The following is a 115,343-nucleotide window of genomic DNA, read 5'->3' on the forward strand; positions in this document are numbered from 1 at the left end:
TCCAGGCCCGTGAGAGCATGGGCGGCGAATTCTTCTACCGTTTCCACTTCCAGTTGCAAATGCCTTACCCGTGGGGCCGTTGGCTGGCCACCCTTGCCGCCATGGTGATGTTCGTCGCGCTGATCACCGGCATCATTACCCACAAGAAAATCTTCAAGGACTTCTTCACCTTCCGCCCGCGCAAAGGCCAACGTTCGTGGCTGGACGGGCACAACGCGGTGGGCGTGCTCGTATTGCCGTTCCACCTGATGATCACCTACAGCAGCCTGGTGATCTTCATGAACATGGTGGTGCCGGCGCCGATTCTGGCCTCGTATGGCAACGACAGCCGTGCGTTCTTCAATGAGGTGTTTCCCAGCTCCGAGAATGCGCCGGCGCTCGGCCAGCCGGGCACTTTGCTGCCGTTGTGGCCGATGTACCAACAGGCGCAGCAACAGTGGGCGGGTGGGCATGTCGGGCGCTTGGCGGTGAATAGTCCGAGTGACGTCAACGCCTCGGTGAATGTGTTCCGCGCCGGGTCCGACAGCGTGGTGCATGATTTCGGCAGCAGCGTGTCGTTCAACGGCACAACTGGCGAGTTGTTGCGGGTCAGTGGCGAGCCGTCCTTGCCAGCGGTCATCGGTGGGGGTTTTTACGGCTTGCACATGGGCCACTTCGCCGGCCCGGTGTTGCGCTGGCTGTACTTTATTTGCGGCCTGGCAGGCACGGCGATGATCGGAACCGGGCTGGTGATGTGGCTCGGCAAGCGCCAGCTCAAGCACGCCAAAACCGGCGTCATGCCGTTTGAGCTGCGCCTGGTGGAAGTGCTGAATATCGCCAGTATGTCCGGCCTGCTGATCGCCATCGCAGCGTTTTTCTGGGCGAACCGCTGGTTACCGGCGAGCTTCGCCGAGCGTTCCGACTGGGAGGTGCGAGCCTTCTTCATCGCCTGGGCCTTGAGCCTGGTGCACGCGCTGGTGCGTCGCGGCTGTCAGGCATGGATCGAGCAATTGAGCCTGGCTGCGCTGCTGTTCGTTGCCATCCCGCTGGTCAATGCGCTGACCACCTCGCAGCATCTGGGCGTTTCACTGGTGAAGGGCGACTGGGCCATGGCCGGCTTCGACCTGACGTGCCTGGCCAGCGGCCTGTTCCTGGCCTGGGCAGCCTGGAAGATGCGGTGTCGCACGGCGTCTCAGCCCCAGGCTGAGCCTGCACGAACATTAACGCTCAAACAGGAGGCCGGCTGAATGCTGCTCGCGCTGCTCCTGTGCTACGCCGGGTTTACCGCGCTGTGCCTGTCGATCGACCGTCATCACGGCGAGTTGCTGCGCCGCAAACCCTCACCCGCACGGCGTCTGGTATTGCGCGGGGCCGGTTGGTTGCTGCTGACGCTGTCGCCCTGGCCGGCGGTGGCCACCACGGGTTGGGGCCAGGGCCTGGTGGAGTGGTGCGCGGTGCTGATGCTCAGCGCCTTGCTGCTGGTGCTGCTGTTGCCGTATCGGCCACGCCTGGCGCTGATACTGGCGGGCGCCGGCCTGCTGGCCAGCCCTGTCGCGGCCTTCGGCCTCTTCTGAGTTGCCGATGATGATCAGCCCGCCGCCCAAAACCCCGGACAGTTCGCACCCCGATGCGGCCGGTGGGCGTGCGCATTTTCTGCAGGTGTTTTTGTCCCAGCGTTCGCAGATGGAAGCGCTGGTCAGCCGCCGTGTCGGTTGCCGTGCCACCGCCGCTGACCTGGTACAGGACCTGTTCCTGCGTTTTTGGCGTCGGCCGCTGGTGCAGGTCGAAGAACTCAGCACTTACCTGCTGCGCTGCGCCGGCAATATCGCCATCGACCATTTGCGCAGCGAAGGTGCCCGCGCGCGCAGCAACGAAGGATGGCTGCCGGAACAACAGCACAACCAGGGCGACGAGCCCCAGGCGGCTCTCGAAGCGGGCAATGATCTGCGTCATGTCGAAGCCGCCTTGCGCAGTTTACCCGAGCGCACCCGGCAGATTTTCCTGCTCAACCGCATCCATGGTCGCAAATACGCACAGATCGCCAAGGCGATGGGCTTGTCCCAGAGCGCCGTGGAAAAACATATGATGCGAGCACTCGAAGCCTGCAAGGCCAGCCTTCGCGAGCCACCGCCGCCACGCACGCCAGGGAAAGCCCCGTGAACGTTACGCCCACGCCCGCCCAGGAACAGGCCGCGCTCGCCTGGCTGAGCCTGCTGCACGACCAGCCCAGCAGCGGCGACCAAGCCACGTTCAGCCAGTGGCTGCGGGCCGATCCCGCCCACATCGAGGCTTACGCCCAGGCCCAGGTGCTGTGGGAGTTGAGCGAAGTCCCGGCGCGCACGTTAGCGACCGAAGATGCGCAGGCCTTACAGGGCTACCTCGATGCGATGAGCGGTTCCAGGCGTTCGCGCAGGCTGCGCTGGTCCGGCGCCTTGGCCATGGCCGCGTGTCTGTTGCTGATGGTGGCGATGGGCGCCGGTTGGCAGCCGTCGCGCTGGGTCGATGATCTGGGCGCCGACTACGTGACGGCGCCAGGGGAGGTGAGGACCGTCACCCTGGCCGATCAATCCCACGTCACCCTCGACGCCGACAGCGCCATCGCCGTGGATTTCAGCCATGGCGAGCGGCATATCCAGTTGCGTCGAGGCGCTGGTTTTTTTCAGGTTGTCCACACCGGGCAGCCCTTTGTGGTCGAAGCGGGCAGTGGAGCGACGACGGTGCTGGGCACGCAGTTCGAAGTGCGCCTGCAACCGGCGGGGGCACAGGTGACCGTGTTGTCCGGCCGGGTTGGCGTGACGCCCTCCAGGCGGGCGCCGCAGCAAATTCTGACGGCAGGCCAGCAAGTGGCCTACGCCGATGGGGTGGCCGAGCCGCTGCGTTCGGTCGACAGCCAAGCCCGCCTCGCTTGGCGCGAGGGGTGGCTCAATTATTACAAGGCGCCGCTGGCCGAGGTGATCGAGGACCTGGCGCGCTACTACCCCGGCCGCATCTTGCTGCTCAATAACGAGATGGGCGCCAAACGTGTCAGCGGCAGCTTCCCAAGCAAAGACCCGGTCGCCGTGTTGAACGCCTTGCAAGCGGTTTTGGGCTTTGAACAGCACGCGTTGCTGGGCCGCATGATCGTGTTGCGCTAGGCCCGCATCCGTTCGCCGAACCTTCATCGCAATCACTCCAACCTGTCACCAAACGGTTACACGTGCCGTGGATCATCCCTGGGTTTCCTGAGCAAGCGGTCAGGAAGCCACCTACCTCTGCCCGTTCAACAGAGCAACGTCAGTGACAAGGAGTACTTGAGCTCGGCGCGTACCGTGGCGTTCAACTCGGCACCGGTCAATGGGCTGGCACCGAGTACGGCGTATTACAACGTAGGGGAAGAGCGCACGGCGATGGTATCGCTCGAAGCCAATTTCTAAACACACCACAAAACCCAATGTGGGAGGGGGCTTGCTCCCGATTGCGGTGTGTCAGCTACCTATAGGCTGGCTGACACACTGCTATCGGGGGCAAGCCCCCTCCCACATTTGATCTGCTGTGTTTTACAGACTGGGTTACTTCAATGCCGCCATGATCGCCTCGGGGTTGTAGTCGCGAATCAGGGTGCCATTGACGTCCACAAACGGAATCCCGCCGCCGCCCAACGCTTCATACGCCTTGCGCGCCTGGGCGTCTTTTTCGATATCGAAGGCCTGGTAAGGAATACCTTTCTGGTCCAGAAATCGGCGGGTCTGTTTGCAGTAGCCGCACCACTCGGTGGCGTAGAGCACCACGCGCGCCGAGGCGCGTACCTGCTCCGACACCACTTGCGAGGGGTTGAACAGCCGCTCGATCTTGCCCCAGTTCTGAATCACCACCACGACCAGCAGCACCAGCAGGACTTTCTTGAACACGCCGCCCAGCATCAGTTACGGCGCTTGAGCTGGTCGGTCAGTTGGGTCGGCAGGCCCTTGATGATCAAGGTGCCGGCGGCTTCGTCATATTCGATCTTGTCGCCCAGCAGGTGCGCTTCAAAACTGATGGACAAGCCTTCGGCGCGGCCGGTGAAGCGGCGGAACTGGTTGAGGGTGCGTTTGTCGGCAGGGATCTCCGGCGACAGGCCGTAGTCCTTGTTGCGAATGTGGTCGTAGAACGCTTTGGGCCGATCTTCATCGATCAAGCCGGACAATTCTTCCAGGCCCATGGGCTCGCCGAGCTTGGCCTGGCTGCTGGCGTAGTCCACCAGGGTCTTGGTTTTCTCGCGGGCCGACTCGTCCGGCAGGTCTTCGCTTTCAACGAAGTCGCTGAACGCCTTGAGCAGGGTGCGGGTTTCGCCCGGGCCGTCGACGCCTTCCTGGCAGCCGATAAAGTCGCGAAAATATTCCGAGACCTTCTTGCCGTTCTTGCCCTTGATAAACGAGATGTACTGTTTGGATTGCTTGTTGTTCTGCCACTCGGAGACGTTGATCCGCGCTGCCAGGTGCAGTTGGCCCAGGTCCAGATGGCGCGAGGGGGTCACGTCCAGCTCATCGGTCACCGCCACGCCTTCGCTGTGGTGCAGCAGCGCGATCGCCAGGTAGTCGGTCATGCCCTGCTGGTAGTGGGCGAACAGCACGTGCCCGCCGGTGGACAGGTTGGACTCTTCCATCAGCTTCTGCAGATGCTCCACGGCCGTGCGGCTGAATGCGGTGAAATCCTGGCCACCGTCAAAGTATTCCTTCAACCAGCCGCTGAACGGGTGCGCGCCGGACTCGGCATGGAAGAAACCCCAGGCCTTGCCTTGTTTGGCGTTGTAGCTCTCGTTGAGGTCGGCAAGCATGTTCTCGATGGCGGCGGATTCGGACAGCTCCGAATCACGCGCATGTAGGACTGCGGGTGTGCCGTCGGGTTTTTTGTCGATCAGGTGGACGATGCAATGACGGATCGGCATAGGCTTCTCGGCTGGTTGAAGGGGAGCGGTGAGCCTCCCCCAAAAAGTTGCCCAGTGTACCGCACCCATTGGTCAAGACGCGCCTGGAAGGGCGTTTTGGACCTTCTCCGACCGGGCATATGCCTTTTTTTCACGGTTTAGAGCGATAAAGCTGACCAAATGGGTATGTTGAGGCGGATATTTCCCCGTCGCTGTGCTAGTTTTGCCCCGTCTTACGCCAAGTCTCGGCGTTAAGCGTGCATTCAGCATTTGTCAGGTCGAACCAATCCCCGTTTCAAGCATCTATAACCCCGTTCTCCGAGGTTATAGCCGGGGCGCCAGACCCACGACGGTCGGGCTCGACGGCTGACACTGCACTCTGCAATCCATATGAATTTGATAGGGAAGGAACACCACAATGGCTTTGACTAAAGACCAACTGATCGCTGATATCGCTGAAGCTATCGACGCGCCAAAAACCACCGCGCGCGCAGCGCTGGACCAACTGGGCCAGATCGTTGCTGATCAGCTGGAAAATGGCGGCGAAATCACTCTGCCAGGTATCGGCAAGCTGAAAGTGACCGAGCGTCCTGCCCGTACTGGCCGTAACCCTTCGACTGGCGCTGCCATCGAAATCGCTGCCAAGAAAGTTATCAAGCTGGTTGTGGCCAAAGGCCTGACCGACGCTGTTAACAAGTAAGACGCAGTAAAAAAACCGTGCTCCGGAGTGATCCGGGCACGGTTTTTTGTTGCCTGCGATTTGGCATTTAACGGTAGGAGCGAGCTTGCTCGCGAAAAACGTTAACGATAATGCGGTCATCCTGGATGCACGCGGTGCCTACGAGATCTTCGCGAGCAAGCTCGCTCCTACAGGTGGGTGCTATCGCACCCAGCGCTGGCGCCAGATCTGCTGTTCGTTCTTGGTCTGGAAGGTCCAGGCCACAAAGCGGCTCTGCTTCTGCCCCTGGGACATTTCCACCACCTGGCTTTCCAGCACGCCGGCTTTTTTCAGCGCGGTCTCGATCGCGGGCAGGTTTGACGCTTTTGACACCAGGGTGCTGAACCACAACACCTTGTGGGCAAAGTGTGCACTTTCAGCAATCAGTTGCGTGACGAAACGCGCTTCACCACCCTCGCACCACAGCTCGGCCGACTGGCCACCGAAGTTCAGCACCGGCAACTTGCGCTTGGGGTCGGCCCTGCCCAGGGCGCGCCATTTACGCTCGCTGCCCTTGGTCGCTTCATCCATGGAGGCATGGAACGGTGGGTTGCACATGGTCAGGTCGAAGCGCTCGCCCGGTTCCAGCAGGCCCAGCAGGATCTGCTTGGGATTGGGTTGCTGGCGCAGCTCGATGACCTTGCTCAGGTCGTTGGACTGCACGATGGCCCTGGCGGCAGCCACGGCGATAGGGTCGACTTCCGAGCCCAGGAAGTTCCAGCGGTATTCCATGTAGCCAATCAGCGGGTAGACGCAGTTGGCGCCCATGCCGATGTCCAGCACCTTGACGATGGAACCGCGCGGAATCTTGCCGTCGTTGACGCTGGCCAGCAGGTCGGCAAGGAAGTGCACATAGTCGGCACGCCCCGGCACCGGCGGGCACAGGTAATCGGCGGGGATGTCCCAGTGCTGGATGCCATAGAACGACTTGAGCAACGCCCGGTTGAACACCCGCACCGCATCCGGGCTGGCAAAGTCGATACTTTCCTTGCCGTAGGGGTTGATGATCACGAATTTCGCCAGCTCGGGCGTGGTCTTGATCAGCGCCGGGAAGTCGTAACGGCCTGTGTGGCGGTTGCGCGGATGCAGGGTAGCCTCTTTGCGTGGCACGACGGGTTTGGCCGTGGCTGCGGCCTTGGGCTTCTTGCGTGGAGGTTTGGGCGTAGTGGGGGCGGTCATGTTGATTCTGGGTTTGGCTCAAAGTGGTGGGCATTGTCACACATTCTTGAGGTGCCCTCGGTCAAATGTGGGAGGTGGCTTGCCCCCGATAGCGGTGTAACAGCCAAAAAGATGTCGACTGACACACTTCCATCGGGAGCAAGCCCCCTCCCACATTGACTGTATTGCCAGTGAGGGATTGGTGAAAACCAGGTAAAAAAAAGAGGCCCGAAGGCCTCTTTCTCACGCGGGGTCCACCTTACAAGCTGGAAATCCGCGCATGTTGCTCGGCCAGTTTGCCCAAAGCCTGTTCAGCTTCGGCCAACTTGGCGCGCTCCTTCTCGATGACTTCCGCCGGCGCCTTGTCGACGAACGCCGCGTTGGACAGTTTGCCGCCCACGCGCTGTACTTCGCCTTGCAGGCGGGCAATTTCCTTGTCGAGTCGAGCCAGTTCCGCGCCCTTGTCGATCAGGCCGGCCATCGGCACCAGCACTTCCATCTCGCCGACCAATGCGGTGGCGGACAGCGGTGCTTCGGCGCCTGCAGCCAATACGGTGATCGACTCCAGCTTGGCCAGTTTCTTGAGCAACGCGTCGTTCTCGCTGAGGCGACGCTGGTCTTCGGCACTGGCGTTCTTGACGAACACGGCCAGCGGCTTGCCTGGGCCGATGTTCATCTCGGCGCGGATGTTGCGCGTGCCGAGCATCAGGGTCTTGAGCCATTCGATATCGCTTTCGGCAGCCTCATCGATACGGGCTTCATTGGCCACCGGCCAAGGTTGCAGCATGATGGTCTTGCCTTGGATACCGGCCAGCGGCGCCAGGCGCTGCCAGATTTCTTCGGTGATGAACGGCATGAACGGATGCGCCAGGCGCAGTGCCACTTCCAGTACACGCACCAAGGTGCGACGGGTGCCGCGCTGGCGTTCGACCGGCGCGTTTTCGTCCCACAGCACTGGCTTGGACAGTTCCAGGTACCAGTCGCAATACTGGTTCCAGATGAACTCGTACAGCGCCTGTGCGGCCAGGTCGAAACGGAACTGGTCGAGCTGTCGGGTCACTTCGGCTTCGGTGCGCTGCAGCTGCGAAATAATCCAGCGGTCGGCCAGGCTCAGTTCAACGGCTTCGCCGTTCTGGCCGCAGTCTTCGCCTTTATCCAGCACGTAGCGCGCGGCGTTCCAGATCTTGTTGCAGAAGTTGCGATAGCCTTCGACGCGGCCCATGTCGAACTTGATGTCGCGGCCGGTGGAGGCCAGCGAGCAGAACGTGAAGCGCAGGGCGTCGGTGCCGTAGCTGGCAATGCCGTCGGCGAACTCGTCGCGGGTCTGCTTCTCGATCTTCTTCGCCATTTTCGGCTGCATCATGCCCGAGGTGCGCTTCTGTACCAGCGCTTCGAGCTCGATACCGTCGATGATGTCCAGCGGGTCCAGGACGTTGCCCTTGGACTTAGACATCTTCTGGCCCTGGCCATCGCGTACCAGACCGTGCACGTACACGGTCTTGAACGGAACCTGCGGGGTGCCGTCGTCGTTCTTCACCAAGTGCATGGTCAGCATGATCATCCGGGCAACCCAGAAGAAAATGATGTCGAAGCCGGTGACCAGCACGTCGGTGGGGTGGAATTTTTCGAGGAACTCGGTTTTTTCCGGCCAGCCCAAGGTGGAAAACGTCCACAGGCCAGCGCTGAACCAGGTGTCCAGTACGTCGTTGTCCTGATTCAGCACCAGGTCCGCAGGCAGGTTGTGCTTGGCACGCACTTGGGCTTCGTCGCGGCCTACGTAGACCTTGCCCGACTCGTCGTACCAGGCCGGAATCCGGTGGCCCCACCACAGCTGACGGCTGATGCACCAATCCTGGATGTCGCGCATCCACGAGAAGTACATGTTCTCGTACTGTTTGGGCACGAACTGGATGCGACCGTCTTCCACGGCGGCAATCGCCGGCTCGGCCAGCGGCTTGGTGGACACGTACCACTGGTCGGTCAGCCACGGCTCGATCACGGTGCCGGAACGGTCGCCCTTCGGCACTTTCAGCGCGTGGTCATCCACGCTCACCAGCAAACCGGCGGCGTCGAAGGCGGCGACGATCTGCTTGCGCGCTTCAAAGCGGTCGAGGCCGGCGTATTCGGTCGGGATCTGGCCGTCGATGCTCTCGTTCAGCGTGCCGTCCAGGTTGAATACCTGGCAGGCCGGCAGAACGGCGGCGTTCTTGTCGAAGATATTGAGCAGCGGCAGGTTGTGGCGCTTGCCGACTTCGTAGTCGTTGAAATCGTGGGCCGGGGTGATTTTCACGCAGCCGGTGCCGAACTCAGGGTCGCAATAGTCGTCCGCGATGATCGGGATGCGGCGGCCCACCAGCGGCAGCTCGACGAACTTGCCGATCAGTGCCTGGTAGCGCTCGTCGTTCGGGTTAACCGCGACGGCGGCGTCGCCGAGCATGGTTTCCGGACGGGTGGTGGCGACGATCAGGTAATCGTTGCCTTCAGCGGTCTTGGCACCGTCAGCCAGTGGGTACTTGAGGTTCCACAGGAAGCCTTTCTCGTCGTGGTTTTCCACTTCAAGGTCGGAAATCGCTGTGTGCAGCTTGGTGTCCCAGTTGACCAGGCGCTTGCCGCGGTAGATCAGGCCGTCTTCATGCAGGCGCACGAAAGCTTCCTTCACCGCTTCCGACAGGCCATCGTCCATGGTGAAGCGCTCGCGGCTCCAGTCCACGGACGAGCCCAGACGACGGATCTGACGGCTGATATTGCCGCCGGACTGGTCTTTCCATTCCCAGATTTTCTCCAGGAATTTCTCGCGGCCCAAGTCGTGACGGTTTTGGCCGGTGGCTTCCAGTTGGCGTTCCACCAGCATCTGGGTGGCGATACCCGCGTGGTCGGTGCCCGGTTGCCACAGGGTGTTGCGACCCTGCATGCGGCGGAAGCGGATCAACGCATCCATGATCGCGTTATTGAAGCCATGGCCCATGTGCAGGCTGCCAGTGACGTTCGGCGGCGGAATCATGATGGTGTAGGAGTCGCCCGCACCTTGTGGGGCGAAATAGTTCTCGGACTCCCAGGTGTTGTACCAGGAAGTTTCGATAGCGTGGGGCTGATAGGTCTTATCCATGCGCGGCGGGACCCTAGTTGGCATTTATTCAGGAAAGCCGGCAAGTATAACGGGGGGGAGCAGCTGCAAGCTACAAGCTGCAAGCCAATTGCAGTGCTCTGAACTTGCAGCTTGCAGCTAATTACTTGTAGCTGCGGCGATCAGCCGCTCCATCCGCGCATCCATCCGCCGCTTGATCTCGGCTTCGATATGCGGGGCAAAGTCGTCGATCACGTCTTGCATGATCAGTTGCGCGGCGGCGCGCAGTTCGTTGTCCAGGTGCAGCAGCAAAGCGTCGGGGGCTTTTTCTGCGGCGGGAGCGGGTTCTGGCACCACTGGCTCCGGTGCAGCAGGCTTGTTGCCGATCATGTCGAACAACAGCGGAATCTGTACCTCGCCCTCGACCGGTTCGGTCAACAGCGGCGGTTGTAAACCATCATCACCCAGCAACTGGCGGATCGACTCGAGGTCGTCCAGCAGGTGGTCGTCTTTTTTCAGCGGGTTGGGCGTGTCCATCATGTACTCAAAGTCGTTGTAGCCGGTGATCCTGCAGAGGATAGCCCTGTTCGCGGTAGAAACGGAAACTCTCCCGCGCGGCCTGACGAATAGCCGGGTCTTCCACCACCACTTCCGCCACGCGGGCGAATGCTTTGGCGAAGGCCGGTACTTTCAGGTCGAGGTTGACCAGCAGGTCATGGTGATCGCCGCAATGGTCCCCCAGGCCCAGCACTACCAGGCTGTCGGGTTCAGATTCGGCGGGGCCGTGGGGCACGAAGCTTTCGCCCTTGAAGCGCCACAGGCGCGCATCGAGGTCCTCGCGCTGGGCGGCATCGCTGCAATGCAGGTAGATGCGATGGCCCATGCGCCAGGCTTTTTCGGTGAGCTTGCAGGCAAAATCCAGGCGCGCGGACGGGTCGGCGCTGGGCAATATATAGAAGTCGACTTGGGTCATTGCGGTTCCTGAGACCGGGACGACAGGGTGATCGTCCCGGAATTTGTAGGAGCGAGCTTGCTCGCGAAAAACGCAAGGTCGCCGCGATTGACCTGATGTACCAAGTCATCGTTAACGACCTTCGCGAGCAAGCTCGCTCCTACAGGGTTAGGCTTTGGCGCGATCGAGCAGGTACTGGGTCAGCAGGGGGACCGGACGGCCAGTGGCGCCTTTGTCCTTGCCGCCGCTGGTCCAGGCGGTGCCGGCGATGTCCAGGTGCGCCCAGTTGAAGTTCTTGGCGAAGCGCGACAGGAAGCACGCGGCGGTGATGGTGCCGGCTTTCGGGCCGCCGATGTTGGCGATGTCGGCGAACGGGCTGTCCAGTTGCTCCTGGTACTCATCGAACAGCGGCAGCTGCCAGGCGCGGTCATCGGCGGCCTTGCCGGCGCTGAGCAGTTGCTCGATCAGTTCGTCGTTATTGCCCAGCAGGCCCGACGTGTGGGCCCCCAGGGCAACCACGCAGGCACCGGTCAAAGTGGCGATGTCGATCACCGCCTGCGGCTTGAAGCGTTCGGCATAGGTCAGCGCGTCACACAGCACCAGGCGACCTTCGGCGTCGGTGTTGAGGATTTCCACGGTCTGGCCGCTCATGGTCGTGACGATATCGCCTGGGCGGGCAGCGCCGCCGCTCGGCATGTTCTCGGCGCAGGCCAGGATGCACACCAGGTTGACCGGCAGCTTGAGTTCCAGCACGGCACGCAGGGTGCCGAACACACTGGCGGCGCCGCCCATGTCGTACTTCATCTCATCCATGCCGGCGCCTGGCTTGAGGCTGATGCCGCCGGTGTCGAAGGTGATGCCTTTGCCGACCAGGGCGTAAGGCTTCTCGGACTTCTTGCCGCCGTTGTATTGCATCACGATCAGGCGTGGCGGCTGGTCGCTGCCCTGGCCCACGGCATAGAACGAGCCCATGCCCAGGTCCTTGATCTTTTTCTCGTCCAGCACTTCAACCTTCAGGCCCTTGAATTCTTTACCCAGCGCCTTGGCCTGTTCGCCGAGGAAGGTCGGGTGGCAGATGTTCGGCGGCAGGTTGCCCAGGTCGCGGGTGAACGACATGCCCTTGGCGATGGCCTGGGCGTGGGTCACGGCGCGCTCGACTTCAGCCTGGGCGGCCTTGATGGTCAGCAGGGTGATCTTCTTCAGCGCGCGGGGTTCGGCTTTCTGGCTCTTGAACTGATCGAAGATGTAGCCGCCGTCCAACAGGCTTTCGGCCAGCAGGCGGGTCTTGCCGTAGCTGTCGCGGCCTTTGACAACGATTTCATCGAGGGCCAGTGCCGCATCGGTGCCGCCCAGGCCCTTGAGGGTGCTGAGGATGGCGCTGATGATTTTGCGGAAAGGGCGGTCGCCCAGCTCGGCGTCTTTACCCACGCCCACCAGCAATACGCGCTCGGCCTTGAGGTTGGGCAGGCTCTGCAGCAGCAGGCTCTGGCCTACTTTGCCGGCCAGGTCGCCGCGCTTGAGCACGGCGCTGATGGCGCCGCCGCTCAGTTCATCCAATTGCTTGGCGGCAACGCCGAGTTTGCGGCCTTCGCCGACGGCGACCACGAGGGTGGCGGTTTTCAACGTTTCGGGGCTAACGCTTTTTACAACCAATTCCATTTTCGGGTCCCTTATAAAGGTCGGTGAGCCTGGCGTTTGTACCCAGGCTTTAAAGCTTGGCAGCGTTGTAAACCGCCAGCGACAAAGGCCGCAGTTTGAACCTCGCCGGCGGAGCCTGACAACCCTCCAAGCACGCTTTGTGCGCGCGCATGAGGTTGCGCAGTGACAGGCGCGGTCAATCACAGGATAATGCGCCATCTTTTTAGCCGGCCCGCGCAAACGGGTCGACTCGGTATGCTTGCTTGTTTGGCCGCCTTAGCCTGACAACCCTGGAGTGTCTGGTTTGATCGTCTTCCGTTATCTATCCCGCGAAGTCCTGTTGACCCTGAGTGCCGTGAGTGCGGTATTGCTGGTCATCATCATGAGTGGTCGTTTCGTCAAATTCCTCGCGCAGGCCGCCTCGGGCGCTCTGGATCCGGGCTCTTTGTTCCTGATCATGGGCTTTCGCCTGCCGGGCTTTTTGCAGCTGATCCTGCCGCTCGGCCTGTTCCTTGGCATTCTGCTGGCCTATGGCCGGTTGTATCTCGAAAGCGAGATGACGGTGCTGTCGGCTACCGGCATGAGCCAGCAGCGTTTGCTGGCCATGACCATGGTGCCGGCCGCCGGTGTGGCCCTGGTGGTGGCGTGGTTGAGCCTGAGCCTGGCGCCTCAAGGGGCCATGCAGTTCCAGCTGCTGCTGAACAAGCAGGACGCGATGACCGAGTTCGACACCCTCGAACCCGGGCGTTTCCAGGCGCTCAACGACGGCACGCGAGTGACCTACACCGAAGAGATGACCGAAGACCGTTCCAACCTGAGCGGTGTGTTCATCTCCCAGAAAAACCTCGGCGCCGACCAGAAAGACCGTGGCATCTCGATCCTGGTGGCCGACGGCGGTCGCCAGGAAGTACGCCCCGACGGCAGCCGCTACCTGATCCTGGACAACGGCTATCGCTACGATGGCAGCCCAGGGTTGGCCGATTACCGCGTGATCAAGTACGACACCTACGGCGTGATGCTGCCCAAGCCGGACATCAGCGACGAGGTCACCGACCGCGATGCGCTGCCGACCGCGTCGCTGTTCGGTAGCCAGGAACTGCGCTCGATCGCCGAACTGCAATGGCGCCTGTCGTTGCCGCTGCTGGTGTTTATCGTGACCTTGATGGCGGTGCCGCTGTCGCGCGTCAACCCGCGTCAGGGTCGATTCCTCAAGCTGCTGCCGGCGATCCTGCTGTATATGGCCTACCTGACCATCCTGATTTCCGCCCGTGGCTCTCTGGAGAAGGGCAAGATACCGCCCGCCCTGGGCCTGTGGTGGGTGCACGGGATTTTCCTGGTGATCGGCCTGGGACTTCTGTACTGGGAGCCTATCCGTTTGAAAATGAAGAGCCGTCGTGGCCTGAAGGAGTTGGCTCGTGGCTAAGCTCGATCGCTACATTGGTAGCAGCGTACTGATCGCCATCCTGGCGGTACTGGGCATTATTCTGGGCCTGGCCTCGTTGTTTGCCTTCATCGACGAAGTGGGCAACGTCACCGATACCTACACGGTCATGGACGTACTGAGCTTCGTGGCGCTCACCGCGCCGCGGCGTCTCTACGACATGATGCCGATGGCCGGCCTGATCGGTTGCCTGATCGGCCTGGGCACCCTGGCGAGCAACAGCGAGCTGACCATCATGCGCGCCGCGGGCGTGTCCATCGGCCGTATCGTCTGGGCGGTGATGAAACCCATGCTGCTGCTGATGGCGTGCAGCGTGCTGATCGGCGAATACGTCGCGCCGCCGTCCGAAGCCACCGCCCAGGCCAATCGCGCCCTGGCCCAGGGTTCGGGCGATGCGCAAAGCTCCAAGCACGGCCTGTGGCACCGTCAGGGTGACCAGTTCATCCACATCAACGCCGTGCAGCCCGGCGGGCTGTTGGTCGGGGTGACGCGCTACACGTTCGACAAGGAGCGGCACATGCTCAGCTCCAGTTTCGCCAAACGCGCGCAGTACGATGGCGAGAAGTGGCAACTGAGCGACGTCACCACCACGCTCTTCCACAATGTGGGCGAGGGCATCAAGGCCAGCACCGAAGTGGTCAACGAACCCACCCAGACATGGGACATCGCGCTGAAACCGGAACTGCTCAACACGGTGATCATGGTTCCGGAAACCCTGCCCATCTCGGGGCTGTGGAGCTACATCCACTACCTCAAGGAGCAGGGCCTGAATAACGGCCGCTACTGGTTGGCGTTCTGGGTCAAGGTGTTGCAACCGGTGGTCACCGCCGCGCTGGTGTTGATGGCGATCTCCTTTATCTTCGGCCCGTTGCGGTCCGTGACCCTCGGCCAGCGGGTATTCACCGGCGTGCTGGTGGGCTTTACCTTCCGCATCGCCCAGGACCTGCTGGGGCCATCGAGCCTGGTATTTGGCTTCTCGCCGTTATTTGCGGTGCTGGTACCCACGTTTATCTGCGCCGTCGCCGGGTTCTGGTTGTTGCGCCGAGCCGGCTGATTACACGCACGTGAAGTGCCACCCACTGTAGGAGCGAGCTTGCTCGCGAAAATCTGCGAAATGACGCGCTCATTCAGGATTAACGCGACATCATTGACGATCTTCGCGAGCAAGCTCGCTCCTACAGTATTAAGCCCCGTGGAAACGGGGCTTTTTTGTGTTGGTCAGCAAAGATGACGTCCGGGCTGAGCATCAGGTACAATTCCCGGCTATTTTTCAGCGGGCAATCTGCCTGCAGCCTTTTTGAGTGTTGATCCGTGAGTGATTTGAGTCATATCCGCAATTTCTCCATCATCGCCCACATTGACCATGGCAAGTCGACGCTGGCCGATCGGTTCATCCAGATGTGCGGCGGCCTTGCCGAGCGTGAGATGGAAGCCCAGGTCCTGGACTCCATGGACCTCGAGCGTGAACGCGGGATCACCATCAAGGCCCATAGCGTTACTCTGTATTACACCGCCAAAGATGGCATCAAGTACCAGCTGAATTTCATTGACACCCCCGGCCACGTTGACTTCACCTACGAAGTCAGCCGCTCGCTGGCGGCCTGTGAAGGTGCCTTGCTGGTGGTCGACGCCGGCCAGGGCGTCGAGGCCCAATCCGTGGCCAACTGCTATACCGCCATCGAGCAGGGCCTTGAGGTCATGCCGGTGCTGAACAAGATCGACCTGCCCCAGGCCGATCCGGACCGTGTCAAAGAAGAAATCGAAAAAATCATCGGCATTGACGCCACCGACGCCGTCGAGTGCAGCGCCAAGACCGGCCTGGGCGTTGATGAAGTGCTCGAGCGCCTGGTCAAGACCATCCCCGCGCCAACCGGCAACTACGAAGATCCGCTGCAGGCGTTGATCATCGATTCCTGGTTCGACAACTACCTGGGCGTCGTTTCCCTGGTGCGCGTGCGTCACGGCCGCGTGAAGAAGGGCGACAAGATCCTGGTCAAGTCCACCGGCAAGATCCACCTGGTGGACAGCGTTGGTGTATTCAACCCCAAGCACACCGCCACCACTGACCTGAAAGCCGGTGAAGTAGGCTTCATCATCGCCGGTATCAAGGACATTCATGGGGCACCGGTAGGTGACACCCTGACCTTGAGTTCCACTCCCGATGTCGACGTGCTGCCGGGTTTCAAGCGCATCCAGCCGCAGGTCTACGCCGGTCTGTTCCCGGTCAGCTCCGACGACTTCGAAGACTTCCGCGAAGCCCTGCAGAAACTGACCCTTAACGACTCGTCGCTGCAGTACACCCCGGAAAGCTCCGACGCCCTGGGCTTCGGCTTCCGTTGCGGGTTCCTGGGCATGCTGCACATGGAAATCATCCAGGAGCGCCTGGAGCGCGAGTACGACCTGGACCTGATCACCACCGCGCCAACGGTTATTTTTGAGCTGGCGCTGAAAACCGGTGAAACGATTTACGTCGACAACCCGTCCAAGCTTCCGGATCTGTCGTCCATCGAAGACATGCGCGAGCCGATCGTGCGGGCCAATATCCTGGTTCCGCAGGAGCACCTGGGCAACGTCATCACCTTGTGTATCGAAAAACGTGGCGTGCAGCACGACATGTTGTTCCTCGGTACCCAGGTGCAAGTGACCTACGATTTGCCGATGAACGAAGTCGTCCTGGACTTCTTCGACCGTCTCAAATCCACCAGTCGCGGCTATGCTTCGCTGGATTACCATTTCGACCGTTATCAGTCGGCTAATCTGGTGAAACTGGATGTGCTGATCAACGGCGACAAGGTCGATGCCCTGGCACTGATCGTGCACAAGGACAACGCGCACTACAAAGGTCGCCAGTTGACCGAAAAGATGAAAGAACTGATTCCGCGCCAGATGTTCGACGTCGCGATCCAGGCCGCCATTGGCGGGCAGATCATTGCGCGGACATCCGTCAAGGCTCTCAGAAAGAACGTACTGGCCAAATGCTACGGCGGTGACGTAAGCCGTAAGCGCAAGCTGCTTGAGAAGCAAAAGGCCGGTAAAAAACGCATGAAGCAAGTGGGCAACGTGGAAATTCCACAAGAAGCCTTCCTTGCGGTGCTCAGGTTGGATAGTTAGGTCCTATGTCGCTAAATTTCCCGCTGTTGCTGGTCATCGCCGTTGCCGTTTGCGGTTTCCTGGCGTTGCTCGATCTGGTGTTCTTCGCCCCGCGTCGGCGGGCGGCTATCGCGTCGTATCAGGGCAGCGTCAGCCAGCCCGATGCGGTGGTGGTCGAGAAGCTGAACAAAGAACCCTTGCTGGTTGAATACGGCAAGTCGTTCTTCCCGGTGTTGTTCATCGTGCTGGTGCTGCGTTCGTTCCTGGTGGAGCCGTTTCAGATCCCGTCGGGGTCGATGAAGCCTACCTTGGACGTGGGCGACTTCATCCTGGTGAACAAGTTTTCCTACGGGATCCGCTTGCCGGTGATCGACAAGAAAGTCATCGAGGTCGGTGACCCGCAGCGCGGTGACGTGATGGTGTTCCGCTACCCAAGCGACCCGAACGTCAACTACATCAAGCGCGTGGTCGGCCTGCCGGGCGACGTGATCCGCTATACCAGCGACAAGCGCCTGTTCATCAATGGTGAGTCGGTGGCCGAGAAGTTGCTGGGCGCCGAGCCCAATACCCTGGGCAGCGCCGAGCTGTACCAGGAAAAACTCGGTGCGGTAGAGCACCAGATCCGCAAGGAAATGAGCCGCTACCGCGCGATGCCCGATGGCCAGTGGAAAGTGCCGGCCGGGCACTACTTCATGATGGGCGACAACCGCGACAACTCCAACGACAGCCGCTACTGGGATGACCCCAATATTCCCAAGGACCTGCTGGGCATGGTGCCCGACGAGAATATCGTCGGCAAAGCCTTCGCGGTCTGGATGAGTTGGCCGGAACCCAAGCTTAGCCATCTGCCGAACTTCTCGCGGGTGGGGCTGATCAGGTAATACAGGCGGCGCTGTGATCACAGCGCCGAATGCTTTTCTGGGGCTTGGACATTTTCCGGCTCCTTGCAGCAGCTATCAGGATTTGAATTTGAACACTGCGTCAATCGTCGATGGCCGCCGGTGCCACCAACTAGATATGGATAAACCGTGACCGTTTCTCTAAGTCGTCTCGAGCGCCAGCTCGGCTACACCTTCAAGGACCAGGAATTGATGGTCCTTGCCCTCACACACCGCAGCTTTGCAGGGCGCAATAACGAGCGCCTGGAATTCCTCGGTGATGCCATCCTCAATTTCGCCGCCGGTGAGGCGCTCTTCGAGCGCTTTCCTCAAGCCCGTGAAGGTCAGCTTTCGCGCCTGCGTGCGCGCCTTGTGAAAGGCGAGACCCTGGCCGTGCTGGCCCGGGGTTTCGGCTTGGGCGAGTACCTGCGCCTGGGCTCCGGTGAATTGAAAAGCGGCGGGTTCCGTCGCGAGTCGATCCTGGCTGATGCCCTGGAGGCATTGATCGGTGCGATCTACCTCGATGCAGGAATGGAGACGGCCAAGGAGCGCGTGGTCGCATGGCTGGCTTCGGAAATCGAGAGCCTGACGCTGGTCGACACCAACAAAGATCCCAAGACCCGCCTGCAGGAATACCTGCAGTCCCGCGGTTGTGAACTGCCACGCTACGAAGTGGTGGATATCCAGGGTGAGCCGCATTGCCGCGTGTTCTTCGTGGAATGTGAAATCACCTTACTGAACGAAAAAAGCCGAGGTCAGGGTGTGAGCCGTCGTATTGCCGAACAGGTAGCGGCCGCTGCAGCACTGATTGCCCTGGGCGTGGAGAATGGCCATGACTGATTCAACCGCAACACGCTGTGGCTATGTTGCCATCGTCGGCCGCCCGAACGTGGGCAAGTCCACGCTGCTGAACCACATCCTCGGCCAGAAGCTCGCGATCACCTCGCGCAAGCCGCAGACCACTCGGCACAACATGCTGGGCATCAAGACCGAAGGCAACGTGCAAGCGGTCTACGTGGACACCCCGGGCATGCACAAGGGCGGTGAAAAAGCGCTTAACCGCTACATGAACAAGACCGCTTCGGCGGCGTTGAAAGACGTCGACGTGGTGATCTTCGTGGTTGACCGCACCAAGTGGACCGACGAAGACCAGATGGTCCTCGAGCGCGTGCAGTACGTCACCGGCCCGTTGATCGTCGCGCTGAACAAGACCGACCGTATCGAAGACAAAGCCGAGCTGATGCCGCACCTGACCTGGCTGCAGGAACAACTGCCGAACGCCCAGATCATGCCGATCTCGGCGCAGCACGGGCACAACCTCGAAGCCCTGGAGCGCGTGATCGCCGGCTACCTGCCGGAAAACGAGCACTTCTTCCCGGAAGACCAGATCACCGACCGCAGCAGCCGCTTCCTCGCCGCCGAACTGGTGCGCGAGAAAATCATGCGCCAGATGGGCGCCGAGCTGCCGTACCAGATCACCGTTGAAATTGAAGAGTTCAAGCAGCAGGGCAAAACCCTGCACATCCACGCGTTGATCCTCGTTGAACGTGACGGCCAGAAGAAAATCATTATTGGCGACAAGGGCGAGCGCATCAAACGCATCGGCACCGAAGCGCGCAAGGACATGGAATTGCTGTTCGATTCCAAGATCATGCTTAACCTGTGGGTGAAGGTTAAGGGTGGCTGGTCCGATGACGAGCGTGCATTGCGCTCCCTGGGTTATGGCGACCTGTAAGGCCTTGAATACACCGCAGGGCTGAAGATGTGGGAGGGGGCTTGCCAGTCAGTTAAGCGAAAGTGGACCTCTGTAGGAGCGAGCTTGCTCGCGAAAAATGTCCAGGCGACGCGTTCATTCTGAATAAACGCGGAGTGCCTGAGTTCTTCGCGAGCAAGCTCGCTCCTACAAAAAGCCTTAACTGACTGGCATTAGGGCAATCCCCTCCCACATTAGGTTTATGTAGTTTTCAAGATCGAGAACCCATGTCCCAATCCCCGCCCACCAGCCAGCTCGCCTATGTCCTGCACAGCCGCGCCTACCGTGAGACCAGCGCGCTGGTGGACTTCCTCACGCCGCAAGGCCGTCTGCGCGCGGTTTTGCGCAGCGCACGGGGCAAGGCCGGTACGTTGGCGCGGCCCTTCGTGGCCCTGGACGTGGAATTTCGTGGCAAGGGCGAGTTGAAGAACGTCGGCCGCCTGGAAAGCGTCGGCACCTCTGCCTGGCTGATTGGCGATGCGCTGTTCAGCGGGCTCTACCTCAACGAATTGCTGATCCGCCTGTTGCCCGCCGAAGACCCGCACCCGGGCGTCTTCGATCACTACGCCGCCACGTTGCTTGCCCTGGCTGAAGGCCGTCCCCTCGAGCCGCTGCTGCGCGCCTTTGAATGGCGCCTGCTGGATGACCTGGGCTACGGCTTTGAACTGCACAACGACCTGCACGGCGATCCCGTCGCCGCCGACGGCATGTATCGGCTACAAGTGGACGCGGGCCTGGAACGCGTCTACTTGTTGCAACCGGGCCTGTTCCAGGGCGCCGAATTGCTGGCCATGAGCGAGGCGGACTGGACAGCCCCCGGGGCCTTGTCCGCCGCCAAGCGCTTGATGCGTCAGGCCCTGGCCGTGCACCTCGGCGGGCGGCCGCTGGTCAGTCGCGAGTTGTTTCGAAAGCCCTGACATCCCCGTGTATGCTGTGCACCGATTCTTTCCCTTTTCAGGAGCGCTTCCGTGACCACCAGCAATCGCATTCTTCTTGGCGTCAACATCGACCACGTCGCCACCCTGCGCCAGGCCCGGGGCACCGGTTACCCTGACCCGGTCAAGGCCGCGCTGGACGCCGAAGAAGCGGGCGCCGACGGTATCACCGTGCACCTGCGCGAAGACCGCCGTCACATCCAGGAGCGCGACGTGCTGCTGCTCAAGGACGTGCTGCAGACCCGCATGAATTTCGAAATGGGCGTCACCGAGGAAATGATGGCGTTCGCCGAGCGCATCCGCCCGGCGCACATTTGCCTGGTGCCGGAAACCCGCCAGGAACTGACCACCGAAGGCGGCCTCGACGTGGCCGGCCAGGAAGCGCGGATCAAGGCGGCGGTGGAGCGTCTGTCGAAGATTGGCAGCGAAGTGTCGTTGTTCATCGACGCTGACGAGCGCCAGATCGAGGCCTCCCGCCGCGTCGGTGCCCCGGCCATCGAACTGCACACCGGCCGCTATGCTGATGCGACCACGCCGACCGAAGTGGCCGACGAGCTGCAACGCATCATCGACGGTGTGAGCTGCGGCCTTCGCGAAGGCCTGATCGTCAATGCCGGCCACGGCCTGCACTATCACAACGTCGAAGCCGTAGCCGCCATCAAGGGCATCAACGAACTGAACATCGGCCATGCGCTGGTGGCTCACGCGCTGTTCGTCGGTTTCAAAGGCGCCGTGGCCGAAATGAAAGCCCTGATCCTGGCCGCCGCCAAGCACTAAGTGAAGCCATGCAGAGGCTCAAAATGTGGGAGGGGACAAGCCCCTCCCACATTTGATTTGTTGTGATTTCATGAGTGTGGCAATGCGAACCCTTACTGTTTAGCCCGCGCAGGTGTATCGTGTCAGCCCTTTGCGGGCCTTGGCCTGCCGCAAATACGTGAGGTTGTTGTGTCCCGATCCTTTTCCCGTCGACAAATCCTGGGTGGCCTTGCAGGCCTGGCCGTAGTGGGCGTCGGTGCCGGTGGCGGCTACCGCTACTGGCTGGGAAAGGTCGCCGAATCCGAGGCGGGGCACGATTACGAGTTGATTGCCGCGCCGCTGGACGTGGAACTGGTGCCGGGCCATAAGACCCAAGCCTGGGCGTTCGGCCCCTCGGCGCCAGGCACCGAGTTGCGCGTACGCCAGGGCGAGTGGCTGCGGGTGCGCTTTATCAACCACCTGCCGGTGGCCACCACCATCCACTGGCATGGCATCCGCCTGCCGCTGGAGATGGACGGCGTGCCCTACGTCTCGCAATTGCCGGTCTTGCCTGGGGAATACTTCGATTACAAGTTCCGCGTGCCCGACGCCGGCAGCTACTGGTATCACCCCCATGTGAACAGCAGCGAAGAACTCGGCCGTGGCCTGGTCGGCCCGTTGATCATCGAAGAGCGCGAACCCACCGGCTTCAAGCACGAACGCACCCTCAGCCTGAAAAGCTGGCACGTGGACGAAGAGGGCGCCTTTGTGGCGTTCAGTATTCCTCGCGAAGCGGCGCGTGGCGGTACGGCGGGACGCTTGTCCACCATCAACGGCGTGTCCCAGGCGGTGATCGACCTGCCGGCCGGGCAGATCACCCGTGTGCGCCTGCTCAACCTCGACAACACCCTGACCTATCGCCTCAACATCCCGGATGTCGAAGCGCGGATCTACGCGCTGGACGGCAACCCCATCGAGCCGCGCCCGCTGGGCAAGGAATACTGGCTGGGCCCCGGCATGCGGATTTGCCTGGCGATCAAGGCGCCGCCAGCGGGCGAAGAGCTGTCGATCCGCAATGGCCCGGTACGCCTGGGTACGTTCCGCTCGGTTGCCAGCAGCGACGCGCCGAGCGAATGGCCAGCGGCGCTGCCGGCCAACCCGGTTGCCGAACCGGACCTGGCCAATGCGGAAAAACTCAACTTCAATTTCGAGTGGGTCGGGTCGGTGTCGGTCAACGTCGATAACGGCAAGCCGCCGAGCTTGTGGCAGATCAACGGCCAGGCCTGGGACATTACCGATAAGACCTGCGCCGACCGCCCGATTGCCAAGTTGGAGAAGGGCAAAAGCTATATTTTCGAATTGAAGAACATGACCCAGTATCAGCACCCGATCCACCTGCACGGCATGAGCTTCAAGGTGATTGCGTCGAACCGCCACAAGGTCATTCCATATTTCACCGACACTTACCTGCTGGGTAAGAACGAACGCGCCCGCGTGGCGCTGGTGGCGGATAACCCAGGGGTGTGGATGTTCCACTGCCATGTGATCGACCATATGGAAACCGGCCTGATGGCCGCCATCGAGGTGGCGTGATGCGCCAGATTCGCCCGACGATCATCGACCGCAGCCGCGACCAGGACTTCATGCGCGAAGCTTTGGCGCTTGCCGCCCAAGGCGCGGCGCTGGGTGAAGTGCCGGTGGGCGCGGTCCTGGTGCAGGACGGTGAGATCATCGGCCGCGGTTTCAACTGCCCCATCAGCGGCAATGACCCCAGCGCCCACGCCGAGATGGTCGCGATCCGCGCCGCGGCGCAAGCGATCAGCAACTATCGCCTGGTGGGCAGCACGCTGTATGTGACGCTGGAACCCTGCAGCATGTGCGCGGGCCTGATCGTGCATTCGCGGGTCGCGCGGGTGGTGTATGGCGCGCTGGAGCCCAAGGCGGGGATCGTGCAGAGCCAGGGGCAGTTTTTTACCCAGGGTTTTCTCAACCATAAGGTACTGTTCGAAGGCGGCGTGCTGGCCGAGGAGTGCGGTACGGTGCTAAGTGAATTCTTCAAGGCCCGGCGCACCAAACCACCGCTCTAAAGAACACTGATAAGCAAATGTGGGAGGGGGCTTGCTCCCGATGGCGGTGGGTCAGCTACAACTATGCTGACTGACACACTGCTATCGGGAGCAAGCCCCCTCCCACATTTGGATCCCTGTTGTTTCAGGGAGATCGGGATTACTTCTTGGCGATGATGACGGCCCGCATCGGCGCCGGCAGTCCTTCAATGGTCTTGCTGTGATCCTCAGGATCCAGGAAATCACTCAGCGACTGATACTTCATCCACGCCGTCCCACGCTGTTCCTCAATGGTGGTCACGCTCACATCCACGCAGCGCACATCACTGAACCCGGCGCGGCGCAGCCATAGCATCAACGCCGGTACCGAGGGCAGGAACCACACGTTGCGCATCTGCGCGTAGCGATCTTCAGGCACCAGCACCTGCTGCTGGTCGCCCTCCACCACCAGGGTTTCCAGAACCAGCTCGCCGCCTTTGACCAGGGTGTCCTTCAGCGCCAGCAAATGCTCGATCGGCGAACGCCGGTGGTAGAACACGCCCATGGAAAACACCGTGTCGAAGCCTTCCAGGTTTGCCGGCAAGTCTTCGAACGGGAACGGCAGGTGCCATGCCTTGGGTTCGGAAAGGTAACGCTGCACCGCCTGGAACTGGCAGAAGAACAGCCAGTTCGGGTCGACGCCAATCACGCTGTCGGCGCCGGCGCCGAGCATGCGCCACATGTAGTAGCCGTTACCGCACCCCACATCGAGGATGCGCTTGCCCTTCAAGTTCAGGTGCGGCGCCACCCGCGACCACTTCCAGTCCGAGCGCCATTCGGTGTCCACATGCACGCCGAACAGGTGGAACGGCCCTTTGCGCCACGGGCTCAGGCCCATCAGGGCGGTGTGCATTTGCGCGCGGGTGGCGTCATCGCAGTCCGTGTCCAGCACCAGGCCAGTGAGCAGGTCGACTTCGCTGGGTTGGATCTTCGGCAATGCGTCCAAAGCACTTTGCCAACGCTCCAGGTCGCCATGGCCCTTTTCCATCTTGCTATCGAGCTGCGCTTGCAGGCCTTGGGCCCACACGGCCAAAGGAGTGCCCACCAAATGGCGGGCGAGGGGAGACAGATCAATCATGGCAAGGCAATCAACGAGGCAAAGTTAAGACACTGGAACCACGGCACGACTTTCGAGAACCCGGCCGTCAGCAGGCGTTCGCGGTGTTCTTCGAGGCTGTCGGGCTTCATGACGTTTTCGATGGCGCTGCGCTTCTGGGCGATTTCCAGTTCGCTGTAGCCGTTGGCGCGTTTGAACGCGATATGCAGGTCGGTCAGCAGTGCCTGTTCCTGGGCATCGTTGAAGCGCAGCTTCTCCGAGAGGATCAGGGCACCGCCCGGCAGCAGCGACTGGCGGATGCGCCCGAGCAACGCCAGGCGTTCAGCGGGGGCGATAAATTGCAGAGTGAAGTTCAGCGCGACCACTGAAGCCGGCTGGAATTGCAGGGCGAGGATATCGCCTTCGATCACCTCCACCGGCAGCAACTCCTGGAACATCGAATCCTGGCCATTGAGGTATTGGCGGCAACGTTCAACCATCGCCGTCGAGTTATCCACCGCGATCACCCGGCAGCCTTCGGTGCGCACATGGCGGCGCAGCGCTTGGGTCACCGCGCCCAGGGACGAACCCAGGTCGTACAGCACACTGTCCGGCTGGGCGAACTGGGCGGCAAGCACGCCGAGGTTTTCGACAATGGTCGGGTAACCGGGCACCGAGCGCTTGATCATGTCCGGGAACACCCGCACCACGTCCTCGTTAAAGGCGAAGTCCGGCACCTGGGGCAGGGGCTGGGCGAATAGGCGATCGGGTTCTTTGCTCACGGTTGTTCCGGCGACGAGGGGGAAGGCCGGCATTTTAGCCAACTTGGCCCTCGGATGCGCGGGTTGTCTGATGGAAAGCCGAGCAGCGGCTATCGCCAAGGATCTGCTGATCAGTTCACCGTAATGGCGCAGTCGAAGGTCTCGACAGGTTCGGCCTCCGGCTCCCACGGTTGCTGGGAGGTCAGGCGCAAACGGCCTTGCCCTGGGGTAAATGCCTGGAAGCGCCAGGTGGACTGGCCGCCGCCACCGATCACGCCGGATTCGCTGCTGCTGTACACCTCCGGGCTCAGCGCACGCAACACGCCGCCGGCGGAATCCTGGATGGCCCAGCGGTAGCCGGTGGTGGGATTGCTGGGCAGTGTGAGGATCAGGTTCTGACCGGATTTGAGCTGGAGGGGGCAGGCGCTCTGGTCGTCCACGGTGATGTTTTGCTTTGGCGCGTTGGCGCACGCGGCCAGCAGGGCAAGGCTTAAAGGGAGAAGCAGGCGGGCTGCGGTCATGGGGGCTCCGTTGATACACGACGAAGGGCGAGCATAACCGAAGATGGGGCGGGGGTGTGACAGGTGAGGGCTGTGCTGTGGCGGATGGCGCTATCGGGAGCAAGCCCCCTCCCACATTTGAATTGTGAATACATTCAAGTGTGGGAGGGGGCTTGCCCCCGATGAGGCCCTTACCGGCACTACATACCTGTCAGAAAAAGCACCTTTGCCACATCCGCAAAGCGCTTGGCAAAGTGCACCGTCATCCCTTCCTTGAGGTACTCCGGCAATTCCTCGAAGCTGCCGCGATTGGGCTCCGGCAGGATCAGCTCGTGAATCTTCTGGCGCCGCGCCGCAATCACCTTCTCACGCACGCCGCCAATCGGCAGTACATGCCCGGTCAGGGTCAGTTCGCCGGTCATTGCCACGCCTTTTTTCGGCGGTTGGTTACGCGCCAGGGACAGCAGTGCGCTGGCCATGGTCACGCCCGCGCTCGGTCCGTCTTTCGGCGTGGCGCCTTCCGGTACGTGCAAGTGCACGAAGGCTTCATCGAAGAACTTCGGATCACCGCCAAACGACTTCAGGTTGGAGCTGATGAAGCTGTAGGCGATTTCTGCGGATTCTTTCATCACTTCACCCAGTTGCCCGGTGAGCTTGAAGCCGCGATTGAGCGTGTGGATACGCGTTGCTTCAATCGGCAAGGTCGCGCCGCCCATGCTGGTCCAGGCCAGGCCGGTAATCACACCGGTGCCGGACAGCACTTGTTCATTACGGAACACCGGCATGCCCAGGGAGCTTTCCAGGTCTTTGGGGCCGATCTTGATCACCGTATCCGGCTCGTCCAGCAGCTTGACCACCGCCTTGCGCACCAGTTTGCCCAGTTGTTTCTCCAACTGACGCACACCGGCCTCGCGTGCATACCCATCGATCAACGCACGCAAGGCGCCGTCGCTGATGCTCAGGCTGGTTTTTGCCACGCCGGCCTTTTCCAGCTGCTTGGGCCACAGGTGGCGCTTGGCGATGGCGACTTTTTCTTCGGTGATGTAGCCCGACAGGCGAATCACTTCCATACGGTCGAGCAATGGGCCGGGAATCGAGTCCAGGGTATTGGCGGTGCACACGAACAGTACTTTGGACAGGTCCAGGCGCAGGTCCAGGTAGTGGTCGAGGAATTCGACGTTCTGCTCGGGATCGAGGGTTTCGAGCAGGGCCGACGCCGGGTCGCCCTGGAAGCTCTGGCCCATCTTGTCGATCTCGTCAAGCATGATCACCGGGTTCATCACCTCCACATCCTTGAGCGCCTGCACCAGCTTGCCGGGCAGGGCGCCGATGTAGGTGCGGCGGTGGCCCTTGATCTCGGCTTCGTCGCGCATGCCGCCGACGCTGAAACGGTAGAACGGCCGCCCCAGGGATTCGGCGATGGATTTACCCACGCTGGTCTTGCCCACGCCCGGCGGGCCCACCAGCAGCACGATAGAGCCGGCGACTTCGCCCTTATAGGCGCCGACCGCGAGAAATTCGAGGATGCGGCTCTTGATGTCGTCCAGACCCGCATGGTGTTTATCCAGCACCTTGCGCGCATGTTTCAGGTCGAGCTTGTCTTCGCCATACACGCCCCACGGTACTGAGGTAGCCCAGTCCAGATAGTTGCGGGTGACGGCGTATTCCGGCGAGCCGGTTTCGAGGATCGACAGCTTGTTGAGTTCTTCATCGATACGTTTCTGCGCCTGGGCCGGCAGCGCCTTGCCCTCCAGCCGTTGCTCGAACTGTTCGACATCAGCGCTGCGGTCGTCCTTGGTCAAGCCCAGCTCCTGCTGGATCACCTTGAGTTGTTCCTTGAGGAAGAACTCGCGCTGATGTTCGCCGATCTTGCGGTTAACTTCGGCGGAAAGTTCTTTCTGCAGGCGCGCGACTTCGACTTCTTTGCGCAGCATCGGCAGCACTTTTTCCATGCGCTTGAGCATGGGCACGCAGTCCAGCACTTCCTGCAACTCGTTACCGGTGGCCGAGGTCAGCGCGGCGGCGAAGTCGGTGAGCGGTGACGGGTCGTTGGGGCTGAATCGGTTGAGGTAGTTCTTCAACTCTTCGCTGTACAGCGGGTTGAGCGGCAGCAGTTCCTTGATCGCATTGATCAGCGCCATGCCGTAGGCCTTGACCTCGTCGGTCGGCTCGCTTGGCTGGTGCGGGTATTCGACCTCCACCAGATACGGTGGGCGGTGGTGCTTGAGCCAGGTCTTGATGCGCACGCGGGTCAGGCCCTGGGCGACGAACTGCAGCTTGCCGTTCTCGCGGCTGGCGTGGTGCACCTTGACCAGGGTGCCGTACAGCGGCAGGGCCGAGGTGTCGAAGTGGCGCGGGTCTTCGGGCGGTGTATCCATGAAGAACAGGGCGAGGGAGTGGTGGTCGGACTTGCTCACCAGTTCCAGGGTCTCGGCCCAGGGTTCTTCATTGACGATCACCGGCAGCACTTGCGCCGGGAAGAAGGGCCGGTTGTGGATCGGGATGATGTAGACCTTGTCCGGCAGGTTTTGCCCAGGCAGGGCCAGGCCGGTGTTGGACGAGGTTTCAGCGTTCTCAGGGTCGGCGTAGTCGTTCAGGTCGTAATCAGGGACGTCTTGCTGGTCGCTCATGGGGCACCTGCATAAGGAAGTATGCAGCTTAGATGGGGCGGGGCAGTGGTGGTTTCAATGGCAGGGGCGAGATAGCAACATATTGCATAAAATTACTGAGTGGCCGGCGTAGCGTCAGCTGATTTTGTGGAGATAGGCGGGAAGGGGCTGCTCCGGCAACACCGAAAGCACCTTCAACCGCTGCAGCATCCGCTGGCTTGCCCGCTGCAGATGCTCACGCAGGTTCAACGCTGCCGCGTCGAACGCGCCATGCAACAACAGCTCCAGTATCAACCGATGTTCAGCCAGCATCGCCGGATCGGCGCCGATGCCCAGCAATCGATGGAAGATGCGGCTGATGATCATCGGGCTCTGGCCCTGGCGGATCAGCGCGGCGATCTTGCGGTTCTGCAGGCCGGCGAGGCAGCGCTGGTGCAAGTCCTCTTCGATCTGCTCGATGGCTTCCAGGCTGCAGTGCGGGTTCTCCTGGGCGGCCATGACCCGCTGCAGCATGGCTTGGAGGGCTTGCCGGTCGAGGTCCGGCGCGCTCTGGCGCAGGGCCTCGGGTTCCAGGCAGGCGCGCAGTTCGTAGTCTTCGATGACTTCCCGCGCGGTCAACGGCCCGGCCAGCCATTGGGAGTAGGGCTCTTTCTCCACCAGGCCACGGTCGCGCAGGCGCATCAAGGCCTCGCGCACCACGGCGCGGCTGACGCCGTAGAGGTCGGCGGCCGCTTGTTCGTCCAGGCGGTAATGGCCGAAGGCAATGCAGGTGGACAGCGCCGCGCCGATTTCCTCGACGATGCGCTCGCCCAATGGCCGGGTGTCCACCAGATCGCCCTCGCCATCGAGGCCCAGATGCGCAGGGCTCAGGGGCAGGCGTAACGGTTCGACGGCCACGCCTTCAGGATTGATCAGGTAGCCCCGGCCGTTGAAGCGGCAGATCAGGCCCTCGTCATGCAGCAGGTCCAGCGCCTTGCGCACCGGCACGCGGCTGGTGCCGAACAGCTCGGCCAGCGGCGCTTCCAGCAGCACAAGCCCATGGCGCGCGGTGCCGTTGACGATCGCATCACGCATCACCGTGTGAATCATCGCGTAACGGGATGCCGAGGCGGACACTGTTTTCATCTGCATCTCTGGGTCAGGAGTTCTAAGGCGTGGCGAAGCCCGGGATTCTCTCATAGATGGGCCTGTCACTCTGCGCCACGTCGGTGGCACTTTTTTGGGGCCTTTGGCGCCGGCCTGTTACCTTTCTGCACCAAAATGTATTTATTAATAAAAGATACATTATTTCGCCCGAGGGCTGGCTCAGCACCTGCATCGAATTATTTTGCGTGCTTTGAAAGCTTCTATCCCGTGGTTATGGAGCGAGGCGCGGAATAAACGAGACAGGGTCCGACAAGAGACTGGCACGAAAGCTGCCTGCTTAAAACGTACATTTTATAAATATATACGTTTTAAGGTGATCCCGATGTCAGACGCCACCTCCATGGCCGAAGCGTTCGCCAGTGGTCGCAGCGACCCGGTGCAGGTCCTTGAACAGGCGCTCGTGCACGCGAGCATGGCGCCCAGCGTGTTTATCTCCTTGACCACCGAGCGTGCGTTGCGGGAAGCCGAAGCGTCCGCCGCACGCTGGCGTGCCGGCCAACCGTTGAGTGCGTTCGACGGCGTGCCCCTGGCCTGGAAGGACCTGTTCGACGTGGCCGGCAGCATCACCACCGCAGGCGCTGCCTATCGCCGCGAGGCGCCGGCCGCCTTGCTCGATGCGCCCAGCGTGGGGCTGTTGTGCCGCGCCGGGATGGTCAGTATCGGCAAGACCAACCTCAGTGAACTGGCGTATTCCGGCCTGGGCCTGAACCCGCACTTCGGCACGCCCCATAACCCGAACAGCCTCGATCAGCCAAGGATTCCCGGCGGTTCCTCATCAGGTTCGGGCGTGGCGGTGGCAGCCGGCATCGTACCGATTGCCATGGGCACCGACACTGCCGGCTCGATCCGAATTCCCGCCGCGCTCAATGGCGTGGTGGGCTACCGCAGCAGCTGCCGCCGCTACAGCCGCGACGGCGTATTCCCCCTGGCCCGCAGCCTCGACAGCCTCGGCCCGCTGACCCGCAGCGTGCGCGATGCGCTGGTCATCGACGACCTGCTCCATGGCCGCGTGCAAACCCATATCGCCCGCAGCCTGAAGGGCCAGCGTTTCGTGCTTGAGCAAGGCGTGTTGCAAGACGTCGAGCCGGCCGTGCGCGACAACCTGCTGCGCGCGGTGGAGCAACTCAGGGCCTGCGGTGCGCTGGTCGACGAGCGGCCCTGCGCCACGTTCCAGGCAACCCTCGACCTGATCCGTCAACACGGCTGGCTCGGCGCTTTCGAAGCGTTCGCCCTGCACCAGGCCTTGCTCGACAGCCGTGACGCCGAGCAGCTCGACCCGCGTGTGCGCCGCCGTCTCGAAGCCGCCCGCACGTTGCCGGCCAGCCAGTTGATCCACCTGACCGATGCGCGCCGGCGCCTGCAGCACCAACTGAGCGACGACCTCGACGGCGCTCTGCTGATCACCCCGACGGTCGCCCACGTCGCCCCGGCGCTGGCACCGCTGGAAGCCGACGACGCGCTGTTCGTCAGCACCAACCTTGCGACCCTGCGCCTGACCATGCCCGGCAGCCTGCTCGACATGCCGGGGGTCAGCCTGCCCAGCGGCCGCGATGCCCTCGGCCTGCCCACCGGTCTGCTGCTCAGCGCCCCCTGTGGCGAGGACGCGCGCCTGCTCAGGGCCGCGCTGTCGGTCGAAACCGCCCTCAACCCTTGAAGGAGACACACCATGGCTAAAGACATTCTCTGTGCATTCGGCGTCGATGTGGACGCCGTCGCCGGCTGGCTCGGTTCCTACGGCGGCGAAGACTCGCCAGACGACATCTCCCGCGGCCTGTTCGCCGGTGAAGTCGGCGCGCCGCGCCTGCTCAAACTGTTCGAGCGCTACGGCCTGCGCACCACCTGGTTCATCCCCGGCCACTCGATGGAAACCTTCCCCGAACAGATGAAGGCAGTGGCCGACGCCGGCCACGAAATCGGCGTGCACGGCTACAGCCACGAAAACCCCATCGCGATGACCGCCGAGCAGGAAGAAATCGTCCTCGATAAATCCATCGAACTGATTACCCAGGTCACCGGCAAACGCCCCACCGGCTACGTCGCGCCATGGTGGGAATTCAGCAAGGTGACCAACGAGCTGCTGCTGAAAAAAGGCATCAAGTATGACCACAGCCTGATGCACAACGACTTCCACCCCTACTACGTGCGCAAGGGCGACAGCTGGACCAAGATCGACTACAGCCAGCACCCCGACACCTGGATGAAACCCCTGGTGCGCGGCGAGGAAACCGACCTGGTGGAAATCCCGGCCAACTGGTACCTCGACGACCTGCCGCCGATGATGTTCATCAAGAAAGCCCCCAACAGCCATGGCTTCGTCAACCCGCGTCATCTGGAAGAGATGTGGCGCGACCAGTTCGACTGGGTCTACCGCGAACACGAACACGCGGTATTCACCATGACCATCCACCCCGATGTGTCCGGCCGTCCGCAAGTGCTGCTGATGCTGGAGCGCCTGATCGAACACATCCAGAGCCATGCCGGCGTGCGCTTCGTCACCTTCGACGAAATCGCCGACGATTTCATCCGCCGCCAACCCCGCACCTGACCCCAACCCCGAACCCTGTAGGAGCGAGCTTGCTCGCGAAGAACCCATGAGCGCCGCGTGCATCCAGACTGCCCGCGTCGTCATTGACGATTTTCGCGAGCAAGCTCGCTCCTACAGGGAGGGCAATCTCTATCCCTTGAGGCGCGCTCCATGTCTATCTATAACAAGCTTGACCTGACTGGCTGGAAACCCCGGCAACTGACGTCCCAGGAAGTGCGCTTCGCCACCTGGATCGCGTTTTTCGCCTGGGTGTTCGCGGTGTATGACTTCATCCTGTTCGGCACCTTGCTGCCGGAGATCGGCCGGCACTTTGGTTGGGGTGAAGTGGAGCAAGCGCAAATCGCGACCTGGGTGGCGGTGGGCACGGCGGTGGTCGCGTTTGCCATCGGGCCCATCGTCGATAAGCTGGGGCGGCGTCAGGGGATTATTTTTACCGTGGCCGGTTCCGCGCTGTGCTCTGCGCTTACCGCGATTGGCGGAGCGTGGGGCAAGTCGCCGCTGATCCTGATCCGCTCGCTGGGGGGCTTGGGGTATGCCGAAGAAACCGTTAATGCCACCTACCTGAGTGAACTGTATGGCGCTTCGCAAGACCCGAAACTGACCAAGCGTCGCGGGTTCATCTACAGCCTGGTGCAGGGCGGCTGGCCGGTCGGTGCGCTGATCGCCGCCGGACTCACCGCACTGCTGCTGCCGATTATCGGCTGGCAGGGCTGCTTCATCTTCGCCGCGATCCCGGCCATCGTGATTGCGATCATGGCGCGCAAGCTCAAGGAGAGTCCGCAGTTCCAGATTCACCAGCGCATCAGCCAGCTGCGTAAACGCGGTGCGGTGAGCGAGGCGCAGAACGTCGCCGCCACCTACGGCGTGGATTATGACGAACACAGCAAGGCCGGCCTCAAGGCTGCGTTCCGTGGCCCGGCCCGCCGCGCCACCCTGGTGATCGGCGCCGCGCTGCTGCTCAACTGGGCGGCGATCCAGGTGTTCAGCGTGCTCGGCACTTCGGTGATCGTCAGCGTGCACCACATCTCGTTCGAGAACTCGCTGATCATCCTGGTGCTGTCGAACCTGGTGGGCTATTGCGGCTACCTGAGCCACGGCTGGATGGGCGACAAGATCGGCCGACGCAACGTGATCGGCCTGGGCTGGATGCTCGGCGGCCTGGCATTCGCCGGGATGCTGTTCGGCCCGAGCAACATGTCGATGGTGGTCGGGCTGTACAGCCTGGGCCTGTTCTTCCTGATCGGGCCGTATTCGGCGGCGCTGTTCTTTATCAGCGAAAGCTTCCCCACCAGCATCCGCGCCACCGGTGGCGCGATCATTCATGCCATGGGGCCGATCGGCGCCGTGGTGGCCGGGTTTGGCGCCACTCAGGTGTTGTCCGCCGGCAGCGACTGGCAGACCGCCGCGCTGTGGTTCGGCGCGCTGCCGTGCTTTCTGTCGGGTGCCTTGATGTTTGCCGCGCGCCACGTGCGTCCGGAAACCGTTCAGTAAGGAGTTGTCGATGAACCGTAAAGTTGCCTTGATTACCGGTGCCGCCAGCGGCATCGGCCAAGCCCTTGCCGTGGCCTATGCGCGCAGCGGCGTGGCGGTGGTAGGCGGGTATTACCCGGCCGATCCCCATGACCCGCACACCACCGTTGCCCTGGTGGAAGAAGCCGGTGGCGAATGCCTGATGCTGGCGCTGGACGTGGGCGACAGCGCCTCGGTGGACGCCCTGGCCGAGCACGCGGTGCGGCATTTCGGGCGCCTTGATTATGCAGTGGCCAATGCCGGGTTGTTGCGTCGTGCGCCGTTGCTGGAAATGAGCGATGCGTTGTGGGACGAGATGCTCAATGTCGACCTCACGGGAGTGATGCGCACCTTCCGCGCCGCCACGCGGCATATGACCGAAGGCGGCGCGCTGGTGGCGATTTCGTCGATTGCCGGTGGCGTGTATGGCTGGCAGGAACACAGCCACTACGCGGCGGCCAAGGCCGGGGTGCCGGGGTTGTGCCGTTCGCTGGCGGTGGAGCTGGCGGCCAAGGGCATTCGGTGCAATGCGGTGATCCCCGGGTTGATCGAGACGCCGCAGTCATTGGATGCGAAGAATTCGCTGGGGCCTGAAGGGTTGGCCAAGGCGGCCAGGGCGATCCCGCTGGGCCGGGTAGGGCGCGCCGATGAAGTGGCGTCGCTGGTGCAGTTTTTGACCAGTGACGCCTCGAGCTACCTAACCGGGCAAAGCATCGTCATCGACGGCGGTTTGACCGTGCGCTGGCCTGACTGACTAAAAATGTGGGAGAGGGCTACCTGATCCCACTGACTGTACTCAACCCAAAAGTGTGGGAGGGGGCTTGCTCCCGATAGCAGTGGTTCAGCCACTGCTGCCTTGTCTGAGGCACCGCTATCGGGAGCAAGCCCCCTCCCACATTGGAACTGTGTATTTTTTGGGAGATTTGTATGAAGCAACTTAGCCATCGCCGCGCCGTCATCACCGGTGCCGGCAGCGGCATCGGCGCCGCCATCGCCCAGGCTTACGCGGTTGAAGGCGCACGCCTGGTGCTGGCCGACCGCAACGCGGCGGGCCTCGCCGAAATCGCGATCACCTGTCGCAACCTCGGGGCCGAGGTGGTCGAGTGCGTGGCCGATGTCGGCACCGTCGAAGGCGCCCAGGCCGGCGTCGACCGATGCGTCGAGCACTTCGGCGGTATCGATATTCTGGTCAACAACGCCGGTATGCTGACCCAGGCACGGTGCGTCGATCTGACCATCGCTATGTGGGACGAGATGCTGCGTGTCGACCTCACCAGCGTCTTTGTCGCCAGCCAGCGTGCCTTGCCGCATATGCTCGCGCAGCGCTGGGGGCGGATCATCAACGTCGCCTCGCAACTGGGCATCAAGGGCGGTGCCGAACTGAGCCATTACGCGGCAGCCAAGGCCGGGGTGATCGGCTTCACCAAGTCCCTGGCCCTGGAAGTGGCCAAGGACAATGTGCTGGTCAACGCCATCGCCCCCGGCCCCATCGAAACCCCGCTGGTGGGCGGCATCAGCGACAGCTGGAAACGCGCCAAGGCCGCCGAACTGCCGCTGGGCCGCTTCGGCCTGGCGGACGAAGTCGCGCCTACCGCCGTGCTGCTGTCCAGTACCCCGGGCGGCAATCTGTTCGTCGGCCAGACCCTGGGCCCGAACGCCGGCGATGTCATGCCATGAGCGGGGCCTGACCATGTGCGGACTGTGTGGCTTGCTCGGCGAAGACCTGCACTGGAGCGACCCCTTGGGCGACGCGCTGCCCCGGCGGCGCGAGCGCCTGCGCCGGATTGCGGCGATCAACCAGGTGCTGGCGGTGTTCCGGCTCAAGGTCGAGGACTTTCAGGGCGCCTCCTATCTGCTGCTCGGCGCCACCGGCAAACAGGCGCTGGCCAGCGGCCTGGATCAACTCTGGCAGGCGGCCGAAACCATGCTCGGCCGCCCGCTGGACCCCCTCGACCCCATCCTGCTCGACCACTTGGAACACCCCAAACTGTAGGAGCGAGCTTGCTCGCGAAAAACGAGCAGGCGGCGCGGAGTATCTGTTAGCGCTGCGTCATCGTTGACGATTTTCGCGAGCAAGCTCGCTCCTACAGAGGCGGTGGAGAGAAAAAAATGAGTATGCCCCTGAATGTCATCACCGGTTTCCTCGGCAGCGGCAAGACCACCTTGCTCAAGCGCCTGTTGCAGGGCGAAAGCCTGGGCGACACTGCGTTGCTGATCAACGAGTTCGGCGATGTCGGCATCGACCATCTGCTGGTGGAAGAAGTCGCACCGGACACCGTCCTGCTGCCCAGCGGCTGCGTGTGCTGCTCGATTCGCGGCGAGTTGAAGGACGCGTTGCTGGGCCTGTTGCAACGCCGTGAGCGCGGCGAAATCCCGGCCTTCAAGCGGGTGATCCTGGAAACCACCGGCCTTGCCGATCCCGCGCCGATCCTCGCCACGCTGAACAACGACGTGCAACTGCGCGGGCGTTTTCATATCGGCCTGGTGATCACCTTGGTCGATGCCAGCCATGCTGCACTGCAAGAGCGCCTGCACCCGGAGTGGCTGGCCCAGGTGGCGGCGGCCGACCGGTTGCTGTTGAGCAAGACCGACCTGGTCGACGATTGCACCGCGCTGCGCGAGCACCTGCAGGCCCTTAACGCCGGTACGTTGATCCTTGATACCCAGGCCATTCACAGCGGCGATCAACTGCTGCTCGGCGAAGGCGTGCGCGGCGCCGAGCCCGGCGTGGAGGTCAGTCGCTGGCAGCTGCATCAACCGGTCACGGCCCGCCACGGCGCGGCGCAGGTGTGCTGCCTGACCTTCGAGCAACCGCTGGACTGGGTCGGGTTCGGGGTGTGGTTGTCGATGCTGCTAAGATGCCACGGCGAACGAATCCTTCGCGTCAAAGGACTGCTCAACGTGAACGCAAGCTCGGCCCCTATCGTCATTCACGGCGTGCAGCACTGCCTGCATGCCCCGGTGCATCTGCCAGCCTGGCCTGGCACCGAGCGCCAGTCGCGCCTGGTGTTTATCCTGCGCGGCCTCGACCCAGCGCTGTTGCGCCGTTCCTTCGATGTGTTCGCGCGGCGGTTCGCGGCATGATCACACTGCGCGTGCTCGGCACTTCCGTGACTTTGCTCGAATGCCTGCGTGTGCGCGCCGAGCAGGAGCTGGGCATTCGCCTGGTGTACCAGGTGCATGATGTGGAACAGGCCCAGCGTATCGCGGTGATGCAGCCCGAGAGTTACGACTTGTACGACCAATGGTTCCACAACGTCGACTTCGTGTGGCCGGCGCGGGCGATCCAGCCCATCGACACGCGGCGCATCGCGCTGTGGCACGAGATCAACGACCTGCCCAAGCGCGGCCGACTGTCGCCCAGCGACCGCCTGGGCAATGGCAGCGTGCCGAGTGAGCGGCTGTTCGTGCAGCATGACGGCAGCCTCGGCAGCAACGTGACCGAACGCATCAGCATGCTGCCGCTGACCCACAACGCCGACAGTTTTGCCTATCGCCCGGAGCGTCTGCCCGAGGGATTCTGCCACGGCAATGAAAGCTGGGGCTGGCTGCTGGACCCGGCGTGGCGCGCACGCACCGCGCTGCAAAGTGACGCCGCCATCGGTGCGCTGGATGCCGCGCTGGCCGTGCAGGGCGCGGGGCTGGCGCAGTTCAGGGACATCGGCAACATGAGCATCGAGGAAATCGACGTGCTCGCCGGGATTCTGGTGCGCAAGCAAAAGGAGGGGCACTTCGCGGCGTTCTGGTCCGACGATGAAGAGGCCGCGCAACTGATGCTCAGCCCCAGCATCGACATCCAGAGCCTGTGGTCACCCACCTTGATGCGCCTGCACCGTGCCGGCGTGAAATATCGGCTCGCCGTGCCGCGAGAAGGCTATCGCGCCTGGTTCGGCGGGTTGTCGTTGTCGCGTCATGCCCAGGGCCCGGTGCTGGATGCGGCCTATGCCTACCTCAATTGGTGGTTGTCCGGCTGGCCGGGGGCGGTGATGGCGCGCCAGGGTTACTACATCGGCAACCCGGCGCGCAGTCGCGACCACCTGAGCAGCGCCGAGTGGGATTACTGGTACGCCGGCAAGCCTGCGCGCGAAGAGCTGCTGGGCAGCGATGGCCTGCCGCTGATCGACATCGGCGAAGTGCGTGACGGTGGCTCCTATGAGCAGCGCATGGGGCACATCGCCGTGTGGAATTCGGTGATGGATGAACACAACTATCTGGTCCGCCGCTGGGGCGATTTCATGCGCGCGCGCTGCCTGTAGGTTCCAGTCCTGTAAGCGCGAGCAGCGGTTTTACGATCAAAAAAGCAGCCAGAAAAAAAGGCGGCTACCCATGCAGGTAGCCGCCTTTGTTTTGCCGCCGGTTTCGCTTAATCCGGCAGTTTGAACGCCATCACATAGTCACCCTGCTTGGTGCCCAGCGAGCCGTGACCGCCGGCCATGACCAGCACGTATTGCTTGCCGTCCTTGCCGGTGTAAGTCATCGGGGTGGTCTGCGCGCCTGCTGGCAGGCGGCCTTCCCACAGCTGCTTGCCGTTTTTCACGTCATAGGCACGCAGGTACTGGTCAAGGGTACCGCTCAGGAATGCGACGCCACCTGCGGTGGTGAACGTACCGCCCAGGCTAGGCACGCCCATGGTCAGCGGGATCGGAACCGGCGAGCTGTCACGCACGGTGCCGTTCTTGTGCATCCAGATGGTTTGGTGGGTGGTCAGGTCGACCGCGGCCACATAGCCCCATGCTGGCGCCTGGCACGGCAGGCCCATCGGCGACAGCAGCGCTTCGAGGATCACGCCGTATGGCGCGCCTTTGTTCGGCTGTACGCCTTCGGTTTCGCTGACGCGTGGGCCTTGCTTGGCGATCTCGGCAGCCGGGATCAGTTTCGATTTGAACGCCATGTAGCTTGGGTTCACGAACGCGATCTGGCGAACCGGGTCAACCGAGATGCCGCCCCAGTCGAACACGCCGAAGTTGCCTGGGTACACGATCGAGCCCTGCAGCGACGGCGGGGTGAACGGGCCGTCGTAGCGCATCGACTTGAAGTCGATCCGGCAGATCAGTTGGTCGAACGGCGTCACGCCCCACATGTCACGCTCCTTGAGGGGCGGTGGCATGAAGTTCAGGTCGGACTTGGGTTGGGTAGGGGAGGTGCGGTCGCCCGCGACTGCGCCCTGTGGCACCGGGATTTCATTGATCGGCACAACCGGTTGGCCGGTGGCGCGGTCGAGCACGTAGATGCTGCCTTGCTTGGTCGATGCCATCACCGCTTGCTTGACGCCGTCAGCGGTCTTGATGTCGATCAGCGAAGGCTGGCCGCCCACGTCCATGTCCCACAAGTCGTGGTGGGTGAACTGGAAGGTCCACTTCACGTGGCCGGTGTCGATGTCCAGGGCGGTCAGGCCAGCGGCGTATTTCTCGGAGTCATCGGTACGGTCGCCGCCGTACTGGTCGGGCATCTGGTTGCCCATCGGCAGGTACAGCGTGCCGAGTTTTTCATCCACGGCGAACATGGACCACATGTTCGGCGAGTTGCGGGTGTAGGTCTTGCCCTCGGCCAACGGGGTGGTGTCGTCCGGGTTGCCGCTGTCCCAGTTCCACACCAGCTTACCGGTGTGCACGTCGAACGCACGGATCACGCCGCTTGGCTCGTCGGTGGAAACGTTGTCGGTCACGTGACCACCGATCACGACCAGGTTCTTGGTCACGGCCGGTGGCGAAGTGGAGTAGTAACCGCCTGGGGCGAAGCTGCCGATGTTGGCGCGCAGGTCGACCTGGCCTTTGTCACCGAAGTCTTCGCACATCTTGCCGGTGTCGGCGTTCAGGGCGATCAGACGGGTGTCGGCGGTTGGCACGAAGATGCGTTTCGGGCAGGCGGTTGGCGCGGCGGCCGGGCTGGCGCTGCCGGTTGGGCTCTGCTCGGAGGCGTAGACGGCGTCATCGTGGTACGACACGCCACGGCAGGTCATGTGCGCCCAACCCTTGAAGTTCTCAGCACCCTGGGTGGTGATCTTCGGGTCGAAACGCCAGATTTCCTTGCCGGTGTCCGGGTCCAGGGCGATGACCTGGCTGTGCGGGGTACACACGTACAGCATGCCGTTGACTTTCAGCGGGGTGTTTTCCGCGGTGGTTTCACCGGGGTCGCCCGCGCCAGGAATGTCACCGGTACGGAAGGTCCAGGCCGGCACCAGCTTGTGAGCGTTTTCCGGGGTGATCTGCGCCAGTGGCGAGTAACGGTCACCGAAGGCCGAACGGCCGTAGGAATTCCAGTCACCATCAGCCTGGCTCGGTGCAGCGCTGGCCATGCCAGGCACTGCATCGCGGTCCAGTTGGCCGGTCTTGACCATTTCACCCGGGTTGGTGAATTGGCTGGCCAGCGCGGTAGCGCCCGCCAGCACCACGGCCACGCTCAGCGCGCCGGTGCCCAGCGGCGCGGCTTGACCACGCAGCAACGGACGGCGAAACCACGGCAGCAGCATGACGATGCCCAAGGCGAACAGCAGGGCCAGGCGCGGTACCAGTTGCCACCAATCCAGGCCGACTTCCCACAGGGCCCACACGGTACTGGCGAACAGCACCAGTGCGTACAGGCCCAGCGCAGCGCGGCGGGTGGCCAGCAGCAAAACGCCAGTCAAGGCGATGCCGATACCGGCCAGCAGGTAATACAGCGAGCCGCCGAGCATGCTCAGCTTGACCCCACCGGCCAGCAAGGCCAGCCCCATGATCAGCAGCAAGACACCCAGCAACCTGGGCAGCAGGCGGCTTGGGCTTGAGGCACCATCAGTGCTCATAGTGTGTTTCTCCGTTACGTTGGAATTATGTATCCCCGTGCTTCACTGTAGATGACGATTCGGCACGGGCTTGGTTCATCGTTTTTTTGGTTTTTTCCCTGAATAACCGGGTTATCCACGGGCGGGCAATAAACCCCCGAGCGCAGGTCGATTTAAGACAGCGCTGTCTTTGCATGAAGGGAGATTCGGCAAATGGGGTCGACCGGGAGGTGAAGCGTTTCAGGTTGTTGCGAAGGATAATGCGGCGGGGCGTTTAGAGAAAGGGTGAATCGCAAGATGCATCATTTCAGTTTTGGTAACAGTGACAGATAGTCGCTGCAAAAAGAGTGTGGGAGGGGGCTGCTCCCACAAGGGTTTCAAGTGTGGGTTAGAAGGTGGTGCGCACGCCGAACTGCACACTGCGCCCCAGTGCCGGCGCAATGTCGCGCAGGATCGAGCTGGCATAGCGCACGGTCTGGTTGGTCAGGTTTTCACCGTTGACGAACGCCAACCACTGGCTGCTGCCGACAGTGAAGTGGTAGCCGGCGCTTGCGCCCAGGGTGGTGTAGCCGTCGGTGCCGCTTTCATTGCTCGGTACGCGCCCTTGGCCGGCGGCATGTTCCACGTCGATACGCGCCTGCCAGCGGTCCAACTCCCACAGCAAGCCGCTGTTCAAGCGCAGCGGCGCGATGCGCGGCAGGGCTTCGCCGGTGTCCAGGTTGGTGGCGCGGGTGTAGTCGCCCGACAGCTCCAGGGCGAACTTGCCGTAGGCGCCTTCGCCAAGTTTCCAGTGATCCTGCGCTTCGAAGCCGGCGAAACGTGCGCGTACGCCGGAGTAGGTGTACTCGGGAATACCGCCCGCGTCCTCTTCACCTTCGTCGTTCAGCGTACGACCCGTGCCGAGCAAGCCGATATAGTTGGAGAAGCGGCTGTAGAACACGCCGAAGCTGCCCTTGTGGGTGCCATTGTCGAAGCGCAGGGCCAAGTCGCTGGACACGGCTTTCTCTTTCGACAGGTTCGCATCGCCCAGTTCGTAGGTGCCGGTGGCAACGTGCGCGCCATTGGCGTACAGCTCGTAGAACGTCGGTGCGCGCTCGGTGTAGCCCAGGGTGGCGGCCAATGACCAGACCGGCGTCAGGGTGTAGACCGCGCCGGAGGACAGGCTGCCGGCAGTGAAGTCATTGGTCTTGTCGGCCGTGGCGAAGCGCGCGTTGCCCTTGGCATCCGGGTCGACGCTGGTGTGTTCCAGGCGCCCGCCGAGGCTGAGCTTGAGGCGCTCGGTGGCTTGCATCTCCTCAAGAATGAACAGTGCGCCGGCGTTGGTATCGGTCTGGGGCACGAAGGCTTCTTCACCGAGGGCCGAGAATTCATTGCGGGTCACTTGTGCGCCGACCACGCCGTTGAACGGACCGATCGGCTGGTGGCGGGCTTCCACGCGCGCTTCATAGCCTTTGTTCTTGAAGGTGGTGCCGGTCTCGCCGCCCTCGATTTCGCGGTGCTGGTAGTCGGTGTAGCCGGCGTCGACTTTTACCGAGGTAAACGCGCCTTGCAGGTTGCGTATTTCGGAGGCGAACGCGTAGTGCTCCTGCTGCATGCGGATGCGCACGTCCTGTTCGGCAGGGGAGCCATAGTTGCTGTCGTAGTTGCTGTAGGACAGCCCCGCGTAGCCATCATCCCAGGTGTAGGACCCGCCCACTGCGCCGCCATCCTGGCGCCCATCGCTGTTGCCCAGGCGCCCGTTCTTGCCGGGGCCATCGTCGGATTCGGGGGCATGGCGGCTGCGCGCATAGCCCGGGATTTTCAGGTCGTTGAACTCCCGCGCATTGGCGTCCAGGTGCAAGGCAAAGGTGCCGTCGCCGGCCTCAAGCTTTCCCGCGCTGCTGCGGGTGGTGTCAGCGCCGCCGTAGCGCAGTTCACCGGCACCGTGAATGCCTTCGATGGCTGCGGTGGGGATGCGGTTATCGAAGGTATTGACCACGCCGCCGATGGCGCTGCCGCCGTACAACAAGGCCGCCGGGCCGCGCACGATTTCAATGCGTTCGACGTTGATCGGGTCCAGCGGCACGGCATGGTCATAGGACAGTGACGACGCATCCAGCGCGCCCACGCCATTGCGCAAGATGCGAATGCGGTCGCCGTCCTGGCCGCGAATAATCGGCCGGCTGGCGCCTGGTCCGAAGTACGAAGACGACACCCCCGGCTGCTTGTTCAGGGTTTCGCCAAGGCTGCCTTTTTGTTGCAGGGTCAGGTCATCGCCTTCGAGCACCGTGGTGGGCGAGGCGAGTTGTTCGCTGCCCAACGGATTGCCGGTGATGATTTGAGGTTGCAGTTCCAGGGCGTGGGCTTGGGAGCCGATCAGCAGGGCGGCGGCGAGGGGGGACAGGCGCCAGAGACGAGAGCAGGACATCGGACATTCCTTGGCAGGATTTTGATAGGTATCGTTACAATATAACATCTCTTTTTTCGCTGAAAAGGGGAACTTTTGTCGACTGGCTATATTCAATCCAGTGCTTCCACCGTTACGCCCCGTCGGCTAAGGTGCGCGGCTGTGTTTCCTCTCTCGCAAAAAGGCCCGGCATGACCGCGACAAGCAACGACCCGCTCCACGGCGTGACCCTGCAACATGTCCTCACCACCCTGGTGGAACACTACGAATGGGCGGGCCTGGCCGAACGCATCGATATTCGCTGCTTCAAGAGCGACCCCAGCATCAAGTCGAGCCTGACTTTCCTGCGCAAGACCCCTTGGGCCCGAGAAAAAGTCGAAGGCTTGTACGTCAAGCTGATGCGCACCAAACGCCCGTTGGATTGAACCCGTGAAGCGTTTTGTGGCGGCGGCCGCGTTGGCCGGGTGGGTGGGGTTGGCGATCCAGCAGTACCTGATTCTGTATTCGCGCTGGTCCAGCGGCGCCAGCCTGCTGGGCGGGTTGATCAGCTTCCTGAGTTTTTTCACTGTGCTGACCAATACCCTGGTCGTCGTGGTGCTGAGTTATTGGTTGGTCAAACGCGAATCTGCCGGCAAGCGTTTTTTTCTCGCGCCTGTTATCAGCAGTGGTATCGCCGCGAGCATTGTCGTGGTGAGCCTGGCCTACAACCTGCTGCTGCGGCACCTATGGACCCCCGAGGGCTTTCAATTCATCGCCGATGAATTGCTGCATGACGTGATGCCGTTGCTGTTTCTGATCTATTGGTGGCGGTGCGTGCCCAAGGGCACCTTGCGGGTCAAGCACATTGCAGGGTGGGTGATTTACCCCCTGGTGTACTTCGCTTATGTGCTGTTGCGCGGGCATCTGCTGGGGCAGTATCAGTACCCGTTCATCGATGTGGACAGCCTGGGTTATCCACAGGTGTTCGTGAATGCCGGGGGGATTTTGCTGGGGTTTATCGTCATTGCGTTGGCGGTGGTAGGGCTGGATAACCGCCTGAAATCATCCTGAATTTAAAGTGGGCACGGTCAATGTGGGAGGGGGCTTGCCCCCGATGGCGGTGTGTCAGAAACAGATATGCTCACTGATACACCGCTATCGGGAGCAAGCCCCCTCCCACAGTTTTGACCGCGTCAGGCTGGTTCCTCTTCACTGCCTTCGGCCCGCCAGTAGCCCGCGGCCTTGAGGTATTCCTCGTTGACCTTGTGCGTATCCAACAACACCCGCCGCACCTGGCGCGACAGCTTGGTCTCGGTCGCGACAAAGCTGTACAGCGTGCCGCCGGGCAGCGTCAGGTTGCGCACGGCGTCGAGCAGGTCGTCCTGGCCGCGCACCACCCAAACAATTTCGACATCCGCAGCGCTTTCCAGCACCTGGCGTTCCGCGGCATCGGCAACTTCAATCACCGCCAGCACCTTGCGCCCGGCGGGTAGTTCTTCCAGACGGCGACCGATCGCGGGCAGGGCGGTTTCATCGCCGATCAGCAGGTAGCTGTCGAAGATATCCGGCACGATCATCGAGCCACGTGGCCCGCCGATATGCAGGTGCTGGCCGACCTGCGCCTGCTCGGCCCAGGTGGAGGCAGGGCCATCGCCGTGCAGCACGAAGTCGATATCCAGTTCGCCAATGCTCAGGTCGAAGCGCCGTGGCGTGTAGTCGCGCATCGCCGGTTGCGGACCGTCACCCTTGATGGTGAACGTCGGGCTTTCCAGCGCCGCTTGTTCGGCGGCGTTCTGCGGGAACAGCAGCTTGATGTGATCGTCACTGCCCAGGCTGACAAAACCCGCCAGTTCCGGGCCGCCCAGCGTGATGCGGCGCATGCGCGGGGTGATGTCCTCCACGCGCAGAACGTGCAGGCGGCGGCGTTTGATTTCGTGGGTCACGCGATGAATGGTGGGTGTGTTCATTGGTCTTTCCCGTCGGCAATGGCTTGCGCGGTGCGGTTGAGCAGCGCCGCGACACGCGTGATTTCTTCCGGGCTCCAGCGCCCGTGGTGCGAGTGCAGGGCATGACGCAGGTTATGCACCGCTTCGTGGATTTCCGGTGGCCGGTCCTGGCCGCGCAGTGAGCGCTTGCTGACGTCAATGCGCATGCGCACGCCATCCAGGGCAACGGCTTGCTCGCTTAAGAAGAGACGGCCGGCGTCGGTAATTGTGTAGCGCTTTTTTCCGCCTTCGGCATCCCCGCTGATCAACTCACTCTCTTCGAGAAAGGTCAGGGTGGGGTAGATCACGCCGGGGCTGGGGCTGTAGGCGCCATCGAACAGGCTTTCGATCCGGCGGATCAGGTCGTAGCCATGGCACGGCTGTTCGGCGATCAAGGCTGGCAGCAGCAGTTTCAGGTCGCCTGGGGCAAAGACGCGTGGCCCGCGCCCGCCGCGTTCGCGGCCCATGCGTTTGTCGAAGCCATCGCGGCCGTCGTGAGGGTGATGCTCTCTCATTTTCTTTCGCTCGTCGGTAGGTTTAGATACAACTTAAGATATATCTTTAGGCGAGCGCAAGCCCTCCGGACCAACGGTTGACCCTGCAACGCAAGCGCTGGATCGACGCGAATCAGTTCTGTCAATTGCAATAATTTGAAGTTGCTGTATAACTATTTAGAGTAACTGCTCAGTTGTTCGGGCAACCTGTGTTAAAACTTAAAGTGTGCCAATACACGGGACTTAAAACGCGCTTGTCATCCACTTCTTACAGAAAAACTGCTGCATGAATTGTTCTCGATTGGAGCATGTAGGTGGTTTCTTACGGATATAAATAAAGTTTTGGCAAAGTGCCATCTTTTTCCCGCAAGCCCAGCCTATTTGGGCTACGGGCCAATACGAAGTGTCTTGCATACCTGCATTTGAATTCAGTGGATTATTGTTTGGCGTTGCGGCGACTCAACTAACTGAGCGCAACGCTATTCGTTGTAAGTTCTTTAAGGCTTAGCGCTTTTAATAAACTTTCCGACGAGTCACTCACTGTTTACAACTACAGGTATTGACCATGTTCAAGAAGTTTGCATTTGCTGCCTCCCTGACCGTTATTGCGCTGAGCACCTCGCCGGCGTTCGCTGCCGGTGAAGCCAGCCACACCGTCAACCTCAAGGCAAACATTCCGACCACCGTATTCCACGCTCAGCCGCGTGATCCGAACTGGGGCCGTGACGAAACCATGAACTACAACCTGGTGAGTGGTGAGCTGTCGACCCTGAGCGCGATCTATGACATCCGCAACACCAACGGTTCGGTGCACGCCTACATCGAAGGTGGCCCGGCCGTACTGTTCAACGGCGACGCCGCTCAGAACATCGCGCTGACCACCACCCTCAACGGCGTCACCCTGACCGGTACTCCTCAGGAAGTGGTCAACGAAGCGGACTCCACCCCAGGTGTCGGCGCTGAAATGCGCATCGCCGCTGCCAAGCCGAACGCTAACCAGCGTGGTTCGTACACCGCAGTGATGCCGGTTGTCTTCGATGCCGTACTGCCAGTAGCGCCTTGATGTCGATGCAGACCCGCTGAGCGAACGCTTGCGGGTCATTACAGGCCGGTGGGGTCCCTCTCCTCCATCTCGCCGGCCTGGTTTCAACCCCCGTCTCTTGGCCCTCAGAGTATTCCGTTCATGTTCCCGATGACTCACATCGCGGCGGCGCTTGCGCTATTGATAGGTACGAGTGCACTGGCAACCCAGGCCAACGCCGCCTCGACTCCCGGTAGTCTGATCACTCAGGCCCAAGGCTTGCCCTCGGGGTTTGCCGACCACTTTTTCGATGTGCCGCTGGCCGTGCGCATAGACCTTGACCAGCAACCGCTGGGTGAAGCGCTGATCGTATTGACCCAGGATGACCGCGTCAGCCTGTTGGAATTTACCGACACCGGCGACAGCAAAGTCGCGGCCACCACCCGCGACACCTGGCAAGCGATCCTGGAAAAAGGCGTGGCCCTGGGCGCGTGTACCCAGTCGTGCCCGCAGCAACTGGTGTCGGCGTTCTACAACCTGGAAAGTTCACAGCTGTCGATCATCACCCAGAACGTGGAGCGCACCGACGACGCACCGCGTTATTACGCGCAGCCCGAAAACGGCAGCCTGGGTTTGATCATCAACAACCAGCTCAACCTCAACGGCGGCCAGGACCAGGACCTGGGCGGGCGTTATGGGCTGCAAGCCAGCTCCAGTCTCGGCAACTGGAGTCAGGTCTTCAATTTGCAACTGGCGCGCCAGAGCGGCGCCGACGAAACCATGCGCCATGCTATCCATGAGCTGTATACCCAACGTGAACTGGAGGGCAATTTCTTTCGCCTGGGCCATTTCACCCCCAATTCCGATGGCCTCACCCGGCAATTGCGCAGCTTCGGCGCCAGCCCCGACACGGCGGTGGGCGCGATGTACGGCAGTTCCGACAGCCTGGCCATCAACAACCCCAAGCCCAGCGTCTACCCGATCTATGTCACGGCCAACCGTCAGGCAGCGGTGGAGATCTATCGCAACGGCCTCTTGATCAACACCCAGGCAGTGGCGTCCGGTTTGCAGACCCTGGATACGCGCCCGCTGCCCGGCGGTATCTATGAGGTGGAAGTGCGTCTGATCGAAGACGGCCTGACCGTCAGTACCACCCAGGAGCTGGTCTACAAGCCCAGCAACTGGCGCAATGCCGAAGACCGTTGGCGTTACAACGTATTTGCCGGGCGCGAGACCAAACTGTTCAGCAACTGGGAAGAACAGGCCTCGGGTTCGATTACCGCCGGTGCGTCCATCAACTACTTGCTGCACCCCAGGGTGATCCTCGGCCTGTCGGCGCGCGAGGTGCGTGAGCAACTGCAATATGGCGGCTCGGTGGACTGGTCGGTCGCCAACAACGTCAACGTCTACGCCAACGTGTTTCAGACCCAGGACCACGGCACCGGCATGGACCTGCAAGGGCTCTACACCTTCGGCGCCACCAACCTGGTGTTCAGCCACAACCGCAGTTGGCTCGACACCCGCGACACCTACGAAACCCTGCCCGACGGTACCCGTTTGCGGCGCAATACGTTTGTCGGCCAGACCAGCAACAGCGCGCTGTCGGTCAACCACCGGATCGATGCGAAAAACTCGGTGAACATGCGCGTCTCCCACAGCGAAGGCAATGTGGAAGGCGCCGGTATCGACCTGGGCTGGAACCGTCGCGACACGCTATTGGGCAGTGACGCCAACTGGCGTTTCTCGGTGTTTGACCGCCCCGGCAGCGGCAGTACCAATGACCAACGCAACCGTGGCGTCGATGTGACCTTGAGCCTGGCCCTGGGCACCGAGGGGCGACAGGTCTCCGGCAGCATCGGTAGCCGCACTTCACGTGATGGTGGCCGCGATAACAACGCCTCGGTGACGATCCGCCAGGACTTGACCGACCACGTGCTGCAAAGCGTTTCGGCGACGGCGATTACCGACACCTACGGCGTGGGCGTGTCGAGCATGGCCAGCTTCAGCACGGAAACGGTCAGCGGCGACGGTTTCGTGCAGCGCAGCTCCTTCAACGGTGAGTTCACCGGTGGCCTGAACCTCAACAGCACGTTGGTGGCGGGGGCCGGCAAAGTCTTGTTGAGCAGCCAATACCAAGGCAACGGTGCCGGCATGATCGTCGACCTCGAGACCGACCTGGACGCCATCACCCTGCGCGCCGACGACTTGAGCGGCGGCAGTGTGGTGCTGCGCCCCGGTCGCAACTATGTGCCGGTGTCGGCGTACAAGAGCAGCACCGTGTCGTTCGACTTCGAGGGCAACTACCCACCGGCGGCGAATATCCAGCCGGCACGTTCCACCTACCACCTGAACAAGGGCGGCGTGGACTACCGCAAGGTCACCGTGATGAAAACCGTGACGGTGCTGGGCCGCTTGCTCAATGAGCAGGGCACGCCGTTGCGCGGCCATCAGGTGATCAACCACGCCAGCCGTGGGGTCAGCGAAGTGGACGGATTCTTCTCCATGGAAATGAGCGCCAGCGCGCCGACCCTGGAGGTGCGCTACCAGAACCAGTTGCTCTGCCAGTTCCGTCTGGACCCTGCCAACGCGCCGAGTGAAAACGACGTGCTGATGATCGGCGACCTGCGTTGCACACCGGACAGCTTGGCCGAAGCCACCCACAAGGCCGAAACCGCCGGTTGACGGCGGTTCGGATCCTCGGAGTTTTTATGACTGTTATCACCGCAATCAAGCAGGCCCTGGCGCCGGCTGCATTGGCCCTGGCGTTGGGGGCGTTCAGCCAGCCGGCCCTGGCCATTGTCGAAGACATCACGGCCGTGTTTCGCCCCGACCCCGCCAACCCGATGAGCAACAAATTCATTAACACCACGCCGCAAAGTGGCTTATGCCCTTGGCACGTGCCCGCCAAGTGTGAGGCGGTCAATACCTTCAGTATTCGTAATACGGCGTTCAGGGCCACGTCGACTGGCCCCATACCGGCTTTTCCCGATGATCCGCGCAAAAGTGCCTATTTCAAGGTGCCTTCAGCCTTTCGCGACCTGCAGGTCACCCACCGCGCAACCGGTAGAACAGAAACCGTGCAGATGCGAATTGCCGGTATCGGCGGCAGATGGAGCATCTCTTATCCGCCGGGCGTATCGGCCTGGGGCACGCCAGGCGTTGGTTGGTCGGCTTATTGGTATGGGGCACCAGCACCTTGCAGTCCGATCAATTACATCGCGGCGGGCACAAGTTTCGCGTTGTTCTTCTGGATCGTTCCGGAAAACGCCGGGGCCTGCAGCGTGACCAACGGAACGGATATTCCGTGGCTCAAATATGACCATCTTGAATACGGCTACGAACTCAAGACCCCCAACCCCCTGGGCATGGACACCGGCATCTACGAGGGTTCCATCACCTACACCATGGGGCCGGGCGCTGACCTTGACTTCGGCGACACGATGATCCCCTCCGACGGCGTGCTCACGTTCAACTTCACCCTCACGGTGGAGCACGTGCTCAAGGTCGACCTGCCACCCGGCGCTCATCGCATCGAGCTGCTGCCCGAAGGCGGCTGGCAAGCCTGGCTCAACCAGGGACGGCGCCCGGCACGGTTGTTCCGCGACCAGACCTTCACGCTCGCCGCCAGCTCGCGTTTCAAGATGAACCTTGAGTGCGGCCTGGTGATGGGCAACACCTGCGGCCTGCGCAACGGCGAAGGCGATGAGGTGCCGGTGCAGATCGCCGTCAGCCTGCCCCACGGCGTGCGCGACCAGTACGACCAGCCGGTGAACAAACTGCCGCTGCGCCTGGACGGGGTCGGCACCGAGCTGTTCCAGCCAACGTATTACCTGGATAACCGTCCGGCCAAGTTGCATTTCGAGGTGGGCAAGGACGATGTCGGCGAAATGCTCAAGGCGCCAGGCACCACCTATACGGGGACGGCCACGGTGATCTGGGATTCGGAAGTCTAGTCGGCCGGCCAGTATTCGCAGCACCGGCCTCCCGTGGAGGCCGCGTTCAATCAATGAGGCGTAGCAAACATGAAACATGCAGTGTTATGGAGCGCTCTGCTCCTGGGTTCCCTGAGCGCCCACGCCGGGCCGGCAATCAACGTCGGCGTGGTGTACGACTACTTGGAAGGCGACCGCAGTTCCTACCTCAAGCGGGTATTCAACGGCGGCACCAGCACCGCGTTCATCAAGGTCAACGTGCTGGAAATCATCTACAACGCCGACGGTACCTCCAGGGAAGTGCCGGTGGCCTCGCTGACCGACGACAAGGGCGCCACCACCAGCCGCGACGGCCTGATGGCCAGCCCGGCACGCATGATCGTTCCGTCCAACGGGCGCCAGGGCACACGTCTGCTGTACATGGGCGAACGCGACAAAGAGCGTTACTTCCGTGTGCGCTTCATCCCGGTGGTGCCCGAAAAGAGCGATGACTTTGCGGTGACCGACCAGGAGCGCGCCGACTACAAGGACAGCCTGGCGGCGGGTGTGAACATCATGGCCGGCTACGGCACGGTGTTTTTCGTAAGGCCCAAAGACACGCGCTTCGACACGCAAATCAGCGACAGCGCCAGCCAATACACACTGCGCAACGCGGGCAACAGCGTGGTGGTGCTCGATGAGTTCCGCGATTGCGCCAAGGCGAAAAAGTCCGACTGCCTGCCCACCACCAAGCACCACATTTTGCCGGGCCGCGAGCTGGTTTTCGAAAAGAAGTCCGACCGCCAGTTCAGCTTCCAAATGGTCGAGGGGCGCGACAAAAAACTGATGACCGTCAACGATAACGGGTGAGCGTGATGTTCAAGCAACTGACACTGGCGGCACTGCTGATGGGCGGCACCTCGGCCTGGGCTATCCAGGAGCGCGAGACCTTCGATATTTCGGTGACCATCCCGGTGCACGAGGCTTATGTGCTGCCCTCGGAACCGGACTGGATGGGCCAGGACCAACTACTGCCCTGGAGCCTGGCGCGTGCCGAGTTGGGACGCCTGCGCAAGAACTTCGACGTGAAAAACCTCGCCGGCGGCGTCGCCGCGCGATTGGGAGACACGCCTTACCTGGCCAGCCCACGCGATCGCATCGAGCTGCGCGTGCTGTTCAATCAGGTACCGTTGAGCCTGGACGCCACCGAAGTGATCAGCGCCGATGTGGCCCGCTCGGGTACCCGGGCGGTGCTGGATATCGCGGCCATCGAGCCCGAGGGTGGCTACCAGGGTGGGGATTACTTTGGCACGGTGCACCTGGTCTTCGATTTTCTGGCGCCCTGAACCTGTGACGACCTGAATGTGAGAGGGGCTTGCCCTAATGCCGGTCAGTAAGGCTTTTTGTAGGAGCGAGGCGGGCGGCTAGCCCTTGCTCGCGAAGAACTCAGGGCCCCCGTGTTTATCCAGAATGAACGCGTTGCCTGGGCGTTTTTCGCGAGCAAGCTCGCTCCTACAGTGAACTTTCGCTTAACTGATTGGCATTAGGGCAAGTCCCCCCACATTTGGACCGCGGGGCGTCAGTTCGATAGGACAGCCATGCTTGCCGTCGGCAAACACAACGTCTGGCCGCCCGGCTGCACATACGGCAGCAGAATCGGCGCCATGCCTTTGAGCACTTGTACCGGCAGTGCCGAGGTGAAGGTGAATTGCTGGGCCTGGCTGCCGGGCACAAAAGCGGTCAGGGTGCCGAAGTGCCGGTCACCCAGGTAGAACACGAAAGTGGCGGTGCGGTTGATCGATTTTGAGCTGATCACCCGCCCACCGGCGCCCATCGCTTCGATGCGGTTGTCGCCGGTGCCGGTCTTGCCGCCCATGGCCATCGGCGTGCCGTCGGCCAGCTTGAAACTGCCTGACACGCGCTTGGCCGTGCCGGCATCCACCACCTGGGACAGGGCGCCGCGCAACGCCCCTGCCACCTCGGACGGCATCACCCGTTTACCCGGGTCGGGGTTGTTGACCAGGCGGGTGTCATAGGGCGTGCCGGCGGCAAAATGCAGGCTGTCGATGCGCAGCACTTTGCCGCGTACGCCATCGTTGAGGATGATGCCCATCAATTCGGCGAGCGCCGCCGGGCGGTCGCCCGAGCTGCCGATGGCGGTGGCGAGGGACGGCACCAGGTGGTCGAAGGGATACCCCACCGCCTGCCAGCGTTGATGAATATCCAGGAACGCTTCGACCTCCAGCATGGTCCGGATGCGGCTGTCGCGCGCGCCTTGGTGACGGCTTTTGAACAGCCAGCCATAGACCTCCTGGCGTTCGAACTGGCTGGCCTTGACCACCTCGGTGAAGGTGGCCTCGGGGTGCTTGAGCAGGTAGCCGAGCAGCCACAGGTCCAGCGGGTGAACCTTGGCGATATAGCCCTGGTCGGGCAAATCGTAGGTGCCGGGGCCGTAATCGGTGTACAGGCGGTCCAGGCGTTCGTCGGTGACTTTCGTACTGCCCAGATGTGCACGCACAAAGCGCTTGAACGTGTCCGGGTTGGCCTCGGGAAACAGATAGCGGTGCACGGCGGCCAGGCGAATGGCGGTGGGGTGCAGGCTGTCGAGGAAGGTGTCCAGGCGCGCCTGGGTGTCTTTCTTCTGATACTTCTTCCAGAACTTGAGCACAAAGGTGGTGCCTTCGCGGTCGGCGAATTTGGCCAGGTATTCCTGGCGCCGTGGGTCGCCGTCATCCTTGAGCAATTGCGCGCTGTTATTGGGCCCGGCATAGGTGACGTAGCGCTCCAGGTCGCGCATCAGGCGAATGAATGGCAGGTTGATCGACTCGCGCAACGCGTCGCGCAACGTGGGGCTGCGGCCATTGTCCTGGTTGCGGAAGTTGTGGAAGTAATGCATGCCACCGCCGGTGAAAAAGCCTTCGTTGGGGCTGGCTGAGTAGGTGCGATCAAGGGCCGCTTCGAGCATCCTGGCCAGGGATTTATCCGGGGCCTGGATCAGGTAGTCGACGGCCCAGCGGCTGAGGCGGTCCTGCTCGGCGATATCGGTTTTTTTCAACGCCGCGGGCGCTTGCGCGGCATAGCGATCATGCAGCTCGCCGATGATTTGCAGGTAAGTGGTGAGCACCCGCAGCTTGGCGGTGGAGCCCAGTTCCAGTTTGCTGCCTTCGTTGATATCGAACGGCTGGTCGGTGTTGTCGGTTTGCACGCGCACCCGTGAACCCTCTGCGGTCCGTTCGAACAGGGTGAAGCTGTAGCGCACCAGGGGCGTGCTGGCGGGGGTCAGCAACCGTTCGCCGAGCAGCCCGGTCTGGCCTGCGAAGGAGGGGTCGGCCAGTTGCTTGAGGTAGGCAGTGACCTGGGTTTGCAGCTCGGCCTGCAAGGTGCTGGTGGCGGACAGGTCCAGGCGGTCGAGGTCGTAGAGCGGGCGGTTGAGCAGGGCGGCGACACGACTGCGGGCGACACTGATGCCTTTGTTGGTGTCGATCGGTTGCAGTGTCGGCTGCTGCTGCCAGTCACGGTAAGTGACGTGCGCGGCCAGGGCCGCCTTGAGCAGCGCGGAATCGATGACGGCATTTTGCGCCAGCAGCCGCAGGTGGCTGTCGGTGAGCTGTGCCAGTTCAGTGCGACCATTGCTCAGGTAATGGGAGGGCCGACGTTGGGCGATCATCAGTGACAGCACTTGGCGCAAGGCCAAGCCGCGTGCGCTCAGGCTGGCTGGGGTATTGGCGGTGTCGGCCAGGGTCCGGTTGACCTGGGCGAAGTCGGCGCCGTACCACACCCGCAACCCCTCGGCCATGCCGTGCACCTCACCGTGGCCGGGTACGGCCGACAAGGGCACGCTGTTGAGGTAGTCACGCACGACGTTTTGCCGGGCGACCAGGGTGTCGGGGCCTTGCTGGTAAGCGCGCACGCTGGCGGACAGCATCTGACGGATCTTCTCGTCGCCCGACAGGGTCAGGCCCTCCGGCGAGTGCCGGTATTTCTCCAGTTGCGTCGCCAGGGTACTGCCGCCCGCCGTCTGCCCCGGCAGGTGCAACTGACGCGCAAGCTGCGACCACGCGGCCTTGGCAAAGCGCGGCCAGTCCACCGCCGGGTTGGCCTGGGGCGGGTCGGGGTCGAGCAGCTCGCGGTTCTCGATGAACAGCAGGCTGTGGACCATCAGCCCTGGAATGTCGCTGAAGTGCGTGTACAGCTGGGTAGGGTAGTTGAACTGATACAGCGGCGCGGCGCGGCAATCGGTGATCGACAGCCCGGCCTGTATTTTTTCCGCGTAGGGAATGAATAGCCCGTGACGGCTGTAGTCCATCAGCGCCTCGGAGAAGCGCGCCTGGGATTGCACCACGTAATTGCGCTTGAGCAGGCGTGGCAGCCACTCGCCGAGGGCGCTGTAGCCCAGGCGTCGATCAAACGGGCCGGCGCCTGGGTACACAATGGCATCGCTGGCGCCGGGGGCCACGGTGTAGGTCAGTTGGGTCGCCCACTGGCTGAGCAAGCGGGACTGCCAGTGGGCGGTCCGCATCTCGCGCATGGCCGCATAGCCGAGGGCGAGCAGTGCCATCAATCCGATCAGCCAGAACAACCGGCGCCAGGGGCGGCTTGGTGTGGTTTTTTTCGGCAACGGCGCGGGTGACGGGCTGTCGTGATCGACTTCAGCCTTGGCTGGACCGGATTGCCACAGAGCGCCCATAGTCGATTGATCCATTCCTACAGATTGATCGGACTTGTCTGAAGCGTAGACGCAGATTGCCTACGCCACGAGGCGCGCCGAGGTTTTTCGAGAAGGACGCACGACCACAGGCGCCGTTCAGGCGTACCACGGCGGGCCGCTGCCGTGCTGATATGTAATACTCTGCGCCGTTTTGCACCGTGAAGGCCGGTTTAGACGCTTGGAACCGTCCTCCGTCGAATGGCTTTTTATCGGGGCATATCGCCAAATTTTGCTGTTTATTGAGTGAAAAGCCCTATCCGGAGCTTTTTATACTGCATGCCCGCTGACCCGGCCGTTGACCACGGCCTGGCGGGGCTGCCCACAAGGCAGACCCGGTCAAGACGGCCCATGGGCCCACCCGCTCATGTGCCGAGACTCGCTGGCTAACTCCAATAAAAATGAGGTTGTATTCCTATGCCTGTCGGCAAACCACTGCCCCCTGGCGAGACCGCTCAAGGCGGCCCGCTCAAACGCGAACTCGGTGAGCGGCATATCCGCCTGATGGCCCTCGGTGCCTGCATCGGTGTCGGCCTGTTCCTCGGCTCGGCCAAGGCCATCGAAATGGCCGGCCCGGCAATCATGCTCTCGTACATCATTGGTGGACTGGCGATCCTGGTGATCATGCGCGCCCTCGGTGAAATGGCGGTGCACAACCCCGTCGCCGGTTCGTTCAGCCGTTATGCCCAGGATTATCTCGGCCCGTTGGCGGGCTTTCTGACCGGATGGAACTACTGGTTCCTGTGGTTGGTGACCTGTATCGCCGAGATCACCGCCGTGGCGGTGTACATGGGCGTCTGGTTCCCTGATACCCCGCGCTGGATCTGGGCCCTGGCGGCGCTGATCAGCATGGGCACCATCAACCTGATCGCGGTCAAGGCCTTCGGTGAGTTCGAATTCTGGTTCGCGCTGATCAAGATCGTCACCATCATTGCCATGGTGATCGGCGGCGTCGGCATCATCGCTTTCGGCTTCGGCAATGACGGCGTGGCGCTGGGTATTTCCAACCTGTGGGCCCATGGCGGCTTCATGCCCAACGGCGTGCAAGGCGTATTGATGTCGTTGCAGATGGTGATGTTCGCCTACCTGGGCGTGGAAATGATCGGCCTCACCGCCGGTGAAGCGCGTAACCCTCAGAAGACCATCCCCAGCGCCATCGGCTCGGTGTTCTGGCGCATTCTGCTGTTCTATGTGGGTGCATTGTTCGTCATCCTGTCGATTTATCCTTGGAACGAAATCGGCACCCAAGGCAGCCCGTTCGTGATGACGTTCGAGCGCCTGGGTATCAAGACCGCAGCGGGCATCATCAACTTCGTGGTGATCACCGCCGCGCTGTCGTCGTGCAACGGCGGCATCTTCAGCACCGGGCGCATGCTCTACAGCCTGGCGCAGAACGGCCAGGCCCCCGCGACGTTCGGCACCACATCCAGCAACGGCGTGCCGCGCAAAGCGCTGCTGCTGTCGATCTTCGCCTTGCTGCTGGGGGTGTTGCTCAACTACCTGGTGCCGGACCAGGTGTTCGTGTGGGTCACCTCCATCGCCACCTTCGGCGCGATCTGGACCTGGCTGATGATCCTGCTGGCGCAGCTCAAATTCCGTAAAGGCCTGAGCCCGGCCGAGCAGGCGGGCCTCAAGTACCGCATGTGGCTGTACCCGGTCAGCTCCTACCTGGCGCTGGCGTTCCTGGTGCTGGTGGTGGGCCTGATGGCGTACTTCCCGGACACCCGCGTGGCGCTGTATGTAGGACCGGCATTCCTGGTGCTGTTGACGGTGTTGTTCTACGTGTTCAAGTTGCAGCCGACCAATGGGGCGGTGCGTACCGCAGCTTGAGGGCTTGCCCGCGATAGCGGTGTGTCAGCCACCGTTATAAACAAACGACGCAAAACCAATGTGGGAGGGGGCTTGCCCCCGATGCAGTGTGTCAGCCAGACAGTATGTAGCTGACACACCGCCATCGGGAGCAAGCCCCCTCCCACATTTTTAGATATCTAGCGACGCTGCGATTTGTGCTGGCGGGGATGATTGGGCGCAGCGAGGTTGCAGCCTTGTCCTGATTGAACAAGTAGCGCAAAACCAATGTGGGAGGGGGCTTGCCCGCGATGCAGTGTGTCAGCCAGACAGTATGTAGCTGACACACCGCCATCGGGAGCAAGCCCCCTCCCACATTTTTAGATATCTAGCGACGCTGCGATTTGTGCTGGCGGGGATGATTGGGCGCAGCGAGGTTGCAGTGTTGTCCTGATTGAACAAGCAGCGCAAAACCAATGTGGGAGGGGGCTTGCCCCCGATGCAGTGTGTCAGCCAGACAATGTGTAGCTGACACACCGCCATCGGGGGCAAGCCCCCTCCCACATTTTAAATCTCCAGCGACGCTGCGATTTGTGCTGGCGGGGATGATTGGGCGCAGCGAGGTTGCAGTGTTGTCCTGATTGAACAAGCAGCGCAAAACCAATGTGGGAGGGGGCTAACCATGCGCGGGGGGCTGGGATGCAATGGCTCTGCGCTGATCCAACTGCTTGTTGAACTCCAGCCACGCCGCAAACAAGGCCATCACGACGGCCCCCACCAGCGCGGTGACTATCTGCATGGCGACGGTATCACCGGTCAGTGCATTGGCCATGTCCGCCAGCGGCGCGAGCACGACACCCAGGCAAAAGACTTCCAGGGAGTAGCGTCCCATCCGCCCCAGTTGCCGCGCCAGCCAGTGTTGCGTCCAGCCAACACCGGGAAGCAATTTTGCCGTGACATAGGCCAGGGCCAGAAAGTGCAGCAAGCGCACCGGTGACAGGTCGGTCTTGCTGATGGGGTACAACCATTCGCCGATCAGGCTCGGCATCCACGCATCGTGCACCTCGGGCCAGCGCCACGACAGGGTGATCACGCAGGCCGTTACTACATAAATCGCAGCCGCGATGAACAGTGGCTGACGCAACACCGGCCGCTGTTCAGCCGGGCGCGCCGAACGCAAGGCCGCTGCGCCGCCGAGGATAAACAGGCACTGCCAGGTCACCGGATTGAAGTACCAGACCCCGCCGTTGCTGGCCGGCAGGTTCCAGCCCTGCCAGGGCGCCAGCAGGTAGACCGCCACGGAAATGGCCACCGCGAGCCTCGGCACGCGCAACAGCAATGGCAGCGTGAGGGGCAGGCTGAGAATCAGCACGATATACAGCGGCAGTGGGTCGGTCAGGTTGGGCTTGAACCGCAGCAGCAACTCGTCGACCAAGGCCTGCTGAGTATTGTTGAGGAAGTGCGCAAGGCCCATCTCCTGCACCAGGTCGCGAGTTTCGATATGGCTGTTGGCGAAAATCACAATGCCCATCAACAGCGCCAGCAGGAAAATGTGCACCACGTAAAGTGTCCACACCCGGCGCAGTATTTTTAAACAGGCATAAAGATAGCCGTCACGCTGCAGGATCTTGCCGTACGCCAGCACCGCCGCGTAACCGGCCAGGAACACGAAGATTTCAGCCGCGTCACTGAACCCGAAGTTCTGCACGGTGATATTGGCCAGGGGGTTGTGGGGGACGTGATCCCAGAAAATGAAGATCAACGCCAGGCCCCGAAAAAAATCGATGCGCGGGTCGCGTCCGTTCAGCATGGCAGCGGGCTCTTGAACAAATTGTTGATTGAAGGTTGGCGAGCGCGCGCGTTGTCGTACGCCGCACGTCGGGCGGGCGCAGGTTGGCGGTATTTGTAAGCAATTGCAAAGGCTGGGTATTACCGAATGTCTCGATGGCCTGCCCGACCGCCGGGCAGGCACCCACGGGGCGAATCAGGCGACGGCTACCTCATGCGCCTCAAAACTATCCGCCCGCGCCATCTGCCACATGCGCGAATAAAATTCGCCGTTCACCTCACCGGTGAGCAGCTCGCCCGGCTTGAGGAACACATGCAACTGCGAGAACAACTTGATCTCGGTCGCCGACATGCGTCGCACCAGGTGCTTGGCCGACAGCTGCGACGGATGATCCAGCCCGGCGGCGGCAAGCATTTCCGCCAGGGCGTGAAGGGTGTTGCGGTGGAAGTTGAACACGCGTTGGGCTTTATCCGGCACCACCAGCGCACGTTGGCGCAGTGGGTCCTGCGTGGCGACGCCGGTCGGGCATTTGTTGGTGTGGCATGACTGCGACTGAATGCAGCCGATGGCAAACATAAAACCGCGCGCCGAGTTGGCCCAGTCGGCGCCGATGGCGAGCACGCTGGCGATGTCGAAGGCGCTGACGATCTTGCCGCTGGCGCCGAGCTTGATCTTGTCGCGCAGGTTCAGGCCCACCAGGGTGTTGTGCACAAATAGCAGGCCCTCGCGCAGCGGCACGCCAATGTGATCGGTGAACTCCACCGGTGCGGCGCCGGTACCGCCTTCCTTGCCGTCAACCACGATAAAGTCGGGAAGGATGCCGGTTTCGAGCATGGCCTTGGCAATGCCCATGAACTCCCACGGATGGCCCAGGCAGAACTTGAAACCCACCGGTTTGCCGCCGGACAACTCGCGCAGTTGGGCGATGAACTGCATCATTTCGATCGGCGTGGAAAACGCGCTGTGGCGTGACGGTGAGATGCAGTCTTCGCCCATCATGATGCCGCGGGTGTCGGCGATTTCCTGGGTGACTTTGTGCTTGGGCAGGATCCCGCCATGGCCGGGTTTGGCGCCCTGGCTCATCTTGATTTCGATCATGCGTACTTGCGGGTTTTGCGCCTGCGTGGCGAAGCGTTCCGGGTCAAAGCGGCCATCACTGGTACGGCAGCCGAAGTAACCGCTGCCCAGTTCCCAGGTGAGGTCGCCGCCGTTTTCGCGGTGGTAGGGGCTGATGCTGCCCTCGCCGGTGTCATGGGCGAAATTACCGAGCTTGGCACCCTGGTTCAGCGCGCGGATAGCGTTGGCGCTCAACGAGCCGAAACTCATTGCCGAGATATTGAACACCGAGGCCGAGTACGGCTGTGTGCACTGCGGGCCGCCAACTATCACGCGAAACGCGCTGGGGTCGCTCAACGGTGCGGGCCGCATGGAGTGGCCGATGAACTCGAAACCCGACTGATAGACGTCGATCAAGGTGCCAAAGGGTTTGTCGGCGGTTTCGTTCTTGGCGCGCGAATACACCAGCGAACGCTGGGCCCGGGAGAAGGGCAGGGCATCGCTGTCGGATTCGAGCAGGTACTGGCGGATTTCCGGGCGGATGGCTTCCACCAGATAACGGATATTGCCCAGGATCGGGTAGTTGCGGCGTACAGCGTGGGGGCTTTGCAGCAGGTCGAAGATGCCGATCAGGCTGAGGATGCCGGTTACCAGGGTGATGGGCCACAGCCATTCGTGTTGGATAAAGGGCAGGCTGGCGAAGGTGAACAGGATGCAGGCGGCAAAGAACGCGTAACGGCTTAGTAACGACAGGCTCATACGGTTTTCCTTGGTTCGGACTCTCGAGGTCGATCCACCATTCTGCGCCTGTACGGAAACACGGGACAAGGAGCGAAGGCTCTGGGACGTGATTTGCACAGGCACAGGTGGTGGAACCGATCAGTGAAAGGCCGCCACTAGTGTGCAGGACGCCCGCTTTCTCACGCCTTTGGAGTCATTGCTCATGCCGATCTCGCCTGCTGCTTGCACCCATCCCGTCATCCATCAAGGCCCGCCCCGAGCGATTGATCGTGCGCAGTCTGTCGCTCAACCCAGGCATCGGATGCAGCCCGCTCAGCACGACGCTATCCATGGGAAGCCCCACGGCACCCAACCGGGGAAATTCCAGCGGTTTGCCGCTGAGGTAGGCAAGAACCTGTGGTTTATCCCAGGCATGAGCAACGTATTGCTGGGGGTGGCAAAGGCTAAGCCAGGCCTTGAAGGCGCTGTCAGCGGGGCGCTGGACGGGCTTCAAAAAACTCGCACAGACGGTTTTGACAGGGCGCTGCTGGGGGCGGCTACCGGGGACTACAAGGCGATCGCATCGGGTTACCTGGATGCGGTGACAAAGAACGAAGCCACGCCGCAGTCGGTCAAGAAAACCCTGCGCGAAACTACCGGCCTGTTAAACCTGGCCGCTACGCTGCGCCAACAAAAAATTACGCTGGGGGCTTGATGCGCAGAGGCGACATGCCTTACGCCGCCGTCTGCCGAATCGGCAGCACCACTCGAAACGTCGTACCTTTACCCAGTTCACTGCTCACCGAGATAGCACCCCGGTGTTTCTTGACGATGCCGTAGGACAACGACAGCCCCAAGCCCGTGCCTTCGCCTACCGGCTTGGTGGTGAAGAACGGGTCGAAAATTTTCTGTACAGCGTCGGGAGCAATGCCGCAACCGTTATCCGCCACTTCCAGCCAGATGTTCTCGCCGTCCACGCCGTTGCTGATGGTGATGATGCCGCGCTCCGGCCCCATGGCCTGGGCGGCGTTGATCACCAGGTTCATCACCACCTGGTTGAGCTGCGAGGCCAGGCATTCGATGTCCGGCAGTGGCGTGTAGTGCTTGACCACATCGGCCTTGTACTTGAGTTCGCTGGCGACGATGTTGAGCGTTGAGTCGATGCCCTGTTTGCAGGTTGGCGAACTGCCAGGTCTGATCGTTATCCACCCGCGAGAAATTTTTCAGGTCCTTGACGATCTGCACCACGCGGCCAATGCCGTCCTTGGACTCGCGGATCAGTACCGGAATGTCCTCCTTGAGAAACTCCAGTTCCAAGTCTGTGCGCAGTGCCTTGAGCCGGTCGCGCTGGCCCTGTTCCGGTATCGACGCTTCGCTGTGCTGATAAGCCTCCAGCATCTGTTGCAGCTGGTTGAAGTAGCCGTCGAGGGTGCTGAGGTTGGATGAAATGAAGCCCACCGGGTTGTTGATCTCGTGGGCGACGCCGGCCGCGAGTTGCCCCAGTGAAGCGAGCTTCTCCGACTGCACCAACTGGCTTTCCAGGTGCTTGCGCTCGTTGATCTCCAGTTGCAACGCCTGGGTGCGTTGTTCCACCAGTTGTTCCAGATGCAAGGTCTGCAGGGATGCACGCCGCGCCATGTCCCATTTGTTGGACAGGGTGTTGGCCATTTGCTGGACTTCGATGTTGTCGAACGGTTTCTTCAGGATCAGCAGGCGGTCATGCCCGTGCAGGCGAGACAGCAGGTCGTCCCAGGAATAATCCGAGTAGGCGGTGCATACCACCACTTGCAGTTCAGGGGCGACCATCCACAGTTGCTCGATGGTTTTCGCGCCGTCCCAGCCCTGGGGCATGCGCATGTCCACGAAGGCCAGGGCGTAAGGGCGTTGCTCCGCCATGGCGGCGCGCAGCAAGCTCAGGCCTTCTTCGCCGCCGTAGGCGCTGTGCAGTTCGAACGCCTGGGCCTGCGGGGTGGCGCTTTCGCCAAACAGTGCCGCCTCCATCTCGTCCAGCGCCTGGTTGGTTTGCGCGCTGGGCATCAGGATCTTGCGAAAATCCTCATGGATGGAGGGTGTGTCATCGATCAGCAGGATGCGCCGGTTGGGAGGCTGGTTCATGAGGTACTTCCGGCAAGGGTCAAGGGAATCGTCAGGGTAAACACCGCGCCATGCCCCGGCCCGTCGCTCTGCGCAGTGAGCTGGCCATGCATTTCCACGGCGGCCAGCGCGCAGCTGTGCAGGCCGAAGCCATGGCCTTCCTTGCGGGTGGTAAAGCCGTGCGTGAAGATCCGCGTCATGTTCTCGGATGGTATGCCTTCGCCATCATCCTTCACACTGATCTTAAGCATATCGTCACCGGTCTGCTCCACTGTCAGGGTGATCTGTCGCGCCTGCTCGGAAAGCGTGGACATGGCGTACTTGGCGTTGCTGATCAGGTTGACCATGATCAGCAGGAGCCGGTGTTTGTCTCCCAGCATCTGCGGCACCGGCGCGTATTGCTTGACCACCGTGACGTGGTGACGACTCAGCGCGCCGGCGTTCATGCGCAGGGCATCGTCGATCAAGGCGCCGATTTCCAGGGGTTCCAGCAGTGTGGAAGCGCCGGCATAGGATTGCTGGGTCGAGACGATGTCCTTGATGTGGTCGACGCTTTTGTTCAGTTGCGCCAGCTCGTCGCTCATGCCTTGCTGCTCGATGGCAATCGCGTCCACCAACTGGTTCAGGTAGCCCGGCAGCAATTTGCCTTTTTCATCCTCGGTGAGAAAGGTACCCAGGTCGCCCTGATGTGCGTTGATCAATTGCATGGCTTTGCCCAGGCCCAGGGCCTTGCTGCTGCGCAGTGTGCGGCTGACCAGATCGGCGGAGATATTCACGCTGTTGAGCACATTGCCTACGTTGTGCAGCACGTTGGTGGCGATCTCCGCCATGCCCGCCTGACGGGCGCTGTCCAGCAGTTCGCTCTGGGCATCCTTGAGTTGTTGCGTGCGCCGCTCCACCCGTTGCTCCAGGGTTTCGTTGGCCGACTGCAAGGCGCGATTGACGCGGTTGATCTCGGCGAAACTGCGCAGCAGGCGCACTGCCAGATAGAGCAGCAGCACCACCAGCAACGTCGAGAACACCAGCAGGTAGCGGTGATATTGATGATCGACGAGGTCGGCGGCCTGCTGGTCCTGATCGAGGTGGGTGGTCAGCGCATCGAGGCGCTCGGCCACGGGCACGGCGGCAATCCGTTCGAGCAGGCTGTTGACTATGGGCTGTTCGCGCAGAATCAGCGATATATGGTTGCTGAGGATATCCACCGGCGCCTGGAATTCCAGGGGCAGGTTCTGCTTGTTGATCGCCAGTTTGCCCAGGCCCACCAGGATATCGGCGGCGCGCTCGTCGCTGGTGACCTGGGCGAACTCCAGGCTGCTGAGCAGCAGGTCATAGGTGTCGGTAGCCACGCTCTGCAGTTGCAGGCGGCCTTCATCGTCGATGCTGTTGAAGTGGGCCTGGATGTCATCTTCGGCGGTCGGCAAGAATGCCAGTGAATTACGCAACACGGCGTTGTGGGATTTGAACTGGTCCACCAGCCGGGCTTTTTCCTGGATGGCCGTCCGATACGCCGCCAGGCTGGCTTGCCAGACCGGCTGGTCGGCGGCGCTGTGGTAGGCGCTGCGGCTCTCCAGTTCGGCCCCGATTCGGGTCATTTCCGTCAGCGGCGTGACCAGCGGGTCGTAGTTATGGGTAATCGCGATCCGCGCCTTGAGTACTTCGCTGTCCCATTGCGCATTGAGCTGCTGGAGTTGGCGGAGCAGGTCTCGCGACTGGGTATAGGTGGCCGTTTGGTCGCGAGAAGATTTGAGGTACAGGAACACCAGCGTAGAGGCCAGAAACAGCGTCATCAGGCCAAGCAACACTTGGCTGGCGCGGCGGCGGTCCAGGCGTGACAAGCTGTTCATAGCGGCTTGCCCGCCCATTCGCCGGTCAGGGTCTTGAGAAACTGGATAATCAGGTCCTTGTCTTCCTGGGTCGGATTACGGCCCAGTTGGTACTTGAACATCACATCGACCGCTTGCTCCAGCGTCTTAGCCGACGCGTCATGAAAATACGGTGCGGTAACGGCCACATTGCGCAGGCTGGGCACCTTGAACACATTGCGGTCCTCGTCGTCCTTGGTCAGCAGGTAGCGTCCGAGGTCTGACTCCAGCGGATTGCCGCGCGCCTGGAAGTAGTCGCCCATCACGCCGAATTTCTGAAACATGTTGCCGCCGATGTTCACGCCCTGGTGGCAAGCGATGCAGCCGTAGTCCTTGAAGCGCTGGTAGCCGTATTTTTCCTGGGTGGTCAGTATCTCGGTGTTGCCTTGCAAATACTGATCGAACCGCGAATTGGGCGTGAGCAGCGTGCGTTCGTAAGTCGCCAGCGCGTTCTGCACGTTGGCGGCGTTGAGGCCGTCGGGGTACGCCTGGCTGAAGGCGTTTTGATAGGCGGGCAGGGCGGACAGGTTCTGCACCACGGTCTTCCAGTCACTGCCCATTTCCACGGGGCTGGTGACCACGTCTTCGACCTGCGCTTGCAGCGTATCCACCCGGCCATTCCAGAACTGCTTGAAGTTCAGGCTGGCGTTGAACACGGTAGGCGTGTTGAGCGTCACCGGTTTACCGTCAACGCCCATCGAGAACGGCTGGTTGTCGGCACCACCGGATTCCAGGCGATGGCAGCTGGCGCAGGACAGGCTGTTATTGGCCGATAAGCGCGGCTCGTTGAACAATTGGCGGCCCAACTCGACCTTGGCCGGGTCCAGCGTCGGTACCGGCGGCAGGGGTTTGAGCGCTTCGTTCAGCGGCGCGGCGGCCAGCGGCACGCCGATGCCCAGGCACAAGGCGAAAATAAAACCGTAACAGGCAGTTGAAACAGGGCTCAAGCGAGCACTCCTTGCGGCTTGGGGGTTATGGATCGGGCATCAGTGTCGCGCAACCCACGTGCAGCAACTTCCTTCGTCGGCTAAACAACCAAGCTGGCTGAAGGTGCGATGACAGCATAGCCGAGCTCCCTTGATATCGACGGCCAGTTGGCGTCAAATCAACAGCGTTTTCGCGTTGCCGGCCCGGATCGGCACGGCAGCGGTTCAATTGAGTTTAACTTTGTTTAATGTGAAGGCAGAGTCGCCATGGATGAACCACTCGCTACCCAGTCCGCTGTTCTGCTGGTCGACGACGAAGAGTCGATCCTCAACAGCCTGCGCCGCCTGTTGCGCAGCCAGCCTTACGAGGTGGTGTTGGCCACCAGCGGCGCCCAGGCGCTGGAGATCATGGCAACCCGCCCCATTGACCTTGTGATGAGCGATGCGCGCATGCCCGGCATGGACGGTGCCACGCTGCTGGCCGAGGTCCACCGCCTTTACCCCGCCACCAGCCGCATCATGCTCACCGGTTACGCCGACCTGACCACCATCATCAAGGCGATCAACGACGGTCAGATCCATCGCTACATCAGCAAGCCGTGGAACGACGAAGAATTGCAGCTGGTCCTGCAGCAAACCCTGGAACATCAGCGGCTCGAACGCCTGACCCTTGAGCAGAACGACCAGCTCAAAGCGCTGAACGCCACCCTGGAAAAACGCGTGACGGCGCGCACCGCCGAACTGCAGCAGACCGCCGACATGCTCGACCTGGCCTACGACGAGCTCAAGCGCAGCTACGTGACCGGCACCGAAGTGTTTTCGCTGCTGGCCAACCTGCGCCTGCCCAAGGACAAGCAGACCAACCGCGCGTTGATCGAATTGATCCGCGTGTACTGCGCCGCCCAGGCCATGGACGAAGCCAGCACCCGCGACCTGACCATGGCCGCCGCGCTGTACAACATCGGCAAACTGAGCTGGACCGACAGCATGATGGTCGCGCCGTCCGACAAGCTGCACAGCACCGACCGCGCGCTGTATCGCGAATACCCGACCCAGAGCGAGTCGCTGTTGATGACGCTTGAGCCGATGAAGGACGCGGCGCGGATCATCCGTCATCACCAGGAGCGCTGGGACGGCTCGGGGTTTCCCGACCACCTCAAGGCCGACGCGATCCCGCCGGGCTCGCGCCTGCTGAAACTGGCCGTGGATTTCATCGAGTTGCAAAAAGGCTTGATCCTGGAGCGGCACCTGAACAGCGATGAAGCGTTGCTGTATATCCGCAAATACGCCGGGCGCCTGTATGACCCGGAACTGGTCGAGGATTTCGTACAGGCCTGCGCCACCTTCCTCAGCGATGTGACCCTGGGCGACCCCACGGTCAAAGTCCTCACCACCCGCGAACTTGAAGCCGGCATGGTCCTGGCGCGCAACCTCAACGCTGACAACGGCATGCTTTTGCTCAACGCGGGCAAGGTGCTGAACCTGCCGCTGGTGGACAAGCTGATCGCGTTCGAGGCAATGGAGGGTGCAAAATACAGCGTGTTCATCAAGCAACCCGACGAGATAACGATTCCCACATGAGCCATTCGACTATCCGCATCGCCGCCGCCGTCCTGATCGATAAAGACGGCCAAACCCTGCTGGTGCGCAAGCGCGGAACCCAGGCCTTCATGCAACCGGGCGGCAAGATCGATGCGGGCGAACAACCCGTCGAGGCGCTGGCCCGGGAGCTGTATGAAGAACTGAACCTGCGCATCGATCCGGCAGACGCGGTGTACCTCGGCCAGTTCTCGGCGCCCGCCGCCAACGAGCCGGGGTTTACCGTACAGGCCGAGATGTTCCAGCTGCACATCGGCGTGGCAGTCACCCCGGCCGCTGAAATCGAAGAAATACGCTGGATCGACCCCATGGGCGACGGCGGCGTGCACCTGGCGCCGCTGAGCCGCGATCAGATCCTGCCGCTTTACCGTGCCTCGCTGACCCCCGCATGACCATTCGCCCGCTCACTGCCGGCGATGCGCAGGCTTATCGGGCCTTGATGCTCGAGGCTTACGGCGCCTACCCCCAGGCATTTACCTCCAGCGTGGCCGAGCGTGCAGCGATGCCGTTGAGCTGGTGGCAAAAGCGCCTCGACCACCCGCTGGATTGCGTCCTGGGCGGTTTTGACGGGGAGCGACTGGCGGGCATTGTCGGCCTGGCATACGAGCCTCGGGAAAAAGCGCGGCACAAGGTGACCCTGTTCGGCATGTACGTGACCCAGGCGTATCAGCACAAGGGCATGGGCCGGCGGGCTGGTGGAGGCGGCGCTGGAGGAGGCCCGTCGGCAGCCTTGGCTGAAACTGATTCAACTGACCGTCACCGCCGGTAATGATGCGGCGTTTACGCTTTACCAGCGTTGCGGTTTCGTTCAGTACGGCCTTGAGCCGTTGGCGGTGCGGGTAGGCGTCGAGTATTTCGACAAGATTCACATGTGGCGCGAATTGAAAGGCCAGTGAATTCACTGTGGGAGGAGGCTTGAAAACTCTCTAACTGATGCCCCGCGAGCTAAGTGTGGGAGGGGGCTTGCTCCCGATGGCGGCAGGTCAGTCAACCATGCAGTGACTGAAACACCGCTATCGGGAGCAAGCCCCCTCCCACCTGCTCAGCGCACCGCACTGACCCCATCCAGGGTGGAAAACGAGGTGTCCTTGGCCGTCAGCAGAAAATCACGCATATACGGCGCATCGAGCATATCCGCGCGAATCCCTGCATACAGCGTGGCGAACAAGCCTTTTTCCCCCAGCCGCTTGGCCTTCACATAACCGCGCGAGCTGTACTCGTGCAGCGCCCAGTGGGGCATGCCGCACACGCCGCGGCCGCTGGCCACCAGTTGCATCATCATCACCGTGAGTTCCGAGGTGCGCACCTGCGCGGGTTCCACGTCGGCCGGCTCCAGGAAGCGGGTGAAGATGTCCAGGCGATCACGCTCCACCGGGTAGGTGATCAGCGTTTCCGTCAGCAGGTCTTCCGGCACGATGTACGACTTGTTCGCCAGCGGGTGCTGATTGGCCACGGCGAGCATGGCTTCGTAGGTGAACAGCGGCACATAGGTGATCCCCGGCAGCTCCAGGGGGTCGGAGGTGACCACCAGGTCGAGGTCGCCACGGGCCAGGGCCGGCAGCGGCGCGAAGGCAAAGCCCGAGGCCAGGTCGAGTTCGACTTCGGGCCAGGCATCGCGGAACTGGTCGATGGTCGGCATCAGCCACTGGAAGCAACTGTGGCATTCGATAGCCATGTGCAGGCGCCCGGCGGTGCCGCCAGCTAAGCGCGCAATGTCGCGCTCGGCGCCGCGCAGCAAGGGCAGGGTGGCGTCCGCCAGTTGCAGCAGGCGCAGGCCGGCGCTGGTGAAACGCACCGGTTTGGTCTTGCGCACGAACAGCGGCATGCCCAGGCGTTCTTCCAGTTCTTTGAACTGGTGCGACAGCGCGGACTGGGTCAGGTGCAGGCGCTCGGCCGCCTCCACCAGGCTGTCGGCTTCGCGCAGGGCGTGCAGGGTCTTGAGGTGGCGGATTTCGAGCACGGGCTCTCCATGAAGACAATTTGTGACGAAGCAGGATGGCGTGAGTTTGTCTCATGTTGCAGCGTGTGTCGATCAAGACCGCCCGGCACTCTTCATCAAACTGTCATCGAACTGTGGCAGCGCGCTTGAACAAACTTCATCAGACTCGCGCTCTACTGGGGTTCTGCGTTTCGGTGTTTTTCATGCGTGTGTTGCTTTTAATGGCCGCTCTGTTGTTCGGCCTGCCGTGTCTTGCGGCTTCTCGATGTGACGTCAATGTGCCGACTCAAACGGTCGACCTGGCTCAGGTAAGCATCGCCTACCAGAGTATCGGGCGTGCGTCCGACCCTGCCTTGTTGTTGGTGATGGGCCTGGGCGGGCAGTTGATCCACTGGCCCGACGAAGTGGTGGTCGCCCTGTGCCAGCAAGGTTTTCGGGTGATCCGCTACGACAACCGTGATGTCGGTCTGTCCACCTGGCGCCAGGCGCCGGCCAGCGCCAACCTGACCTTCGAAGTGCTGCGCTACAAGCTCGGCCTACCGGTGGCGGCGCCCTACACGCTGACCGACATGGCCGATGATGCACTGGGTTTGATGGACGCCTTGCAGGTGCAGCAATTTCACGTGCTGGGCGCAAGCATGGGCGGCATGATCGCCCAGCACATGGCGGCAATGGCGCCGCAGCGGGTGGAGAGCCTGACCCTGATCATGACCAGTTCCGGCGCCGAAGGCCTGCCCGCGCCGAATGCGGCGCTGGTGCAGTTGCTGTCGCGGCGCAGCGCACCCAATCGCGAAGTCGCCCTGGAGCAGCAAGCCGACTTGCTCGCCGCGCTGGGCAGCCCGACTGTGCAGGATGATCGCCAGGCATTGCTGCATCAGGCGGCGCTGTCCTATGACCGCGCGTTCAACCCCGAAGGCGTGAAGCGCCAGATCATGGCGATCCTCGCCGAACCGAGCCGCGTGCCGTTGCTCAACCAGCTGCGGGTGCCGACGTTGGTGGTTCACGGTACCGCTGACCCGTTATTGCCGGTGATGCATGGCGTTCACCTGGCCGCGCATATCCAGGGCAGTCAATTGAAATTGATTCCGGGCCTGGCCCACCGTTTTCAGGAGGCGTTCAAGGCGCCGTTGCTGGCGGCGGTGCTGCCTTACCTGCAAGCCCATCGCGAAGATACTGCACACTGGGCGCAGATCGACTTGGGCGAGCCTTCGAAGCTGCTGTAAAGGTGGTGTATCGTGTGGCTTTTGCGGCGCATTAATGCCAGCGAGGTTGCCTGCCCATGAGTACTCCCCTGAAAATCGAATTCATCAGCGACGTCTCTTGCCCCTGGTGCATCATCGGCCTGCGCGGCCTGACCGAAGCCCTCGACCAGTTGGGCCCTGAGGTGCAGGCCGAGATTCATTTCCAGCCGTTCGAGCTGAACCCGAACATGCCCGCCGAGGGCCAGAACATCGTCGAGCACATCACCGAGAAATACGGCTCGACCGCGCAAGAATCCCAGGCCAACCGCGAGCGCATCCGCGACATGGGCGCCGCGCTGGGCTTTGCCTTTCGCACTGACGGTCAGAGCCGCATCTACAACACCTTCGATGCTCACCGCCTGTTGCATTGGGCCGGGCTGGAAGGCTTGCAGTACAACCTCAAGGAGGCGCTGTTCAAGGCCTATTTCAGCGACGGCCAGGACCCCTCCGACCACGCGACCCTGGCGATCATCGCCGAACGTGTTGGGCTGGACCTCAAGCGCGCCGCCGAGATACTCGCCAGCGATGAATACGCCGCTGACGTGCGCGAGCAGGAGCAACTGTGGATCAGCCGTGGCGTGACCTCGGTGCCAACCATCGTGTTCAACGACCAGTACGCGGTCAGCGGTGGCCAGCCGGCCGAAGCCTTTGTGGGTGCGATTCGCCAGATCATCGAAGAAGCCAAAAAATAACGCCAGGCACACAGCACAATGTGGGAGGGGGCTTGCTCCCGATGGCGGTGTATCAGTCAACTCATGCAGAGACTGACCCACCGTCATCGGGAGCAAGCCCCCTCCCACATTGGTTTTGTGCAAGTCTCGATATTCCCCTGGCCCGCCCCTTGCATTGACCCCCTAAAGCCCATTCGGTCTGCGGCTGGGCGCTGCCATTAGGGGTGAAACACTACCTTGAACATTCTTGACCTCGACCACAGCCTCACCGGCCAGGAGCCGATCGCCCAGCGGTTGGCCAGCGGCCGGGCCACGCGCCTCGATCTGCTGGACCTGGGCCCGAAACTGCGCCTGTGGTCCACCGAAAAAACCTGGAAACGTTTCGTCGAGCGCCTGGCCCAGCGGCCACGGCCCAGCGATGCGCGCCCGGAAATTCTGTTCGTCGGCTCCGGTGACTATCACCACCTTACGCCGGCATTCCTCGCCGACCTCAAAGAACCCATCAGCCTGATCCACTTCGATAACCACCCCGACTGGGTGCGCTTTGCGCCCAAGCGCCACTGTGGATCCTGGGTCAATCGCGCGCTGAAAATGCCGGCGATCAAACGCATCGTCACCTTGGGCCCCTGCAGTGACGACCTGCATAACCCGCAACTGCGCGGCGGCAACCTCGGCGCGCTCAAGCGCGGCACGTTGCAGCTGTTCCCCTGGCAGCATCCGCCCTCGAAAGTCTGGGGCCGGGTCGGCGACGGCGCCGGGCACCGACAGCAGGAAAATCACCTGCACTGGCGCAACCTGGCGGAGCTGGACTGGGCAGCCTTCCTTGACCAGATGATCGCCAGCCTGCCCACCGAAGCGGTCTGGATCACCGTCGACAAAGACGTGCTCGCCAGCGAAGACGCGGCCACCAATTGGGACCAGGGCAGCATGCGCTTGAGCCACTTGCTCCAGGCCCTGCGGGCGTTGGCGGCGCACAAACGCATCATCGGCATCGACGTGTGCGGCGAGTTCGCAGCGCCTGCGTTCAGCAACGCCTTCAAGCGCTGGGAAGCCAAGTCCGACCAGCCCCCGCCCGAGCGTTGGAGTGCCCAGGACCTGCAGCGCAATGCGGCAACCAATGCCGCCCTGATCGACCTGTTCGAGGAGTTGTTTCCGTGACCCTGACCGTGGTGTTGTTGCTGGCTTTTTCCATCGTGCTCGATGTGATCGGCCAGCTGTGTTTCAAGCTGGGCGTGGACCGTCTGCCGCAACTTGATGGCGGTTTTCGCCTGCGCGCATTTTGGGGCCAAGTGTTCAATGCTCCGCTGCTCTGGGCTGGCATAGGGGCCTATGTCGTGGAGTTTTTCGTCTGGCTTGAGGCATTGTCCCGCGCACCGTTGAGCCTGTTGTTTCCGCTGGCGGCGTTAGCGTATTGCCTGGTGGTGCTGGCGGGCCGATGGGTGCTCAAGGAAACTGTCAGCCGACGCCGTTGGCTGGGCACATTGGTGATTACCTTGGGTGTGATGCTGGTAGCCATTGCGGGGAACCCGGTATGAGTACGCAAACTATCGATACGGGCTGGTTGCATGGGCGCCTTGGCACGCTGGTGCTGTGGGCGCTGCTGATCGCCACGGAAAGCGCCGGCCAGTTGTTTACCAAGGTGGCCGGTGACCAACTGGGGCAGATGGTGTTCACGTGGCAGTGGCTGGCGGATGTTGCGCGCAACCCAGGCATTCTGGCGGCGATTGCCAGTTATATCAGCGCGTTCTTTGTGTGGATGCTGATCCTGCGGCGTAGCAGTTTGTCGTTGGCCTTTCCGTTGAGTTCGCTGGTGTTTGTGGCGGTGTTGCTGGGATCTTGGTTGGGGCTGGGGGAACACATCAGCCCGCTGCACTGGGTGGGGGTTGCGGTGATCATTGCAGGTATCGCCCTGCTGGCCGAGGGCGAAGAAAACTGAAACACGGACCCATGTGGGAGGGGGCTTGCTCCCGATAGCGGTGTATCAGCCAAAGGTGTATTGACTGACCCACTGCTATCGGGAGCAAGCCCCCTCCCACAATGACTCAGTCAAATGTGTAGCTGATCGCCGTCTGCACCTGGCCCTGATTCACCTCACCGGCCTGCTTGACGATGCTGCTGTTGGCTGCCGAGCCGACCAGGTGCACCCAGCTGGCGCTGGTCAGCAATGACCAGTGGGGCGCCAGGGGAAACTGGAAGCTCTGGCTCAAGGCGACGTTCTGGAACCCGCCACTGGCGTTGTAGGGCTTGAACCCCGTGGCGGCGGCTTCGTTGCCGTCGACGCCGAAAAAGGTGTTGGTCTGGCGTGCATCGGCAAAATGCGCGACCAGGCCTGTGCTGCCGATAATCCCGCCACCCAATGGATAACCCAGCTCGCCGCCCAGTTTGCCGAGTGCGCCGCTCTGGGAATGGCCACCGCCCACGGCCTGGCCGAGCTGCGCGTAGACCCGCCAGAAATCGGCCGGGGCGTACTGAATGAAGCCCCCGACCTCAGCCATGTCCGACACATTGCGCAGGCCTTGCAGCGCGCCGTTGGAGGTGCGCCCGGAGAGGTAATTGATATAGGGGCCGGCGGTGATTCCATGGGTGTTCAGCGCGCTCCACGTCAAGCCGTCATCGGTGCTCAGGCTGACGGCGCCCCAGTCCAGGTCCAGGTAGGGCACGGGGCGGGTTTCGTAGCGGCTGCCGCTCGGGTCATGGGGCTGGTAACTGAGGCCGGCGCCCACGTCGCCGCTCAGGCCTTCTGACCAGGCGGCGCCGCAGACGCTGAGCCCGAGAATCCCCGCGAATACCGCAGAAGTGATGTTGGCCATGGTGCGCTTTCCTAAGTGTTCAGGCGCGCATGAACGCGCAAACGCCTGGGCCTGCGCAAGCACTCATGTTGTTTGTAGCAAGCTACAAAAATTGTAGCTTCTGCAACACATATCCTCCTGGGTCACCCGGCAAACGCCCAGCCCTGCTGGACTTTGACCAGTTGGCACGCTCTCTGCTCTACCGGTAATGCAAGCGCATACAGCGCGCCTCTTTCCAAAGGTAGACGCAATGATCCAATGGCATATCGTGTGTGACTTCGACGGGACCATCACCCCCACCGATGTCATCGACAACGTCCTCCAACGCTTCGCCAGCCCCGAGTGGGAAACCATCGAGCAGGAATGGCTGGACGGGCATATCGGTTCACGCGAATGCCTGAGCCGCCAACTGGCGCTGATCAAGGCGACGCCGAGCGAGCTGCTGGCCTATTTCGACAGCGTCGAAATCGACCCGGACTTCCCGGATTTCGTCGACCACGTCATGGGCCTGGGCGCGACCATTGAAGTGGTCAGCGACGGCATCGAGCAGGGCATCGCGCGCATTCTGTCGCGCAACTACGTGACCTTGCTGCCGATCCTCGCCAACCGTCTGCGCCAGGTCGACCAGAACAGCTGGCGCATCGACTTTCCGTATTCCAGCGATGCCTGCCGCGCCGCGTCGGGCAACTGCAAATGCAAATCCACGCCGCGTAACAAGCGCGTGCTGGTGATCGGCGACGGCAAGTCCGACATGTGCGTGGCCTCCACCGCCGACTTCGTGTTCGCCAAGGGCAGCCTCGCCGAGTACTGCGTCGCCAACCAGATTCCCCATGCGCGCTTCGACACCTTCGCCGAAGTGCCTGCACTGCTGGCTCAACTGCCACAAGGCATTGCCGCCAACGCCACCTCTTTTACTGCCGACACTCAGGAAATTTTCCACCATGTCTGATATCCGTATCGCTACCGCCGAAGACCAGATTCTTCTGGATAAAGAAGCCAAGTACTGCTCCTACGGCGACACCGTGCACTACATCGAGCCGCCGCGTATTTTCAGCCGTTGCGAAGGCTCCTACGTGTGGGACACCGAAGACCAGGCGTACCTCGACCTGCAAATGTGGTACTCGGCCGTCAACTTCGGTTACGCCAACCCGCGCCTGAACAACGCGCTCAAACAGCAGATCGACACGCTGCCGCAGATCGCCAGCCAGTACCTGCACAAAGGCAAGATCGAGCTGTCGGAAATGATCGCGGTCGACGCCAAGAACAAGTTCGGCCTCGACGGCCGCGTGCACTTCAACGTCGGCGGTTCGCAGTCGATTGAAGACTCTTTGAAGGTGGTGCGTAACGCGTCCAACGGCAAGAGCCTGATGTTCGCCTTCGAAGGCGGCTACCACGGGCGTACCCTCGGCGCCTCGTCGATTACCTCCAGCTTCCGCTATCGTCGCCGTTACGGCCACTTTGGCGAGCGTGCCAACTTCATCCCGTTCCCTTACCACTTCCGTGGCCCGAAGGGCATGACCAAGGAAGAGTACGGCAGCCACTGCGTGCAGCAGTTCGCCCGGTTGTTCGAGACCGAATACAACGGCGTCTGGGACCCGAAAACCAACCAGTGCGAGTACGCCGCGTTCTACGTCGAGCCGATCCAGGGCACCGGCGGCTACGTCATTCCGCCGATGAACTTCTACCGCGAACTCAAGCACGTGCTGGACCAGCACGGCATCCTTATGGTCAGCGACGAAATCCAGATGGGCTTCTACCGCACCGGCAAGCTGTGGTCGATCGAGCACTTTGACGTGCAGCCGGACGTGATCGTATTCGGCAAGGCGCTGACCAACGGCCTCAACCCGCTGGGCGGCATCTGGGCCCGTGAAGAACTGATCAACCCGAAGGTGTTCCCGCCAGGTTCGACCCACTCCACCTTCGCCTCCAACCCGTTGGGCACGGCGGTCGGCCTGGAAATGTTCAAGATGACCAACGAAGTCGACTACGGCGCAATGGTCATGGCCAAGGGCAAATATTTCCTCGAAGGCCTGCAAGACTTGCAGAAACGTTTCCCGATCATCGGCGACGTCGACGGCCTGGGCCTGGCGCTGCGCTGCGAAATCTGCGGCCCGGACGGCTTCACTCCAGACAAGGCGACCCTGGACTTCATGGTCGAGGAAGGCATGAAAGGTGACATGGTGGTCGATGGCCAGAAACTCGGCCTGATCCTCGATGTGGGCGGCTACTACAAGAACGTGATCACCCTGGCGCCGTCGCTGGAAATCAGCTACCCGGAAATCGACCTGGGCTTGAAGCTGCTCGAGCAACTGCTGGTGCGAGCGACCCAGCGGTGAGTGCCGGCGAGATCGACCTCGGTGAAGGTGATGCCGGCTTCGTTCTCGGTGCTGGTCCGGTCGGGATCCTGTTGATCCACGGCCTGACCGGTACGCCAACGGAACTGCGACAGGTCGCCAAGGGGCTGGTCAAGGCGGGCAACTGCACGGTGTACGTGCCGACCCTGGCCGGGCACTGCGGCGATAACAGCGACCTGCAGGCCACCGGCTGGCGCGATTGGTACGAAGGGGTGCGCAAGACCTTCGCACAGATCGCGCAGCGTCACGCGCAGGTGTTCGTCGGCGGCTTGTCCATGGGCGCGGTGATGTCGATGTATGTGGCTGCCGAACATCCGGGGCGCGTCGCCGGGCTGCTGATGTATTCCACCACCTTGAAGTACGACGGCTGGAGCATCAACAAACTGGCGTTTCTCACGCCGTTGCTGATGAAGATTCCGTTCGGCGTGCACGTCTGCAGTTTCGAAGAGAAGCCGCCCTACGGCATCAAGAACGAACGCCTGCGGGCCATCGTCGAGCGGCAGATGAAGGAAGGCCAGAGCAGCGAGGCGGGGTTGTTGACCATGGAAGGCATCACCGTGCGCGAGTTGCACCGCATGAACGCCGTGGTCAAGAAACGCATGCCCGAGATCAACGTACCGGCGCTGGTGTTGCACTCCATCGAGGACGACATCACCAGCCGCTGGAACGCCGATTACGTGGAGCGCCACCTCGGTGGCCCGGTGACCAAGATTTTGCTGGATAACTGCTACCACATGATCACCGTCGACCTGCAATACCGCCGGGTGATCGAGTTGAGCGCCGCGTTTGTCGAGCAGCATTCGATACAACTCAATCGTGTGGCCTGACCCCTTTACTTGTAGGAGCGAGCTTGCTCGCGAAGGTCGTTAACGATAACGCGTACTGCCAGGCTGAACGCGGTGCCTGTGCGATCTTCGCGAGCAAGCTCGCTCCTACTGGGATGCGGTGTCGATAAGGAAAAACTGTGATAACCACCCAAGCCTTCCCCACCATCCGGGCTATCCAGCGCGATGCCTGGAATGAGTGTTTTCCCGGTGCCCTGGAAGACTGGGACTACTACGTCGCCGTGGAAAACGCCGCAATCGATGACTTCCAGTGGCGGTACCTGGCGGTTTACGAAGAGGGAACGCTGGCGGCCGTCGCCGTCGCGTTCATTACCCATTACCGTCTCGACACCACGGTGTCGGGTGCCGGCAAGCGGTTGACCGAGCGTGTAGGGCGGCTGTGGCCGGGGCTTTTGCAACTGGGGCTGTATGCCCTTGGTTCGCCGGTGGCCGAGCGCTGTGACGTCGGGTTTGCCAATGGCGTGGCGGACGCGCGGCGCCCGCTGTTGCTCAAGCATCTGCTCCAGATTGCGCGCCGGGATGCCGATGACTTTGGCATCGGCCTGGTGGCGGTCAAGGACGCGCCGAGCAACGACCCGCATTGGGCCGAAAGTTGTCGCGTCGCGGGCTTTCAAAGCATGCCGAGCCTGCCTACGGGCGTGTTGCCGCTGCCCTACGGCTCAGTGGACGCCTACCTGGGCTCGCTGGGTAAATCCACGCGCAAGGACCTGCGCCGCAAGCTGCGCGCGCCGGGACCTCGGGTGGAGTGGCGGCGCAACATCGATGATGTGTTGCCCGAGGTCATGCGCCTCTATGAAGCCACGCTCACGCGCTCGGACTTGCAGTTCGAACGCCTGCCCGCCGGTTACTTCACGGGGATTCTCGAACAGCTGCAGGAGCGTGCGGTGTGTGCGCTTTACTGGGTGGACGAGCACCTGGTGGCGTTCAACCTGATCCTGCTCGACGAGCATCGGCTGATCGATAAGTTTTTCGGACATGACATCGCGTTCAGCCGGGAATACAACCTGTACTTCCGTAGCTGGCTGACCAATGTCGACTACTGTATTCAACACAATATTGCGGTGTATGAGTGCGGCCAGGCCGGGTATGCCAGTAAACTGCGCCTGGGCTGCCAGTTCCAGGGCAACAGCCTGTTCTTCCGCCACCGCAATCGGTTGGTCAACGGCGTGCTCACGTTAGTCAAAATGTTGTTCCGACCGGATCGTTCCGACCCTGCCATGGCTGCTGCGATAAGCGAAACCTGATGATCACCAAGACCCGCCAGAAAGCCCGCCCCTTTGCCATTTCGCGCTGGAGCGTCCAGCGTAAGCTGGTGCTGGCCTTCTGGCTGGTCAGCGTCATTCCGACCATGATTGCGGCGGAGCTGGCCGCCACCACGCTGTCGCAGATTTTCGACAGTAACGTGCGTATCTGGCTGCAGGAGTCGACCAAGATCGTCAAGGACGAGATCGGTGACATCCTTCACGACAATGCGCGCATGGCCAAGTTGTTCCTGCGCTACACCAGCCCACCTTCCTCCAAACAGGCCGAACGGCATGACCGGCTCACCGCCGACATCGCCGACGCCACCGACATCGATGTGGTGGCGCTGATTCGCACCAGCGACCACAAGGTGATGTTCAGCACCGCCGCCGATGACATCGTCAAGCAGATCAGCCTGACCAGCAACGCGGTGTTGCAGACCGTGCAGGTGGCCGGCGTGAGCACGGGCCTGGTGGTCTCGACCTTCGAAACCAACCGCGATGGCGTCGATTATCTGTTGCTGGTGGCCACTTACCTGGACAGCAGTTTCCTCACCAGCGTGGCCGATGTGCATTCCCTCGACCTGCGCCTGTACCTGGCCAACGCCTCGGGATTTTCCGAAATATTTTCCACTCAGCGCTTCGAAAACCACCCTTCGCGCATCCCGAAAAATGTGGAAGCCGATTTGCGCAGCACCCGGCAGCCGAGCGAGCAGTTCACCAGTCAGTACAGCGGTTTGTACTGGCCGATATTCAATGATGCCGGCGAGTTGCAGGGCGTGATCTTCAGCGGCCTGCTGCGCCACACGAGCCTGGTGGGGCTGGTGAACCAGAGCAACTTGTTCGTACTGATTTTCCTGGTCAGCTCGGCGCTGTCGCTGGTCGCGGGCGTGTTGGTGTCGCGCCGCCTGACCCAGCCCCTGCGCGACTTGTCCCAAGGCGTGAACGCGGTGATCTCCGGCAATTACGCGCACCGTGTGGAGGTCAGCGGCGGCGACGAACTGGCGCAACTGAGCAGCACCTTCAACCACATGACCGAGCGTCTGGGCGAACTGCATCATCTGGAGGCTCAACTGCGCCGGCGTGATCGCCTGCATGCCCTGGGTGAAGTGGCCATGGGCCTGGCCCATGAAATCCGCAACCCGTTGGGCATCATCAAGACGGCCACGCAACTGTTGCACCGTCGCGCCGACCTTGCGGACTCCGACAAGCGCCACCTGGAATACGTCATCAGTGAGGTCAGCCGAATCAACGAACTGATCACCGAATTCCTCGACTTCGCCAAGCCCAACCCGCCGATACGCGTACTGCAACCGGCCCGCGCCCTGGTCGAGGAAATCCTCGGGTTCTGCGGGCCGGAGTTGAGCACGCACAACATCGACGCGCAGATCGACGACCAGGCGCCCGACGCGACGATCTACGCGGACGCCAAGCAGCTCAAGCAGGCCTGTCTGAACCTGATTCTCAACGCCATCGACGCGATGCCTGACGGCGGTCGCCTGATTCTGGGTATTCGCAGCGTGGGCGATCACACGGTGATCAGCATCGCTGATACCGGCCAGGGCATCCCGGCGGATATGGTCGAGCGCATCTTCACGCCGTTTGTCACCACCAAGGCCTCGGGCACAGGCCTGGGCCTGGCCAAAGTCTATTCGATCATGGAAAGTCACGACGGCAGCATCGAGTGCGCCACCGAGAAAGATGCCGGCGCCACCTTCAGCCTGTACATTCCGGCTAACGGTGAAGACGACGGCGAGGATGAGGACGGGCATGACGCATAACGTATTGGTGGTGGACGACGAGCCCAAGCTCTGTGACCTGTTGTCGTCCGCCCTGAGCCAGAACGGCATTCAGGTGTTTACCGCCGGTAATGGCCTGCACGCGCTCAAGGTGCTGGAGCAGGAGGACATCGACCTGGTCATCAGCGACTGGCGCATGCCGGGCATGGACGGGCCGGCGTTGCTGGCCGAGATCAAGCAGCGCTACCCGCACTTGCCGGTGATCGTGATGACGGCCTACAGCACGGTGAAAAATGCCGTGCAGTCGATGCGCAATGGCGCCTACGACTACATTGCCAAGCCGTTCGATATCGACGAGCTGGACATCACCGTGGCCAAGGCCCTGCAGTTTCGCGACATCATGCGTGACAACGCGCGCCTGCGTGCCGAGCTGGATGAACATGCACAGTTCGACAGCCTGGTGGGTGACAGCCCGGCGTTTCGCAAAGTGCTGCAAGCGGTGGACTCGGTGCGCGACAGTAGCGCCACCATCCTGCTGACCGGCGAAAGCGGGACCGGCAAGGAAATGGTCGCCCGCGCTATCCACAAGCATGGCAGCCGCGCCGACCAGCCGTTCGTGGCGGTCAATTGCGCGGCGATTCCCGAAGGTTTGCTGGAAAGCGAGATGTTCGGTCATCGCAAAGGCGCCTTCACCGGCGCTGTGGCCGACCGGGTAGGGCGCTTCATGCAGGCCGACAAGGGCACGCTGTTTCTGGATGAAGTCGGCGATATGCCGTTGGCCTTGCAAGCCAAGATCCTGCGCGCCCTGCAGGAGCGGGTGATCGAACCGGTGGGAGACCCCCGCGAGCGCAAGGTGGACGTTCGGGTGATCGCTGCGACCAATAAGAACCTGCTGGACGCGGTGGCCAACAAGGAGTTTCGCGAAGACCTTTATTACCGCCTGAATGTATTCCCGATTCCGCTGCCGGCCCTGCGCGAGCGTATGGAAGACATCGCGCCGCTGGCCCGGCACTTCGCGCGCACCCTCAGCGCGACGGCCGGCAAACGCGTCACCGGATTCAGCGCCGAAGCCTTGCAGGCCATGGCGGCGTACCACTGGCCGGGCAATATCCGCGAGCTGCAAAACTGTGTGGAGCGGGCGACTATCGTGGCTGCTTCGCCGGTGATCGAAGATATCGATTTGCCGGGTTACCTGTTTGCCTCTCGGCCTGCCGAGGCTGGCGCGGCGACGATCCTGAGTGATGGGCCGGGCGTGCCGCAGGATCTGGATGCGGCGCTGGCGGAAGTGGAGAAAGCCTACATTCTGGCGGCGTTGCACGAGAGCAACGGCGTGCAGGCAGCGGCGGCGGCGAAGATCGGGATTTCGGAGAGGAGCTTCTGGTATCGCCTGAAAAAGCTCGGTATTCAAGTCGACAAAATAGTCCGCTGACTGTGATCAAACTGTGGGAGGGGGCTTGCTCCCGATAGCGGTGTATCAGCCACCGATGTATTGACTGACCCACCGCCATCGGGGGCAAGCCCCCTCCCACATTTTTAAATGAGTTGTGTCAGATGTGGAGGCGTACCGCTTGAGGCAGCAGGCAAATCGACAAAGTTGTCGCTGACACACCGTGATCAAACTGTGGGAGGGGGCTTGCTCCCGATAGCGGTGTATCAGCCACAGATTCGTTGACTGACCCACCGCCATCGGGGGCAAGCCCCCTCCCACAGTTTTGACTGAGTTGTGTCAGGTGTGGAGGCGTACCGCTTGAGGCAGCAGGCAAATCGACAAAGTTGTCGCTGACACACTGTGATCAAACTGTGGGAGGGGGCTTGCTCCCGATAGCGGTGTATCAGCCACCGATTCGTTGACTGACCCACCGCCATCGGGGGCAAGCCCCTCCCACATTTTTGACTGAGTTGTGTCAGGTGTGGAGGCGTACCGCTTGAGGCAGCAGGCAAATCGACAAAGTTGTCGCTGACACACCGTGATCAAACTGTGGGAGGGGGCTTGCTCCCGATAGCGTTGTATCAGCCACCGATGTATTGACTGACTCACCGCCATCGGGAGCAAGCCCCCTCCCACATTTTTGACTGAGTTGTGTCAGGTGTGGAGGCGTACCGCTTGAGGCAGCAGGCAAATCGACAAAGTTGTCGCTGACACACCGTGATCAAACTGTGGGAGGGGGCTTGCTCCCGATAGCGGTGTATCAGCCACCGATGTATTGACTGACCCACCGCCATCGGGAGCAAGCCCCCTCCCACATTTTTGACTGAGTTGTGTCAGGTGTGGAGGCGTACCGCTTGAGGCAGCAGGCAAATCGACAAAGTTGTCGCTGACACACTGTGATCAAACTGTGGGAGGGGGCTTGCTCCCGATAGCGGTGTATCAGCCACCGATGTATTGACTGACCCACCGCCATCGGGAGCAAGCCCCCTCCCACAGTTTTGACTGTGTTGGGTCAGCTGTGGAGGCGTACCCAGAGGCTTACCAGCACGGTGGCTGCCATCAACCAGGCCACCGCTGCCACGGCCAGTGATGCCTCCAGCCGCATCCGGTCCACCATCACATACAACGTCGCCAGGTACACAAAGTACGGAATGATCGACCACATCCCAAACACGATGGTGGTCTTCAAATCCTCGACCGAGCGGCCCTTGCCGACGATGTAATGAGCGATCAGCGCAAAGGTCGGAAACAGCGGCACCAGGCCTGCGATGTAATAGTTTCTGGTCTTGGCCAATGCGGCCAGAATCAGCACCACCGCCGCGCCGAGGGCGGCTTTCACGAACAGATCCATCAGTGACTCAACCCATATTTCTTGACCTTATCGAACAGCGTGGTCTTGGCCATCCCCAGTTCCTGGCTGGCCTGGGTCAGGTTGCCGCCGCTGCGTTGCAGGGCATCAACGAGCAGGTTGCGCTCGAAGGCTTCTACCGCCTCGGTAAAGGCCAAGCCATGGGTGCTGCCGCCAGTGCCGGTTTTCTTGAAGGCGGGCAGGCCCAGGGCGAAACGTTCGGCGACGTTGCGCAGTTCGCGCACGTTGCCGGGCCAGTCGTGGCTCATCAGGCTCGACAGGGTCTGGTTGTCCAGCTCCGGCGCGGTGCGATCAAAACGCAGTGAGGATTGCTGCAGGAAGTGTTCGAACAACTGCAGGATATCTTCACGGCGCTCGCGCAGGGGCGGCAGTTCAAGGGTGACCACGTTGAGGCGGTAGTACAGGTCACTGCGGAATTGGCTGGCGCGGCTCAGTTCGTCGAGGTCGGACTTGGTGGCGGCGATCACCCGGCAATCCACGGCCACGCTCTGGTTCGAACCCAGGCGTTCGAGGGTGCGTTCCTGCAGCACCCGCAGCAGTTTGATCTGCAGGTTGATCGGCATGCTTTCCACTTCATCGAGAAACAACGTGCCCTCGTGGGCGTGCTCGATCTTGCCGATGCGGCGCTTGCCGGCGCCCGTAAACGCATTGGCTTCGTGGCCGAAGATCTCGCTTTCGAACAGGTTCTCCGGCAGCCCACCGCAGTTCAGTGCGACGAACTGATGGGAGTGGCGCCGGCTGAAATCATGCAGGCAACGCGCGACCAGCTCCTTGCCGGTGCCGGTTTCGCCTTCGATCAGCACGTTGGCCGAGGTATCGGCGACGTTGGCGATCAATTCGCGCAGGTTTTGCATCGCTGGTGAGCGACCGATGATGCGGCCCTCCAACGAATCGCGCTCGGCCAACTGGCGCCGCAACGACCAGACTTCCCGCGCCAGTGCGCGCTGTTCAAGGGCACGACGGGCCACTTCCACCAGGCGCTCGGGGGAGAAGGGTTTTTCCATGAAGTCGTAGGCGCCATTGCGCATCGCGCCGACGGCCATGGAAATGTCGCCATGCCCGGTGATCAGCACCACCGGCAGGCTTTTATCCAGCGCCTTGAGACGGGTGAGCAACGCCAAGCCATCAATGCCTGGCAGGCGGATATCGCTGATGACAATGCCGGCGAAATTTTCGCCGATGTGCGTCAACGCTTCTTCGGCACTGCCCACGCCGACGCTGTGAATGTCTTCCAGCGCCAATGCCTGCTGGCAACCCAGCAGCACATGGGGGTCATCCTCGACGATCAGGACGGTGAGGTCTTGGGGTTCAATATTCATGTCGACTCAACTTTTTCAGCGCCCGCCAGCGGCAGGTTCAGGACAAACGCGGTACCACCACTGGCCGGATGCTCCACGGCCAGGCTGCCGCCGGTGGCCGCGGCGAGGCTGGCGGACAGGGTCAGGCCCAGGCCCAGGCCTTGCTCGCCGGGTTTGGTGGTAAAGAAAGGTTCGAACAGATGCTTGCGCGCCTCAGGGTCGATGCCATGGCCGTTGTCGCGCACCAGCAGGCGATATCTGCCCTCGGCATTCTGACCTTCCAGCCACAACTGCGGCGCCGGTTGCGCCTGCATCGCATCCAGCGCGTTGCCGATCAGGTTGACCAGGATCTGCTCCAGGCGCGTCTGGTCGATCTGCAATTGGGCTGGGCTGAAATCACGGTGCACGGTCAGGGGCAGGCTGTCCAGGCGCGCGCCAAGCACCTGGAACGCGGCGTCCACGGCCTTGGCCAGGTTCGCTTCGCCCTGGTCGTCACCGCGCCGGGCAAACGAGCGCAGGCTGGCGGTGATGCGGCCCATGCGGTCGATCAGTTCGTTGATGGTCTTGAGGTTGGTGCTGGCGGTGTCCAGGGCGCCGCGTTCGAGGAAGCGCACGGTGTTGCCGGACAGGGTGCGCAGCGCGGCCAGGGGTTGGTTCAATTCGTGGGCGATGCTGGTGGACATTTGACCGATCGCCGCGAGTTTGCCGGCCTGCACCAATTCGTCCTGGGCGCGGCGCAAGGTCTCTTCGGCCTGGCGCCGTTCGCGGATCTGGCCTTTGAGACGTTCATTGCTGGCGCGCAGGTCGGCGGTGCGTTCGGCAATCCGTCGCTCCAGTTGGCTGTTGGCTTCCTGCAGGGCTTCGCGCGCGGCGAGGCGGGTGGCGATGACCTTGCGCCGCTCGTTCCAGGCAATCAGCAAGAACGCGACCAGGCCAAACGCGACGGCCACCAGAATGCCCTGGTTGATCGCGGCGCGGCGCAGTTCATTGAGCGGTGTGAGCAGGGTGAAGTTCCAGGGTGTGTCGTTCAATGGCCGGGTCTGTGCCAGGTAGCTGGCTTCGTGCTTGTCGCTGGCCACTTCGCTGTTGGCTGGGAAGGTCAGCTTTTCGCTGCCTTCGTTCAAGCGCTCGCGGGCCAGGGGCTCCAAGGCGCTCAGCGTCGCCCAGTAATATTGCAGGCTGTGCGCCAGTCGGTCCTTGGTGTCATCGCTCAAAGGGCGCACGGCCTTGAGGCGGCGAGCCGGGTCACTGGACAGAATGATGATGCCGTTTTCGTCGCTCACGAAGGCTTCGAGGCGCGCGCGTTGCCAGCGCTCCTCAAGCGCCTCCAGGCGCACCTTGACCACGGCGACGCCGATGATTTTGCCGTGCTCTTCCAGACCGTGGGCCAGGTAGTAGCCGGGTTCGCCGTTGGTGCTGCCGATGCCGTAGAAGCGACCGGGCTGGCCGCGTACGGCGTTCTGGAAATAGGCGCGAAAGGACAGGTCTTCACCCTGGTAACTGTCTACGTCGCGCCAGTTACTGGTGGCCAGCACGCGACCGGTGGTGTCCATCACGTAGATGGCACGGCTGCGGCTGCGACGGTTCAAGCCTTCGAGGTAATCGTTGACGGTCTTGCGGGTTTCCTGGTTGGGGTCGGCCAGGAGCAGGGAAACGCTGGTTTCCAGCTCGAGCAGGCTGGGCAGGTAGGTGTATTTGCTCAGTTCGCTTTCGACGGTACGGGCGTGCAACTCCAACTGGCGTTCGCCGTTGTCGCTGAGGGTGCGGATGCCATAGTACTCACTGACCCAGAAGCCGATATAACCCAAGCCGATCATCAGGGCGATGATCAACGGCGGCAGGAACAGTTGGCGTATCAGGCGAGGCTTCACGGCAAGTGATGGCGGCGCAGCGCGATAGGGGTTGGGGTCGCATTTCATCACAGATGCCTTGGGTCAACCAGCGCTGCCGGCCTGTGCGGTCCAGGTGGGAGGGGGCTTGCCCCCGATTGCAGTGCGTCAGTCGGTATATCTATCGCTGATGTACCGCTATCGGGGGCAAGCCCCCTCCCACATGGGTCCGGTTTCTACAGTTGGTGCTGTGTAGTACTCAGTGCTGCAGGATTTTCTCAAGGAAGTGCTGCGCGCGTTCCGAGCGGGCGCTGATGTCGCCGAAGAACTCTTCTTTGGGGCAGTCTTCGATGATCTTGCCGGCGTCCATGAAAATCACGCGGTCGGCCACTTTGCGGGCGAAGCCCATTTCGTGGGTCACGCACATCATGGTCATGCCTTCCTGGGCCAGTTGCACCATCACGTCCAGCACCTCATTGACCATTTCCGGGTCCAGCGCCGAGGTCGGTTCGTCGAACAGCATGACGATCGGGTCCATGGCCAGGGCGCGGGCAATGGCCACACGTTGTTGCTGACCACCGGACAGTTGGCCAGGGTGCTTGTGGGCGTGTGCCGACAGGCCTACGCGCTCCAGCAGTTGCAGGCCTTTCTGGGTGGCTTCTTCCTTGCTGCGGCCGAGCACCTTGATCTGCGCGATGGTCAGGTTTTCGGTGATGGTCAGGTGCGGGAACAGCTCGAAGTGCTGGAACACCATGCCCACGCGCGAGCGCAGTTTTGGCAGGTTGGTCTTCGGGTCGGCGATGGAAGTGCCGTCCACGACCACGTCGCCTTTCTGGAACGGTTCCAGCGCGTTGACGCACTTGATCAGAGTGGATTTGCCCGAGCCGGACGGCCCGCACACCACGATCACTTCGCCTTTTTTGACCTCGGTGCTGCAGTCGGTCAGCACCTGGAAGTCGCCATACCACTTGTTGATGTTCTTGATAGAGATCATACGGCAAACCTTTTTTGCAGACGCTTGACCAGCAGCGAGGCGGAAAAGCTGATGATGAAGTAGACGACACCGGCGAAGATCAGGAACTCATTGGAGCGGCCGATGATGTCGCCGTTGGAGCGGGCGGAGTTGAGGAAGTCCACCAGGCCCACGGTGTAGACCAGCGAAGTGTCTTGGAACAGGATGATGCTCTGCTGCAGCAGCAGGGGGGTCATCTTGCGGAACGCCTGCGGCAGGATGATCAGGCGCATGGTCTGGCCGTAGGTCATGCCCATCGCCTGCGCGGCGGCCATCTGACCCTTGGGGATCGACTGCACGCCGGCCCGCACGATTTCGCAGAAGTACGCCGCTTCGAACATCATGAACGCCACGACGCACGAGGTGAACGCGCCGATCGGTGTGTCTTCGCCTGTGATCCAGCGCAGCACGAACGGCACCGCCAGGTAGAACCAGGTGATGACCAGCAGCAGCGGGATCGAACGGAAGTAGTTCACATAAGCGCCGGCCACACGGGACAGCAGCTTGCTGGACGACAGGCGCATCAGGGCGAGGATGGTACCCAGGATGATGCCGCCGACCACGCCCATGACCATCAACTGCAGGGTCATGACCATGCCGTTCCACAGGCCCGGGATCGCGGGGATGATACCGCTGAAATCGAAGTCCATTATTTACCCCCCACGGAGATCAGGCCGGGCACTGCGACTTTCTTCTCGACCACGCGCATCAGCAGCATCAGGCTCATGTTCAGGGTGAAGTAGATCAGCGTGGCCAGGGTGAAGGCTTCAAACAGGTTGGCCGAGAACTCGGCGGTCTGCTTGGTTTGCGCCAGCAGTTCCATCAGGCCGATCAAGGACGCCACGGAAGAGTTCTTGAACACGTTGAGGAATTCGGAGGTAAGCGGCGGAATGATGATGCGGTAGGCCTGAGGCAGCAGCACGTTCCAGTAGATCTGTGGCAGCTTGAAGCCCATGGCGCGCGCGGCAGACTCCTGGCCGCGTGGCAGCGCCTGGATGCCGGTGCGCACTTGTTCACACACACGGGCAGCGGTGAACAGGCCCAGGCACACGACGACGCTCAGGTAGGCCGAGGTGGTCGGGTTCAGGTCTTGTTTGTACCAGTCCTGCAGGTTCTGCGGCAGCATGTCCGGTACCAGGAAGTACCAGATGAACAGCTGAACCAGCAGCGGCACGTTACGAAACAGTTCCACGTAGCAGGTCGCGATGCCCGATACGATGCGGTTTGGTACGGTGCGCATGACCCCCAGAATGGAGCCCAGCAGCAAGGCGATAATCCATGCCACGACAGCGATGGCGATGGTCCAGCCCAGGCCGGCGATGTACCAGTCGAGATAAGTCTCGCTGCCAACGCCGGTGGACTTGAAGAACACGCCCCAGTCCCAGTTGTAATTCATTAGGGTCTCCCCTCGAGATCGATCGATGTACAAGCACCCGCTTGGGGAAGGTCCGTCCCCACCTGACGTTGAACGCCAGGCACACACGATCGGCTCGAAAACCGCCAGGTCGAGTGTTCCAAGTTAAAGCCAGCAGGTAATTACAGACGCCTGGGGGAGGTTTGGCTCCCCCAGGAGATAAGGTTAGATCAGTGTCAGATTTTTACGTCAGGCGCTGGCTTGTCGCTTGGGTTGGCGATCAGCTCTTTAACCTTGTCACTCATCGGGAAGTTCAGGTTCAGGCCTTTAGGTGGAATCGGGCTTTCGAACCACTTGCTGTAGATCTTGTTGATCTCGCCGGATTTGTACAGGCCGACGATGGCGTCATCTACCGCTTTCTTGAAGTCAGGGTCGCCTTTACGCACCATGCACGCGTAGGCTTCGAAGGACTGTGGAGTACCGGTGATGACCCAGTCATCCGGCTTCTTGGCCTTGGCTTCTTCGCCGGCCAGCAGGGCGTCGTCCATCATGAACGCAACGGCACGGCCGCTTTCGAGCATCTGGAAGGATTCGCCGTGGTCTTTGGCGGAGATGACGTTCATGCCCATCTGCTTGTCGGCGTTCATCGCCTTGATGATGCGCTCGGACGTGGTGCCAGCGGTGGTTACGACGTTCTTGCCTTTGAGGTCGGCGAAGTCAGCGTAGGAAGGCTTGCCATCCTTGTCTTTCTTGACCAGCAGACGGGTGCCGATTTCGAAGATGTTGACGGTGAAGTCAACCTGTTGGGCGCGCTCGGCGTTGTTGGTGGTGGAGCCGCATTCAAGGTCCGCGGTGCCGTTCTGGATCAGCGGGATACGGGTCTGCGAAGTCACCAGGTTGTACTTGGCCTTCAGGTCAGGCTTGTTCAGGTCTTTTTTCAGGGCTTCAACGACGGCCAGTTGAATGTCGTGGGAGTAGCCCACTGGCTTGCCCGAGCCATCCGCAATGTAGGAAAACGGAATGGAGCTGTCGCGGTGCGCGAGAGTGATGGTGCCGGAGTCGTTGATTTTCTTCAGCGTGCCGGTGAGTTCGGCGGCGAAAACTGGAGTGCTGATCAGAGCAGCAGCGATAGCTGCGCCCAGGATATGGGGAACGATGCGCATCAATACTTCCTCGACATTTGTTTTTTTTATGAAGCCAGCTAAACGGCTCTCTTGTACAGCGAATGCCTTGACGGCTCCTGAGGCGTCTCAGGCAATCGTCAGGAAGTGTAGAGCATGACTCGTGCCATACCGCATACAAAAGCTTAACTGTTTGATTTATATGACGATTAACTTTATATGACAGTGTCGGCTCGCTGCCGGGGTACGGCAAACCGAATAGGAAGAGGTGCTGCGTTCGGAAAACCGAATGGCGTGCACGCTTAAGGTAGGAGCGAGCTTGCTCGCGAAAAACGCAAAAAGCGCCGCGTTTATGCTGAATAAACGCGGCGCTCTCAGGTTTTTCGCGAGCAAGCTCGCTTCTACAGGTGTCGGGAGGGGGTCAGGCCGCTTCGATCTTGCTGCGGTTCTGTTCAACCTTGGACAGGTAGCGTTGCAGGTTGTCCTGTTCGGCCGGGGTGGTGAACAGGCCAAGCTTGGTACGGCGCCACAGCACATCGTCAGGCTGCGTCACCCATTCCTGCGCGCAGAGGTAATCGACTTCGCGGGTGTAAAGGCCACCCCCCAGGTGCTCGCCCAGGTCCGCCAGGCTTTGCACACCTTCCAGCAGGCGCCAGGTGCGGCTGCCGTAGGTGGTGGACCAGCGGCGGGCAATCTCGCTCGGCACCCAGTCGAACTTGCTGCGGATGGCCTCGGCCAGGGCTTCTGGCGTGGTCATGTCTTCGCCGCCGGGCAGGCTGGCCTTGGCGGTCCAGCTTGGGCGCATCTGGGTGAAGTACGGCGCCAACTGCGCCATGGCCGATTCGGCGAGCTTGCGGTAGGTCGTCAGCTTACCGCCGAACACCGACAGAATCGGCGCTTCGCCGGTGCCGCCGGACAGCGACAGGGTGTAGTCGCGGGTAATGGCCGACGGGTTGTCCGATTCGTCGTTGCACAACGGACGCACGCCCGAATAGGTGTGGACAATGTCGTCACGGCTCAGCTGTTTCTTGAAGTGTGCGTTGACCACCTTGAGCATGTAGTCGGTTTCACCTTCGGTGATCGCAACTTTCGCCGGATCGCCGGTGTATTCGCGGTCGGTGGTGCCGATGATGGTCAAGTGGTTCAGGTACGGGATCGTGAAGACGATGCGCTGGTCTTCGTTCTGCAGAATGTGCGCGTGCGCACCTTCGTAGAGTTTCGGGACGATCAAGTGGCTGCCCTGAATCAGGCGGATGCCGTACGGCGAATCCAGCTTCAGGTCGTCCTTGATGAACTTGGCGACCCACGGGCCGGCGGCGTTCACCAATGCGCGAGCGCGGATCGAGAACAGGCTGCCGTCCGCGCGCTCCATGTTCATTTCCCACAGGCCGTTGCTGCGGTGTGCGCTGACGCAACGGGTCTGGGTGTGAATGTGCGCACCTTTTTCCCGTGCGGCCATGGCGTTGAGTACCACGAGGCGGGCGTCATCGACCCAGCAATCGGAGTATTCGAAGCCTTTGGTGATTTCACTTTTCAGCGGGCTGTCAGCGCCGAACTTCAGGCTCTTTGAACCCGCGAGTTTTTCGCGCTTGCCCAAGTGGTCATACAGGAACAGGCCGGCACGGATCATCCAGGCCGGACGCAGATGGGGACGGTGCGGCAGCACGAAGCGCATCTGCTTGACGATGTGCGGGGCCTTTTCCAGCAGCACTTCACGCTCAGCCAGGGCTTCGCGGACCAAGCGGAACTCGTAGTGCTCCAGGTAGCGCAAACCACCGTGGATCAGCTTGCTGCTGGCTGAAGAGGTGTGGCTGGCCAGGTCGTCCTTTTCGCAAAGGAATACCGACAAACCGCGACCGGCTGCGTCTGCTGCAATGCCGACGCCATTGATCCCGCCGCCGATAACGGCAACGTCATAGACTTCGGCAAGCGGTGGAGCAGGCAAGGTAGAAGGGTTCATCGGCTGGCCTCGCGATCTTTTCGTATTGGAATTCGAACATTAATGTTCATTTGCGAAAATGGTAGCTGATAAACGCGGGCACAGCCAGTCGACTTCGATTGAAAAAACTCATCGAAGGGTGGAGAAAGGAAAATTTGTGAACATGAGCCGCAGGGCAGGGCTCAAGAAAGGGGCATTGGATAGACCGCCATCGGGGGCAAGCCCCCTCCCACACTTTGATGTGTGAATGCATTCAATGTGAGAGGGGGCTTGCCCCCGATGACGTCAGTACAGGCGCTATACCACTTCCAGCCGAACCTTGTGCTGATTCAATAGCTGCACCAGTGCCGGCACCGGTTGCTGGTCGGTCACCAGGCAGTCCACCAGGCTGATCGGCCCCAGGCGAATCATGGCGTTGCGCCCGAATTTGCTGGAGTCCGCCGCTAGAATCACTTGGCGCGCATTGGCGATGATCGCCTGGGAGACCCGAACTTCCTGATAGTCGAAGTCCAGCAGGCTGCCATCTTCATCGATGCCGCTGATCCCCACCAGTGCAAAGTCGACCTTGAACTGGTTGATGAAGTCGACACTGGCCTGGCCAACCACGCCGCCGTCACGCCGCACATTGCCGCCGGTCAGCAACACATCGAAGTCGTCCTTGGCACTGAGCATCGCAGCAACGTTGAGGTTGTTGGTGATGATTTTCAGGTGGTTGTGATTGAGCAGCGCACGAGCGATGGACTCGGTGGTGGTGCCGATATTGATGAACAACGAGGCATGATCGGGAATCTGCGCCGCGATGGCTTCGGCGATGCGCTGCTTTTCATCGCGCATCTGGTCGGCACGCATGGCGTAGGCGGTGTTCTCGACGCTGGAGTCATAGGCCGCCCCGCCGTGGTAGCGGCGCAGCAGATTGGCATCCGCGAGCTGGTTGATATCGCGGCGGATGGTTTGCGGGGTGACAACGAACAGCTGCGCCATTTCCTCGATACTGACGTAACCGCGTTCGCGGACCAGTTCGAGGATTTGTTGTTGGCGGGGAGGCAGATTCATGGGGCGTCCTTTGGGCTGCCATACAAAAGTGGCCCATGATGACGCAGGAATCCGCTCCCTGCCAGTTACAACCCGATATAGAACCGGCCCTTGGCTTATTCGGCGCCTTCGTGCGGTTCCCAGTCGCGGGTGCGGCTGACTGCTTTTTGCCAGCCCGCGTAGAGCTTCTCTTTGGCCGCCTCATCCAGCTGAGGTTCGAATTCGCGCTCGATCACGGCTTTGCCGCGCAATTCGTCCAGGCTGCTCCAGAAGCCGCAGGCCAGGCCCGCCAGGTAGGCGGCGCCGAGTGCCGTGGTTTCGCGCATTTGCGGGCGCTCGACTTGGGTGCCGAGGATATCGGCCTGGAACTGCATCAGGAAGTTGTTGGCAACTGCGCCGCCGTCCACACGCAGGGCCTTGAGGCGTTCGCCCGAGTCCTGTTGCATCGCGTCGAGTACGTCACGGGTCTGGTAGGCGATCGACTCAAGCGCTGCGCGAATGATGTGATCCACGCGTACGCCACGGGTCAGGCCGAACAGTGCGCCTCGGGCATACGGGTCCCAGTACGGTGCGCCCAGGCCGGTGAAGGCCGGCACCAGGTATACGCCGTTGCTGTCCTTGACCTTGCCGGCGAAGTATTCGGTGTCGTGGGCGTCGTTGATGATTTTCAGCTCGTCACGCAACCACTGCACGGTGGAGCCGCCGTTGAAGACTGCGCCTTCCAGTGCGTAGGCCACTTCGCCACGCGGGCCGCAGGCGATGGTGGTGAGCATGCCGTGCTTGGACTTCACCGCTTTGTCGCCGGTGTTCATCAGCAGGAAGCAGCCGGTGCCGTAGGTGTTCTTGGCCTGGCCGGCTTCGACGCACATCTGGCCGAACAGCGCAGCTTGCTGGTCGCCGGCAATGCCGCCAATGGCGATGCCGCTTTTGGTGCGACCGTAGATTTCGGACGAAGACTTCACTTCCGGCAGCATTTCCCGCGGAATGTCCAGAATCTCGAGCATCTTCGCATCCCACTCCAGGGTATGGATGTTGAAGAGCATGGTGCGCGAAGCGTTGGTGTAATCGGTGACGTGGGTCTTGCCGCCGGTAAATTTCCAGATCAGCCAGCTGTCGACGGTGCCGAACAGCAACTCGCCGTTGCGCGCACGTTCGCGGCTGCCTTCGACGTTGTCGAGGATCCACTTGAGTTTGGTGCCGGAGAAGTACGGGTCGGTAACCAGGCCCGTGGTGTCGCTGATGTATTGCTCATGGCCGTCGCGCTTGAGCTGCTGGCAGATCTCGGTGCTGCGGCGGCACTGCCAGACGATGGCGTTGTAGATGGGGCGGCCGGTGACCTTGTCCCACACCACGGTGGTTTCGCGCTGGTTGGTGATGCCGATGGCGGCGACCTGGTCATGGTGCAGGCCAGCCTGGGCCAGTGCTTCGACCATTACCGCGCTCTGGGTGGCGAAGATTTCCATCGGGTCATGCTCGACCCAGCCAGGCTGCGGGTAATGCTGGACGAATTCACGCTGGGCGGTGCACACCACGTTGGCGTCACGGTCGAAGATGATCGCGCGGGAACTGGTGGTGCCCTGATCAAGGGCAATGATGTAGTTCTTATTCTGAAGGTCGGTCATGTCAATTGCCTTGGACGAAATAAGGAAGTCAGAAATCAGCCGGGGTCACGAAGGGCAGGGACCCTGGCTGGCGCTTTCAGGAAATACGGGTTTTGCCGTTGACAGCCGTGTCAGGTGTTTCAGCTATAGCAGGTGCGGCGCTGGGCAGGTGACGGGCAATCAGCCCGCGGTACGCTGCAGCGCCAAGGCATGCGCCGACAATCGGCGCGAAAATCGGTACCAGGAAGTAAGGAATATCGCGACCGCCAGTAAAGGCCATTTCACCCCAACCCGCGAAAAAGGTCATCAGCTTGGGGCCGAAGTCCCGCGCCGGATTCATCGCAAAGCCGGTCAATGGGCCCATGGCGCTGCCGATGACGGCGATCAGCAGGCCAATCAACAGCGGGGCCAATGGACCGCGTGGCAGGCCGTTGTTGTCGTCTGTCAGGGCCATGATCACGCCCATCAGGATCGCGGTGATGACCATTTCCACCAGGAACGCTTGGGCAGTGCTTAGCAGCGCATGGGGATAGGTGGAGAACACCGAAGCCAGTTCGAGGCTGGCCTGGGAGCCACGTACCATGTGGTGGGTTTGTTCGTAATCGAAAAAAAGATTGCTATAGAGCGTGTACACCAGCGCGGCGGAACAGAAGGCGCCGGCGATTTGGGCAAGGATATAAAAGGGCAGTTTGCGCTTTTCGAAATCGGCAAAAATACACAGGGCGATACTGACCGCCGGATTGAGGTGAGCCCCGGAAATACCTGCACTCAGGTAGATCGCCATGCTCACGCCGACCCCCCAGATAATGCTGATTTCCCACAAGCCAAAGCTCGCATCCGCGACCTTGAGCGCAGCGACGCAGCCGGTACCGAAGAAGATCAGCAGCGCAGTGCCGAGGAATTCGGCCATGCATTGGCTCGAAAGTGAAGGCTGTTGAAGAGCAGTTGTCATGGAAAACCTCAGTTGTTGTTCTTGTCTGGCGCACTGCCTCAACGGGCGGTTGCGCGATTTTCACCGTGACAAGGATCCCCATCCTGCGCCACGGCTTACTGCTCGAGTACCGAGGGCTATTCCTACAGTATTCGGAAACGAAAAAATATAGACAAGAATGACCGCTGTCAAAGGTCGAAAGTGAACCATTGGTCATTTCCGAACTATTGGTATGGTGAATGATCACGCCTGACGCAGCGGATCAGTGCGCTTGAACCTCTGTACTAGAGCGTTTTCGGTGCGCTTGGCCTAGAATTGGCCGTCAGTTTGCACGCTTGGAGCCTCGCATGACCCCTGCCTTGGACCTGTTGAAAAAAGTTCGCGCCGAACATCGTGTCCACAGTTATGAACACGATCCCAAGGCGGCTTCGTATGGCCTGGAGGCCGCGGAAAAGTTGAGCCTGGACCCGGCGCAGGTGTTCAAGACGTTGCTCGCCAGCAGTGAGAAGGGCGAACTGCTGGTGGCGGTGGTGCCGGTCGTCGGAAGTCTGGACCTGAAAGCCCTGGCTCACGCGGCAGGCGTCAAGAAAGTCGAAATGGCCGACCCGGCGGCGGCGCAGCGGTCCACGGGGTACTTGCTGGGCGGTATCAGCCCGTTGGGGCAGAAGAAGCGCTTGCGCACGTTCATCGATGTGACGGCGCAGCCGTTTGCGACGATTTTCGTGAGTGCTGGGCGCAGGGGGTTGGAAGTTGAATTACCGGCCAGTGTGTTGGCTGAACATACCCAAGCCACCTTCGCACCGATTGGCCGGGCCTGATTTTCAGCGCTGGGCAGATCCAAATGTGGGAGGGGCAAGCCCTCTCCCACATTTTTTTGATCCGGTTTCGTCAGTTGGCTGCTTATGCCTGGAACAATACCAGATGCTCGGCGGCCACCCGAATGCCCACATCCTCGCCCATCTGCTGATCGACATGGCTGGGGAAAATCGACTCCAGCTGTGCGCCCGTCGGTAGTTGCAGACGGTATAGCGTGGACGCGCCGAGGAAGGTCTTGCCGACAATCCGTGCTTTGAGCGCACTGTCCGGCGCGTAAACGATGTCATCCGGGCGCAGCAACACGTCGACCGCACCGCCCGTCGGCCAGGTGTAGGCACGGTTGCCACGCAGCTCGCCCAGTTCGGTGCTGACCGATTCCGGTGAGCTCAATTGGCCACGAATGAAGTAACCCTGGCCGATAAAACTGGCCACATACGGCGTCTGCGGTTCGTGATAGAGGTTGTAGGGGGTATCCCATTGCTCCAGACGACCCTCCTTGAAAACCCCCACGTGGTCGCTGACGGCGAAGGCTTCTTCCTGATCATGGGTGACCAGGATCGCGCTGGTGCCGCGTGCCTTGAGAATGTCGCGCACCTCGTGGCTGAGCTTGCGGCGTAGTTCGCCATCCAGGTTGGAAAAGGGCTCGTCCAGCAGCAGCAGTTGCGGTTCCGGTGCCAAGGCGCGGGCAAGGGCGACGCGTTGCTGCTGGCCACCGGAAAGCTCGTGGGGGAAGCGTTTACCCAAGTCTTTGAGGTTGACCAGTTCCAACAATTCGGCGACTACACGGTCTTTGTGCGGGTGCTTGCGAATGCCGAACGCGATGTTGTCGGCCACGCTCAGATGAGGAAACAGCGCGTAGTCCTGAAACACCATGCCGATACGACGTTTCTCCGGTGCAAGGGTGAAACCGGCACTGGAGATCACTTCGCCCGCCAGGCTGATTTCGCCTTCGTGCACCGGCTCGAACCCGGCAATCGCGCGCAAGGTGGTGGTTTTGCCGCAGCCCGAGGAGCCCAGCAGGCAACCGATGTCGCCGGCATTGAGGTGCAGATTGAGGTTCTGCACCACCCGTTGATCTTGATAGCCGCATGCCAGATTGCGCAGGTTCAGCAGTAATGGCTGGCTCATGCGTGGTGATACGACGGTGGGACGAGGAATTCAAGCAGGGCCTTTTGCGCATGCAGGCGGTTTTCAGCCTGGTCCCAGGCGACCGAACGTGGGTCGTCGAGCAGGTCGAGGCTGATTTCTTCGCCACGGTGTGCAGGCAGGCAGTGCATGAACAGCACGTCGGGCGCGGCCAGGTCGAGCAGGGCGCGGGTCACCTGGAACGGCGCGAACAGGGCCAGGCGCTTGGCGGTTTCGTCTTCCTGACCCATGGAGGTCCAGACGTCAGTGCTGACCAGGTGTGCGCCGACCACCGCATCTTTCGGATCGCGCAGCAGTTGCACACGGCCGTCGGCCTTGGCCATGAACTCGGCGCTCGGTTCGTAACCTTCGGGACAGGCGATACGCAGGTGGAAGTCGAACTGGATGGCAGCTTCTATATAGCTGTTGCACATATTGTTGCCGTCGCCGATCCAGGCCACGGTCTTGCCCTGGATCGAGCCGCGGTGTTCGAGGTAGGTCTGCATGTCGGCCAACAACTGGCACGGGTGCAGGTCATCGGACAGGCCGTTGATCACGGGCACGCGCGAGTTGGCGGCAAATTCGGTCAAGGTGCTGTGGGCGAAGGTACGGATCATCACCGCGTCGAGCATGCGCGACATCACGATGGCGCAATCGCTGATCGGCTCGCCACGGCCCAATTGGGTATCGCGCGGCGACAGGAAGATCGCCTGGCCACCCAGTTGAATCATGCCGGCTTCGAAGGACAAGCGGGTGCGGGTCGAGGACTTCTCGAAGATCATCCCGAGCACGCGGTTTTTCAGAGGCTCAAACAGTACGCCGCGGTTACGCAGGTCTTTAAGCTCAATGCCTCGACGGATCACGCTGACCAGCTCTTCGGGCGTGCAATCCATCAGGGAGAGAAAGTGCCTTGCGCTCATCATTAACTACCTTTTTGCAACAGACCGCAGATACTCAAAGCCTTGTTTATTGTGACAACGGGCGAGACCTGCGGCGAAAGCCGCACGGGGCGACGAAATAGGGGAAGGCGCGATATTGACATTAAATGTCGCGTCTTACCAATAGGGCTACGGTTTTTAAGGGTGTTCAAGCAGGGCGCCGAAGCGCGTTTGAAGACGGTTTCCAGACAGCAGCGGCCCATTTGTACACTGGCGTCGAGACCTTTTGCAATGCGCAGGGGCGCCTGGCGGCCTGCTTATAGCGGTTTGAAGCGTGTGCGCGGCTCTCCCGAAACATTTGCTCACGCTTAGCCGTGCCTTGGCCTATGTCCAGCGATTCACAGCGCGAACGTTGCTGGCGCGCTGCGCGGCCCCGGCCCATAGTTGGGCAAAGCCCCTTATAAAAGAGACTGGCCATGACCAAGACTCTCCATCACCGTGCCTGCCACCTGTGCGAAGCCATCTGCGGCCTTACCCTGGAAACCAGCCAGGACGAGGCCGGCAACCTGGCGATCACCTCGATCAAGGGCGACCCGCTGGATACGTTCAGTCGAGGGCATATCTGCCCCAAAGCGGTGGCGTTGCAGGATATCCAGAATGATCCGGACCGCCTGCACCAGCCGATGCTGCGCGTTGGTAGCGAATGGCAACCGATCCCGTGGGACGATGCCTTTGCGCTGGTAGCCGAACGCCTCGCGGGCATCCAGGCCCGGCACGGGCAGAATGCGGTGGCGGTGTATCAGGGCAATCCCAGCGTGCATAACTACGGGCTGATGACCCACAGCAACTACTTTCTTGGCTTGTTGAAAACACGTAACCGCTACTCGGCGACGTCGGTAGACCAGCTACCCCATCACCTCTCCAGTCACCTGATGTACGGCCATGGTCTGTTGCTGCCGATTCCGGACATCGACCACACTGACTTCATGCTGATTCTGGGCGGCAACCCTCTCGCCTCCAACGGCAGCATCATGACCGTGCCCGATGTGGAGAAGCGCCTCAAGGCGATCCAGGCCCGAGGCGGCAAAGTGGTGGTCGTCGACCCTCGACGCAGCGAGACGGCGGCGATTGCCGATCAGCACCTGTTTGTACGCCCCGGTGGCGATGCGGCCTTGTTGTTCGGGCTGCTTAACACGCTGTTTGCAGAGGGCCTGACCCGCGCCAGCCATTTGCCGGTCGAAGGTTTGGACGACGTGCGCCAGGCGATCGCCGGGTTTACCGCCGAGGCCATGAGCCCTCAGTGCGCAGTACCTGCCGAGCAGATCCGCCAATTGGCCCGGGACTTCGCCGCAGCGGATAAAGCGGTGTGCTACGGGCGTATGGGCGTCTCGACGCAGGCGTTCGGCACGTTGTGTCATTGGCTGGTGCAGCTGATCAACCTGGTGACCGGCAATCTGGACCGCGTGGGCGGCGCCTTGTGCACCACGCCCGCGGTGGATCTGGTGGCCTCGACCGGCGGCGGGCATTTCAATCGCTGGCAGAGCCGCGTGTCCGGGCGACCGGAGTACGGGGGAGAGTTGCCAGTGTCTGCCCTGGCCGAAGAGATGCTCACCGATGGCGAAGGGCAAATTCGCGCCTTGGTGACGGTCGCCGGCAACCCGGTATTGTCGACGCCCAATGGTCGTCAGCTGGAGCAGGCGCTGGATGGGTTGGAGTTCATGGTCAGCGTTGACCTTTACATCAACGAGACCACGCGCTATGCCGACCTGATCCTGCCGTCCACTTCGGCGCTGGAGAATGATCACTACGACACCACGTTTAATATGTTCGCGGTGCGCAACGTTACGCGTTTCAATCGCGCGATCCTGCCCAAGCCTGAAGGTGCGCTGCACGATTGGGAAATTTTCGTCGGCTTGGCCAAGGCATTTGCGGCGCACACCGGTGTGGCGCTCAAACCAACGATGCCACCTGCGCAGATGATCGACTTCGGATTGCGCGCCGGGACTTACGGTGATGCATCCTCGCACAAGCTGTCGGTGGCGATGCTGGCCGATCATCCCCATGGCATGGACCTGGGGCCGCTCACGCCAAACCTGGCATCCCGGCTGAAAACCACCGACGGCAAGGTACAGGCGGCGCCATCGGTGATCCTGGCGGACCTCGCGCGGTTTGCGGCGCAGCCGCTGCCCGTGGCGGACGAACTGCTGCTGATTGGCCGTCGCCACGTGCGCAGCAATAATTCCTGGATGCACAACTATCACCGATTGGTGAAGGGTAAGCCGCGTCATCAACTGCTGATGCACCCCGATGACCTGGCCCGCCGCCAACTGATCGACGGCCAGCGGGTGCGTGTCAGTTCGCGCATCGGCATGGTCGAAGTCGAGGTGGTGGCCAGCAGGGACATGATGCCTGGCGTGGTCAGCCTGCCTCACGGCTGGGGGCACGGGCGCCCAGGCGTGCAAATGAGCATCGCCAGTGGCCAGCCGGGGGCAAGTGCGAATGATTTGACCGATGAGCGGCAATTGGACGAGCTGTCCGGCAATGCGGCGCTCAATGGCGTACCGGTGAAAGTTGCAGCGGCTTGAGGTTGGCTGTCGGCGCGCCTGAGCATCCTGTGGGTTTTTTGCGTTACAATGCGCCACCGTGCCGACCTGTGAGTCGCAAAGTTCCTGCAGAGGTGTTCCATGGATATCATCGAAACGATCAAAGAGCAGATTGCCAACAACACCATTCTGCTTTACATGAAAGGCGCTCCGAACGCTCCTCAGTGCGGTTTCTCCGCGAAGGCGTCCCAGGCCATCATGGCGTGTGGCGAGAAGTTCGCTTACGTGGATATCCTGCAAAATCCGGAAATCCGTGCGAACCTGCCTAAATACGCCAACTGGCCGACCTTCCCGCAATTGTGGGTAGCCGGTGAACTGGTTGGCGGCAGCGACATCATCACTGAAATGGCTGCTGATGGCTCGTTGCAGGCGCTGGTCAAAGACGCAGCGGCAAAAGCGGCAGCCAAGACCGAAGCGTGATGCTTCTGTAAAAGGCTCCGCAATAAAAAGCCCCGCTTCTCATAAGAGAGCGGGGCTTTTTTTGGCTTCTCTGTAGGAGCGAGCTTGCTCGCGAAAAACGCCCAGGCAACGCGTTCATTCTGGATAAACGCGGTGGCGCTGAGTTCTTCGCGAGCAAGCTCGCTCCTACAGTAAAAACAAGAGCCGCGGGGCTTATTCGCCCATCTGCGATTGCAGGTAGTTCTCCAGGCTGACCTTGTCGATCAGGCCCAGTTGGGTTTCCAGCCAGTCGATGTGTTCTTCCTGGTCTTCCAGGATATCTTCCAGCAGTTCGCGGCTGCCGTAGTCGCCAGTGGTTTCGCAGTGGGCAATGGCGGCCTTGAGGTCGCTGTGGCTCTTGCGTTCAAAGCCCAGGTCGCTGCCGATCATTTCCTGGGTGTGCTCGCCGATATTCAGCTTGCCCAGGTCCTGCACGTTCGGCAGGCCTTCCAGGAACAGGATGCGTTTGATCAGCGCATCGGCGTCCTTCATGGCCTTGATCGATTCCTTGTATTCGCGTTTGCCCAGCTTTTCCAGGCCCCAATCGTCATACATGCGCGCATGCAGAAAGTACTGATTGATCGCGACCAGTTCATTGGCAAGGATTTTGTTGAGTTGCTGGATGACTGAGATGTCGCCTTTCATGACTGGGGTCCTGCCCTGTAATAGCTGTGTATGGGCAGAGTTTGAGCGGCGATAATCTTGGTGTCAAACCTAAGTTATTGAATAATAAATGAAAATTAATCGGAATAAGAATGTTTGTGTTCCGCGTCTTGGCGCTAACTAGTTGAATTGCAGGCATAAAAAAACCGGACACTGGGTCCGGTTCTTCAAAACACGCTTAATTAAGCGTGTGTAAATTCTGCCGAATAGGGCAGCCCCGACTGGGCTGTCTGCAACTGCGTGAGGGTTTCCCGTACCACTTGCTTGGCGAGGCAGGCGCATTTACCACACTGGCTGGCAACGCCGGTGGTTTCACGCACTTCCTTGTAGCTGCAGCAACCTTCGTAGATTGCTTCGCGGATTTGTCCGTCGGTGACGCCAGTACAAAGGCACACATACATAAGGGAGAACCGTCGCGGGTTTAGGGCTTAAGTGCGATGGATCTTAATGTTAACGAGAATGATTGTCAAAGTAGTTTCATCATCAATCTGGCGCACATTGCCTGTGCGCTGACGAACGGTTTTTTCGGTGTATGATGGTCGATCTTTACGAAGCGTGACCGCGTCACAGGTCTGTCGCTGAAACAAGGCAGACTCGACGCTGGTCCTGTTACTTCAATCGTCACCCTTACATCAGGAGATATCCAATGAGCGTACTCGTCGGCAAACAAGCCCCGGATTTCGACGTACCCGCCGTCCTCGGCAATGGCGAAATTGTAGACAGCTTCAAACTGTCTGAAGCCATCAAAGGCAAATATGGCCTGGTGTTCTTCTACCCGCTGGACTTCACTTTCGTCTGCCCATCCGAGCTGATCGCTCTGGATCACCGCATGGACGATTTCAAGGCGCGCAATGTTGAAGTGGTCGCTGTTTCCATCGACTCCCACTTCACCCACAACGCCTGGCGCAACACCGCGATCAACGATGGCGGCATCGGCAAAGTCAAATACACCATGGCAGCCGATATGAAGCACGATATCGCCAAGGCCTATGACGTTGAGTCCGAAGGCGGCGTGGCATTCCGTGGCGCGTTCCTGATCGATGACAAGGGCGTTGTACGCTCGCAGATCATCAATGACCTGCCGCTGGGCCGTAACATGGAAGAGCTGATTCGCCTGGTCGACGCTCTGCAATTCCACGAAGAGCACGGCGAAGTCTGCCCTGCCAACTGGAAGAAAGGCGACAAAGGCATGACCGCTTCCACCGAAGGTGTTGCGGCTTACCTGACCGAGAACGCTGGCAAGCTGTAAGCCAGATTCCTGGTAGAAAAAAACCGGCCTGAGAAGGCCGGTTTTTTTATGCGCGGGATTAGCTTCAGTCGTTGAAGTCTTCCCAGCCGCCCATCTGTTTCCAGCGGTTGACGATGCCGCAGAACAGCTCGGCGGTCTTCTCGGTGTCGTAGCGGGCTGAGTGAGCCTCGCGACCGTCGAAGTCGATACCGGCTGCCTGGCAGGCTTTTGCCAGCACGGTCTGACCGTAGGCGAGGCCGGCGAGGGTGGCGGTGTCGAAGCTGGAGAAGGGATGGAACGGGTTGCGTTTCATGTCCAGGCGCGCCACGGCGGCGTTCAGGAAACCCAGGTCGAAGCTGCTGTTGTGCCCTACCAGGATTGCGCGTTTGCAGCCATTGGCCTTCAGCGCCTTGCGTACGCCGCGGAAGATGTCCGTCAACGCAGCTTCTTCACTCACCGCCATGCGCAATGGGTGATCGAGCTTGATCCCGGTGAACTCCAGGGCCGCCGCTTCGATGTTCGCGCCTTCAAACGGCTCGACGCGGAAGAAGTGGGTGTGTTCCGGGTAAACGAAGCCCTGCTCGTCCATGCCGATAGTCGTCGCGGCAATTTCCAGCAATGCATCGGTGGCGCAGTTGAAGCCGCCGGTTTCTACGTCGATAACGACAGGCAGGTAGCCGCGGAAACGTTCGGCCATCGGGTGGCGCGAACCGCCGCCACCGCCATGTTCCTGTTCGTCATCGTAATGGTCTTCACTCACTTGCTTTCCTCCAGCAGGCGCCAGCGCAGTGTTTCACCGGCGCGCAGCGGGATAACGGTCAACTCGCCAAAAGGCAGGCTGGCAGGGGCGGTCCAGTCTTCACGGACCAGGGTGATACGGTCGGTATTCGCCGGCAGGCCGTAGAAGCGCGGGCCATTGAGGCTGGCGAAGCCTTCGAGCTTGTCCAGGGCGTTGCGTTGTTCGAACGCTTCGGCGTACAGCTCGATGGCGGCAAACGCGGTGTAGCAGCCCGCGCAACCGCAGGCGGCTTCCTTGGCGTGCTGCGCGTGGGGGGCCGAGTCGGTACCGAGGAAGAACTTCGGATTGCCGCTGGTGGCAGCGTCCAGCAAAGCCACCTGATGGGTGTTGCGCTTGAGGATCGGCAGGCAGTAGAAGTGCGGCCGAATCCCGCCCACCAGCATGTGGTTGCGGTTGTACAGCAGGTGATGAGCGGTGATGGTCGCGCCGACGTTGGCCGAAGCCTCGGTGACGAACTGCACGGCATCCGCGGTGGTGATGTGTTCAAACACCACCTTGAGGGTCGGGAACAGCTCGACCACGCGGCGCATGTGCTCGTCGATAAAGATCTTCTCGCGATCGAACACGTCAACATCGCCACGGGTGACTTCACCGTGGATCAACAGCGGCATGCCGACCTCGGCCATCGCTTCGATGGCCGGCAGGATCTTGTCGATATTGGTCACGCCGGAATCGGAGTTGGTGGTCGCGCCGGCCGGGTACAGCTTGGCGGCGTGGACATAACCGCTGGCCTTGGCCTCACGAATCTCTTCGGGCTGGGTGCGGTCGGTAAGGTAGAGCACCATCAACGGTTCGAAGCGACTGCCGGCCGGGCGCGCAGCGAGGATTCGCTGGCGATAGGCGTCGGCTTCGGCTGCGTTACGCACCGGTGGTACCAGGTTAGGCATGATGATGGCACGGCCAAACGTGCGCGCAACATCGGCCACGGTTTGGGGCAACGCAGCACCATCGCGAAGATGAATATGCCAGTCGTCGGGACGCAGCAGGGTCAGGCGGTCGGACATTGGGGATTCCAGGCGGGTCAATCTGGTGGGAATGCTACCGGAAAAGACTCGAGCAGGCACTCGCTATCAAGTTTTGCAGGATGCAACCGATAGCACTGGGTATGCCTTAACGACGTATGACGCTTTGAAGTGTTGTAGCAACCAGTGGAGCCTCCCGTGCGCCAGCATTATCTAGCCCTGCTCAGTGTGTTCGCCAGCCTGCCCGCGATGGCCCTCACGTTCCAGACACGTCTGGAGAATATTGAGTGGAAGGTGGAGGGCGATCAGTTCGAATGCCGCCTGACCCAGCCGATCACCGACTTCGGCTCGGGTGAGTTCGTGCGTCGGGCGGGCGAGCAGGCGACATTTCGTCTGAAAGCCTATAACGGCTCGCTCGGTGCCGGCTCCGCCACGTTATTGGCCGCCGCGGCGCCCTGGCAGCCGGGCCGCGGTGATATCAACCTCGGTGCGGTACGCGTGGGCAGTGGCGATGTGTTGTTCAACAGCTCCCAGGCCCAGGCCGGGCGACTGTTCACCGGCTTGCTCGAAGGGCGCAGCCCGACCGTGCGGCATTACGGACGCGAGGGCGGCTATTCGGAAATTCGCCTGCTGCCGGTGAAATTCAATAAGGCCTACAACGACTATCAGCTGTGTACGGCCAAGCTGTTGCCGATGAACTACGATCAGGTCAAGCAGACGGAGGTCGGTTTCCCGGGGGGTGGCATCGAACTGGATGCGGCGGCCAAGAAGAAGTTGTCGGTGATTGTCGCGTTCATGAAAGCTGACCCCACCGTGAACCACATCGAGTTGAACGGCCATTCGGATAACAGCGGCAACCGCCTGACCAACCGTGATGTCTCGCGACGCCGCGCCCTGGCGGTGATGGACTACTTCAAAGCCAATGGCATCCAGGAATCGCAGGTCACTCTGCGGTTCCACGGCGAAAGCTACCCCTTGGCGCCCAACACCAATGCCGCCAACCGGGCCCGCAACCGTCGGGTTAACATCCAGCTAGAACGGGTGGCAGCGCCCGAGAAACCGACGCCTCAGGCAAGTGCACCCAGCAATCCCGCAGCGACTTCATAAGGTGCGACTATCGGTCGCTCGTTCGACATAATCTGTCGCTTTATCTTCATTTGCTGTCGCGCCCCTGTAATTTCACGGTTTTGATCGGTAGAATCGTCGCCTTTCCGTACAACCCCGTGGAGTGATGGCATGGCCGACGTAAACAAGGTCGTTCTCGCGTATTCCGGCGGCCTGGACACTTCGGTGATCCTCAAGTGGCTGCAGGATACTTATAACTGTGAAGTGGTGACCTTCACCGCTGACCTGGGTCAGGGCGAAGAGGTCGAACCTGCACGTGCCAAGGCGCAAGCCATGGGCGTGAAAGAGATCTACATTGACGACCTGCGCGAAGAGTTCGTCCGCGATTTCGTTTATCCGATGTTTCGCGCCAATACTGTCTACGAAGGTGAGTACCTGCTCGGTACCTCCATCGCACGTCCGCTGATCGCCAAGCGCCTGATCGAAATCGCCAACGAAACCGGCGCTGATGCCATTTCCCATGGCGCCACCGGCAAGGGCAACGACCAGGTGCGTTTCGAGCTGGGTGCCTACGCCCTCAAGCCCGGCGTAAAAGTGATCGCCCCTTGGCGTGAATGGGACCTCCTGTCCCGTGAGAAGCTGATGGATTACGCTGAAAAGCACGCGATCCCGATCGAGCGTCACGGCAAGAAGAAATCCCCGTACTCGATGGATGCCAACTTGCTGCACATCTCCTATGAAGGCGGCGTGCTGGAAGACACCTGGACCGAGCACGAAGAAGACATGTGGAAATGGACCGTCTCCCCGGAGAACGCTCCAGACAAGCCTCAGTACCTGGAACTGACCTACCGCAATGGCGACATCGTTGCGCTGGATGGCGTCGAGATGACTCCAGCCACCGTCCTGGCGACCCTGAACCGTATCGGTGGCGAACACGGCATCGGCCGTCTGGACATCGTCGAGAACCGTTACGTGGGCATGAAGTCCCGTGGCTGCTACGAAACACCGGGCGGCACCATCATGTTGCGTGCCCACCGCGCCATCGAGTCCATCACCCTGGACCGTGAAGTGGCCCACCTCAAAGATGAGCTGATGCCCAAGTACGCCAGTCTGATCTACACCGGTTACTGGTGGAGTCCTGAGCGCCTGATGCTGCAGCAGATGATCGACGCCTCCCAGGCTCACGTGAACGGTGTCGTGCGTCTGAAACTGTACAAGGGCAATGTGATCGTCACCGGTCGCAAGTCCGATGAGTCGCTGTTCGACGCCAACATCGCGACCTTCGAGGAAGATGGCGGTGCCTACAACCAGGCGGATGCAGCAGGCTTCATCAAGTTGAACGCCTTGCGCATGCGCATCGCGGCCAACAAAGGACGCAAGTTGTTCTGAGTGTTTTGCTCGCCGTGAAAAAAGCCCCTTATGCAGGGGCTTTTTTTTGCCTTGAATATACCCATGCGCGCATTAAGTCAGCGCAGATGTTTATTTGTGTTTAGGTTGTGTTTATAGCGTTTTCGCTAAATTCTGGAAGGTATTTTTAACTTTTAGAAGTTTATTTATCCAAGGCAAGGTTTTTTACATCTGCATAGGAACTATGTCTTACAGAAATTTCACTCACGTAGGAGACATGGATATGTGATTTGTAGAATTTTCTGTAGGAAAATGGAGTATGCATGAATAGGTTAAGTGGAACTAAAGCTGATACGGTATTTGCACGTCTGCGTGTAAATTCAGGGGGCGTACAAGGGGCATTTCCTGAAAGCCACGTGCGCCATGTTTACGCTGCATGCCTGAGGATGAGGATAATTCACTCAAAATATGTACGCCCAGGGAAAGGTCTGAAAGGCTCCATAAAGTTGAAGGCATCCAAGCTGGCGAATATTTGTAGGTCAATTCCTATCTTGTTGTGGGTTGGGTCTCTGCCTGCTGTTGCTCGGGTGGGAACGCTATGCCAACTAGCAGACGACTAGGCTATTGTGCTTTCTCTAAATAATTCGAACAGCGAAATTGGACTTTCTCATGAATAAAGTGCTGATCGTGGATGATCATCCCGTCATTCGGCTTGCTGTGCGCATGCTAATGGAGCGTCATGGTTATGAGGTCGTTGCCGAGACTGATAATGGTGTCGACGCGTTGCAACTTGCGCGGGAACATATGCCGGACATTGTCATTCTGGATATTGGAATCCCCAAACTCGATGGCCTTGAAGTTATTTGCCGGTTGGCCTCAACCAAGCAAGCCGTATCGTTCAAGGTGCTGGTGCTGACGTCCCAGGCGCCGGGTCATTTTTCCATGCGTTGCATGCAGGCCGGGGCAGCTGGCTATGTGTGCAAGCAGCAGGACCTGACCGAGTTGCTGAGCGCCATCAAGGCAGTACTTTCCGGCTACAGCTATTTTCCGAACCAGGCGCTCAACTCGGTGCGCTCCACCATGGGCAACGCCAGCGAGGCCGATATGGTGGAACGTTTGTCGGGGCGGGAAATGATGGTGTTGCAACAGCTGGCCCGTGGCAAGACCAATAAAGAAATTGCCGATGGCATGTTTCTCAGCAACAAGACTGTCAGCACCTATAAGACGCGCCTGCTCTTGAAGCTCAACGCCCGCTCTCTGGTCGACTTGATAGAGCTGGCCCAACGCAATGGCTTGGTGTGAGGGGGAGCGCTCCACCGTGCTGACGCTCGTGTAACAACCGGCACAAAACAGCCTCCGTCAGGGAGGCTTCCGCCCTCTGCCAGATGCTCAGAGATCGAAGTCGTAATCGGCCAACTGTCTTTGCAAGCGTCGCTCTTCCAACAGGTTGTCGATAGTCCTGCGTTTGCTCAGATTGGTCTTGGCCACCTCTACGATGGGCGCCGGCGCCTCATCGTCTTCCAACTCTACCAGGTCGTCATCGACTTCCAGTTGTTCTTTGCCAGTGCTCATAAGGTTCACTCCAGGCTAAGACTGCCGTTGGCGCCCCTTATAACGATATTCCACGAACGGGTAAAAAAGATTTTTTCAATCGACTGATAGAGAAAAGCCCTTAACCCTCAATCGTCAGATGTCTTGTCCTTGTATTCACATAAATCTTCGATCCTGCAACTGCCACACCGAGGCTTGCGCGCCTGGCAGACATAGCGCCCGTGAAGAATCAGCCAATGGTGGGAGTCGAGCAGATAGGGCTTGGGCACAAATTTCATCAGCTGTTTTTCGACCTCGACCACGTTCTTGCCGCGCGCGATGCCGGTTCGGTTGCTGACGCGAAAAATATGGGTGTCCACGGCCATGGTGAGCTGCCGGAACGCGGTATTGAGCACGACGTTGGCGGTCTTGCGCCCAACCCCGGGCAACGCCTCCAGGGCTTCTCGGGTTTGCGGCACTTCGCTGGAGTGCAGCTCTATCAGCAGGCGGCACGTCTCGATCACGTTCTTGGCTTTGCTGTTGTACAAACCGATGGTCTTGATGTACTCCGACAATCCCCCCACACCCAAGGCATAGATCGCCTCCGGGGTATTGGCCACCGGAAATAGCTTGGCCGTAGCCTTGTTGACGCCAACATCGGTGGACTGGGCCGATAGAATCACCGCAATCAGCAGCTCGAAAGGCGAGGAGTAGGCCAGTTCGGTCTTGGGTTCGGGATTGTCTTCATGGAACCTGCGGAAGATTTCCAGGCGTTTGGCGGCATTCATAGGAATGGATGTTTCCTTGCAGGCGGTCGACTTGATTATCGCAGTTCACAGCGCAGCATCAGCTGTCATCCCCTGTGGAAGGGGTCTCCATTACTCAGCTGCGAGATCATGCAACGTTTGCTCGGCGGCGTTCAACGCCGCGCTCAGGCGTGCCAATTGCTGTTCGTCAGCCTGTTGATTCTGGGCTTTTTTCAATTCCGCCCGGCGCATCGCCAGTTGAATCTTCGCGCGCTTGAGTTCAGGGCCTTGGGTGGTCGGCAGCGTCTTCGGCGTCGGCTGGCTGTTGCCTTCCAACGCGGCGAGCGCCTGCTCCGAGGCTTCGAACTGTTTTTGCAGGATAATCAATTGCGACTGCTGCTCAAAGGTCGGCGGGTGCCCAAACGCTTTCAGGGATTTATGCAGTTGAGCACGGCTCATGGCGACACTGATTTTGGCTTGCTTGATCGCTGCGTCTCGAGCGGCCTGATGGATATCGTCTGGTGCCGCCGCCACGGGAGCTGAGCGTTTGGCCCGTGCCAGGCGTTCGGCGAGCTTGCAGGCCTCCTCACGTTGCAGGCGCGCGTTGCGCTGTTCGAAACGCCGGCGTGCACGGTCGCGCTTCAGGCCACGTTCGCTCCGCTCAGTGTCGCTGCTCGCCAGATCACCCACGATAGGCAGCACATCGGCGAGTGGGCGCATTTCGATACAGTCGACAGGGCAGGGCGCGACACACAGGTCGCAACCGGTGCACTCGTCGATAATCACCGTGTGCATCAACTTGGCGGCACCTATGATGGCGTCCACCGGGCAAGCCTGGATGCATTTTGTGCAGCCGATGCATTCGGCCTCACGGATATAAGCGATCTGTGCCGGCGCATCGCCGCGGCTGCTATCCAGGGCCAGCACGGGCACGCGCAGCAATTGCGCAAGCCCGGCGATGGTTTCCTGGCCACCGGGTGGGCACTTGTTGATTGCCTCGCCGTTGGCGATGCCTTCGGCGTAAGGCTTGCAACCCGGGTGCCCGCACTTGCCGCATTGAGTCTGCGGTAGCAGCGCGTCGATACGTTGAATGAGGTTCATGCTTTGATCATAGCGTTGACGCCCGGCCCACCCGTGGCGGGCAGGCTGAAAAGCCCCGGCGCCGAAACGCCGGGGCATCTTGCAGGGGTTACTTGATGCGTTGACCCGGCTTGGCGCCGCTGTCAGGGCTCAGCAGGTAGATTTCTTCGCCGCCTGGGCCAGCCGCCATCACCATACCTTCGGAGATGCCGAATTTCATTTTCCGAGGCTTGAGGTTGGCGATCATCATGGTCAAGCGACCATCGAGCTTGGACGGGTCCGGGTAGGCGCTCTTGATGCCGGAGAACACGTTGCGCTGCTCGCCACCCAAGTCCAGGGTAAGGCGCAGCAGCTTGTCTGCACCCTCCACGGCTTCTGCCTTGACGATGAGTGCAACCCGCAGGTCAACGGCGGCAAAGGCGTCGAACTCGATTTCAGCGGAGATCGGGTCCTTGGCCAACTCGCTGTCAGTTGCAGGGGCGGTCGCGCCGGTATCGGTCTGGCTGGCGGCCAGGTCTTCTTTCGAAGCGTCGGTCATGGCCTGGACTTTCACCGGGTCGATGCGGGTCATCAGTGGCTTGAACGCATTCAACTGATGGTTGCCGAGCAGCGTGGCGTGGTCGTTCCAGGTCAGTGGCGCAACGTTGAGGAAGGCCTCTGCGTCGGCGGCGAGCAGCGGCAGCACCGGCTTGAGGAAGATCACCAACTGACGGAACAGGTTGACGCCAGTGGCGCAGATCGCCTGAACCTCAGCTTCCTTGCCTTCCTGCTTGTTCAGCGACCATGGCGCCTTGTCGGCAATCCAGGCATTGGCACGGTCAGCCAGGCCCATGATTTCGCGCATCGCGCGGGCAAAGTCACGGGCTTCATAGGCGTCAGCGATGCTCGGTGCGGCCGCCAGGAAGGCATCGGTCAGTTCTGGGGCAGCATTTTCAGCGACCAGTACACCCGCATTGCCCTTGTGGATAAAACCTGCACAACGGCTGGCGATATTGACGACCTTGCCGACCAGGTCCGAGTTGACCTTCTGTACGAAGTCTTCCAGGTTCAGGTCGAGGTCATCCACGCCACGGCCCAGCTTGGACGCATAGTAGTAACGCAGATATTCCGGCGACAGGTGGTCCAGGTAGGTGCGCGCCTTGATAAAGGTGCCGCGGGACTTGGACATCTTCTGCCCGTTCACCGTCAGGTAACCGTGCACGGCAATGCCGGTCGGCTTGCGGTAGCCCGAGCCTTCAAGCATCGCCGGCCAGAACAGCGCGTGGAAGTTGACGATGTCCTTGCCGATGAAGTGGTACAGCTCGGCGGTGGAGTCCTTGCCCCAGAACGCATCGAAGTCCAGCTCCGGGGTGCGGTTGCACAGGTTCTTGAAGCTGGCCATGTAGCCGATCGGCGCGTCCAGCCAGACATAGAAGTACTTGCCCGGCTCGCCTGGAATCTCGAAGCCGAAGTACGGCGCATCACGGGAGATATCCCATTGCTGCAAGCCGCTGTCGAGCCATTCGGAGAGCTTGTTGGCCACGGCGTCCTGCAGAGTGCCGCTGCGCGTCCAGGTTTGCAGCATCTGCTGGAAATCCGGAAGCTTGAAGAAGAAGTGCTGGGAATCCTTGAGCACCGGGGTGGCGCCGGAGATGGCCGACTTCGGATCCTTCAAGTCAGTCGGTGCGTAGGTCGCGCCGCACTTTTCGCAGTTGTCGCCGTACTGGTCTTCGGTGCCGCATTTCGGGCAGGTACCCTTGATGAAGCGGTCGGCCAGGAACATTTTCTTTTCCGGGTCGAAATACTGGGTGACCGACCGCTGGTCGATGTGCCCGGCTTCTTTCAATCGCAGGTAGATCTGGCTCGACAGCTCACGATTTTCGTCGGAGTGGGTCGAATGGAAGTTGTCGAAATCCACCAGGAACTCGGCAAAGTCGGCGCTGTGTTCAGCCTGCACGTTGGCGATCAGTTGTTCCGGGGTGATGCCTTCCTTTTCGGCGCGCAACATGATGGCCGAACCGTGGGCGTCGTCCGCGCAGACATAAATGCATTGGTTGCCGCGATGCTTCTGGAAGCGCACCCACATATCGGTCTGGATGTACTCAAGCATATGGCCAAGATGGATGGAACCATTGGCATAGGGCAGGGCGCTGGTGACGAGGATCTTGCGTGGCTCGGACATGGGGCTCGGCTACTTGATGAAACGGAGGTCGGCCACTATAAAGCGCCGGGAAATTTATTTCACCCCGTGGCGCTGTTTCAGAATTTTCGCAACCTGCAAAAGCATGCCGCTGGCGGCCTGGAACGGTTAGGATAGCCGCCTGTTTCAGTCAGTCTTTTTCGGGAGTTGCCCATGAGCGCCGTCAATCGCGCAGCGGTGGAAGCCGTTCTTCGCCAGTACACCGACCCCTATTTGAACCAGGACCCGGTCACGGCCGGTTGTGTGCGGGCTATCGAGGTCCAGGGTGACCAGGTGTCTGTCCAGCTCGAGCTGGGCTATGCCGCCGGCCTGTTCAAGAAGGGATGGGCGCAGATGCTGCAAATCGCCATCGAAGGCCTCGACGGCGTGCGCTCGACCAAGGTCGATATCCAGTGTGTGATCGCGCCGCACAAGGCCCAGGCGCAGATCCCTGGCCTGGCTAACGTCAAGAATGTGATCGCCGTGGCTTCAGGCAAGGGCGGTGTGGGCAAATCCACCACCGCCGCCAACCTGGCCTTGGCCCTGGCCCGCGAAGGTGCGCGCGTGGGCATCCTTGATGCCGATATCTACGGCCCGAGCCAAGGCGTGATGTTCGGCATTGCCGAAGGCACGCGGCCGAAGGTCAAGGACCAGAAGTGGTTTGTGCCGATCGAGTCGTTGGGCGTGGAGGTCATGTCCATGGCCTTCCTCACCGATGACAACACGCCGATGGTCTGGCGCGGGCCGATGGTGTCCGGTGCGCTGCTGCAATTGGTCACCCAGACCGCCTGGGGCGATCTGGATTATCTGGTGATCGACATGCCACCTGGCACCGGCGATATCCAGCTGACCCTGGCGCAGAAAGTCCCGGTGGCCGGCTCGGTAATCGTCACCACGCCGCAGGACCTGGCCTTGCTGGACGCCAAGAAAGGCGTGGAGATGTTCCGCAAGGTCAACATTCCGGTGCTGGGCGTGGTGGAAAACATGGCGGTGCACATCTGCTCCAACTGTGGTCATGCCGAGCATCTGTTCGGTGAGGGCGGTGGCGAGAAGCTGGCGACTCAATACGGCGTCGAACTGCTGGCCTCGTTGCCGCTGTCGATGGCGATTCGTGAACAAGCCGATGGCGGCAAGCCCACCGTGGCTGCCGAGCCCGAAGGGCAGATCGCTATGGTTTATCAGGAGCTGGCCCGCCATGTGGGCGCTCGGATAGTGCTGCAGGAGGCGACTGCTCCGGCGATGCCAACGATTACGGTCAGCGATGACTGAATACTGTGGGGGGGCGCAAGCATTTAGGCTTGTTACGCTTTTGCCCAACAAGTTTTGTAAGCATTCGCTTACTTTGTCGTAAGTATTCGGTTTTTTTACAGGGTGTTAGCGTCTCGAATCATTGAGCGATGTTTCTAAATCGTTGAAATAAAACAATTATTTATTGATGCCTGAGCGTTTTTGCCAGGTGGTCACCCGGTTGGATCCCGTTGAACTAATTCTGGGACTGTTTAACATCAGCCCTGTGTCCACGGATTGGCACGGCCATCAAGGAACGATGGTTTGAAGGAACGTCGCAGGATGCGATTCATCAGGATGATGAAAAGGAATACAGGGACTAGGGAAAAAATGTGGGCGGGTCATACCGCCCCTTTTTTCGCCTGTAGAAAAGTGAAACCGGCCACATAGAAACGCAAAAAGGCCCGCAAGGGGCCTTTTCGGGCGACGACGCTATCAGCGTTCGAGGTCAGCAATCTTACCAGGCTTGCCATCCCACTCCTCTGCATCGGGCAGAGCGTCCTTCTTCTCGGTAATGTTCGGCCAGACGTCCGCCAGCTCCGCATTCAGCTCGATGAAGTTTTCCATACCCGCAGGTACTTCATCTTCAGAGAAGATGGCGTTAGCCGGGCATTCTGGCTCACACAGGGCGCAGTCGATGCACTCGTCCGGGTGGATGACCAGGAAATTCGGGCCTTCGTAGAAGCAGTCCACCGGACACACTTCTACGCAGTCGGTGTACTTGCACTTGATGCAGTTGTCGGTGACGACGAAGGTCATTTCTAATTTTCTCCTCAGGCGGCGGCAGCGAAACCCTTTGTGGCAGGGCTCGCGAGGTTCGGGAGCGATAGTCTGCAGGCCAGGCTAAAAGCCCGCAGCATCCCAAACCGCGCGAGAGTCTACCAGCTTGCAAGCGTCTGCGTTATATCCGAGTCTTCAGTGCATATAACATTTCGAGCGCTTTGCGCGGCGTCACGTCATCCAGCTCAAGCTTAGCCAACTCATCCAGTACCGGATGAGGCAGGCTGGCGAACAGGTCGCTCTGGTGCGGCGCGGCGGGTTTTTTGCTGGCCTTGGCAGGGCTGGCGACCACGTTTTCATGGGGCAGGGCCGTGGTTTCCAGGCGGCTGAGGTGCTCGCGCGCACGAGTGATCACATCGGTCGGCACACCCGCCAACTGAGCGACCGCCAAGCCATAACTCTGGCTTGCCGGGCCCGGCAGCACATGGTGCAGGAACACGATGCGCTCGTTGTGTTCGGTGGCATTGAGGTGCACGTTGGCCACCAGCGGCTCGCTTTCCGGCAACACGGTCAATTCGAAGTAGTGCGTGGCAAACAGCGTATAGGCGCGTAAATGCGCCAGACGCTCGGCCGCCGCCCACGCCAGCGACAAGCCGTCGAACGTACTGGTGCCGCGTCCCACTTCGTCCATCAGCACCAGGCTGCGGTCGGTGGCGTTATGCAGAATGTTGGCGGTCTCGCTCATTTCCACCATGAACGTCGAGCGCCCACCGGCCAGATCGTCGCTGGAACCGATCCGGGTGAAAATCCGATCCACCAGGGACAGCTCGCAACTGGCCGCCGGCACGAAGCTGCCGATGTGTGCCAGCAGCACGATCAATGCGGTCTGGCGCATGTAGGTGGACTTACCACCCATGTTCGGACCGGTAATCACCAGCATGCGGGTGTCGTCGTCCAGCGACAGGTCGTTGGCGACGAACGGCGTGGTCAACACCTGCTCTACCACCGGGTGGCGCCCCTGCACGATACGCATGCACGGCTCGCTGACGAACCGCGGGCAGTTCAAATCCAGGTTCAGCGCACGTTCCGCCAGGTTGCTCAACACATCCAGCTCCGCCAGGGCGGCTGCGGTGTCTTGCAATGGCGCCAAGCGGCTGATCAAGTCTTCGAGCAAGGCTTCATAGAGCATTTTTTCCCGCGCCAGGGCACGGCTCTTGGCCGACAGCGCCTTGTCTTCGAATGCCTTGAGCTCCGGGGTGATAAAGCGCTCGGCGCCTTTGAGGGTCTGGCGACGTTGATAGTCGATGGGCGCGGATTCGGCCTGCTTGCTCGGCAACTCGATAAAATAGCCATGCACACGGTTGTAACCGACCTTCAGATTGGCCAGCCCGGTCCGGGCTTTTTCGCGTGCCTCCAGGTCAATCAGGAACTGCCCGGCGTTTTCGCTCAGCGATTGCAGCTCGTCCAGTTCACTGTCGTAACCGGTCTTCAGCACACCGCCATCACGGATGATCGCTGGCGGGTTGTCGATAATGGCTTTTTCCAGCAGCGCCGCGAGGTCCGGATAGGTCCCGGCGGCGACGGCCAACTGTTGCAGGTGCGGCGTGTCCAGTTCGGTCATCGCCGCCTGCAATTGCGGCAAGGCACTCAGTGCA

100 protein-coding genes and 2 pseudogenes (2 of these 102 only partly in view) are annotated in these 115,343 nt (G+C 61.1%); 55 read left to right on the forward strand and 47 right to left on the reverse strand.

The window, feature by feature from the left end; all coding sequences use genetic code 11:
- The 5 genes from QF045_RS08095 to QF045_RS08115 all read left to right on the forward strand — a co-directional run.
- Positions 1-1,226, forward strand: partial view of a PepSY domain-containing protein gene (locus QF045_RS08095; protein WP_306491755.1) — the 3' portion only. It extends 349 nt beyond the left edge of the window; 1,226 of the gene's 1,575 nt are visible here — the last part of the coding sequence; its start codon lies off the left edge, out of view; its stop codon occupies positions 1,224-1,226.
- Positions 1,227-1,553, forward strand: a complete 327-nt coding sequence (locus tag QF045_RS08100) for a DUF3325 domain-containing protein (protein WP_306491756.1) — start codon at positions 1,227-1,229, stop codon at positions 1,551-1,553.
- A 7-nt stretch (positions 1,554-1,560) separates the two neighbouring features.
- The gene (locus QF045_RS08105) at positions 1,561-2,139 is read left to right on the forward strand and encodes an RNA polymerase sigma factor (protein ID WP_306491757.1); all 579 of its coding nucleotides are present in this window, start codon (positions 1,561-1,563) and stop codon (positions 2,137-2,139) included.
- Entirely contained in the window at positions 2,136-3,113 is a 978-nt protein-coding gene (locus tag QF045_RS08110) for a FecR family protein (protein WP_306491758.1), read from the forward strand. Before QF045_RS08105 ends, QF045_RS08110 begins: the two co-directional genes overlap by 4 nt.
- Before the next feature lie 156 nt (positions 3,114-3,269).
- Entirely contained in the window at positions 3,270-3,392 is a 123-nt protein-coding gene (locus QF045_RS08115; protein ID WP_306491759.1) for a hypothetical protein, read from the forward strand.
- Between the two features lie 135 nt (positions 3,393-3,527).
- Here the strand turns inward: QF045_RS08115 and QF045_RS08120 are convergent, their stop codons facing one another.
- Together QF045_RS08120 and yejK are read right to left on the reverse strand one after the other, a co-directional pair.
- On the reverse strand, positions 3,528-3,878 hold the full coding sequence (locus QF045_RS08120; protein ID WP_306491760.1) for a glutaredoxin family protein: 351 nt from the start codon (positions 3,876-3,878) through the stop codon (positions 3,528-3,530).
- A complete protein-coding gene (gene yejK, locus QF045_RS08125; protein WP_057701465.1) occupies positions 3,878-4,882 on the reverse strand; it encodes a nucleoid-associated protein YejK in 1,005 nt (334 codons plus the stop codon). Before yejK ends, QF045_RS08120 begins: the two co-directional genes overlap by 1 nt.
- Positions 4,883-5,279: 397 nt before the next feature.
- Here yejK and QF045_RS08130 point away from each other — a divergent pair, with 397 nt between their 5' ends.
- Positions 5,280-5,561 carry an HU family DNA-binding protein gene (locus QF045_RS08130; protein ID WP_005785131.1) on the forward strand — a complete coding sequence of 94 codons (282 nt, stop codon included), beginning with the start codon at positions 5,280-5,282 and terminating at the stop codon, positions 5,559-5,561.
- A 180-nt stretch (positions 5,562-5,741) separates the two neighbouring features.
- Here the strand turns inward: QF045_RS08130 and rlmF are convergent, their stop codons facing one another.
- From rlmF to QF045_RS08155, 5 genes are all read right to left on the reverse strand, one after another.
- Positions 5,742-6,758, reverse strand: a complete 1,017-nt coding sequence (rlmF, locus tag QF045_RS08135; RefSeq protein WP_306491761.1) for a 23S rRNA (adenine(1618)-N(6))-methyltransferase RlmF — start codon at positions 6,756-6,758, stop codon at positions 5,742-5,744.
- Between the two features lie 238 nt (positions 6,759-6,996).
- Positions 6,997-9,843: a valine--tRNA ligase gene (locus QF045_RS08140; protein ID WP_306491762.1), complete on the reverse strand. Its 2,847-nt coding sequence runs from the start codon at positions 9,841-9,843 to the stop codon at positions 6,997-6,999.
- Positions 9,844-9,960: 117 nt separating this feature from the next.
- Positions 9,961-10,338, reverse strand: coding sequence for a DNA polymerase III subunit chi (locus QF045_RS08145; RefSeq protein WP_306491763.1), 378 nt, complete (start codon positions 10,336-10,338; stop codon positions 9,961-9,963).
- A gap of 7 nt (positions 10,339-10,345) precedes the next feature.
- Entirely contained in the window at positions 10,346-10,774 is a 429-nt protein-coding gene (locus QF045_RS08150; RefSeq protein WP_306491764.1) for a DNA polymerase III subunit chi, read from the reverse strand.
- A 147-nt stretch (positions 10,775-10,921) separates the two neighbouring features.
- Positions 10,922-12,412, reverse strand: coding sequence for a leucyl aminopeptidase (locus QF045_RS08155; protein ID WP_306491765.1), 1,491 nt, complete (start codon positions 12,410-12,412; stop codon positions 10,922-10,924).
- Positions 12,413-12,695: 283 nt separating this feature from the next.
- Here QF045_RS08155 and lptF point away from each other — a divergent pair, with 283 nt between their 5' ends.
- The 10 genes from lptF to tadA all read left to right on the forward strand — a co-directional run bounded on the left by lptF (position 12,696) and on the right by tadA (position 23,310).
- The gene (lptF, locus tag QF045_RS08160) at positions 12,696-13,814 is read left to right on the forward strand and encodes an LPS export ABC transporter permease LptF (protein WP_306491766.1); all 1,119 of its coding nucleotides are present in this window, start codon (positions 12,696-12,698) and stop codon (positions 13,812-13,814) included.
- A complete protein-coding gene (lptG, locus tag QF045_RS08165; RefSeq protein ID WP_306491767.1) occupies positions 13,807-14,886 on the forward strand; it encodes an LPS export ABC transporter permease LptG in 1,080 nt (359 codons plus the stop codon). Before lptF ends, lptG begins: the two co-directional genes overlap by 8 nt.
- Before the next feature lie 257 nt (positions 14,887-15,143).
- Entirely contained in the window at positions 15,144-16,943 is a 1,800-nt protein-coding gene (gene lepA / locus QF045_RS08170; protein WP_003210439.1) for a translation elongation factor 4, read from the forward strand.
- A 5-nt stretch (positions 16,944-16,948) separates the two neighbouring features.
- Positions 16,949-17,803, forward strand: a complete 855-nt coding sequence (gene lepB / locus QF045_RS08175) for a signal peptidase I (protein WP_104501797.1) — start codon at positions 16,949-16,951, stop codon at positions 17,801-17,803.
- 147 nt (positions 17,804-17,950) lie between these two features.
- Positions 17,951-18,640 (forward strand): ribonuclease III, encoded by a 690-nt coding sequence (gene rnc / locus QF045_RS08180; protein ID WP_003188856.1) that lies wholly within the window; start codon positions 17,951-17,953, stop codon positions 18,638-18,640.
- Positions 18,633-19,535, forward strand: coding sequence for a GTPase Era (gene era / locus QF045_RS08185; protein ID WP_005785147.1), 903 nt, complete (start codon positions 18,633-18,635; stop codon positions 19,533-19,535). The genes rnc and era overlap by 8 nt, the downstream gene beginning before the upstream one ends.
- A 245-nt stretch (positions 19,536-19,780) precedes the next feature.
- Positions 19,781-20,470, forward strand: a complete 690-nt coding sequence (gene recO / locus QF045_RS08190) for a DNA repair protein RecO (RefSeq protein WP_306491768.1) — start codon at positions 19,781-19,783, stop codon at positions 20,468-20,470.
- Positions 20,471-20,521: 51 nt separating this feature from the next.
- A complete protein-coding gene (pdxJ, locus tag QF045_RS08195) occupies positions 20,522-21,265 on the forward strand; it encodes a pyridoxine 5'-phosphate synthase (protein WP_306491769.1) in 744 nt (247 codons plus the stop codon).
- A gap of 168 nt (positions 21,266-21,433) precedes the next feature.
- Positions 21,434-22,816: a multicopper oxidase family protein gene (locus QF045_RS08200; protein ID WP_306491770.1), complete on the forward strand. Its 1,383-nt coding sequence runs from the start codon at positions 21,434-21,436 to the stop codon at positions 22,814-22,816.
- Complete coding sequence (gene tadA, locus QF045_RS08205) at positions 22,816-23,310, forward strand: tRNA adenosine(34) deaminase TadA (RefSeq protein WP_306491771.1); 495 nt, start codon at positions 22,816-22,818, stop codon at positions 23,308-23,310. The genes QF045_RS08200 and tadA overlap by 1 nt, the downstream gene beginning before the upstream one ends.
- A gap of 139 nt (positions 23,311-23,449) precedes the next feature.
- Here the strand turns inward: tadA and cmoB are convergent, their stop codons facing one another.
- From cmoB to QF045_RS08230, 5 genes are all read right to left on the reverse strand, one after another.
- Complete coding sequence (cmoB, locus tag QF045_RS08210) at positions 23,450-24,406, reverse strand: tRNA 5-methoxyuridine(34)/uridine 5-oxyacetic acid(34) synthase CmoB (protein ID WP_306491772.1); 957 nt, start codon at positions 24,404-24,406, stop codon at positions 23,450-23,452.
- Positions 24,403-25,179 (reverse strand): carboxy-S-adenosyl-L-methionine synthase CmoA, encoded by a 777-nt coding sequence (gene cmoA / locus QF045_RS08215; RefSeq protein ID WP_306491773.1) that lies wholly within the window; start codon positions 25,177-25,179, stop codon positions 24,403-24,405. The genes cmoB and cmoA overlap by 4 nt, the downstream gene beginning before the upstream one ends.
- 77 nt (positions 25,180-25,256) lie before the next feature.
- The gene (locus QF045_RS08220; protein WP_306491774.1) at positions 25,257-25,646 is read right to left on the reverse strand and encodes a protease inhibitor I42 family protein; all 390 of its coding nucleotides are present in this window, start codon (positions 25,644-25,646) and stop codon (positions 25,257-25,259) included.
- A 179-nt stretch (positions 25,647-25,825) separates the two neighbouring features.
- Positions 25,826-28,255 (reverse strand): endopeptidase La, encoded by a 2,430-nt coding sequence (gene lon, locus QF045_RS08225; protein ID WP_306491775.1) that lies wholly within the window; start codon positions 28,253-28,255, stop codon positions 25,826-25,828.
- 114 nt (positions 28,256-28,369) lie between these two features.
- Complete coding sequence (locus QF045_RS08230) at positions 28,370-29,359, reverse strand: GntR family transcriptional regulator (RefSeq protein WP_306491776.1); 990 nt, start codon at positions 29,357-29,359, stop codon at positions 28,370-28,372.
- 343 nt (positions 29,360-29,702) lie between these two features.
- Here QF045_RS08230 and QF045_RS08235 point away from each other — a divergent pair, with 343 nt between their 5' ends.
- From QF045_RS08235 to QF045_RS08275, 8 genes are all read left to right on the forward strand, one after another.
- The gene (locus QF045_RS08235; RefSeq protein ID WP_306491777.1) at positions 29,703-31,034 is read left to right on the forward strand and encodes an amidase; all 1,332 of its coding nucleotides are present in this window, start codon (positions 29,703-29,705) and stop codon (positions 31,032-31,034) included.
- Positions 31,035-31,046: 12 nt separating this feature from the next.
- Positions 31,047-31,925 (forward strand): polysaccharide deacetylase, encoded by an 879-nt coding sequence (locus QF045_RS08240; RefSeq protein WP_010212857.1) that lies wholly within the window; start codon positions 31,047-31,049, stop codon positions 31,923-31,925.
- Between the two features lie 150 nt (positions 31,926-32,075).
- Positions 32,076-33,416 (forward strand): MFS transporter, encoded by a 1,341-nt coding sequence (locus QF045_RS08250; RefSeq protein WP_306491778.1) that lies wholly within the window; start codon positions 32,076-32,078, stop codon positions 33,414-33,416.
- Between the two features lie 10 nt (positions 33,417-33,426).
- On the forward strand, positions 33,427-34,188 hold the full coding sequence (locus tag QF045_RS08255) for an SDR family NAD(P)-dependent oxidoreductase (protein ID WP_306491779.1): 762 nt from the start codon (positions 33,427-33,429) through the stop codon (positions 34,186-34,188).
- 173 nt (positions 34,189-34,361) lie between these two features.
- Entirely contained in the window at positions 34,362-35,111 is a 750-nt protein-coding gene (locus QF045_RS08260; protein WP_306491780.1) for an SDR family NAD(P)-dependent oxidoreductase, read from the forward strand.
- Positions 35,112-35,124: 13 nt separating this feature from the next.
- Positions 35,125-35,427: a hypothetical protein gene (locus QF045_RS08265; protein WP_306491781.1), complete on the forward strand. Its 303-nt coding sequence runs from the start codon at positions 35,125-35,127 to the stop codon at positions 35,425-35,427.
- 116 nt (positions 35,428-35,543) lie between these two features.
- On the forward strand, positions 35,544-36,518 hold the full coding sequence (locus QF045_RS08270) for a GTP-binding protein (protein ID WP_306491782.1): 975 nt from the start codon (positions 35,544-35,546) through the stop codon (positions 36,516-36,518).
- A complete protein-coding gene (locus tag QF045_RS08275; protein WP_306491783.1) occupies positions 36,515-37,690 on the forward strand; it encodes a PotD/PotF family extracellular solute-binding protein in 1,176 nt (391 codons plus the stop codon). Before QF045_RS08270 ends, QF045_RS08275 begins: the two co-directional genes overlap by 4 nt.
- A gap of 107 nt (positions 37,691-37,797) precedes the next feature.
- Here QF045_RS08275 and QF045_RS08280 read toward each other — a convergent pair whose 3' ends face one another.
- Together QF045_RS08280 and QF045_RS08285 are read right to left on the reverse strand one after the other, a co-directional pair.
- Entirely contained in the window at positions 37,798-40,215 is a 2,418-nt protein-coding gene (locus tag QF045_RS08280) for a glucose/quinate/shikimate family membrane-bound PQQ-dependent dehydrogenase (protein ID WP_306491784.1), read from the reverse strand.
- Positions 40,216-40,582: 367 nt separating this feature from the next.
- Complete coding sequence (locus QF045_RS08285; RefSeq protein ID WP_306491785.1) at positions 40,583-42,601, reverse strand: TonB-dependent receptor; 2,019 nt, start codon at positions 42,599-42,601, stop codon at positions 40,583-40,585.
- Positions 42,602-42,771: 170 nt separating this feature from the next.
- On the opposite strand from QF045_RS08285, the gene QF045_RS08290 reads away from it, so the two are divergent.
- Together QF045_RS08290 and QF045_RS08295 are read left to right on the forward strand one after the other, a co-directional pair.
- A complete protein-coding gene (locus tag QF045_RS08290) occupies positions 42,772-43,005 on the forward strand; it encodes a VF530 family DNA-binding protein (protein ID WP_024073644.1) in 234 nt (77 codons plus the stop codon).
- 4 nt (positions 43,006-43,009) lie between these two features.
- A complete protein-coding gene (locus QF045_RS08295) occupies positions 43,010-43,630 on the forward strand; it encodes a Pr6Pr family membrane protein (protein WP_306491786.1) in 621 nt (206 codons plus the stop codon).
- 122 nt (positions 43,631-43,752) lie between these two features.
- On the opposite strand, the gene QF045_RS08300 is transcribed toward QF045_RS08295, so the two are convergent.
- Both QF045_RS08300 and QF045_RS08305 read right to left on the reverse strand, forming a co-directional pair.
- Complete coding sequence (locus QF045_RS08300) at positions 43,753-44,526, reverse strand: siderophore-interacting protein (protein WP_306491787.1); 774 nt, start codon at positions 44,524-44,526, stop codon at positions 43,753-43,755.
- Positions 44,523-45,059, reverse strand: coding sequence for a PadR family transcriptional regulator (locus QF045_RS08305; protein WP_306491788.1), 537 nt, complete (start codon positions 45,057-45,059; stop codon positions 44,523-44,525). Before QF045_RS08305 ends, QF045_RS08300 begins: the two co-directional genes overlap by 4 nt.
- Before the next feature lie 544 nt (positions 45,060-45,603).
- Between QF045_RS08305 and QF045_RS08310 the strand changes: the two genes are divergently transcribed.
- From QF045_RS08310 to QF045_RS08330, 5 genes are all read left to right on the forward strand, one after another.
- Positions 45,604-46,101: a CS1 type fimbrial major subunit gene (locus tag QF045_RS08310; RefSeq protein WP_306491789.1), complete on the forward strand. Its 498-nt coding sequence runs from the start codon at positions 45,604-45,606 to the stop codon at positions 46,099-46,101.
- 120 nt (positions 46,102-46,221) lie between these two features.
- On the forward strand, positions 46,222-48,741 hold the full coding sequence (locus QF045_RS08315) for a CS1-pili formation C-terminal domain-containing protein (RefSeq protein ID WP_306491790.1): 2,520 nt from the start codon (positions 46,222-46,224) through the stop codon (positions 48,739-48,741).
- Positions 48,742-48,767: 26 nt separating this feature from the next.
- Positions 48,768-50,012, forward strand: coding sequence for a hypothetical protein (locus tag QF045_RS08320; protein ID WP_306491791.1), 1,245 nt, complete (start codon positions 48,768-48,770; stop codon positions 50,010-50,012).
- Between the two features lie 69 nt (positions 50,013-50,081).
- Positions 50,082-50,840, forward strand: a complete 759-nt coding sequence (locus tag QF045_RS08325) for a molecular chaperone (protein ID WP_306491792.1) — start codon at positions 50,082-50,084, stop codon at positions 50,838-50,840.
- Positions 50,841-50,845: 5 nt separating this feature from the next.
- Positions 50,846-51,316, forward strand: coding sequence for a CS1 type fimbrial major subunit (locus tag QF045_RS08330; RefSeq protein WP_306491793.1), 471 nt, complete (start codon positions 50,846-50,848; stop codon positions 51,314-51,316).
- Between the two features lie 233 nt (positions 51,317-51,549).
- On the opposite strand, the gene QF045_RS08335 is transcribed toward QF045_RS08330, so the two are convergent.
- Positions 51,550-54,657 carry a transglycosylase domain-containing protein gene (locus tag QF045_RS08335; RefSeq protein WP_306491794.1) on the reverse strand — a complete coding sequence of 1,036 codons (3,108 nt, stop codon included), beginning with the start codon at positions 54,655-54,657 and terminating at the stop codon, positions 51,550-51,552.
- 435 nt (positions 54,658-55,092) lie between these two features.
- Here QF045_RS08335 and QF045_RS08340 point away from each other — a divergent pair, with 435 nt between their 5' ends.
- Positions 55,093-56,505, forward strand: a complete 1,413-nt coding sequence (locus tag QF045_RS08340) for an amino acid permease (protein WP_306491795.1) — start codon at positions 55,093-55,095, stop codon at positions 56,503-56,505.
- 634 nt (positions 56,506-57,139) lie between these two features.
- On the opposite strand, the gene QF045_RS08345 is transcribed toward QF045_RS08340, so the two are convergent.
- A complete protein-coding gene (locus tag QF045_RS08345; RefSeq protein ID WP_306491796.1) occupies positions 57,140-58,273 on the reverse strand; it encodes an OpgC family protein in 1,134 nt (377 codons plus the stop codon).
- A 174-nt stretch (positions 58,274-58,447) separates the two neighbouring features.
- On the reverse strand, positions 58,448-60,067 hold the full coding sequence (locus QF045_RS08350; RefSeq protein WP_306491797.1) for an FMN-binding glutamate synthase family protein: 1,620 nt from the start codon (positions 60,065-60,067) through the stop codon (positions 58,448-58,450).
- A 394-nt stretch (positions 60,068-60,461) separates the two neighbouring features.
- On the opposite strand from QF045_RS08350, the gene QF045_RS08355 reads away from it, so the two are divergent.
- Entirely contained in the window at positions 60,462-60,743 is a 282-nt protein-coding gene (locus QF045_RS08355; protein WP_306491798.1) for a hypothetical protein, read from the forward strand.
- 19 nt (positions 60,744-60,762) lie between these two features.
- On the opposite strand, the pseudogene QF045_RS08360 reads toward QF045_RS08355, so the two are convergent.
- From QF045_RS08360 to QF045_RS08370, 3 genes and pseudogenes are all read right to left on the reverse strand, one after another.
- A pseudogene (locus QF045_RS08360) lies at positions 60,763-62,143 on the reverse strand (ATP-binding protein).
- Positions 62,140-63,966, reverse strand: coding sequence for a DAHL domain-containing protein (locus QF045_RS08365; RefSeq protein WP_306491799.1), 1,827 nt, complete (start codon positions 63,964-63,966; stop codon positions 62,140-62,142). Before QF045_RS08365 ends, QF045_RS08360 begins: the two are co-directional and overlap by 4 nt.
- A complete protein-coding gene (locus tag QF045_RS08370; protein ID WP_306491800.1) occupies positions 63,963-64,931 on the reverse strand; it encodes a cytochrome-c peroxidase in 969 nt (322 codons plus the stop codon). The genes QF045_RS08365 and QF045_RS08370 overlap by 4 nt, the downstream gene beginning before the upstream one ends.
- Positions 64,932-65,177: 246 nt before the next feature.
- Between QF045_RS08370 and QF045_RS08375 the strand changes: the two genes are divergently transcribed.
- The 3 genes and pseudogenes from QF045_RS08375 (at position 65,178) to QF045_RS08385 (ending at position 67,405) form a co-directional block, all read left to right on the forward strand.
- Positions 65,178-66,491 (forward strand): HD domain-containing phosphohydrolase, encoded by a 1,314-nt coding sequence (locus QF045_RS08375; protein WP_306491801.1) that lies wholly within the window; start codon positions 65,178-65,180, stop codon positions 66,489-66,491.
- On the forward strand, positions 66,488-66,901 hold the full coding sequence (locus tag QF045_RS08380; RefSeq protein WP_306491802.1) for an NUDIX domain-containing protein: 414 nt from the start codon (positions 66,488-66,490) through the stop codon (positions 66,899-66,901). The genes QF045_RS08375 and QF045_RS08380 overlap by 4 nt, the downstream gene beginning before the upstream one ends.
- Positions 66,898-67,405, forward strand: a pseudogene (locus QF045_RS08385) (N-acetyltransferase family protein). The gene QF045_RS08380 and the pseudogene QF045_RS08385 overlap by 4 nt, the downstream one beginning before the upstream one ends.
- Before the next feature lie 146 nt (positions 67,406-67,551).
- Here QF045_RS08385 and metR read toward each other — a convergent pair.
- Positions 67,552-68,469 carry a transcriptional regulator MetR gene (gene metR / locus QF045_RS08390; RefSeq protein WP_124385336.1) on the reverse strand — a complete coding sequence of 306 codons (918 nt, stop codon included), beginning with the start codon at positions 68,467-68,469 and terminating at the stop codon, positions 67,552-67,554.
- Positions 68,470-68,651: 182 nt separating this feature from the next.
- Between metR and QF045_RS08395 the strand changes: the two genes are divergently transcribed.
- The 5 genes from QF045_RS08395 to QF045_RS08415 all read left to right on the forward strand — a co-directional run bounded on the left by QF045_RS08395 (position 68,652) and on the right by QF045_RS08415 (position 72,296).
- Positions 68,652-69,671, forward strand: coding sequence for an alpha/beta fold hydrolase (locus QF045_RS08395; RefSeq protein ID WP_306491803.1), 1,020 nt, complete (start codon positions 68,652-68,654; stop codon positions 69,669-69,671).
- A 56-nt stretch (positions 69,672-69,727) separates the two neighbouring features.
- The gene (locus tag QF045_RS08400) at positions 69,728-70,381 is read left to right on the forward strand and encodes a DsbA family oxidoreductase (RefSeq protein ID WP_306491804.1); all 654 of its coding nucleotides are present in this window, start codon (positions 69,728-69,730) and stop codon (positions 70,379-70,381) included.
- 216 nt (positions 70,382-70,597) lie between these two features.
- Positions 70,598-71,518, forward strand: a complete 921-nt coding sequence (locus QF045_RS08405) for an arginase (RefSeq protein WP_306491805.1) — start codon at positions 70,598-70,600, stop codon at positions 71,516-71,518.
- A complete protein-coding gene (locus QF045_RS08410) occupies positions 71,515-71,895 on the forward strand; it encodes an EamA family transporter (RefSeq protein WP_306491806.1) in 381 nt (126 codons plus the stop codon). The genes QF045_RS08405 and QF045_RS08410 overlap by 4 nt, the downstream gene beginning before the upstream one ends.
- Positions 71,892-72,296, forward strand: a complete 405-nt coding sequence (locus QF045_RS08415) for an EamA family transporter (protein ID WP_306491807.1) — start codon at positions 71,892-71,894, stop codon at positions 72,294-72,296. Before QF045_RS08410 ends, QF045_RS08415 begins: the two co-directional genes overlap by 4 nt.
- Positions 72,297-72,402: 106 nt before the next feature.
- Here the strand turns inward: QF045_RS08415 and QF045_RS08420 are convergent, their stop codons facing one another.
- The gene (locus QF045_RS08420) at positions 72,403-73,170 is read right to left on the reverse strand and encodes a MipA/OmpV family protein (protein WP_306491808.1); all 768 of its coding nucleotides are present in this window, start codon (positions 73,168-73,170) and stop codon (positions 72,403-72,405) included.
- 229 nt (positions 73,171-73,399) lie between these two features.
- Between QF045_RS08420 and QF045_RS08425 the strand changes: the two genes are divergently transcribed.
- From QF045_RS08425 to QF045_RS08450, 6 genes are all read left to right on the forward strand, one after another.
- Positions 73,400-74,098, forward strand: coding sequence for an MtnX-like HAD-IB family phosphatase (locus QF045_RS08425; protein ID WP_306491809.1), 699 nt, complete (start codon positions 73,400-73,402; stop codon positions 74,096-74,098).
- On the forward strand, positions 74,091-75,485 hold the full coding sequence (locus QF045_RS08430; protein ID WP_306491810.1) for an aspartate aminotransferase family protein: 1,395 nt from the start codon (positions 74,091-74,093) through the stop codon (positions 75,483-75,485). Before QF045_RS08425 ends, QF045_RS08430 begins: the two co-directional genes overlap by 8 nt.
- The gene (locus tag QF045_RS08435; protein WP_306491811.1) at positions 75,482-76,330 is read left to right on the forward strand and encodes a carboxylesterase; all 849 of its coding nucleotides are present in this window, start codon (positions 75,482-75,484) and stop codon (positions 76,328-76,330) included. Before QF045_RS08430 ends, QF045_RS08435 begins: the two co-directional genes overlap by 4 nt.
- 137 nt (positions 76,331-76,467) lie before the next feature.
- On the forward strand, positions 76,468-77,592 hold the full coding sequence (locus QF045_RS08440) for a GNAT family N-acetyltransferase (RefSeq protein WP_306491812.1): 1,125 nt from the start codon (positions 76,468-76,470) through the stop codon (positions 77,590-77,592).
- Positions 77,592-79,370, forward strand: a complete 1,779-nt coding sequence (locus QF045_RS08445) for a HAMP domain-containing sensor histidine kinase (RefSeq protein ID WP_306491814.1) — start codon at positions 77,592-77,594, stop codon at positions 79,368-79,370. Before QF045_RS08440 ends, QF045_RS08445 begins: the two co-directional genes overlap by 1 nt.
- Positions 79,360-80,757, forward strand: a complete 1,398-nt coding sequence (locus QF045_RS08450) for a sigma-54 dependent transcriptional regulator (protein WP_306491816.1) — start codon at positions 79,360-79,362, stop codon at positions 80,755-80,757. The genes QF045_RS08445 and QF045_RS08450 overlap by 11 nt, the downstream gene beginning before the upstream one ends.
- Positions 80,758-81,769: 1,012 nt before the next feature.
- Here QF045_RS08450 and QF045_RS08455 read toward each other — a convergent pair.
- From QF045_RS08455 to QF045_RS08505, 11 genes are all read right to left on the reverse strand, one after another.
- Positions 81,770-82,108: a GlpM family protein gene (locus tag QF045_RS08455; protein ID WP_306491817.1), complete on the reverse strand. Its 339-nt coding sequence runs from the start codon at positions 82,106-82,108 to the stop codon at positions 81,770-81,772.
- Positions 82,108-83,445 (reverse strand): sigma-54 dependent transcriptional regulator, encoded by a 1,338-nt coding sequence (locus QF045_RS08460; RefSeq protein WP_306491818.1) that lies wholly within the window; start codon positions 83,443-83,445, stop codon positions 82,108-82,110. The genes QF045_RS08455 and QF045_RS08460 overlap by 1 nt, the downstream gene beginning before the upstream one ends.
- A complete protein-coding gene (locus QF045_RS08465; RefSeq protein WP_306491819.1) occupies positions 83,442-85,343 on the reverse strand; it encodes a sensor histidine kinase in 1,902 nt (633 codons plus the stop codon). Before QF045_RS08465 ends, QF045_RS08460 begins: the two co-directional genes overlap by 4 nt.
- Positions 85,344-85,512: 169 nt before the next feature.
- Positions 85,513-86,247 carry an amino acid ABC transporter ATP-binding protein gene (locus tag QF045_RS08470; RefSeq protein ID WP_003231449.1) on the reverse strand — a complete coding sequence of 245 codons (735 nt, stop codon included), beginning with the start codon at positions 86,245-86,247 and terminating at the stop codon, positions 85,513-85,515.
- Entirely contained in the window at positions 86,244-86,915 is a 672-nt protein-coding gene (locus QF045_RS08475) for an amino acid ABC transporter permease (RefSeq protein WP_046071144.1), read from the reverse strand. The genes QF045_RS08470 and QF045_RS08475 overlap by 4 nt, the downstream gene beginning before the upstream one ends.
- Positions 86,915-87,661: an amino acid ABC transporter permease gene (locus QF045_RS08480; RefSeq protein ID WP_025856885.1), complete on the reverse strand. Its 747-nt coding sequence runs from the start codon at positions 87,659-87,661 to the stop codon at positions 86,915-86,917. Before QF045_RS08480 ends, QF045_RS08475 begins: the two co-directional genes overlap by 1 nt.
- A gap of 194 nt (positions 87,662-87,855) precedes the next feature.
- Positions 87,856-88,782: a glutamate/aspartate ABC transporter substrate-binding protein gene (locus QF045_RS08485; RefSeq protein WP_306491820.1), complete on the reverse strand. Its 927-nt coding sequence runs from the start codon at positions 88,780-88,782 to the stop codon at positions 87,856-87,858.
- Between the two features lie 379 nt (positions 88,783-89,161).
- On the reverse strand, positions 89,162-90,700 hold the full coding sequence (glpD, locus tag QF045_RS08490; protein ID WP_306491821.1) for a glycerol-3-phosphate dehydrogenase: 1,539 nt from the start codon (positions 90,698-90,700) through the stop codon (positions 89,162-89,164).
- A gap of 276 nt (positions 90,701-90,976) precedes the next feature.
- A complete protein-coding gene (locus QF045_RS08495) occupies positions 90,977-91,732 on the reverse strand; it encodes a DeoR/GlpR family transcriptional regulator (protein WP_306491822.1) in 756 nt (251 codons plus the stop codon).
- Positions 91,733-91,827: 95 nt separating this feature from the next.
- A complete protein-coding gene (glpK, locus tag QF045_RS08500) occupies positions 91,828-93,333 on the reverse strand; it encodes a glycerol kinase GlpK (RefSeq protein ID WP_306491823.1) in 1,506 nt (501 codons plus the stop codon).
- Between the two features lie 76 nt (positions 93,334-93,409).
- Positions 93,410-94,264 (reverse strand): MIP/aquaporin family protein, encoded by an 855-nt coding sequence (locus QF045_RS08505; protein WP_306491824.1) that lies wholly within the window; start codon positions 94,262-94,264, stop codon positions 93,410-93,412.
- A gap of 326 nt (positions 94,265-94,590) precedes the next feature.
- Here QF045_RS08505 and ybaK point away from each other — a divergent pair, with 326 nt between their 5' ends.
- Positions 94,591-95,061 (forward strand): Cys-tRNA(Pro) deacylase, encoded by a 471-nt coding sequence (gene ybaK / locus QF045_RS08510; RefSeq protein ID WP_306491825.1) that lies wholly within the window; start codon positions 94,591-94,593, stop codon positions 95,059-95,061.
- An 82-nt stretch (positions 95,062-95,143) separates the two neighbouring features.
- Here ybaK and QF045_RS08515 read toward each other — a convergent pair whose 3' ends face one another.
- Both QF045_RS08515 and argF read right to left on the reverse strand, forming a co-directional pair.
- Positions 95,144-96,187, reverse strand: coding sequence for an ABC transporter ATP-binding protein (locus QF045_RS08515; RefSeq protein ID WP_306491826.1), 1,044 nt, complete (start codon positions 96,185-96,187; stop codon positions 95,144-95,146).
- Positions 96,184-97,104, reverse strand: coding sequence for an ornithine carbamoyltransferase (argF, locus tag QF045_RS08520; RefSeq protein WP_306491827.1), 921 nt, complete (start codon positions 97,102-97,104; stop codon positions 96,184-96,186). The genes QF045_RS08515 and argF overlap by 4 nt, the downstream gene beginning before the upstream one ends.
- 434 nt (positions 97,105-97,538) lie before the next feature.
- Here argF and QF045_RS08525 point away from each other — a divergent pair, with 434 nt between their 5' ends.
- The gene (locus QF045_RS08525) at positions 97,539-99,647 is read left to right on the forward strand and encodes a molybdopterin oxidoreductase family protein (protein WP_306491828.1); all 2,109 of its coding nucleotides are present in this window, start codon (positions 97,539-97,541) and stop codon (positions 99,645-99,647) included.
- 99 nt (positions 99,648-99,746) lie between these two features.
- Positions 99,747-100,085 carry a Grx4 family monothiol glutaredoxin gene (gene grxD, locus QF045_RS08530; RefSeq protein WP_124385360.1) on the forward strand — a complete coding sequence of 113 codons (339 nt, stop codon included), beginning with the start codon at positions 99,747-99,749 and terminating at the stop codon, positions 100,083-100,085.
- A 192-nt stretch (positions 100,086-100,277) separates the two neighbouring features.
- On the opposite strand, the gene bfr is transcribed toward grxD, so the two are convergent.
- Positions 100,278-100,748 (reverse strand): bacterioferritin, encoded by a 471-nt coding sequence (gene bfr / locus QF045_RS08535; protein WP_124385361.1) that lies wholly within the window; start codon positions 100,746-100,748, stop codon positions 100,278-100,280.
- Positions 100,749-100,948: 200 nt separating this feature from the next.
- Positions 100,949-101,167: a bacterioferritin-associated ferredoxin gene (locus tag QF045_RS08540; RefSeq protein ID WP_306491829.1), complete on the reverse strand. Its 219-nt coding sequence runs from the start codon at positions 101,165-101,167 to the stop codon at positions 100,949-100,951.
- A 245-nt stretch (positions 101,168-101,412) separates the two neighbouring features.
- On the opposite strand from QF045_RS08540, the gene QF045_RS08545 reads away from it, so the two are divergent.
- Positions 101,413-102,015, forward strand: a complete 603-nt coding sequence (locus tag QF045_RS08545) for a peroxiredoxin (protein ID WP_057724790.1) — start codon at positions 101,413-101,415, stop codon at positions 102,013-102,015.
- Between the two features lie 64 nt (positions 102,016-102,079).
- On the opposite strand, the gene rnt is transcribed toward QF045_RS08545, so the two are convergent.
- Both rnt and pyrC read right to left on the reverse strand, forming a co-directional pair.
- The gene (gene rnt, locus QF045_RS08550; protein ID WP_124385363.1) at positions 102,080-102,754 is read right to left on the reverse strand and encodes a ribonuclease T; all 675 of its coding nucleotides are present in this window, start codon (positions 102,752-102,754) and stop codon (positions 102,080-102,082) included.
- Positions 102,751-103,797: a dihydroorotase gene (pyrC, locus tag QF045_RS08555; RefSeq protein ID WP_306491830.1), complete on the reverse strand. Its 1,047-nt coding sequence runs from the start codon at positions 103,795-103,797 to the stop codon at positions 102,751-102,753. The genes rnt and pyrC overlap by 4 nt, the downstream gene beginning before the upstream one ends.
- Before the next feature lie 156 nt (positions 103,798-103,953).
- On the opposite strand from pyrC, the gene QF045_RS08560 reads away from it, so the two are divergent.
- The 3 genes from QF045_RS08560 to QF045_RS08570 all read left to right on the forward strand — a co-directional run bounded on the left by QF045_RS08560 (position 103,954) and on the right by QF045_RS08570 (position 107,469).
- Positions 103,954-104,862, forward strand: a complete 909-nt coding sequence (locus QF045_RS08560; RefSeq protein WP_306491831.1) for an OmpA family protein — start codon at positions 103,954-103,956, stop codon at positions 104,860-104,862.
- Between the two features lie 129 nt (positions 104,863-104,991).
- On the forward strand, positions 104,992-106,209 hold the full coding sequence (locus tag QF045_RS08565) for an argininosuccinate synthase (RefSeq protein ID WP_065886002.1): 1,218 nt from the start codon (positions 104,992-104,994) through the stop codon (positions 106,207-106,209).
- A 627-nt stretch (positions 106,210-106,836) separates the two neighbouring features.
- On the forward strand, positions 106,837-107,469 hold the full coding sequence (locus tag QF045_RS08570) for a response regulator transcription factor (protein WP_003188986.1): 633 nt from the start codon (positions 106,837-106,839) through the stop codon (positions 107,467-107,469).
- Positions 107,470-107,556: 87 nt separating this feature from the next.
- Here QF045_RS08570 and QF045_RS08575 read toward each other — a convergent pair whose 3' ends face one another.
- The 4 genes from QF045_RS08575 to metG all read right to left on the reverse strand — a co-directional run bounded on the left by QF045_RS08575 (position 107,557) and on the right by metG (position 111,684).
- Positions 107,557-107,739, reverse strand: coding sequence for a PA3496 family putative envelope integrity protein (locus QF045_RS08575; protein WP_306491832.1), 183 nt, complete (start codon positions 107,737-107,739; stop codon positions 107,557-107,559).
- Positions 107,740-107,846: 107 nt separating this feature from the next.
- A complete protein-coding gene (gene nth / locus QF045_RS08580) occupies positions 107,847-108,485 on the reverse strand; it encodes an endonuclease III (RefSeq protein WP_306491833.1) in 639 nt (212 codons plus the stop codon).
- 90 nt (positions 108,486-108,575) lie between these two features.
- Entirely contained in the window at positions 108,576-109,622 is a 1,047-nt protein-coding gene (gene rsxB / locus QF045_RS08585) for an electron transport complex subunit RsxB (RefSeq protein ID WP_306491834.1), read from the reverse strand.
- 10 nt (positions 109,623-109,632) lie between these two features.
- The gene (metG, locus tag QF045_RS08590; protein ID WP_306491835.1) at positions 109,633-111,684 is read right to left on the reverse strand and encodes a methionine--tRNA ligase; all 2,052 of its coding nucleotides are present in this window, start codon (positions 111,682-111,684) and stop codon (positions 109,633-109,635) included.
- Between the two features lie 171 nt (positions 111,685-111,855).
- Between metG and apbC the strand changes: the two genes are divergently transcribed.
- Entirely contained in the window at positions 111,856-112,950 is a 1,095-nt protein-coding gene (apbC, locus tag QF045_RS08595) for an iron-sulfur cluster carrier protein ApbC (protein WP_306491836.1), read from the forward strand.
- 453 nt (positions 112,951-113,403) lie between these two features.
- On the opposite strand, the gene fdxA is transcribed toward apbC, so the two are convergent.
- The gene (fdxA, locus tag QF045_RS08600) at positions 113,404-113,727 is read right to left on the reverse strand and encodes a ferredoxin FdxA (RefSeq protein ID WP_306491837.1); all 324 of its coding nucleotides are present in this window, start codon (positions 113,725-113,727) and stop codon (positions 113,404-113,406) included.
- 142 nt (positions 113,728-113,869) lie between these two features.
- Positions 113,870-115,343, reverse strand: the 3' portion of a protein-coding gene (mutS, locus tag QF045_RS08605; protein ID WP_306491838.1) for a DNA mismatch repair protein MutS. The gene runs 1,118 nt beyond the window's last position; the window shows 1,474 of its 2,592 coding nt (coding positions 1,119-2,592); its start codon lies off the right edge, out of view; the stop codon is at positions 113,870-113,872.

The sequence above is a fragment of the Pseudomonas sp. W4I3 genome, assembly GCF_030816195.1.
Taxonomy (GTDB): domain Bacteria; phylum Pseudomonadota; class Gammaproteobacteria; order Pseudomonadales; family Pseudomonadaceae; genus Aquipseudomonas.

Bases quoted from the DNA above. Each gene is read 5' to 3' on its own strand.
- QF045_RS08290 (WP_024073644.1), top strand. From the start codon at position 42,772: ATGACCGCGACAAGCAACGACCCGCTCCACGGCGTGACCCTGCAACAT.
- QF045_RS08335 (WP_306491794.1), bottom strand. From the start codon at position 54,657: ATGGGCGCTCTGTGGCAATCCGGTCCAGCCAAGGCTGAAGTCGATCAC.
- QF045_RS08250 (WP_306491778.1), top strand. From the start codon at position 32,076: ATGTCTATCTATAACAAGCTTGACCTGACTGGCTGGAAACCCCGGCAA.
- QF045_RS08265 (WP_306491781.1), top strand. From the start codon at position 35,125: ATGTGCGGACTGTGTGGCTTGCTCGGCGAAGACCTGCACTGGAGCGAC.
- QF045_RS08255 (WP_306491779.1), top strand. From the start codon at position 33,427: ATGAACCGTAAAGTTGCCTTGATTACCGGTGCCGCCAGCGGCATCGGC.
- apbC (WP_306491836.1), top strand. From the start codon at position 111,856: ATGAGCGCCGTCAATCGCGCAGCGGTGGAAGCCGTTCTTCGCCAGTAC.
- QF045_RS08525 (WP_306491828.1), top strand. From the start codon at position 97,539: ATGACCAAGACTCTCCATCACCGTGCCTGCCACCTGTGCGAAGCCATC.
- QF045_RS08130 (WP_005785131.1), top strand. From the start codon at position 5,280: ATGGCTTTGACTAAAGACCAACTGATCGCTGATATCGCTGAAGCTATC.
- era (WP_005785147.1), top strand. From the start codon at position 18,633: ATGACTGATTCAACCGCAACACGCTGTGGCTATGTTGCCATCGTCGGC.
- QF045_RS08380 (WP_306491802.1), top strand. From the start codon at position 66,488: ATGAGCCATTCGACTATCCGCATCGCCGCCGCCGTCCTGATCGATAAA.
- grxD (WP_124385360.1), top strand. From the start codon at position 99,747: ATGGATATCATCGAAACGATCAAAGAGCAGATTGCCAACAACACCATT.
- QF045_RS08485 (WP_306491820.1), bottom strand. From the start codon at position 88,782: ATGCGCATCGTTCCCCATATCCTGGGCGCAGCTATCGCTGCTGCTCTG.
- QF045_RS08450 (WP_306491816.1), top strand. From the start codon at position 79,360: ATGACGCATAACGTATTGGTGGTGGACGACGAGCCCAAGCTCTGTGAC.
- QF045_RS08545 (WP_057724790.1), top strand. From the start codon at position 101,413: ATGAGCGTACTCGTCGGCAAACAAGCCCCGGATTTCGACGTACCCGCC.
- QF045_RS08220 (WP_306491774.1), bottom strand. From the start codon at position 25,646: ATGACCGCAGCCCGCCTGCTTCTCCCTTTAAGCCTTGCCCTGCTGGCC.
- glpD (WP_306491821.1), bottom strand. From the start codon at position 90,700: ATGAACCCTTCTACCTTGCCTGCTCCACCGCTTGCCGAAGTCTATGAC.
- QF045_RS08260 (WP_306491780.1), top strand. From the start codon at position 34,362: ATGAAGCAACTTAGCCATCGCCGCGCCGTCATCACCGGTGCCGGCAGC.
- QF045_RS08575 (WP_306491832.1), bottom strand. From the start codon at position 107,739: ATGAGCACTGGCAAAGAACAACTGGAAGTCGATGACGACCTGGTAGAG.
- QF045_RS08445 (WP_306491814.1), top strand. From the start codon at position 77,592: ATGATCACCAAGACCCGCCAGAAAGCCCGCCCCTTTGCCATTTCGCGC.
- QF045_RS08430 (WP_306491810.1), top strand. From the start codon at position 74,091: ATGTCTGATATCCGTATCGCTACCGCCGAAGACCAGATTCTTCTGGAT.
- QF045_RS08395 (WP_306491803.1), top strand. From the start codon at position 68,652: ATGCGTGTGTTGCTTTTAATGGCCGCTCTGTTGTTCGGCCTGCCGTGT.
- QF045_RS08495 (WP_306491822.1), bottom strand. From the start codon at position 91,732: ATGAATCTGCCTCCCCGCCAACAACAAATCCTCGAACTGGTCCGCGAA.
- QF045_RS08310 (WP_306491789.1), top strand. From the start codon at position 45,604: ATGTTCAAGAAGTTTGCATTTGCTGCCTCCCTGACCGTTATTGCGCTG.
- pyrC (WP_306491830.1), bottom strand. From the start codon at position 103,797: ATGTCCGACCGCCTGACCCTGCTGCGTCCCGACGACTGGCATATTCAT.
- glpK (WP_306491823.1), bottom strand. From the start codon at position 93,333: ATGACCGACCTTCAGAATAAGAACTACATCATTGCCCTTGATCAGGGC.
- QF045_RS08365 (WP_306491799.1), bottom strand. From the start codon at position 63,966: ATGAACAGCTTGTCACGCCTGGACCGCCGCCGCGCCAGCCAAGTGTTG.
- lepB (WP_104501797.1), top strand. From the start codon at position 16,949: ATGTCGCTAAATTTCCCGCTGTTGCTGGTCATCGCCGTTGCCGTTTGC.
- cmoB (WP_306491772.1), bottom strand. From the start codon at position 24,406: ATGATTGATCTGTCTCCCCTCGCCCGCCATTTGGTGGGCACTCCTTTG.
- cmoA (WP_306491773.1), bottom strand. From the start codon at position 25,179: ATGCCGGCCTTCCCCCTCGTCGCCGGAACAACCGTGAGCAAAGAACCC.
- QF045_RS08355 (WP_306491798.1), top strand. From the start codon at position 60,462: ATGAGCAACGTATTGCTGGGGGTGGCAAAGGCTAAGCCAGGCCTTGAA.
- QF045_RS08330 (WP_306491793.1), top strand. From the start codon at position 50,846: ATGTTCAAGCAACTGACACTGGCGGCACTGCTGATGGGCGGCACCTCG.
- rsxB (WP_306491834.1), bottom strand. From the start codon at position 109,622: ATGCCCCGGCGTTTCGGCGCCGGGGCTTTTCAGCCTGCCCGCCACGGG.
- QF045_RS08475 (WP_046071144.1), bottom strand. From the start codon at position 86,915: ATGGACTTCGATTTCAGCGGTATCATCCCCGCGATCCCGGGCCTGTGG.
- QF045_RS08105 (WP_306491757.1), top strand. From the start codon at position 1,561: ATGATGATCAGCCCGCCGCCCAAAACCCCGGACAGTTCGCACCCCGAT.
- QF045_RS08415 (WP_306491807.1), top strand. From the start codon at position 71,892: ATGAGTACGCAAACTATCGATACGGGCTGGTTGCATGGGCGCCTTGGC.
- rlmF (WP_306491761.1), bottom strand. From the start codon at position 6,758: ATGACCGCCCCCACTACGCCCAAACCTCCACGCAAGAAGCCCAAGGCC.
- QF045_RS08145 (WP_306491763.1), bottom strand. From the start codon at position 10,338: ATGGACACGCCCAACCCGCTGAAAAAAGACGACCACCTGCTGGACGAC.
- QF045_RS08570 (WP_003188986.1), top strand. From the start codon at position 106,837: ATGAATAAAGTGCTGATCGTGGATGATCATCCCGTCATTCGGCTTGCT.
- QF045_RS08505 (WP_306491824.1), bottom strand. From the start codon at position 94,264: ATGACAACTGCTCTTCAACAGCCTTCACTTTCGAGCCAATGCATGGCC.
- lon (WP_306491775.1), bottom strand. From the start codon at position 28,255: ATGAGCGACCAGCAAGACGTCCCTGATTACGACCTGAACGACTACGCC.
- QF045_RS08345 (WP_306491796.1), bottom strand. From the start codon at position 58,273: ATGCTGAACGGACGCGACCCGCGCATCGATTTTTTTCGGGGCCTGGCG.
- QF045_RS08150 (WP_306491764.1), bottom strand. From the start codon at position 10,774: ATGACCCAAGTCGACTTCTATATATTGCCCAGCGCCGACCCGTCCGCG.
- QF045_RS08465 (WP_306491819.1), bottom strand. From the start codon at position 85,343: ATGAAATGCGACCCCAACCCCTATCGCGCTGCGCCGCCATCACTTGCC.
- QF045_RS08230 (WP_306491776.1), bottom strand. From the start codon at position 29,359: ATGAAAACAGTGTCCGCCTCGGCATCCCGTTACGCGATGATTCACACG.
- QF045_RS08470 (WP_003231449.1), bottom strand. From the start codon at position 86,247: ATGATCTCTATCAAGAACATCAACAAGTGGTATGGCGACTTCCAGGTG.
- QF045_RS08270 (WP_306491782.1), top strand. From the start codon at position 35,544: ATGAGTATGCCCCTGAATGTCATCACCGGTTTCCTCGGCAGCGGCAAG.
- QF045_RS08285 (WP_306491785.1), bottom strand. From the start codon at position 42,601: ATGTCCTGCTCTCGTCTCTGGCGCCTGTCCCCCCTCGCCGCCGCCCTG.
- QF045_RS08425 (WP_306491809.1), top strand. From the start codon at position 73,400: ATGATCCAATGGCATATCGTGTGTGACTTCGACGGGACCATCACCCCC.
- metG (WP_306491835.1), bottom strand. From the start codon at position 111,684: ATGTCCGAGCCACGCAAGATCCTCGTCACCAGCGCCCTGCCCTATGCC.
- QF045_RS08340 (WP_306491795.1), top strand. From the start codon at position 55,093: ATGCCTGTCGGCAAACCACTGCCCCCTGGCGAGACCGCTCAAGGCGGC.
- QF045_RS08305 (WP_306491788.1), bottom strand. From the start codon at position 45,059: ATGAGAGAGCATCACCCTCACGACGGCCGCGATGGCTTCGACAAACGC.
- QF045_RS08240 (WP_010212857.1), top strand. From the start codon at position 31,047: ATGGCTAAAGACATTCTCTGTGCATTCGGCGTCGATGTGGACGCCGTC.
- QF045_RS08350 (WP_306491797.1), bottom strand. From the start codon at position 60,067: ATGAGCCTGTCGTTACTAAGCCGTTACGCGTTCTTTGCCGCCTGCATC.
- QF045_RS08235 (WP_306491777.1), top strand. From the start codon at position 29,703: ATGTCAGACGCCACCTCCATGGCCGAAGCGTTCGCCAGTGGTCGCAGC.
- QF045_RS08100 (WP_306491756.1), top strand. From the start codon at position 1,227: ATGCTGCTCGCGCTGCTCCTGTGCTACGCCGGGTTTACCGCGCTGTGC.
- QF045_RS08320 (WP_306491791.1), top strand. From the start codon at position 48,768: ATGACTGTTATCACCGCAATCAAGCAGGCCCTGGCGCCGGCTGCATTG.
- QF045_RS08480 (WP_025856885.1), bottom strand. From the start codon at position 87,661: ATGAATTACAACTGGGACTGGGGCGTGTTCTTCAAGTCCACCGGCGTT.
- yejK (WP_057701465.1), bottom strand. From the start codon at position 4,882: ATGCCGATCCGTCATTGCATCGTCCACCTGATCGACAAAAAACCCGAC.
- QF045_RS08455 (WP_306491817.1), bottom strand. From the start codon at position 82,108: ATGGATCTGTTCGTGAAAGCCGCCCTCGGCGCGGCGGTGGTGCTGATT.
- QF045_RS08120 (WP_306491760.1), bottom strand. From the start codon at position 3,878: ATGCTGGGCGGCGTGTTCAAGAAAGTCCTGCTGGTGCTGCTGGTCGTG.
- argF (WP_306491827.1), bottom strand. From the start codon at position 97,104: ATGAGCGCAAGGCACTTTCTCTCCCTGATGGATTGCACGCCCGAAGAG.
- QF045_RS08315 (WP_306491790.1), top strand. From the start codon at position 46,222: ATGTTCCCGATGACTCACATCGCGGCGGCGCTTGCGCTATTGATAGGT.
- QF045_RS08275 (WP_306491783.1), top strand. From the start codon at position 36,515: ATGATCACACTGCGCGTGCTCGGCACTTCCGTGACTTTGCTCGAATGC.
- QF045_RS08325 (WP_306491792.1), top strand. From the start codon at position 50,082: ATGAAACATGCAGTGTTATGGAGCGCTCTGCTCCTGGGTTCCCTGAGC.
- nth (WP_306491833.1), bottom strand. From the start codon at position 108,485: ATGAATGCCGCCAAACGCCTGGAAATCTTCCGCAGGTTCCATGAAGAC.
- ybaK (WP_306491825.1), top strand. From the start codon at position 94,591: ATGACCCCTGCCTTGGACCTGTTGAAAAAAGTTCGCGCCGAACATCGT.
- QF045_RS08565 (WP_065886002.1), top strand. From the start codon at position 104,992: ATGGCCGACGTAAACAAGGTCGTTCTCGCGTATTCCGGCGGCCTGGAC.
- QF045_RS08155 (WP_306491765.1), bottom strand. From the start codon at position 12,412: ATGGAATTGGTTGTAAAAAGCGTTAGCCCCGAAACGTTGAAAACCGCC.
- bfr (WP_124385361.1), bottom strand. From the start codon at position 100,748: ATGAAAGGCGACATCTCAGTCATCCAGCAACTCAACAAAATCCTTGCC.
- QF045_RS08140 (WP_306491762.1), bottom strand. From the start codon at position 9,843: ATGGATAAGACCTATCAGCCCCACGCTATCGAAACTTCCTGGTACAAC.
- QF045_RS08515 (WP_306491826.1), bottom strand. From the start codon at position 96,187: ATGAGCCAGCCATTACTGCTGAACCTGCGCAATCTGGCATGCGGCTAT.
- QF045_RS08375 (WP_306491801.1), top strand. From the start codon at position 65,178: ATGGATGAACCACTCGCTACCCAGTCCGCTGTTCTGCTGGTCGACGAC.
- QF045_RS08300 (WP_306491787.1), bottom strand. From the start codon at position 44,526: ATGAACACACCCACCATTCATCGCGTGACCCACGAAATCAAACGCCGC.
- QF045_RS08420 (WP_306491808.1), bottom strand. From the start codon at position 73,170: ATGGCCAACATCACTTCTGCGGTATTCGCGGGGATTCTCGGGCTCAGC.
- QF045_RS08460 (WP_306491818.1), bottom strand. From the start codon at position 83,445: ATGAATATTGAACCCCAAGACCTCACCGTCCTGATCGTCGAGGATGAC.
- tadA (WP_306491771.1), top strand. From the start codon at position 22,816: ATGCGCCAGATTCGCCCGACGATCATCGACCGCAGCCGCGACCAGGAC.
- fdxA (WP_306491837.1), bottom strand. From the start codon at position 113,727: ATGACCTTCGTCGTCACCGACAACTGCATCAAGTGCAAGTACACCGAC.
- QF045_RS08540 (WP_306491829.1), bottom strand. From the start codon at position 101,167: ATGTATGTGTGCCTTTGTACTGGCGTCACCGACGGACAAATCCGCGAA.
- QF045_RS08400 (WP_306491804.1), top strand. From the start codon at position 69,728: ATGAGTACTCCCCTGAAAATCGAATTCATCAGCGACGTCTCTTGCCCC.
- QF045_RS08280 (WP_306491784.1), bottom strand. From the start codon at position 40,215: ATGAGCACTGATGGTGCCTCAAGCCCAAGCCGCCTGCTGCCCAGGTTG.
- recO (WP_306491768.1), top strand. From the start codon at position 19,781: ATGTCCCAATCCCCGCCCACCAGCCAGCTCGCCTATGTCCTGCACAGC.